The organism is Halomonas stenophila, assembly GCF_014192275.1.
Taxonomy (GTDB): domain Bacteria; phylum Pseudomonadota; class Gammaproteobacteria; order Pseudomonadales; family Halomonadaceae; genus Halomonas; species Halomonas stenophila.
In genome coordinates this window covers 56,161-170,229 of the sequence record NZ_JACHXR010000008.1, presented here as the reverse complement: position 1 = coordinate 170,229, position 114,069 = coordinate 56,161, and the positions used below count along the sequence as shown (strand labels likewise).

The window sequence follows — 114,069 nt, the reverse complement described above, 5'->3', positions numbered from 1 at the left end:
TGCCCCAGGACCTGATCAACGCCAAGCCGGTGGCGGCCGCGGTCAAGGAGTTCTTCGGCTCCAGCCAGCTGTCCCAGTTCATGGACCAGAACAACCCGCTGTCCGAGGTGACGTACAAGCGCCGCGTCTCCGCCCTCGGCCCGGGCGGCCTGACCCGCGAGCGCGCCGGCTTCGAGGTGCGCGACGTCCACGCCACCCACTATGGCCGGCTGTGCCCGATCGAGACCCCGGAAGGGCCGAACATCGGCCTGATCAACTCGCTCGCCACCTACAGCCACACCAACAGCTACGGCTTCCTCGAGACGCCGTACCGCAAGGTCGTGGGCAGCCAGGTGACCGATGACGTGGTGCATCTCTCGGCGATCGAGGAGGGCGACTTCGTCATCGCCCAGGCCTCCGCCACGGTGGACGAGGGCGGCAAGCTGGTCGACGACCTGGTGCAGGTCCGCCACAAGGGCGAGACCACCTTCATGCGCCCCGAGCAGGTGACGCTGATGGACGTGTCGCCGCGCCAGGTGGTGTCCGTGGCCGCGGCCCTGATCCCCTTCCTCGAGCACGATGACGCCAACCGCGCCCTGATGGGGGCGAACATGCAACGCCAGGCGGTGCCGACCCTGCGTGCCGAGAAGCCCCTGGTGGGCACCGGCATGGAGCGCTTCGTGGCCCGCGACTCCGGCGTCTGCGCCGTGGCGCGCCGCGGCGGCGTGATCGACTCCGTCGATGCCAAGCGCATCGTGGTGCGGGTCAACGAGGACGAGATCATCGGCGGCGAGGCCGGCGTCGACATCTACAACCTGACCAAGTACCTGCGCTCCAACCAGAACACCTGTCAGAACCAGCGCCCGATCGTGCTTACCGGGGACAGCGTGGCGCGGGGTGACATCCTGGCCGACGGCCCGTCCGTCGACATGGGCGACCTGGCCCTGGGCCAGAACATGCGCATCGCCTTCATGCCTTGGAACGGCTTCAATTTCGAGGACTCCATCCTGCTCTCCGAGCGGGCGGTCCAGGAGGACCGGTTCACCACCATCCACATCCAGGAGCTGACCTGCGTCTCCCGCGACACCAAGCTGGGCGCCGAGGAGATCACCTCGGACATCCCCAACGTCGGCGAGTCGGCGCTGTCCAAGCTGGACGAGGCGGGCGTGGTCTACATCGGGGCGGAAGTCGGTGCGGGCGACATCCTGGTCGGCAAGGTCACGCCCAAGGGCGAGACCCAGCTGACTCCGGAGGAGAAGCTGCTGCGCGCGATCTTCGGCGAGAAGGCCTCCGACGTGAAGGACACCTCGCTGCGCGCCCCGACCGGCATGAAGGGCACCGTCATCGACGTCCAGGTGTTCACCCGCGACGGCGTGGAGAAGGATTCCCGGGCGCTGTCCATCGAGCAGATGCAGCTCGACGAGGTGCGCAAGGATCTCCAGGAGACCTACCGCATCGCCGAGGATGCGACCTTCGAGCGCCTGCAGCGCACCCTCGCCGGCCAGGCCGTCAACGGTGGGCCCAGGCTCAAGAAGGGCGACGTGCTCACCGACGAGTACCTCGAGGAGCTGCCGCGCCAGCAGTGGTTCAAGCTGCGCATGCAGGACGAGTCGCTCAACGAGCTGCTGGCCCAGGCCGACGAGCAGCTGGAGAACCGTCGCAAGGAGATGGACGAGCGCTTCGAGGACAAGAAGCGCAAGCTCACCCAGGGCGACGACCTGGCGCCGGGCGTGCTGAAGATCGTCAAGGTCTACCTGGCGATCAAGCGCCGCCTGCAGCCGGGTGACAAGATGGCCGGCCGTCACGGCAACAAGGGTGTCATCTCGGCCATCATGCCGATCGAGGACATGCCCTTCGACGACAACGGCGAGCCCATCGACGTGGTGCTGAACCCGCTGGGCGTGCCGTCGCGGATGAACGTCGGCCAGATCCTCGAGACCCACCTGGGCATGGCCGCCCGCGGCCTGGGGGTGAAGATCGAGCACATGCTGCGCGATGCCCGCGAGCAGCAGGTCGGCGAGATCCGCGAGTTCCTGGGCAAGGTCTACAATACCGACTCGAGCACCCGGGTCGAGGACCTCGACTCGCTCACCGACGACGAGGTCATCGCCCTGGCGAAGAACCTCAAGGCGGGCGTGCCCATGGCCACGCCGGTATTCGACGGGGCCCGCGAGGGCGAGATCAAGCACCTGCTGAGCCTGGCCGACCTGCCGGACTCCGGTCAGATGACCCTCTATGACGGGCGTACCGGCGATGCCTTCGACCGCCCGGTCACCGTGGGTTACATGTACATGCTGAAGCTCAACCACCTGGTGGACGACAAGATGCACGCACGCTCCACGGGCTCCTACTCGCTGGTCACCCAGCAGCCGCTGGGCGGCAAGGCCCAGTTCGGTGGTCAGCGTTTCGGGGAAATGGAGGTCTGGGCCCTGGAAGCCTATGGCGCGGCCTACACCCTCCAGGAGATGCTCACCGTCAAGTCCGACGACGTGGAGGGTCGCACCAAGATGTACAAGAGCATCGTGGACGGCGACCACACCATGCAGGCGGGCATGCCGGAATCCTTCAACGTGCTGGTGAAGGAAATCCGCTCGCTGGGCATCGATATCGAACTGGAGAGCTGAGGCTGCCGCGACGGCGCTTCACAGAATGACGGTCCGCGGGGGCGACGGCGCCCCCGCCCATGACAACTCCGCAGCGGAGCCGACCCCATGAAAGATTTGGTGAAAGTCCTCAAATCGCAGTCTCAGTCCGACGAGTTCGACGCGATCAAGATTACCCTGGCGTCGCCGGACATGATTCGCAGCTGGTCCTTCGGCGAGGTCAAGAAGCCCGAGACCATCAACTACCGGACCTTCAAGCCGGAGCGCGACGGCCTGTTCTGCGCCAAGATCTTCGGCCCGGTGAAGGACTACGAGTGCCTGTGCGGCAAGTACAAGCGCATGAAGCACCGCGGCATCATCTGCGAGAAGTGCGGCGTGGAGGTCACCAAGGCCGCCGTGCGCCGCGAACGGATGGGCCACATCGAGCTGGCCAGCCCCGTCGCCCATATCTGGTTCCTCAAGTCGCTGCCGTCGCGCATCGGCATGTTCCTGGACATGACCCTGCGCGACATCGAGCGCGTGCTCTACTTCGAGAGCTTCATGGTCGTCGACCCGGGCATGACCACCCTCGAGCGCGGCCAGTTGCTCAACGACGAGCAGTACTTCGAGGCCCTCGAGGAGTTCGGCGACGACTTCGATGCCCGCATGGGCGCCGAGGCCGTCCAGGCCATGCTCAAGGACATCGATCTCGAGGAAGAGATCGAGCGGCTGCGCGAGGAAATCCCGCAGACCAACTCCGAGACCAAGATCAAGAAGCTGTCCAAGCGCCTGAAGCTGCTCGAGGCCTTCCAGGGCTCCGGCAACGACCCGGCCTGGATGGTCATGGAAGTGCTGCCCGTGCTGCCGCCGGACCTGCGTCCGCTGGTGCCGCTGGACGGCGGTCGCTTCGCGACCTCGGATCTCAACGATCTGTACCGTCGCGTGATCAACCGCAACAACCGCCTCAAGCGGCTGCTCGACCTCAATGCGCCGGACATCATCGTGCGCAACGAGAAGCGCATGCTGCAGGAGGCGGTCGACGCCCTGCTGGATAACGGCCGTCGCGGTCGGGCCATCACCGGCTCCAACAAGCGCCCGCTGAAATCCCTGGCCGACATGATCAAGGGCAAGCAGGGTCGCTTCCGTCAGAACCTGCTGGGCAAGCGCGTCGACTACTCCGGCCGCTCGGTGATCACCGTGGGCCCGACCCTGCGCCTGCACCAGTGCGGTCTGCCCAAGAAGATGGCGCTGGAGCTGTTCAAGCCGTTCATCTACTCCAAGCTGCAGGCCAGCGGCCAGGCGTCCACCATCAAGGCCGCCAAGAAGATGGTCGAGCGGGAGCTGCCCGAGGTCTGGGACATCCTCGCCGACGTCATCCGCGAGCACCCGGTGCTGCTCAACCGGGCGCCGACCCTGCACCGCCTGGGCATCCAGGCCTTCGAGCCGCTGCTGATCGAGGGCAAGGCCATCCAGCTGCACCCGCTGGTGTGTGCCGCCTACAACGCCGACTTCGACGGTGACCAGATGGCGGTCCACGTGCCGCTGACCCTGGAAGCCCAGCTCGAGGCCCGGGCGCTGATGATGGCCACCAACAACGTGCTGTCACCGGCCAACGGCGAGCCGATCATCGTGCCGTCCCAGGACGTGGTGCTGGGCCTGTACTACATGACCCGCGAGAAGATCAACGCCAAGGGCGAGGGCATGGTGTTCGCCGACCTCAACGAGGTCGAGCGCGCCTTCGGCACCCAGAGCGTGGCCCTGCACGCCCGGGTCAAGGTGCGCCTCGACGAGGTGATGGTGGACGAGGAGAGCGGCGAGCAGAGCCACAGCCGCACGATCTACGACACCACCGTCGGTCGCGCGCTGCTGTTCCGCATCCTGCCGGAGGGCGTGCCCTTCGAGCTGATCGACCAGCCGATGAAGAAGAAGGCCATCTCCCGGCTGATCAACGAGGTGTATCGGCGCGCCGGCCTCAAGCCGGCGGTGATCTTCGCCGACCAGCTGATGTACACCGGCTTCCGCATGGCCACCTGGTCCGGCGCCTCCATCGGCGTCAACGACTTCGTCATCCCGGATGCCAAGGCCGAGATCGTCGATGCGGCCGAGGAAGAGGTCAAGGAGATCGAGGACCAGTTCTCCTCCGGTCTCGTCACCGCGGGCGAGAAGTACAACAAGGTCATCGACATCTGGGCGCGGGCCAACGACCAGGTCGCCAAGGCGATGATGGCCGGCATCTCCAAGGAGAGCGTGGTCGACCGCGAGGGCAACGAGGTCGAGCAGGACTCCTTCAACAGCGTCTTCATCATGGCCGACTCCGGCGCCCGGGGCAGTGCCGCCCAGATCCGTCAGCTGGCGGGGATGCGGGGCCTGATGGCCAAGCCGGACGGCTCGATCATCGAGACCCCGATCGTCGCCAACTTCCGGGAAGGCCTGAACGTCCTGCAGTACTTCATCTCGACCCACGGCGCGCGCAAGGGCCTGGCGGACACCGCACTGAAGACCGCCAACTCCGGTTACCTGACCCGCCGCCTGGTCGATGTGGCCCAGGACATGGTGATCACCGAGGCCGACTGCGGCACCGAGAATGGCCTGACCCTGCACCCGGTCATCGAGGGCGGCGACATCATCGTCTCCCTGGCGCAGCGGGTGCTGGGCCGGGTGGTCGCCCAGGACGTCATCGATCCGGCCACCGAGGAAGTGCTGATCCCGCGCGATACCCTGCTCGACGAGGCCTGGTGTGCCGAACTCGACACCATGGGCGTCGACGAGATCGTGGTGCGCTCGACGATCACCTGCGAGACCAGCCACGGCGTCTGCTCGTCCTGCTACGGTCGCGACCTGGCGCGTGGTCACCAGGTCAACACCGGCGAGTCCGTGGGCGTCATCGCCGCCCAGTCGATCGGCGAGCCGGGCACCCAGCTGACCATGCGGACCTTCCACATCGGTGGGGCGGCCTCCCGGGCCTCCGCGGTGGACAGCGTCCAGGTCAAGCACGGCGGTCGGGTGCGCCTGCACAACATCAAGCACGTCGAGCGCGGCGACGGCAAGCTGGTGGTGGTCTCCCGCTCCAGTGCCCTGGCAGTGGCCGACGATCACGGCCGCGAGCGCGAGTACTACAAGCTGCCCTACGGCGCCGAGCTCTCCGTCAAGGACGGCGAGGCGGTCGACGCCGGCCAGGCGGTGGCCAAGTGGGATCCGCACACCCACCCGATCGTCGCCGAGGCCGAGGGCCAGGTGCAGTACGCCGACATGGACGAGGGCGTCACCATCCACCGCAGCGTGGACGAGATGACCGGCCTGTCCTCCATCGAGGTCATCGAGTCGGCGGCGCGCCCCATGGCCGGCCGCGACAAGCGCCCGATGATCCTGCTGGCCGACGAGGGCGGCAAGCCGGTCACCGTGTCCGGGTCCGATACCCCGGTGCAGTACCTGCTGCCCGGCAAGGCGATCGTCACCGTGGACAACGGCTCGCACATCGGCGTCGGCGAGGTGGTGGCCCGTATCCCGGTCGAGGCGACCGGCAACAAGGACATCACCGGCGGTCTGCCGCGGGTCGCCGACCTGTTCGAGGCCCGCAAGCCCAAGGAGCCGGCGATCCTCGCCGAGATCAGCGGCACGATCAGCTTCGGCAAGGAGACCAAGGGCAAGCGTCGCCTGACGATCACCCCGGAAGACGGCGATCCGTTCGAGATGCTGATCCCGAAATGGCGCCAGATCGCGGTGTTCGAGGGCGAGGCCGTCGAGAAGGGCGAGGTGATCTCCGACGGTCCGAGCAACCCCCACGACATCCTGCGCCTGCTGGGCATCGCCGAACTGGCCAAGTACATCGTCGCCGAGGTGCAGGACGTCTACCGCCTGCAGGGCGTGGGCATCAACGACAAGCACATCGAAGTGATCGTGCGTCAGATGCTGCGCAAGGTGGAGATCACCGACGCCGGCGACTCCGACTTCATCCCGGGCGACCAGGTCGAGCTGGTCCGCGTGCTCGAGGAGAACGCGCGCCTGGAGAAGGCGGACAAGTTCCCGGCCAAGTGCCAGCGCCTGCTGCTGGGCATCACCAAGGCCAGCCTGGCCACCGAGTCGTTCATCTCCGCGGCCTCCTTCCAGGAGACCACGCGGGTGCTGACCGAGGCGGCCGTCACCGGCAAGCGCGACTACCTGCGCGGCCTGAAGGAGAACGTGGTGGTGGGACGCCTGATCCCGGCCGGTACCGGCCTGACCCACCACGCGGAGCGTCGCCGCAAGCGTGAAGACGCCGAACGCATGCTCCACCCGTCGGCCTACGACGTCGAGCAGGAGCTGGGCGCCCAGCTCACCGCGCTCGACTCGGACGACGACGAGATCTGATGCCGCGTCCGGCCGCACGGCGCGCCGCCCCCGGGCGGGCGCCGTGCTTGACGGCCGGCGGCGTCAGCCATTAGAATGCGCAGCCTTTAACAGTGGGGCGGGTGCGCCCGCGCCACTGGAAAAGGCAAGGCAACCCATTGGAGTCAGCTACACACCATGGCAACGATCAATCAGCTCGTGCGCAAGCCGCGCAAGCGCCAGGCCGCCAAGAGCGACGTGCCGGCGCTGCAGGCCTGCCCGCAGAAGCGCGGCGTCTGCACCCGCGTCTACACCACCACCCCGAAGAAGCCGAACTCGGCCCTGCGTAAGGTCTGCCGCGTGCGCCTGACCAACGGCTTCGAGGTCTCCTCCTACATCGGCGGCGAAGGCCACAACCTCCAGGAGCACTCCGTGGTCCTGATCCGTGGCGGCCGGGTGAAGGACCTTCCGGGTGTCCGTTACCACACCGTCCGCGGTGCCCTGGACACCTCCGGCGTCCAGAACCGTAAGCAGGGTCGTTCCAAGTACGGTACCAAGCGTCCGAAGGCCTAAGCGCCTGGCCCCGTACCGGCTGCGGCCATTAACGAACACATCATTGTCACGGTCTGATAAGAGTAAGGTCGAGCGCCCGCCGGGTCGTCTCGGGTTTACCTGAAGGACCCTTCGATAGAGGGCTTATCATGCCTAGAAGAAGAGTTGCGGCCAAGCGCGAGATCCTGCCGGATCCCAAGTTCGGAAGCGAGCGCCTGGCGAAGTTCATGAACCACCTGATGATCAGCGGCAAGAAGTCCGTAGCTGAGCGCATCGTCTACGGTGCGCTGGACAGGGTTGCCGAGCGTAGCAAGGAAGAGCCGCTGGAGATCTTCGACAAGGCGCTGGAAACCATCCAGCCCATGGTCGAGGTCAAGTCCCGTCGTGTCGGCGGTGCGACCTATCAGGTGCCGGTCGAGGTGCGCCCGTCCCGCCGCCAGGCGCTGGCCATGCGCTGGCTGGTGGACGCCGCCCGTCGTCGCGGTGAGAAGACCATGGTGCAGCGTCTGGCTGGCGAGATGCTGGATGCCGCCGAAGGCAAGGGTTCGGCCGTCAAGAAGCGTGAAGACGTGCATCGCATGGCAGAGGCCAACAAGGCCTTCTCTCACTACCGCTTCTAAACCGCATCGCCAACCAACGGGAGTTACATCGTGGCTCGCAAGACTCCGCTTAAGCGTTACCGCAATATCGGTATCGTAGCCCACGTCGACGCCGGTAAGACGACCACTACCGAGCGCGTCCTGTTCTATACCGGTCTGTCTCACAAGGTCGGCGAGGTCCATGAGGGCGCTGCCACCATGGACTGGATGGAGCAGGAGCAGGAGCGTGGCATCACGATCACCTCTGCGGCGACCACCTGCTTCTGGCAGGGCATGAACAAGCAGTTCGATGAGCACCGCATCAACATCATCGATACCCCGGGGCACGTCGACTTCACCATCGAGGTGGAGCGTTCCCTGCGTGTTCTCGACGGGGCCGTGGTGGTGCTGTGCGGCAGCTCCGGCGTGCAGCCGCAGACCGAGACCGTCTGGCGCCAGGCCAACAAGTACGAAGTCCCGCGCATGGTGTTCGTCAACAAGATGGACCGTGCCGGCGCCGACTTCTTCATGGTCGTGGACCAGCTGAAGACCCGCCTGGGTGCCAACGTCGTGCCGATCCAGATCAACTGGGGCGCCGAGGATGACTTCAAGGGCGTCGTCGACCTGATCCAGATGAAGGCCATCCTCTGGGATGAGGCCAACTTCGGCATGAACTACGACCTCGTCGACATCCCGGCCGAGCTTCAGGAGACCGCCGAGACGTACCGCGAGCAGATGGTCGAGGCGGCCGCCGAGGCCTCCGAAGAGCTGATGGACAAGTACCTCGAGGAAGGCGACCTGCCGGTCGAGGACATCAAGGCGGGTCTGCGTCGTCGTACCCTCGACAACGAGATCGTGCTGGTCACCTGTGGCTCCGCGTTCAAGAACAAGGGCGTGCAGGCCGTGCTCGATGGCGTCATCGAGTACATGCCGTCACCCACCGAGGTCAAGGCCATCGAGGGTGAGCTGGACGACAAGGACGGCACCATCGCCACTCGCGAGGCGGACGACAACGCGCCCTTCGCCGCGCTGGCGTTCAAGATCGCCACCGACCCCTTCGTCGGCACCCTGACCTTCATCCGTGTCTACTCCGGCGTGCTGAAGTCCGGCGACAGCGTCTACAACTCCGTCAAGCAGAAGAAGGAGCGTGTCGGCCGTATCGTGCAGATGCACTCCAACTCCCGCGAGGAGATCAAGGAAGTGCTGGCCGGCGACATCGCTGCCTGCATCGGCCTGAAGGACGTCACCACCGGCGACACCCTGTGCGACCTGAACGACAAGATCGTGCTGGAGCGCATGGAGTTCCCGGACCCGGTAATCTCCGTGGCCGTGGAGCCGAAGTCCAAGGCCGACCAGGAGAAGATGGGCGTGGCGCTGGGCAAGCTGGCCCAGGAGGACCCGTCCTTCCAGGTCAAGACCGACGAGGAAACCGGCCAGACCATCATCTCCGGCATGGGCGAGCTGCACCTGGACATCATCGTCGACCGCATGCGTCGCGAGTTCAAGGTGGACGCCAACATCGGCAAGCCACAGGTCGCCTACCGCGAGACCATCCGCAAGAGCGTCGAGCAGGAAGGCAAGTTCGTGCGCCAGTCCGGTGGCCGCGGTCAGTACGGTCACGTGCATCTGCGCATCGAACCGTTGACGGCCGAGGACAAGGGCGAAGATGAAGAGATGCACTTCAAATTCGCTTCTGAAATCGTCGGCGGCGTGGTTCCCAAGGAATACGTGCCGGCCGTCGAGAAAGGGGCCTATGAGCAGCTCCAGAACGGTGTCATCGCGGGCTACCCGATGATTGACGTCAAGGTTACGCTGTTCGACGGTTCCTACCATGACGTGGACTCGAACGAGACCGCGTTCAAGGTCGCCTCTTCCATGGCGATCAAGGAAGGCGCACCCAAGGCCAAGGCCGTGCTGCTCGAGCCGGTGATGAAGGTCGAGGTCGTGACACCCGAGGAGTTCATGGGCGATGTCATGGGCGACCTGAACCGTCGTCGGGGCCTGGTCCAGGGTATGGATGACTCCTCCATGGGCAAGGTCATCCGCGCCACCGTTCCGCTGGCTGAGATGTTCGGTTACGCAACCGACCTGCGTTCTCAGACCCAGGGCCGCGCAAGCTACACCATGGAGTTTGCGGATTACGAAGAGGCGCCGTCCAGCGTCGTTGAAGCCGTCATCAACCAGAACGGTTAACCGTTAGCTAACGTAAAGAGGTCATAGCAGTGGCTAAGGAAAAATTTGAACGTTCCAAACCGCACGTCAACGTCGGCACCATCGGTCACGTCGACCACGGCAAGACCACGCTGACTGCGGCCCTGACTCGCGTTTCCGCGGAAGTCTTCGGTGGCGACGCTCGCGCGTTCGACTCCATCGACAACGCTCCGGAAGAGCGTGAGCGCGGCATCACCATCGCCACCGCCCACGTCGAGTACCAGTCCGAAGAGCGCCACTACGCGCACGTCGACTGCCCCGGGCACGCTGACTACGTCAAGAACATGATCACCGGTGCGGCCCAGATGGACGGTGCCATCCTGGTGGTGTCCGCCGCCGACGGCCCGATGCCGCAGACCCGCGAGCACATCCTGCTGTCTCGCCAGGTCGGCGTGCCGTACATCGTCGTGTTCCTGAACAAGGCCGACATGGTCGACGACGAGGAGCTGCTCGAGCTGGTCGAGATGGAAGTGCGCGAACTCCTGAGCGAGTACGACTTCCCGGGTGACGACACTCCGATCATCACCGGTTCCGCCCTGATGGCCCTGGAAGGCAAGGACGACAACGGCATGGGCACCACCGCCGTTGCCAACCTGATCAAGGCCCTGGACGAGTACATCCCGGAGCCGGAGCGTGCCATCGACCAGCCGTTCCTGATGCCGATCGAGGACGTCTTCTCCATCTCCGGTCGCGGTACCGTGGTCACCGGTCGTGTCGAGCGCGGTGTCATCAAGGCCGGCGAGGAAGTCGAGATCGTCGGTATCAAGGACACCACCAAGACCACCGTCACCGGTGTCGAGATGTTCCGCAAGCTGCTCGACGAGGGTCGTGCCGGTGAGAACGTCGGCGCCCTGCTGCGCGGCACCAAGCGTGACGATGTCGAGCGTGGTCAGGTCCTGGCCAAGCCGGGCACCATCACCCCGCACACCAAGTTCGAGGCCGAGGTCTACGTGCTGTCCAAGGACGAGGGTGGTCGTCACACTCCGTTCTTCAAGGGCTACCGTCCGCAGTTCTACTTCCGTACCACCGACATCACCGGTACCTGTGAGCTGCCGGAAGGCGTCGAGATGGTCATGCCGGGCGACAACGTCAAGATGGTCGTCAGCCTGATCGCCCCGGTCGCCATGGACGAAGGCCTGCGTTTCGCCGTTCGCGAAGGCGGTCGGACCGTCGGCGCCGGCGTCGTGGCCAAGATCGTCGAGTAAGCGTCACGCGACTCGAGCGATCGAAGGGGGCTCCGCAAGGGGCCCCCTTTCTGCGCACCGTCACGAGGGGTTTGACTCTCGTCGGCGGCGCGCCTATAATGCGCATCCTTTGAATGCGTGGGTTGACGGCTCGCGCCGTCAAGATCCATTGGAGTTTAGGGCAAATGCAGAACCAGAAGATTCGCATTCGGTTGAAGGCTTTCGACCATCGCCTGATCGACCAGTCCGCCGCGGAGATCGTTGAGACCGCCAAGCGTACCGGCGCCCAGGTTCGGGGTCCGATTCCTCTGCCGACCAATCGCGAGCGCTACACCGTTCTGGTGTCTCCGCACGTGAACAAGGACGCTCGTGACCAGTACGAGATTCGTACCCACAAGCGGGTGCTCGATATCGTCGAGCCCACCGAGAAGACCGTTGATGCCCTGATGAAGCTCGACCTCGCCGCCGGCGTGGACGTGCAGATCAAGCTCGACTGATACCACACTAGACACTCGCGGCCCAGCGTTCACTCCAGGGTGTTCAGCAGCCGCCGCGCCGGGATGGCGCCACACAACGTGCTAGTGGAATGCTCTGGAAAGGGCAGCCATAGCGGGTGATAGCCCCGTACACTATAGGAGACTGAGAATGACTATCGGTTTAGTCGGTAAGAAGGCCGGGATGACCCGTGTCTTCACCGAAGACGGCGCTTCCGTGCCCGTGACCGTGATCGAGGTTGAGCCTAACCGCGTCACTCGCGTGAAGTCGGTCGAGTCCGACGGCTACGCGGCGGTGCAGGTCACAACCGGTTCCCGCAAGGCCAAGCACCTGTCGAAGGCCCAGGCCGGGCAGTTCGCCAAGGCAGGTGTCGAGGCCGGTCGTTCGCTGATGGAGTTCCGCCTGGACGAAGGCGTCGAGGCTCCGGAAGTGGGCGGCGAACTCACCGTATCCCTCTTCGAAGCTGGTCAGAGCGTCGACGTGACCGGCACCTCCAAGGGCAAGGGGTTCCAGGGCGCCGTGAAGCGCTGGAACTTCCGCACCCAGGACAACAGCCACGGTAACTCCCTGGCCCACCGTGCACCGGGTTCCATCGGCATGTGCCAGACCCCGGGCCGCGTGTTCAAGGGCAAGAAGATGGCCGGCCAGCTGGGCAACGTCCGCTGCACCGTCCAGAGCCTGGAAATCGTCCGCGTCGATGCCGACCGCAATCTGCTGCTGATCAAGGGTGCCGTGCCCGGCGCCACCGGCAGTGATGTGATCGTGCGCAGCGCCGTCAAAGCAGGCTGAGGGGAATTTACCGATGAATCTGAATCTTGCAGGTGCAGGCGCCGGTACCGTCGAACTGTCCGACGCCACCTTTGGCAAAGAATTCAACGAAGCGCTCGTGCACCAGGTCGTCACCGCCTATCTGGCCGGTGGTCGCCAGGGCACCCGCGCCCAGAAGAACCGTTCCGACGTGCGCGGCGGCGGCAAGAAGCCGTGGCGCCAGAAGGGCACCGGTCGTGCCCGTGCCGGTACCATCCGCTCGCCGATCTGGCGTGCCGGCGGCGTGACCTTCGCGGCCCGTCCGCAGGACTACACCCAGAAGGTCAACCGCAAGATGTACCGCGCGGCCATGCGCTCGATCCTTTCCGAGCTCGTGCGCCAGGAGCGCCTGGTGGCCGTGGATGCCTTCGCCGTCGAGACCCCCAAGACCAAGCAGCTGGTCGCCAAGCTCGATGAGCTGGGTCTGGAGAAGGTGCTGATCGTCACCGAAGAGGTCGACGAGAACCTGTACCTCGCCGCCCGCAACATCCCCAACGTGGATGTGGTGGACGTCGCTGCCGCCGATCCGGTGAGTCTGATCGCCTTCGACAAGGTGCTGGCCACCGTCTCCGCTCTGCGCAAATTCGAGGAGAAGCTGGCATGAACCAGGAACGTGTATTCAAGGTGCTGCTGGGTCCGCACGTGACCGAGAAGGCCGCCATGGCCGCCGAGCGCAACCAGTACGTGTTCAAGGTGGCAAGCGACGCGACCAAGCCCGAGATCAAGACCGCCGTGCAGGAGCTGTTCGGCAAGAAGGTCGACCGCGTTCAGGTGCTGAACGTGAAGGGCAAGACCAAGCGCACCGCGCATGGGACTGGTCAGCGCAAGGGTTATCGCAAGGCGTACGTGACACTGGCCGCCGGCGAGACGCTTGAAGACTTCTCTGGCGCCGAATAAGGGCAGGAGCACGGATCATGGCAATCGTCAAGACTAAACCCACATCCGCCGGTCGTCGCCACGTCGTCAAGATCGTCGGCGAGGAACTGTACAAGGGCCGCGCCTACGCGCCGCTGCTCGAGAAACAGTCCAAGTCCGGTGGCCGTAACAACTACGGTCGCATCACCACTCGCCACGTGGGCGGTGGTCATCGCAACCATTACCGGATCATCGACTTCAAGCGCACCAAGGATGGCGTTCCCGCCGTCGTCGAGCGCCTGGAGCATGACCCGAACCGTAGCGCCCACATCGCGCTGCTCAAGTACATGGACGGCGAGCGTCGCTACATCATCGCCCCGCGCGGTGTGAAGGCCGGCGACCGTCTCGAGTCCGGCGTGAACGCAGCGATCAAGAAGGGCAACGCCCTGCCGCTGCGCAACATCCCGCTGGGTTCCACCGTGCACTGCATCGAGCTCAAGCCCGGCAAGGGCGCCCAGCTCGCTCGCAGCGCCGGCACCAGCGCTCAGCTGGTCGCCCGTGAAGGCAACTACGCCACCCTGCGTCTGCGCTCCGGCGAGATGCGCAAGGTGCTGGCGGAATGCCGCGCGACCCTGGGTGAAGTGAGCAACTCCGAGCACAGCCTGCGTCAGCTTGGCAAGGCCGGTGCGAAGCGCTGGAGAGGCGTGCGCCCGACGGTTCGCGGCGTGGCCATGAACCCGGTGGATCACCCGCATGGCGGTGGTGAAGGTCGCACCAGCGGTGGCCGTCACCCGGTGTCTCCGTGGGGTATGCCCACCAAGGGCCACAAGACCCGCAAGAACAAGCGCACCGACAAGCTGATCGTCCGTCGCCGCAAGGCCCGGAAGTAAGATCCAACGCCAAGACATCAAGAGGTAACGGCTGTGCCACGTTCACTGAAGAAAGGTCCTTTTATTGACCTTCATCTGCTGAAGAAGGTTGAGACTGCAGTGGAGAAGAACGACCGCAAACCGATCAAGACCTGGTCGCGTCGTTCGATGATCCTGCCCAACATGGTCGGGCTCACCATTGCAGTCCATAACGGTCGCCAACACGTCCCGGTGCACGTCTCCGAGGAAATGGTTGGCCACAAGCTGGGCGAATTCGCTGCCACCCGCACCTATCGCGGTCATGCGGCGGACAAGAAAGCCAAACGGTAAGCCAGAGAGGATTAGAGATGGAAGTCACAGCAAAGCTGCGTGGCGCTCGTTTATCCGCCCAGAAGGCCCGTTTGGTGGCTGACCAGGTGCGCGGTAAGCCGGTCGCCGAGGCGCTCGACCTGCTGACCTTCTCCCCGAAGAAGGCCTCCAAGCTGGTCAAGAAGGTGCTGCAGTCCGCCATCGCGAATGCGGAAGAAAACAACGGCATGGATATCGACGAGCTGCGTGTCTCGACCATCTGCGTCGATGAGGGCATGACGCTCAAGCGCATCCGGCCGCGCGCCAAGGGCCGCGCGGACCGTATCCTGAAGCGCACCTGCCACATCACCGTCAAGGTAGCCGAGAAGTAGGAGTCGACCAGATGGGTCAAAAAGTCAATCCGACAGGCATTCGCCTGGGTATCGTCAAGGACCATGCCTCGGTCTGGTATGCCGAGCGCGGCGCCTATGCCGACAAGCTGAACAACGACCTCGAGGTCCGTCGCTTCCTCGAGGAGCGCCTGAAGAATGCGTCCGTGAGCCGCATCACCATCGAGCGTCCGGCCAACAACGCCCGTATCACCATTCACACTGCCCGTCCGGGCATCGTGATCGGCAAGAAGGGCGAGGACGTCGACAAGCTGCGTCGCGACGTCACCGCGATGATGGGCGTGCCGGTGCATGTCAACATCGAGGAAGTCCGCAAGCCGGAGCTGGATGCCCAGCTCGTCGCGCAGAACATCGCCGGCCAGCTCGAGCGTCGTGTCATGTTCCGTCGCGCCATGAAGCGCGCCGTCCAGAACGCCATGCGCCTGGGCGCCGGCGGTATCAAGGTGCAGCTCTCCGGTCGCCTCGGCGGCGCGGAAATCGCCCGCACCGAGTGGTACCGCGAAGGTCGCGTTCCGCTGCACACCCTGCGTGCGGACATCGACTACGCCACCTACGAGGCCAAGACCACCTACGGCATCATCGGTGTCAAGGTCTGGGTCTTCAAGGGTGAAATCCTCGGGGGCATCGAGGAGGTCCGCGCCAAGGCCAAGCAGCCGCAGAGTGCGCCCTCCAAGAAGAAAGGTTCCAGGTAAGGGGAGAGCGAGTCGATGTTACAACCCAAGCGTATGAAGTTCCGCAAGGTGCAGAAGGGCCGCAACCGTGGCCTGGCGCATCGCGGCAGCAAGGTGAGCTTCGGCGAGTATGGCCTCAAGGCCACCGGCCGTGGCCGCGTCACCGCCCGCCAGATCGAAGCCGGTCGTCGTGCGATCACTCGTCACGTCAAGCGTGGCGGCAAGATCTGGATCCGTGTCTTCCCGGACAAGCCGATTTCCAAGAAGCCGCTGGAAGTCCGGATGGGTAAGGGTAAGGGCTCCGTCGAGTACTGGGTCGCCCAGATCCAGCCCGGCCGTGTCCTGTACGAGATCGAAGGCGTTTCCGAGGAGCTGGCTCGCGAGGCATTCGCCCTGGCTGCCCAGAAGTTCCCGGTCTCCACCACCTTTGTGAAACGGACGGTGATGTGATGAAAGCCCAGGAAATTCGTGAAAAGTCAGCCGAGCAGCTCCAGGAGCAGCTCTTCGAACTCCTCCGCGAGCAGTTCAACCTGCGCATGCAGAAGGCCACCGGCCAGCTGAGCCAGACTCATCTGCTCAAGCAGGTTCGTCGGGATATCGCCCGCGTGAAGACTGTGCTCAACGAGAAGGCAGGTGTCTGAGATGGCCGAAGAAAACAAAGCCCGTACGCTCACTGGCAAGGTGGTGAGCGACAAGATGGACAAGTCCATCGTCGTGATGATCGAGCGTCGTGAGCGCCACCCGATCTACGGCAAGTACGTAAAGCGCTCCACCAAGCTGCACGCCCATGACGAGGCGAACCAGGCCAAGGCCGGTGACACGGTATCCATCGAGGAATGCCGTCCGCTGTCCAAGAAGAAGGCCTGGACCCTGGTCGAGGTCGTCGAACAGGCCAAGGGTTGATCGGTCGAGGCCGATCCAATCAGTGCAGTCAGATTAGGTTTGGAGAAAACCGATGATTCAGACTCAGACAATGCTGGATGTCGCCGACAACAGCGGGGCGCGCCGGGTGCAGTGCATCAAGGTGCTGGGCGGTTCACACCGTCGCTACGCCCGCGTCGGCGACATCATCAAAGTCACGGTGAAGGAAGCCATTCCGCGTGGCAAGGTCAAGAAGGGCCAGGTCCTCAAGGCGGTGGTGGTTCGCACCCGCAGTGGCGTCCGTCGTAACGACGGTTCGCTGATCCGCTTCGATGGAAATGCGGCGGTTCTGTTGAACAACACCAACGAGCAGCCGATCGGTACCCGTATCTTCGGGCCGGTGACCCGTGAGCTTCGTACCGAGAAGTTCATGAAGATCATTTCCTTGGCGCCTGAAGTGCTGTAAGGAGCGAGGCGGATATGCAAAAGATCAAACGTGACGACGAAGTGGTCGTCATCGCCGGGAAGGACAAGGGCAAGCGTGGCACGATCAAGCGCGTCCTCAAGGACGACCGCTACATCGTGTCCGGTGTGAACATGATCAAGCGTCACACCAAGCCCAATCCCATGGCGGGTAATCAGGGCGGTATCGTCGAGCGCGAGGCTCCGATTCACGCGTCCAATGTTGCCATCTTCAATCAGGAGACCGGTAAGGCGGATCGCGTCGGCTTCCAGGTTAAGGAAGACGGTACCAAGGTACGTATCTACAAGTCGACGCAAGCGCAGATCGACGCCTAACGCGAGTCGGGTAGCAAAATGGCGAACTTGAAAGAACGTTATCAGAACGAGGTGGTGGCTCAACTCAAAGAGCAGTTCAGCTACGCCAACGTGATGCAGGTACCCCGGGTCACCAAGGTGACTCTGAACATGGGTATCGGCGAGGCGACCAGCGACAAGAAGCTGATCGACAACGCCATCGGTGACCTGGAGAAGCTCTCCGGTCAGAAGCCGCTGGTGACCAAGGCACGCAAGTCCGTCGCGGGCTTCAAGGTGCGTGAAGGCTGGCCGATCGGGATCAAGGTGACCCTGCGCTCCGAGCGCATGTGGGACTTCCTCGATCGCCTGGTGAATATCGCGATCCCCCGCGTTCGTGACTTCCGTGGTCTCAACCCGAAGTCCTTCGACGGTCGTGGCAACTACTCCATGGGGGTGCGTGAGCAGATCATCTTCCCGGAGATCGAGTATGATAAGATCGACCGGATTCGTGGTCTGGATGTCACCATCACCACCACCGCCAACACCGATGAAGAAGGTCGTGCGCTGCTGAGCGCATTGAACTTCCCGTTCAAGAAATAAGGGTGGGATCATGGCAAAGAAAAGCATGGTAGAGCGTGAAGCAAAGCGCGCGAAGCTGGTGGCGAAGTATGCCGCCAAGCGCGCCGAGCTCAAGGCGATCATCCAGGACGTGAACGCTTCCGACGAAGAGCGCTTCGACGCGCAGCTCAAGCTGCAGCAGCTGCCGCGTGACTCCAGCCCGGTGCGCAAGCGCAACCGCTGCCGCGTCACCGGCCGTCCGCACGGCTACTACAACAAGTTCGGCCTCGGCCGCAACAAGCTGCGTGAAGCCGCCATGCGTGGCGATGTGCCCGGACTCAAGAAGTCCAGCTGGTAACGCCACGTAGAATCATCAGGAGCGCAACGTAAATGAGCATGCAAGACACTCTGGCGGATATGTTCACCCGTATCCGCAATGCGCAGATGGCCACCAAGGAGACGGTTTCCATGCCGTCCTCCAAGCTCAAGGTCGAGGTGGCCCGCGTGCTGAAGGAAGAGGGGTATGTCGCCGACTACAGCGTCAGCGACGTGGCCAAGCCCGAGCTGACCGTGACCCTCAAGTACTTCGAAGGCAAGCCGGTCATCGAGCATCTGCAGCGGGCATCCAAGCCGTCACTGCGCAGCTACAAGGGCAAGGACTCCCTGCCCAAGGTTGCCGAGGGCCTGGGTATCGCGATCGTCACCACCTCCAAGGGGGTGATGACCGACCGCGCGGCTCGCCAGGCTGGTGTCGGTGGTGAAGTCATCTGCACCGTATTCTAGGAGTTTGGAATGTCCCGCGTAGCCAAATATCCGGTTAAACTGCCCAGCGGCGTCGAGTTCAAGCTCGACGGTGACCAGCTGTCCGTCAAGGGCAGCCAGGGCACGCTGTCCATGACCGTCCACCCCGACGTGGTGATCGCTCAGGAGGAGGGTCAGGTGACCTTCCAGCCGAGCGAGTCCGCCAAGAGCTGGGCGATGGTCGGCACCACCCGTGCCCTGGTCCAGAACCTGGTCACCGGTGTCTCCGAAGGCTTCACCCGGAGCCTCGAAATCAACGGCGTCGGTTATCGTGCCCAGGCCAAGGGCCAGACGCTCAACCTGACACTGGGCTTCTCCCACCCGGTCGACTACGAACTGCCTGAGGGTGTCACGGCGGAAACGCCGAAGAACACTACCATCGTGCTGAAGAGCGCGGACAAGCAGAAGCTCGGCCAGGTTGCCGCGGAAATCCGCGCCTTCCGTCCGCCCGAGCCCTACAAGGGCAAGGGTATCCGGTACGGCGACGAGCAGGTCCGCCGCAAAGAAGCCAAGAAGAAGTAAGGCAGGGTTATGAACGCGAAGAAAGAATCTCGTCTCCGTCGTGCCCGCCGCGCTCGCGCCAAGATCCGCGAGCTGGGCGTGTATCGCCTGTGCGTCAACCGTACCCCGCGCCACATCTACGCGCAGATCATCTCGCCGGATGGTGGCAAGGTCCTGGCCAGCGCTTCCACGCTGGACAAGGCCCTGCGCGAGGGGGCGACCGGCAACGTCGACGCCGCCTCCAGGGTGGGCGCGCTGATTGCCGAACGCGCCAAGCAGGCTGGCATCACCCAGGTGGCCTTCGATCGTGCCGGTTTCAAGTACCACGGCCGAGTCAAGGCCCTGGCCGACGCCGCTCGTGAAGGCGGCCTGGAATTCTAAAGGGTTTTACGATGGCGAAGAACGAACAGCAAAGCGGAGATCTGCAGGAAAAGCTCGTGCAGGTCAACCGTGTCGCCAAGGTGGTCAAGGGGGGTCGGATCTTCGGCTTCACCGCTCTGACCGTCGTCGGCGATGGTAACGGTCGTGTCGGCTTCGGCCGCGGCAAGGCACGCGAAGTGCCGGTCGCGATCCAGAAGGCCATGGACCAGGCGCGTCGCAACATGGTCAAGGTCAACCTGACCGGCGGCACCCTGCAGTACCCGGTCAAGGCCCGTCATGGCGCCTCCAAGGTGTACATGCAGCCGGCCTCCGAGGGTACCGGGATCATCGCCGGCGGTGCCATGCGCTCCGTGCTCGAGCTGGCCGGCGTCCATGACGTCCTGGCCAAGTGCTACGGCTCCACCAACCCGGTGAACGTGGTGCGGGCGACCGTCAACGGTCTGGCCTCCCTGCAGTCGCCGGAAGACGTGGCCGCCAAGCGCGGTCTGTCCGTCGAAGCGATCACGGGGTAAGGTCCATGTCAGCAACGATCAAGGTTACCCAGACCCGCAGCACCATCGGCGTGTTGGCCAAGCACAAGGCCACCATGAAGGGCCTCGGCCTGCGTCGCATCGGTCACACGGTCGAACTGGAAGACACCCCTGCCGTCCGCGGCATGATCCACAAGGTCAACTACCTTGTGCGTGTTGAGGGAGAGTAATCCATGAAACTCAATAGCCTGAGCCCGGCCCCGGGCTCCAAGCACGCCGAGAAGCGCGTCGGCCGTGGCATCGGCTCCGGTCTGGGCAAGACCGGCGGCCGTGGCCACAAGGGCCTCAAGTCGCGCAGCGGCGGCAGCGTGAAGCCCGGCTTCGAGGGCGGTCAGATGCCCCTGCAGCGTCGTCTGCCGAAGTTCGGTTTCACCTCCGCCAAGTCGCTGGTCTCCGAGGAAGTCCGCCTGGCCGAACTGGCCCGGGTCGAAGGTGACGAGGTCACCCTGGACACCCTCAAGCAGGCCAACGTGCTCAAGGACGCCACGCAGCATGCCAAGGTGATCCTTTCCGGCGATCTGAACAAGGCGGTCACCGTGCGCGGCATCAAGGTCACCAAGGGTGCCCGTGCCGCGATCGAAGCCGCCGGCGGCAAGGTAGAGGACTAAATGGCCAAGTCAGGAAACATGCCGGCGATGGGCAGCGGTCTGAGTGAACTCTGGGCGCGTCTGCGCTTCGTGCTCCTCGCCATCGTGGTCTACCGTATCGGTGCCCACATTCCCGTTCCCGGTATCAATCCTGACCAGCTTGCTGCCTTGTTCAGGGAGCAGCAGGGCACCATCCTGGGCATGTTCAACATGTTCTCGGGCGGTGCCCTGGAGCGCATGAGTATCCTCGCCCTGGGCATCATGCCCTACATCTCGGCGTCGATCATCATGCAGCTGCTGACCGCGGTCTCGCCTCAGCTCGAGCAGCTGAAGAAGGAGGGTGAGGCCGGCCGTCGCAAGATCAGCCAGTACACGCGCTACGGCACCGTGCTCCTGGCCTTCATCCAGGCCACCGGCATGTCGGTGGGCCTGGCCAGTCAGGGCATCGCCTACACGGCCGACTTCAGCTTCTATTTCACCGCCGTCGTGACCTTCGTGTCCGGGGCGGTGTTCCTGATGTGGCTGGGCGAGCAGATCACCGAGAAGGGCATCGGCAACGGCATCTCGCTGCTGATCTTCTCGGGGATCGTCGCCGGCCTGCCCGGTGCCGTGGGCCAGGCCTTCGAGCTGGCCCGCAACGAGGGTGCCTGGAACGTGCTGCCGCTGCTGGCCCTGTCCATCCTGGGCATCGCCACCGTGGCCTTCGTGGTGTTCATCGAGCGCGGCCAGCGCCGCATCACGGTGAACTACCCGCGTCGCCAGGTCGGCAACAAGATGTATGCCGGGCAGAGCAGCTACCTGCCGCTCAAGGTGAACATGGCGGGCGTGATTCCGGCGATCTTCGCCTCGAGCATCCTGCTGTTCCCGGCCTCGCTGGGGCAGTGGGTCGGTGCCGGGGAAGGCATGGAATGGCTGCAGCGCGCATCCCAGGCCCTGGGGCCGGGACAGCCGCTGTACATCTTGCTTTTCGCTGCGGCGGTGGTATTCTTCTGCTTCTTTTACACAGCGCTGGTCTTCAACCCCAAGGATGTCGCCGACAACCTCAAGAAGTCGGGGGCCTTCCTGCCGGGCATCCGCCCCGGCGAGCAGACCGCTCGCTATGTCGACAAGGTCATGACCCGTCTGACCCTGTTCGGTGCCCTCTACATCACCGCGGTTTCCCTGATGCCCCAGTTCCTGATCGTGGCCTGGAACGTGCCGTTCTTCTTCGGCGGTACCTCGCTGCTGATCGTGGTGGTGGTGATCATGGACTTCATGGCCCAGGTGCAGTCGCACCTCATGTCGCACCAGTACGACTCGGTGATGAAGAAGTCCAACCTGAAAGGCTACGGTGGCGGCGGCATCATGCGCTGAGGCGCCGCTGGCGAATTGGCGCGCCGCGAGCTGAACCCTTGGCTCGCGGCGCGAGCCAACTATGGAGATGGAACGATGAAAGTTCGAGCTTCCGTGAAGAAAATGTGCCGCAACTGCAAGATCATTCGTCGCAATGGCGCCGTGCGCGTCATCTGCAGCGAGCCGCGGCACAAGCAGCGCCAGGGCTGATTCCTGACGCTGTACTGAACCGGCGCCGGCATGCCCCTTGCCCTTTGTCAGGGAAAGGGGTATGCTGTTGCGCCTTTTGTAGATGATCCAACGAGCAAGCCGCTCAAATTTCGGAGTAAGCTGATGGCCCGTATTGCAGGCGTCAATATCCCGGACAACAAGCATGCGGCGATCTCGCTGACCTATATCTTCGGGATTGGCCGTACTCGCGCACAGGACATCTGTGTCGCGGCCGGCATCGCGCCGACCACCAAGATCCAGGACCTGTCCTCTGAGGAAGTGGACACCCTGCGTAGTGAAGTCGGCAAGTACACCGTTGAAGGCGATCTTCGTCGTGATGTGACGCTGAACATCAAGCGTCTCATGGACCTGGGTTGCTATCGTGGTCTGCGTCATCGTCGTGGTCTTCCGCTGAATGGTCAGCGTACCAAGACCAATGCGCGTACCCGTAAGGGCCCGCGCAAGCCGATCCGCAAATAACACGCACGTTGTGGCGTAACGACAGGAATAGACATCAACATGGCTAACCCGCGTAGCAACCGTAAGAAGGTTAAAAAGCAGGTCGTGGATGCCGTCGCGCATATCCACGCCTCTTTTAACAACACGATCATTACGATCACAGACCGCCAGGGCAACGCTCTCTCTTGGGCGACAGCCGGTGGTTCGGGTTTTCGTGGTTCTCGCAAGAGCACCCCGTTCGCTGCTCAAGTGGCAAGCGAACGTGCAGCGACCGCTGCAGCCGAGTATGGTGTGAAAAACGTCGACGTGCTGGTCAAAGGCCCCGGTCCGGGTCGTGAATCCGCCGTGCGTGCACTGAATGCCGCCGGCTTCCGCGTGCAAAGCATCACCGACGCGACGCCCATTCCCCACAATGGCTGCCGTCCGCCGAAGAAACGCCGCGTTTAAGGAGACAGATTCATGGCTCGTTATATTGGACCGAAGTGCAAACTGTCTCGTCGTGAAGGCACCGACCTCTTCCTCAAGAGCGGTGTCACTCCCTTCGAGAAGAAGTGCAAATCCGAGCAGATCCCGGGTGTGCACGGCCAGCGTCGTCAGCGTATTTCCGACTACGGCTTGCAGCTTCGCGAGAAGCAGAAAGTACGTCGCATGTACGGCGTGCTCGAGAAGCAGTTCCGCAACTACTACAAGGAAGCGGCCCGCCTGAAGGGCGCGACCGGTGAGCTGTTGCTGCAACTGCTCGAATCCCGACTGGACAACGTCGTCTACCGCATGGGCTTCGGCGCCACGCGTTCCGAGGCGCGTCAGCTGGTCAGCCACAAGGCGATCGCCGTCAACGGCAAGACCGTCAACGTGGCGTCCTACCAGGTCAAGCCGGGTGACGTGGTCTCCGTCCGCGAGAAGGCCAAGAACCAGGCGCGTATCCAGAACGCCCTGGGCATCGCCGCCAATCGTGGTGATGTGGCCTGGATCGAGATCGATGCCAAGAAGATGGAAGGCACTTTCAAGGCTCTGCCTGAACGCGGTGACCTGTCTGCCGACATCAACGAAAACCTGATCGTCGAGCTGTACTCGAAGTAAGCGGCCCGCCGCGGCGCTCCCCGGCGACGGGGAGCGGCCTTCAGTACCGAGTATCCGTTTGGCAGCCTGAAAGGTATTCATAATGCAGCGTTCAGTGACAGAGTTTCTCCGTCCTCGCGACATCAAGGTCGAAGAGATCAGCGCACACCACGCGAAGATCGTGCTGGAGCCCTTCGAGCGTGGTTTCGGCCACACCCTGGGGAATGCACTGCGTCGCATCCTGCTCTCGTCCATGCCCGGCTGCGCCGTGGTGGAAGCCGAGATCGCCGGGGTCGACCACGAGTACAGCGCGATCGAGGGCGTCCAGGAAGATGTCATCGAAATCCTCCTGAACCTCAAGGACGTGGCGCTCAAGATGCACAGCCGCGACGAGGCGGTGCTCTCGCTGAACAAGCAGGGCCCGGCCGTCGTGACCGCGGGTGACATCGCCCTCGACCATGATGTCGAGATCGTCAACCCCGAGCACGTCATCGCGCACGTCAACGAGGGCGCCGAGCTGAAGATGCAGCTCAAGATCGCCCGCGGCCGTGGCTACGAGCCGGCGGACGTTCGCGGCGAGGCGGACGACGAGTCTCGTGCCATCGGCCGCCTGCAGCTGGATGCGACCTTCAGCCCCGTGCGTCGGGTTTCCTACTCCGTCGAGGCCGCGCGTGTCGAACAGCGCACCGACCTCGACAAGCTGATCATCAACCTGGAAACCGACGGCACCCTGGATCCGGAAGAGGCGATCCGTCGCAGCGCGACCATCCTGCAGGAGCAGCTGGCCGCGTTCGTCGACCTGGAAGCCGACAAGGAACAGGAAGTGGAGGAGGAAGAGGATCACATCGATCCGATCCTGCTGCGCCCCGTAGACGATCTCGAGTTGACCGTCCGCAGTGCCAACTGCCTGAAGGCCGAGAACATCTACTACATCGGGGACCTGATCCAGCGCACCGAGGTGGAGCTGCTGAAGACCCCGAATCTCGGCAAGAAGTCCCTGAATGAGATCAAGGACGTGTTGGCCGCCCGTGGTCTGTCCCTTGGCATGCGGCTGGAGAACTGGCCGCCCGCTAGCCTGAAGGACGACAAGGCCTCCGCGTGAGCGTCGACTCGAGTCCCAGTTTGGTAAGGAATCACAACCATGCGTCATCGTAAGAGTGGTCGTCACCTGAATCGTACCAGCTCGCACCGCCAGGCCATGTTCAAGAACATGAGCGTGTCGCTGGTCGAGCACGAAGTGATCAAGACAACCCTGCCCAAGGCCAAGGAGCTGCGTCGCGTCATCGAGCCGCTGATCACCCTGGCCAAGCAGGACAGCGTCGCCAACCGTCGTCTGGCCTTCAGCCGTACCCGCTCCAAGGAAGCGGTCGGCAAGCTCTTCAACGAGCTGGGTCCGCGTTACGCCGAGCGTCCGGGCGGTTACGTCCGTATTCTCAAGTGCGGCTACCGCACCGGCGACAACGCCCCCATGGCCTACGTCGAACTGGTCGACCGTCCGGTCGTCGAGGAAGCCGCCGAGGAGTGATCCTCGCGCGGGACCTCAAGGTCCGACACCAAACCGGCTCCCCAGGGAGCCGGTTTTTTTATGTCGGGGACGAGGGGTAAGGGAGGCCGATCGCGAGGGCTTGTGAGCGCAGCTGGCAGGGGCGATGGTGATGACCTCGCGCCTCGTCAGGCCGTGGCCTCCCGCTCCGCCTTGCCGGCCTTCGCGCGCTCCAGCAACGGCTTCAGGAAGCGCCCGGTGTGGGAGTCCTCGCGGCGGGCGAGCTGTTCCGGGGTGCCCTCGGCGATGATCCGCCCGCCCCCCGAGCCGCCCTCGGGGCCGAGATCGATCAGCCAGTCCGCGGTCTTGATCACGTCCAGGTTGTGCTCGATGACCACGATGGTGTTGCCGTGGTCGCGTAGCCGGTGGAGCACCGTCAGCAGCTGGCGGATGTCCTCGAAATGCAGGCCGGTGGTCGGTTCATCGAGGATATACAGCGTCTTGCCGGTGTCGCGCTTGGCCAGCTCGCGGGCCAGCTTGACCCGCTGGGCCTCGCCGCCGGAGAGGGTGGTGGCGCTCTGCCCCAGGCGGATATAGGACAGCCCCACGTCCATCAGCGTCTGCAGGCGCCGGGCAATGGCCGGCACCGGGGAGAAGAAGTCGAGCGCCTCCTCCACGGTCATCTCCAGCACCTCGTGGATGCTCTTGCCCTTGTACTGGATCTCCAGGGTCTCGCGGTTGTAGCGCTTGCCCTTGCAGACGTCGCAGGGCACGTAGATGTCCGGCAGGAAGTGCATCTCCACCTTGATCATGCCCTCGCCCTGGCAGGCCTCGCAGCGTCCGCCCTTGACGTTGAACGAGAAACGACCGGGCTTGTAGCCCCGGGAGCGGGCCTCCTGGGTGCCGGCGAACAGCTCGCGGATCGGCGTGAAGATGCCGGTATAGGTGGCGGGGTTGGAGCGGGGGGTACGGCCGATGGGGCTCTGGTCGATGTCGATGACCTTGTCGAGGTGATCGAGACCGGCGATCGCCTCATGGGCCTCCGGCGTCAGCGCCGTGGCCCGGTTGAGCTCCCGGGCGGCGATGGGCATCAGCGTCGCATTGATCAGTGTCGACTTGCCCGAGCCCGAGACCCCGGTCACGCAGACGAACAGCCCCAGCGGCAGCGTCAGGGTCACGTCCTGGAGGTTGTTGCCGCGGGCGCCGCTCAGTATCACCTGCTTGTCGGGGTTGCCGGGGATCCGCCAGGGCGGCACCTCGATGCGCCGCTCGCCGGCCAGGTACTGGCCGGTGAGGGAGTCCGGGGTGGCCATGATCTGCTCGGGGGTGCCCTGGGCCACCACCCGGCCACCATGGACGCCGGCGCCCGGGCCGATGTCGAGGACGTGGTCGGCGGCGCGGATGGCCTCCTCGTCGTGCTCGACGACGATCACGGTGTTGCCCAGGTCGCGCAGGCGCTCCAGGGTCTGGAGCAGGCGGTCGTTGTCGCGCTGGTGCAACCCGATGGAAGGCTCGTCGAGGATATACATCACCCCCACCAGGCCGGCGCCGATCTGGCTGGCCAGGCGGATGCGCTGCGCCTCGCCGCCGGAGAGGGTCTCGGCGCTACGCTCCAGGTTGAGGTAGTCGAGGCCCACGTTGACCAGGAACTCCAGGCGCGCCTGGATCTCCTTGATGATCTTCTCGGCGATCTCGCCGCGCCGGCCGGGCAGGGCCAGGGCCCGGAAGTAGGCCAGCGCCTCGCCGATGGGCAAATGGACCAGCTGGGGCAGTGGCCGGTCGTCGATGTAGACGTGGCGCGCCTCCTTGCGCAGCCGCGAGCCATGGCAGCTGGGGCAGGGCTGGACGGCGATGTGGCGGGCCAGCTCCTCGCGCACCGCGCTGGACTCGGTCTCCCGGTAGCGGCGCTGCATGTTGGGCAGCACGCCCTCGAAGGGGTGCTCGCGGGTCACCTTGCGGCCCCGGTCGTTGACGTAGTGGAAGGCGATGGCGTCGTGGCCGCTGCCGTGAAGGATGACCTCGCGTTCGTGGCGGGCCAGGTCCTGCCAGGGGGTCTCCAGGGTGAAGCGGTAGTGGTCGGCCACCGCCTGCAACTGGTTGAAGTAGTAGACGCTGCGCCGGTCCCAGCCCTTGATCACGCCCTCGGCCAGCGACAGCTCGGGGTGGCTGATCAGCTTGTCCGGGTCGAAGTACTGCTGGACGCCGAGGCCGTCGCAGGTGCTGCAGGCGCCGGCGGGGTTGTTGAAGGAGAACATCCGCGGCTCGAGCTCGGCGATGGAGTAGCCGCAGACCGGGCAGGCGAAGCGCGCCGAGAAGGCGATGTCGTCGGCCTCGCCGTCCATGAAGTGGACCAGCGCGATGCCGTCGGCCAGCCCCAGGGCGGTCTCGAAGGACTCCGCCAGGCGCTGGGCCAGCCCCTCGCGGACCTTGATGCGGTCCACCACTACGCTGATGTCGTGCTTGCGGTTCTTGTCGAGCGGGGCGATGTCGTCGAGCTCGAGCACCTGGCCGTCGACCATGGCGCGCACGAAGCCCTGGGCGCGCAGCTCGGCCAGCAGCTGCAGGTGCTCGCCCTTGCGGCCCTTGACCACCGGGGCCAGCAGCATCAGCTTGCTGCCCTCGGGCAGCGCCAGCACCTGGTCAACCATCTGCGAGATGGTCTGGGCCTCGAGGTCCTCGCCATGCTCGGGACAGCGCGGCGTGCCGGCCCGGGCATAGAGCAGGCGCAGGTAGTCGTAGATCTCGGTGATGGTGCCGACCGTGGAGCGCGGGTTGTGGGAGGTGGACTTCTGCTCGATGGAGATCGCCGGCGACAGGCCCTCGATATGGTCGACGTCGGGCTTCTCCATCATCGACAGGAACTGCCGGGCGTAGGTGGAGAGCGATTCCACGTAGCGGCGCTGGCCCTCGGCATAGAGGGTATCGAAGGCCAGCGAGGACTTGCCCGACCCCGACAGGCCGGTGACCACGATCAGCTTGTCCCGGGGCAGCTCGACGTCGATCTGCTTGAGGTTGTGGGTGCGGGCACCCCTGACCAGAATCCTGTCCATTCCCACCTCGCGAGACACGGCAAAAGGTCGATTATACGTGGCCCCGCGCAGCCCCGGCAAAGACCCGCCCGGCGCCGGCTTTCCCTGGAGGGTGGCGAGCCGCTAGAATATGCGGTCCATTCCGGTCCGCCAGCCTTCACCCACGGAAAGTCGATTCCCTATGCGAAAGGTCTCAGGACTGCTGTTAGTCTCGGAGCGCCGCGCCATCACCGGCCTGGCCGGGCTCTATGCCTCGCGCATGCTGGGGCTGTTCATGGTGCTGCCGGTGCTGGCCCTGCATGCCGACGACCTGGCCGGGGCCACCCCGCTGCTGGTGGGCCTGGCCCTGGGCGTCTATGGCCTGACCCAGGCGGTGCTGCAGATTCCCTTCGGTCTGCTCTCCGACCGCATCGGCCGCAAGCCGGTGATCGCCGGCGGCCTGGCGCTGTTCCTGCTCGGCAGCGTGGTGGCGGCGCTGGCCGACAGCATCGGCGGGGTGATCCTGGGGCGCTGCCTGCAGGGCAGCGGCGCCGTGGCCGCGGCGATCATGGCCCTGCTGGCCGACCAGACCCGTGAGCAGGTACGCACCGCCGCCATGGCCACCATCGGCCTGTCCATTGGCGTGGCCTTCGCCGTGGCCATGGTGCTGGGACCGCTGGTCGCGGCGCGCTACGGGCTGGCGGGCATCTTCTGGTTCACCGCCGGCCTGTCCCTGGTGGGCCTCGCCGTGCTGTGGCGGCTGGTGCCGCCGGCGCCGCGCCGCGCCCGGCACCGCGACGTGGGGCTCGACCGCGGCCAACTGGGGACGATCCTGGCTCGCCTCGATCTGTGGCGCATGGATGCCTCGATCTTCGCCCTGCACCTGATCCTGATGGCGATCTTCGTCGCCGTGCCCTTCCGGCTGGTCGAGGCGGGCATCGTCATCGAGCAGCATGGCTGGGTCTACCTGGGCATCATGGCCCTGGCCTTCGTGGCGATGGTGCCGCTGGTGATCGTCGCCGAGAAGCGCCGCCGCATGAGGGTCATGTGCCTGGGGGCGATCGGCGCCATCACCCTGAGCCTCGCCGGCCTGGCGGAGTTCTCCGATGGGCTCTGGGCGCTGATGGGCTGGTTGCTGGTGTTCTTCACCGCCTTCAACCTGCTCGAGGCGACCCTGCCGTCGATGCTCAGCAAGCTCGCCCCGGCCGGGGCCAAGGGCACGGCCATGGGCCTCTACTCCACCAGTCAGTTCCTGGGGGCCTTCCTGGGCGGCGTGCTGGGCGGTGCCCTGTCTCAGCAGTGGGGGCTCTCGGCGGTGTTCATCGGCTGTGCCATGCTGGGGGTGGCCTGGCTGGGGCTGATGATCGGCATGACGCCGCCGCGGCATCTGTCCAGCGAGGTGGTCGCGCTGGACGAAAGCCATCATGATGATGCCCTGGACACCCTGATGGCGCGCTTCGCCGACGTGGCCGGCGTCGAGGACGTGATGGTGGTGCCCGAGGAACGGCTGGCCTACCTCAAGGTCGATCGCCAGCGCCTCGACGAGCGGGCCCTGGCGGAGCTGGTGGCCCGGGGCAAGGAACGGGACGGTACCTGAGTCCGTCGGGTCGTGAGACCATGATACGAGGGCGGCGCCGGCCGGTGCCGCCGCATTCGCAGCTATTACGCATTCGAGTAAGGAGTCAACCATGGCCCGTGGCGTCAACAAGGTCATCCTCATCGGCAACCTCGGCCAGGATCCGGAAGTGCGCTTCACGCCTTCCGGCACCGCGGTGGCCAACCTCAACCTCGCGACCACCGACACCTGGACCGACCGCCAGAGCGGACAGCGCCAGGAGCGCACCGAGTGGCACCGGGTGGTGATGTTCAACAAGCTCGCCGAGATCTCCCAGCAGTACCTGCGCAAGGGCTCGCGGGTCTACGTCGAGGGTCGCCTGCAGACCCGCAAGTGGCAGGACCAGAACGGCCAGGACAAGTACAGCACCGAGATCGTCGCCAACGACATGCAGATGCTCGACTCCCGCAGTGGCGGCGAGATGGGCGGCGGCATGCCCCCGCAGGGTGGCAACTTCGCTGGCCAGCCCCAGCAGGGCGGCGGCTTCGGCGGCCAGCAACAGGCGGGTGGCTTCGGTGGCCAGCAGCAGGGTGGCAACTACGGCGGCGGCCAGCCCCAGCCCCAGCCCCAGCGCCCGGCGCCCCAGCCCGCGCCCAACCAGGGCGGTGGCCAGCAGCAGGGCGGCAACTACGGGGCGCCGGACCCGGGCAGCTTCGATGACTTCGACGACGAGATCCCGTTCTGAGTACAACTTATTTAATAAATGTCCAAAAGGTATTATAAAGCCCTGCTATTGCAGGGTTTTCTTTTGGCAAGGCAAAAAAATGTTGAAATCTCGGGGTAGAGGTATGTATACTTATTAAAAATGACTAGAAAATACTCATGCATACCAAGAACCTCAAGCTCGCCCACGGTGAAACCTTCCCCACCCTACTCGATGATGATGGGGTGCCCGATTTCTGGGTCACTACCTACATCACGGTCAAATGCAGACCGGCGTCTACCTTCAATACGCTTCGAAACATTACGAGCCGATTGAGGCATCTCCGTGACTTTGAGCGCGAAACTGGTCGTGACCTCACAAAAGAATTAGAGCAAGACTTATTCTTAGATGATAAGACTTGTAATGATCTTCGCTGGTATTGTTGGATCGATAAAAAAAGGTATTCCACCTTTCAGCAGAATAGAGATAAGCCAAGGAGAAAGAAGAATCTTGTATCGTTGATAAAGACCGAGCAGCCACCTCGCGTCGATGTCGATACTTGCGCACAGAGACTTCGTGATATCGCCAAGTTTTTAGTCTTTGTGGCCGAAACGATAAATCGTAACCGTTTGCATGATCGAGATGTTCGTAGGGGCATCGATGAGATGCGTGATCGCTTAGTGGCTCTTACCCCAAAGACGAACAGTAGTCGTGCCGCATTAGACCCGTTCAGTATGGCCCCCCACCCGAGCGTCTTCCTGAGGCTCATAGAGTTATCTGACCCCGATAACCCGAAGTCTCCTTTCCGAGGTATTACACGTAAGCGTAATGCTTTAATGTTCAAAGTCCTCTTAGCAACAGGAATGCGAATAGGAGAACTATTGTGCCTGAGAACAGACTCACGGCACTTGGACCTGCTTGCTTCACCCCCGATGATTCACATCAGGAAGCCATCTAAACATGATAAGCATGTAGATGAACGTAACCTGCCCCCATCACAAAAAACGACTGAGCGTTCTATTTATATTAGTGAGCGGCTATCAGCAGAGATTGAAGATTATATGATGGAAGACCGAAGGGCCGCTACACCATCGCGGAAGCATAATTGGCTCTTTGTGAATCACAGAAAAGATGACCACTGGGGGAAGCCCGTATCACTAGTGAATTGGAATAACGCTGTTGATCGTATCAGGAAAGTAGATCCTGAAATGTTTTATGGCGTGAAAAGCCATGGGTTCCGCCATGCTTTCGCTTATATTTGGAATGTGAAAGTTGACGCCCATAATGCGCAGGCCAAAGCAAAGCCTGAGTTAGGCATGAAAATTATAAGTGAGCGAGAGCGCGAAAGTGCTCTGATGGATGTAATGGGGTGGACAAGTGAAAGTAGTGCAGCACCTTATCTTAAAAGGTATGTGAAAGAGGTGGTCGATAAGGTCACCCTGGAAAGCGTTGATGAATTAATGGAATATGTCGATATGTCAATTTTCGGGGATGACCAGTGAGTACTCATAAAACAAGAGAGGTCGAATACAGTTCAATCCTTTGTCAGACTAAAGATGGATATGAGTTTGACTTGCTTTCTGATTATTGGGAGGTTGATGCTAGCGTAACTTTAACATTTAATAGGAGCCCGTTTAATGACTTTCGCTATAAGATGGAATTGAAGAGATGCCTGGCTAGGTATCTTGAGACACATTCAGTTCATCATGTAGTTAACTTGATGAACCAGCTTGCTCACTATCTGAGAACACAGAATGTCTCCGGTATAAATATTGATTCATTAGCCCAATGGAAAGTGTTTTTGGGAAGTGAGTTTGAATATAGATTAGGTGCCATAAGGGGATTGTTTTATAGTTGGGAGCAGTGGGGCTTCAAAGGAGTTGATGAATCTGTAGTCGATTGGTTGGAAGAACAAAAGATCCGTGGGAATGTAAAAGGTAAAGCTGTTAGGACTTGGTGCCCATTTAGCGGACCATATTCATCTACGGAGTTAGGGTGGATATTGGAGTGGGCTACAGATGCACTGCGGGAAAAAGAAATCAGCTATGATACTCACGCGGCTATTTATCTATTAGCGACTACTGGGCAGCGCGCAGTACAGCTCAGAAAGCTAAGGTCTAAAGATATAGCCGCGTCAAAAAAAACAGATTCTCGCGGTTCGGTTGAGAATTTTGTTTTAAGTATACCGATGGCAAAGGAGCGGCTAGCAAAAAAATATCGCTCTGAGTTTCTGGAAAAGCCTATAAACAGATCGCTTTATTTGGTGCTTGCGAACTTGAGAGATAGGAACATCGAGAAGATAAACTCCCTTCTTGACGAGCCGATGACTATTGATGAAATTAAGGAGATTCCACTGTTTCCGAGTTGGGTAAGGATTAAGCGTTTTATCAAAGCCAACGGTTCATCAAAACGTGTCTTTATGGGAGAGCATGAAGCTCGCCCCAACTCTTTTCATATAACTACTCATGGATTTAGAGATCTGATTGGTTACGAGTATACTAGACGATGTCCACTTATATCGGAGGTGACGGGTGAACCACTGACTCTCTCCTCCCGTCGCTTTCGTTACACTTATGGCACAAATTGCGCCAAGATGGGCCTGACGGGTAGAGCCCTTGCGTATGCACTAGGACAACGTGACAACCAGAACGTTAACCATTATGTAGAGACTTCGCCGGAGATAGCAGATCGGATTAATGAGTTGATGGAAGGTCCTCTGACTGTCATTGCGCAAGCTTTGGCAGGTACCTTGGTGGATAGCGAGACTGATGCTGTTCGTGGTGATGATCCGCGAGCGCGTATCAAAACGAGTAGCATGGAAAATGTCGGTACATGTGGGAGCTATGAGTTTTGCCCGAGTGGGTGGAGATCATGTTACACATGCCGACGTTTTCAACCATGGTTGGATGCTCCTCATGAAGAGGCTCTAAAGGAGGTGCTTCAGAGTCGCAAGCAGATGGTGGAAGCAGGATGCAGCGAGCTTGTCATTCACTCGAGTGACCGTCTGGTTTTAGCAATCCGCAAGGTAATAGAGCTTTGTGAGCAGCGGAAAAACGATCTTGCTAGTGGGAATGCAATGGAAGGAGAATGCCGGTGAGTAATGTTGCGCATTTTATCCCTAAAGCAGATCTGTCTGCACAACGAAACATGGAAGAGTTTATCCGGCACTGTCGGGATGACTTGTCAATTTATAGTTGGGATGACCTTGTTTGGAAACATACAAGGACAGGTAAGCGTGTTGCCTCGTTTACACGCTCGGGAATAGATAATGCTAACTATCCAAAAGATGGAGATGCATTTCAAGAGCCATTTTTGTCACAGGTTAAAGCTTATGTTAGATACCAGCAAACTATAAAGGAGACGACGTCCATAGGTAACTTCCCTATGTATGCGTTTAAAATATTATATGACGTTCTTGTAGGTTCAGAGCACGATCAGCAACTAAGTCTTTTGAAAGTTGATGGCGTGTTACAACAAAAAGCTGCCGACACATTGATATCTCGGTACGAAAACCCAGATGTCAGGTATAAAGTGGGCGCGGCGCTAGTTAAGATATATCAATTTATCAGAGACAAGGGGTTTGTCCCTGGTTTGCCTGATTGGAAAAGCCCTCATCGTAAGCCGCTGGCTAAAGCCACTAGGACTGATTCTGAGTCGGTTAAGTGGCAAGAAGAACGCTTGCCTACTCTCCATGAGATGACCTCGCTTGCCGACTGTTTTGCTCAGGCAGAGACTGAAGAGGACTTGTATTGGTCATCCGTGATTGTAATGCTGATGTTTGCACCGAGCCGAGCAGGTGAGCTTGCTTCACTCACGACTGATTGCTTGATTGAGCGTGATGGAAACCTATATATCAGGTGGTACGGTGAGAAAGGTTATGGGGCCCATTCAAAAGTTGTGCCTAAGGTGCTTGAGCCATCTGTGCGGGAGGCCGTTCGGCGGTTAATTGATATTGGTGAGCCAGCACGACAAGCCGCTAGATTTGCATATGAGAATCCAGCAGACTTTTTTCATCATGAGGGATGCTTAACTCCGAAAGGGTATCCTTGTAACCAGCGATTGTCGTCGCATCAGGTCAGTGCAGCAATGGGAATTGCGATGCCTGAAAAGTGCAAGGTTGATAGTCGTACCGCTTGGAGGAAGGTTGGTTCTTGGGTGGATAAGTGTTTGGATGATAATGGGCATGTCACCTATAAAACCTTGGCCAAGGAGGTTCAGAGAAGGTACATCGATGCGCGTTATACTAATGGGGAGGTGGGGCAGCCAAAAGTAGGTGACTCAGATAAGCCATTGTGGGAATCTTTGATTATCCACTGTGATAAGCAGTTTAATAAGCAAAAGAGAGTTTCTCCTTACTCATGGGTGACCCTAAACGTCAATCTCCTCAATGACCAGTTGCATGGCCGTGTTACGAACACTGCAAGAATTAATTCCATCTTTGATCGGATGGGTAAGGTTAATGTTGATGGTGAAAGTATAAAGTTAACGTCACACCAGATACGTGTCTGGTTATCCACTATGGCTGAGCGGGCAGGTATGGATGACTGGACCTTAGCACATTGGGCTGCACGCGTAGATGTTAAACAAAATGAGCATTATGATTTGCGCTCAAAAGAGGAAATTCGTGAGCCATCAAAGACTATTATGGTGCCAGAGTTTAGCTCTGATACTGCTGTTGCACTCGCCAATTTGAAAAAACGTCCTTCTGCTATTGAGCTAGTTAGGATGAACCAGCCTGTTGCATACATTGATTTGGGAAAGCAAATGGTTGGTGCTGCACAATCAACGTTGTATGGGTTCTGTACCACTGATTGGGCTCAAAGCCCGTGTCTAAAAGCTCACCAGTGCTTGACATGTAAAGAGCACAAGTGTGTAAAGGGGGACGAGAAGAAGCTTGAAAATCTCAAGCGGCATCGAGATTTTTTGCAACTCCAGCTAGAGCGGTCTAAACAAGCAGTAGAAGAGGAGTGGCATGGAGCTGACAGATGGGGGGAGAAATACCGGCAAGACTTTAATGAGGTCTCCAAAAAAATACAAGAGCTGACAGTTGGCTTGACAACCGCAGAGACTGTAGTTCGAATCATGGAGGACCCGAGTGTTCCAGATGGAGCGGTTGTTTCGATTCCACCTGAACACGATCCAGATCCAGTTGAACGGGCTCTCAATTCTCATGGTGTAGATAGTGAGCCTCGGGATGAAGATCTAATTGCGTCTGACTCAATTCTTAGCTTGGTGGGGATTTCTCATGTCTAAGTTCAACAACAAAGATATTGAAATCCTTAAGAGGGAGATTGATCACTGGGAGGGTAAGTTCAGCATGGAGGCCTTTGTGGCCCATGTTGCAAAGGTCCTTAACCTTAATAAGTTAAGCAAGGGGACGGTCTACAATTTGATGAAAGACTACCCTGAAGTAAAGCAACGGGTAGAGGCAGCGAGAGAACGCTATAGGGATCAGAAAGATAATGGGGCTGTAAAAGATACAGATGATCAGCTTTTAAAAGATGCAAGGGAGCAGATTAAAAAGTTAAAGGCAGAAGTCCAGTCTTTGAAGTCAGAGAATTCGCGGCTGCAAGAGAAGATTATTCAGATGCTTTATAATGCCTATTACGAGAAACTTAGTATTGACAATCTGAAAAGGCCTGTTGATATACAGGAAGCAGTAAAGGCGCTATCGGATCGTAATAATCAAGAAAAGATTGCTTTTTTTGATAAGTCTCTACCACCAAAATGAGGTGCGGGAGTTGCCTGGCAATTTTAAAAGTAATAAGATCATGTTGTAAAGGTGGTAAATGATTCGAAGCCCTAGTTTGGCTGGAGGCTTTTGTGCTTAACGTTGCATATCCATTTGGCCTCACCATTATTCTGCTAGCTTAAATTATGTGGCATAATATGATAACTGCTCGGTTGAACTCAGGTTGACTAAGCCGCAGTATGGCTGTCAGAAAAAGTGACAGAACCGTGGTTGAGATCGAGGAAATTGTCAAAAGAAAAATCTATGGATTCCTGAAAGCTCGTGGCTTGGCCATGTGCGAGTGGTTTCTCCATCAGGCTGAAGAGCATAAGATGAGGGCTGCTCCCGTCACAAGACTGGGGATTTCAGAGTAACGCAAAGGGAGAGCACATGAAGGCATCAGAAGCCAACCTGATGGAGGTGCTGGAGAAACCGCGCCAATTCCGAATTCCCATCTACCAGCGAAACTACGCTTGGGGCGAATCTCAGTGCCACCAGCTTCTCAAGGACGTGCTGGCCGTTGGTACCGTCGATCAGGCCTCCACCCACTTCCTGGGCACTATCGTCTATGTTGAGCGTGCTCAGTCGATTCTCGTTAAGCAAGAGCCCCTCATGGTGATCGACGGGCAACAGCGCCTGACCACGGTGACGCTGATGCTCTTGGCGCTCTACCACCACCTTGCTGACGGCCAAGCAGCCAATCAGGCTGAGGCACTACGCCGACGCTTCTTGATCAATCCCAACGAAACCGGTGAGATGCTTTATAAGGTCGTCTTGTCAGATATAGACCGGCCGACATTGATCTCTCTCATCGATGACCTGCCAAGGCCGGAACCGCACAGCTCTCGCGTCATGGCCAATTATGAACTTTTCATAGAGTGGTTTGAAGCCCACCCCGAGCAGCTGGATGCCGTCTATCTAGGACTCTCCAAGCTGGAGATCGTGGCGGTTGCCTTGGAACGACAACGAGACAACCCCCAGCTGGTTTTCGAGAGCATGAACTCTACCGGTTTGGACCTTAGCCAGGCCGACCTGATCCGGAATTTTGTCTTGATGGGTCAGGAACCTAATGAGCAGGAGTCGCTGTATACGCACTACTGGCGGGCTATGGAGGATGGCTTCGGCCAAGCGGCGTATGCCCGTCACTTCGACAGTTTTATGCGCCACTACCTGACAGCGGTCACCAACGATATCCCCAATATCAGCAAGGTGTATGCGGCTTTCAAGCAGTACGCGTCAGACTACGACGGCTCTATCCGTGATCTGGTCAAAGAGGTGCACACCTATGCCAAGCACTATTGCGCCATGGCCTTGGGCAAGGAGTCAGATCCTAAGCTGAAGCAGGCCTTCAAGGACTTGAGGGAGCTGAAGGTCGACGTGGCCTACCCACTGTTGCTTGAGGTCTACCACGACTACAAGCAAAACCAGCTGCTCTCCTCGGTGGAGCTGGAAAAGATCGTGAGGTTGATAGAGAGCTACGTCTTCCGTCGAGCAGTCTGTGGAATCCCCACTAACTCTCTTAACCGGACATTTGCACGCTTTACGCACAACTTGCGAAAGGATCGTTACTTGGAAAGCGTCAAGGCAGGCTTCATGCTTTTGCCGTCATACCGGCGCTTCCCAAGTGATAGTGAGTTTCAGGTGGCCCTGCGGGAGCGGGATCTTTACCACTTCCGCAACCTGCGGTATTGGCTGCGCCGACTCGAAAATCACGGTCGTAAGGAAAGCGTGCTTATCGACGAATTTACTGTTGAGCATGTGATGCCCCAGAATCCCGAGCTGTCTCCAGAATGGCAAGAGGCACTTGGCCCAGAGTGGCAAGGTGTTCAGGAGTCATACCTGCATACTTTGGGCAACCTAACCTTGACCGCTTACAATAGCGCCTACTCAGATAGGCCGTTCCGCGATAAGCGAGATGCCAAAGACAAGAGCAATAAACCTATCGGTTTTGCCCATAGCCCACTGCATCTCAATAGTGACCTGCGTCACCTCGAGACCTGGGATCAGGATGCCATTCTGAAACGAGCTACTCGACTGTCGGAGTCTGCCCTATCCGTGTGGCAGGCGCCCAGTATTGGTGATGATATTCTGGAGGCCTATCGTACTCCCGCACAGACCTCCGACGCCGAATACGCCCTGGAGGATCATCTCCACCTAACAGGGGGGCCGGTGCGCGAGCTATACGATATGTTTGCCACAGAGGTGTTGGCTCTTGACCCGTGTGTTTACCAAGACGTGAAGAAGCTCTACGTTGCTTTCAAAGCTGAGACCAACTTCGTCGATGTCATACCGCAGGCCAAGCGACTGCTGCTGTCATTAAATATTTCGGCCGCTGACCTTGAAGATCCTCGTGGGCTAGGACGTGACGTTGCCGGCATTGGGCGCTGGGGGAACGGGGATGTCGAAATTCCGTTGAGTTCAGCGGGCGAGCTGCCATACGTGGTGGGGCTGGTACGCCAGGCGCTGGAGGAGCAGATGGATACTGCCCCGTGAGATCTCACTGCGGTTGTGAGAGGGCTGGGCAGCCAGATGAACGGAGCTGCTCACGGGCCTGCGAGAGCGGGGCCTGACAGTGGCCCCCAGGCTGGCAATCGGCTACGGCGCGCTGGGCTTCTGGAAAGCGCTGAGCAAGGTCTATCCGACCACGAGGCACCAGCGTTGCTAGGCCCACAAGACCGCGAACATCCTGAACAAGCTGCCCAAGTCGGTGCATCCCAATGTAAAGGGTGAACTGCACGAGATCTGGACAGCAGAGCGGCAGCTAGTAGGCACGCTCACTCACCATTGTGCCTAGCTGTAGGGTCCCGGATGATCGACTCCACGGCCGTTCGTACCTCCCGAGGTGGCACGGGTGGCGCGAACGGATGTGGAATCGATCATCTAGGTGTCGAGGTCCATCAGGCCATCCTCTCGAAGCTTGAGCTGGAGGCGTGCCAGCACAGCGTCGAAGGTGCCATCATCACGCCACTGACGGAATCGGGCATACACCGTGGTCGGTCCAGGGACCATAACGTTCCGGCAAGTCGCGCCATTTGGCCCCCGAGCACAGGACCCAGAAGATGCCATTCAATACTTGGCGGTCATCCCGCCTTGGCCGGCCCATCTCCTGGGGTGGTGAGACGATGTCCTTGATCAGCGACCAGCTGTGCTCGGAAAGTTCGTAGCGTCCTGCCATACCCCACCTATGCTGCTGTGGCATGGGCAAAATTAGCAGAAACTACTTCTCGTACAAAACCTAAGTGATAAATTGTGTAATAAAGCTCAGTCCCCCCGATAATTCATCTTGTGGGTATATGTGTAGCTAGTAATTTTTTCGATATCAGCGAAAATAGCTTCGACGCCTTGACTCAGTGGGTTCCCGGCCTCAATTCTATCTTCTACCCAGCATATCCACTCCGCCAGCGGTGTCTCACCCACCTTGCAATCTGGAGTGAAATTTACCTGCTTGAGGGCTTCTAGGAAGTTGCGTGCATGCTCGTAGTGCTGCCATGTATCGGCAATTTCGAGAAAGCGTTGCCACTGATTGTCGTCACGCTTGCGAGCTTGCTCGGCCAAATAGCGCTCATGGGCTGCGATTTCAGCAAGTCGCTTTTTCTCTAGCCTTTCCCGTGTCTGCTGCACTAGTATCGGCGTAACTTGCCGTAGTGTCTTGAAAATCTCAGAAAGAAGCTCTTCCATGGGAACTGCGTCAGTTTCGAGCCATTGTGTCTTGAAGCCTGTAGGCAGGTAGCGCTTGACCTCAAAGATGAGCTTTCCGGTGGGCTGAAGTTCCTGACGCCACTCCTTGTCTCCGGGCCTGTGCCAGCGCTTCTCGGAGTCGGTTAGCGGGCGGCGAACCTGCTTTTGCTTTTCGCGAAGCTGAAAAGGGATCTTCTCCCCTTCTAGCTCGATAGCCAATGACCTGCGATCCCCTTCCAGGGCTTTGCCTCCTACATGCTCAATAGCTTTAAGAAATGTATCCAAAATGCGATGACGGCGTCGGTCCATGGAGGAGAAAGGTGTTGGTGTATAAGTAATCCAGTGGTGCTGCTTGGCCTCCTCCTGCCGCCTCTTGTGTTCCGCGAGCCAGCCCGCAATGATCCGGTGTGCACGCCCCAGCTTAGCTGGTACCACCAACTCATCGTCTCGCCTAGTCTTGGGAGTTCTTTTCAATATCTTCGCATTCAGATCGGCTGCTGGAGGGTCTATTGTTCCCGGGCCCTCTTCATGGGAGGAAGACGCTGGATTTTTTTTGTGGTGGGAAGTAGGAGGAATAGTAACCCATATTGACGCCGGAGATGCATCAGGCAGTTTCGGTTGATGCACGGTCTTACCAGCTGCGACTCGCGACCAGTGACCTGCGGTAGGGGTAGGAATATTCGCCTTTTCGCACAGCTCCTTCAGCTTTTGGCTTGATACGCCATACTGTTGCGCCAAGTGACTCATCGGGCGCGACCACACCTGCTCATAAAGCCTCTCACGCTCGACCTTTTTGACCGGCATATTCAACCTCCTTCAATAGTCTGCCTTCGCAATGCATCACAAAACACCTCGCCCAGCCCTCGAACAATGCGGCAAAGGAGCTGCTCCTGATTTACCTGCTGATCCTAGGGGCTGTGGTTGCCAACGCGATTGATCTTTAAGGTTTTTTGATTATAGCGGTAAGGCAACCACTCCCCCGCAGGGTGACGGAAGGCGTCGTACAGTGCTGACTGTAATAACTGATATTATGGCCGATTGACCATCGATGATGGAGAACAAGTTTTCCTTGGGCGCTCTCAACAAGATTTCTTGTCGAGCGACATATCTAGAAACGATGGATCATGCGTCATCCATGGACAATGATGCCGTACTTACACCACATCCGGGTGCTGGTCACCATCCCAGCCACGGTGGCACGTTGGAAAGGGGGCTGGTGGGAGGTCAACTCGGCACGATTGCTCACTGGAAGCCGGAAATATGGCCGTAGGGTAGGGAGGATCCACGGCTCTATTCTGGTTGATCCCACTCAGCTGGGCACGATGGCCCGCCTCTCGCCTTATCAACCGGGGTGCGTTGCGTACACCACATCGCCCCTGGTCCCATCTGAAGTGGACTCCATCCATTGGACCACCTGACAGGCGAGCTAAGCTCTGACCGGGTTGTCATCAGGCGTCAAGCCGTCCGGAGCGGTGGTGAAACAAAGTACATCTCCTATGCCGCCTGTCCTGTAGGCCCTGAGGTAGTCTGCTGATGTTGTATTAGTTGAAGTAGCTCATCAGGTCCCGGCCAAGTGAGTCCCGCCCTCATGCGAATATCAATAAACGTTGTACATCAAGGAATTAAGCGTATTGCTCAGCCCTAGCGCCAGTGCTTACGGAGACGATTGACTCAGCCATTAAACGCGGGTGGTGCTCACCACCCCTTCTCTACGCCAGCTTATGTTGCACTGCACAAATATCTTTGCTATTGATGCACTGCATCAGATACACAGAAGGCAGCGGCAGACCGCCAGGGCCTTCCTCATCCTTAGCACCCCAGGAGGTCAACCATGGAAAACGTCGACACCAAGCAGTTCACTGATTGGCTCGAATCCATGTTCTTCAGCCCAGCCCGTGCCTATGCAGCCCTCTCCGTCGACTATACCGAGGAGCTGTTCAATACCCAGCTCGAGGCCGGCAAGGCCTACACCGACGCCAGCCTGGCGCAACTGCGAAGCCTGGTGAACGTCAAGGACGCGGAAGGCCTGCGCGCCTACACCATAGGCCAGCAGCAAGTCGCCAAGTACCTGTCAGAGCACCTGAAGGGCGATGCCGAGAAGGTCGTGGCACTGCAACAGGACTTCGTCCAGCAGATCCAGTGTCTGACCGAAAGCAACGCCAAGCCGGCTACCGAGACTGCCAAGGGCAACATCAAGCCGGCTGCCGAGGCTGCCGAGGGCAACGCCAAGCCGGCTGCCGAGACTGCCGGAAGCAACGCCAAGCAGGATACCGAGACTGCCGAGAGCAACGCCAAGCAGGCTACCGAGACTGCCAAGGGCAACATCAAGCCGGCTGCCGAGGCTGCCGAGGACAACGCCAAGCCGGCTGCCGAGACTGCCGGGAGCAACGCCAAGCCGGCTGCCGAGACTGCCGGGAGCAACGCCAAGCAGGATACCGAGACTGCCGGGAGCAACGCCAAGCAGGATACCGAGACTGCCAAGGGCAACATCAAGCCGGCTGCCGAGGCTGGCGAGGGCAAAGCTAAGCCGGCTACCGAGACTGCCGGGAGCAACGCCAAGCCGGCTGCCGAGACTGCCGGGAGCAACGCCAAGCCGGCTGCCGAGACTGCCGGGAGCAACGCCAACCAGGATACCGAGACTGCCGAGAGCAACGCCAAGCTGGCTACCGAGAAGGCCGAGGGCAACGCTAAGCCGGCTACCGAGACTGCCGTGGGCAACGCTAAGCCTGCAAAGCCAACTACCAGAAAGACCGGAAAGTAAGGTTTCTGGCCGGTCTTGCGAAAGCCATCGCTCTCGCCGACGGGCCGCCGATCTATGATCGGCGGCCCGTCGCGTTGGTGCGCTGATTAGCCGTGCACCAGTCGCCCAGGTGAGGGGCATCGAATCTACCCCTACCTGCTGCGGGGACGTGTCATCGACCGCCCCAATCAGGGGTGGGCGACCGACGTGACCTACATCCCCATGGCACGTGGGTTCATGTATCTGGTGGCCATCATGGACTGGTACAGCCGCCGTGTGCTGGCCTGACGAGTATCGAACACCCTGGATGCGGACTTCTGCATCGACGCCCTGGAGGATGCCCTGTCGCGCCATGGGCCGCCCGAGATCTTCAACTCGGATCAAGGCTGCCAGTTCACCAGCCAGGCCTTCACCGAGGTGCTGGAGGCCCATGATGTCCGGATCAGCATGGACGGCAAGGGCTGTTACCAGGACAACATCTTCGTGGAGCGGCTCTGGCGCAGCGTGAAGTACAAGTGCGTCTACCTGAAGGCCTTTGAAGATGGCGTTCACCTGCGTGGGGAGCTGAAGCGTTACTTCACTTGGTTTAACAAGGAGCGGCCCCATCAGGGCCTGGACGATGCAACGCCCGATGAGGTGTACTTCGATCAACCACTGATCTAGGCGGTCTGACGCCTGATGACAACCCGGTCAGAGCTTAGCTCGCCTGTCAGGTGGTCTAATGGATGGGGTCCACTTCAGCCTTCGTCCAGTTCCCTCGTTGAAGAGCTGCCAAATGAACGATTTAGAATTATAATGCCATATTATGGGTTTATGAAGAAGGCATCTCCAATAGGGTTCTTCTTCCCGGCACGATCAATTGGTATTGCCTTCAGGTCCGTTTGAAGAACGGGATTCATTAGGTAGTCGAGTTCCGACGTCTCTGTCACGTCCGGCGACAGCCATTCTTCAAATGCATCTTCTGGTAGCCACATCGGTACCGACTTCCGATGGATTCCCTCCAGGGCTTTGATGCCAGGTAGGGTGATGATCGACGCTGAGAAGACGATCTCACTCGTAGTCTTATCCGTCCACTCCTTGTACAGCCCGCCGAAGGCAATGGCGCTGCCGTCAGCAGTCACCAGCAGGTGAGGATGCTTGCCATCCTGGCTCTCCACGAACGCGGTGGCCGGTACGATGCAGCGCCGATGCCGGTACTCCGGCTTCTTGGCGAGTTTGTCGTACCGGGTGTTGACGGAAAAATAGTCCCGGTGAGGCCTCAGACCTTCCTCGGTCTGTTGCAGGTACAGCCACCACGTGGCATGGCGCACGGTGTGGTGCCCCTCAGACCCTGTGACAATGCTGATCAAGCTACCTGGCCGGAAGTTCTCCCCGTAGATGAAGGCGTTAGGGTCAACGCCCAGGCGGTCTGCCAGCTGGACCACCCCCGACGTCTTGACGAGCGCGTAGTTCGTGCACATACTCAATACCTGTATATCTATCCAGGTTGTCAGGATGTCCGTCACGTTGGTTTCGTGCCGCAAGACCGAAACAGCCTTTGCTGCACCTTGCTTGTTGACCCGTATCAGAGCTGGCTTTCCAAGTCCGGCAGAAGACTACATGGATCGAAAAATCGATCTAAATGAATATCTTATCAAGCATCCTGCGGCAACCTTCTATTGCTGGACTGAAGGTGAGTCGATGGAAGGCGTAGGCATTTTTGACGGCGACCTTTTGATTGTAGACCGTGCTGAGAGGGCCCGGCATGGGGACGTAGTGCTCGCGAGCCTTGATGGTGAGATGACTTGCAAAATACTCGATATACACTATCAGCGCTTGCTTTCTGCTCACGATGACTTCCCGCCGATCCCTATACCCGAGGGGGCCAGCTTCGAGATCGAAGGGACTATCATCAGCTCGGTGAGATTCTTCCGTGATCGCCCTCGTTGATTGCAACAGCTTCTATGCATCGTGCCATCAGATATTCCGCCCCGACCTGCGGAGAAAGCCCGTCGTGGTACTGTCAAATAATGATGGCTTTATCGTAGCAAGATCAAAGGAGGCCAAGGAACTCGGAATCCCGGACCTTGAGCCTTTCTTCAAGATTGAGCATATGTTGCGTAGAAACAATGTCGCTATCTTCTCGTCTAACTACCCGCTTTATGGGGACATCTCTGATCGTGTCATGGAAACGTTGCAGAACTTCAGCCCTCAGATTGAGGTTTACAGCATCGATGAAATGTTTCTTGATCTCGCCGGTATGCAGGATGATCTGAAGATTTTAGGCGAGGAGATCAAAAGCCGTTTGTGGGAACACGTCAAAATTCCAGTGGGTGTAGGCATAGCGCCTTCAAAGACATTAGCGAAGCTGGCCAACCATGCAGCTAAAAAGATCACCAAATGTGAAGGCGTCTGTGTTCTCGACGAGCAGCACAAGTGGGAGTGGCTCCTGAAGCGCACACCAGTGACCGGTGTGTGGGGCGTTGCCAATCGGATTGCTCGACGCCTTGATGACCTGCGTATCCGCTCTGCCTGGGATCTGGCCACGGCCAACCCTAAGGTGGTCAGGCGGGCGAGTAGCGTAAACCTTGAACGTACCATTGAAGAGCTGAACGGACGCCCCTGCCTGGCTCTTGATGAGGTGCCGCCTGCTAAACAGCAGATCTACTGCACCAGGTCCTTCGGGAACAAAGCTACCACGGCTCAGCCCGTCCTAGAGGCCGTCTCCCTCTACGCCACTCGCGCTGCCGAGAAGCTGAGGAAACAGCACCACCTAGCACTCACGATGCATGTTTTCATGCATACATCCCCCTTCGAACCAAATTTCCACTCCTCTAGCACTATGGCTCAGCTGCCATATCCAACCGACGATACTCGAGAGATCGTCTGTCTTGCGCGAGCAGCGGCAACAAATCTCTATAGGACCGGGCATGCGTACATCAAGGCAGGCGTAGGGCTCATTGAGTTATTCGATAAAAAATACCATCAATACGACCTCCTTCAGCCGGGCCAGTCAGAGAAGGCTGACAAACTAATGGTGATGGTAGACGAAATAAACAAAAAACAGGGTAAGGGTACTATATTCCTTGCGGCACAAGGCATATCCAAACCTTGGTATATGCGCCAGAATTTCAAATCACCGGAATATACGACTAGGTGGAGCGATTTTCCTGTTGTGCGATCATGAAACCATCCAAGGGGCGATGAACCATCCTCCCAAAGGAGGAGGGCAGCATCTGTGCTGCTAGCCTTTGTCATTCCTTCGAGTGTGCTGTGCGAGGCGAGCCAGTCACCATCGATGGCCATCTGCGGGCATGAGGAGCGACTGCTGGTCTGGAACGCCATTGGCTATCACGAAATGGTCAGTCAATGTGCCGAGCTTGGTGGGCGCACTGGTCATAATTGCTTACCGTTGTCGGATTCTGGGTGCTGCGGCTGACCTGGAATACCATCGATGTCCGCGAACCGGTAAGCCACCGTGCCGAGCTTGGTGAAGGAACTGGGCATGATCGCTCACCTTGGCGGGCCCAGGGTGCTGCAACTGGCTCGGAACGTCATCGATGACCGCGAAGCGGTGAGTCACCGTGGCGAGCTTCGTGGGCGAACTGGGCATGATCGCTCACCTTGGCGGGCCCAGGGTGCTGCAACTGGCTCGGAACGTCATCGATGACGGCGAAGCGGTGAGTCACCGTGGCAAGCTTGGTGGGCGAACTTGGCATGATCGCTCACCACTGACTGTCGTGATGTGAGGCCGCAGGCCGCCGACCACCGACCACCGCTGTTCCGGTGCAAACTCAGACGCCACGAGCCTGAGCCAAGGTGCCATCCCTACCGGCGTGGTTGCCTTCACCAAAGCCTGTACAGCTCGGCCCATGGTCGTGTTGGCCAGGTCCCCCGTCCATGCCGCCCCTTCCCCCTGGCTTGACCAACGAAGCTTTCGTTGACGCACCTCATGACCACCAGTCGCGCCTCGAAGAATGTATGATTAGGCTGTAGTGTGAAAGTATGTATCTTTCTGATGCCGTCATGTCTCTAAAAGGAGACGCGTCAGGCTTCCTCGGAAGGGATGGCGTCAGCCTGCGCCAGGATCCCCTCGGCGGTAGCGTGCCTGCTCCCCAGACAGAGATGCTTCCACGTCCGACTATTCAAGAGGATGGCGCTATACGAAACAAACGGTCGTGCTGGAAGGTTTCTGGTCCAGTTGGAGGGCTTGGCCCCCTGACAACAGCTCATCGAGGTACCGTAGCCGTCGTACATCTTGACCGCCACCGGCCAGCGGGGCTGGCATCCCTCGGCCTGGAGCGCATCCTGCGCGTCTGCGCCCTCCAGCAGTGGTACGGCCCAGGCCGACGAGGCACTGGAGGGCGTCATCTACGACAGTAAGCCCTGCATGACTTCATCGACTCGACATGATCAGCGAGAGCGTGCCGGATACCACTACACTGCTGCGTCTCCGCATCCTGATGGAGAAGCATGGTTCTGACCTTATCGGATCCTCGAGGAGATCAACGCCAGCATGGCCGAGCAGGGCCTGTTCATGCGCGAGGGTACCATCGTCGACGCCACCATCGTGGCGGCAGCTTCGTCTGACACCATCGTCGATGCCACCATCGTGGCAGCGGCTCCATCCACCAAGAACAAAGCCAGGCAGGGTGACCCGGAGATGATCCAGGCCAGCTAAGGAAAGCAATGGCACTTCGGCCTGAAGGCCCATATCGGCGTCGAAGAGATCACGGGGCTGACCCACCGTGTCATCGCCACCTCGGCCAACGTGGCCGATGTCACCATGGCAGGCCATCTGGTCCGGACTGATGACGAATTGGTATACGGCGACGCGGGTTACCTCGGCATTCCCATGTTCCTTGGAGAGTGGACCGGACTCCTGGTGCTGTGTCGCAGCCAAGAGTGGCGCCCTCAAGAAAATGGAAGAGAGCCCATGAAGACCCTATTGCTGGCATTCGAAGACCAAGGCCTGCATCCGCGCCAAGATTGAGCACCCGTTTCATGTCATCAAGAACCTCTTTGGCTACCGAAAGGTTCGCTACAAGGGGGTGGCAAAGAACTCGGTTCAACTATTCACCCTGTTCGCTCTCAGTAATCTGATGCTGGCTATACGGTGCCAAGGGCACGTCGATGGGGCCAGTGCGTCTCGAACTTGTCCTGACAGCCGGGTTATCCGGCTTCCAGAGAAAACAGAAACACCTTAGGTGGTCAGAAAGTGACCGCTGAAACGATGGGAAGGCCACGTAGAGCGCTTCATCCGCTCAGAGGCGGATTGATCAGTGGTTCCTTAGAAGAGACGTTCGATGTTATTCGTCGAGAAAGTGCTTCATATGAGATATTCGATATTCGGCAGGTTCTTAGAAGTGAAGGGTGTGACAAGTGATAAGGGGCGGAAACGTAATAATGCTCTTTTTTATCTAGATGGAGGCGAATGTGCCGGATCAAAAAAGAATTGCTTTACTTATTGATTGTGATAACGTCAGCCATAACTCTATAGAAGGAGTCCTAGAGGAATTGGCAAACTACGGACTAGTAAATGTTCGTCACGCGCATGGTGATTGGAAGAATCCTGCATTAGCGGGTTGGGCAGAAAAGCTACACCCAAACGCGATAAGACCAATGCAGCAGTTTGCATATACTAAAGGAAAAAATGCGACTGATTCTGCCATGATTATTGATGCAATGGACCTACTTTATAGCAAGGGTGTGGAAGCTTTTGCATTAATGACCAGCGATAGCGACTTCACTCCATTGGTACTCAGAATTCTTGAAAGTGGTTTTCCTGTATATGGTTTTGGTGAAAGAAAGACTCCTCAGCCATTTGTAGACGCTTGCTCGATTTTCATTTATACAGAAAATCTTCTGGCTGAGTGTGTAAGCTCCGAATCAGTAATCGGAGTCAAGCCTAAAAGCAGAAATGAACTGAGAGGTGACACATCCCTTGTTAGGTTATTGAGAACGGCGGCCGAGAAAACAGCCGAAGATGATGGTTGGTCTCTTTTGAGCAAAGTTGGTCATTATATATCAAATAACAGCTCCTTTTCAGTGATAAATTATGGCTACAAAAAGCTAGGCGATTTGATTCGATCTACAGAGTTGTTCGAGGTTGATATGAGGAATGGCGGAACGGCTATGTATATTCAAGACTCGAGGAAAAATTCATGATATTTACATTTGCATAGGGGTATGTTGTGCAGAAATATGTTGCAAGTTGCATCTGGGTAGTCAAGTTTATATTTGTCGAATTTGGCGGATTCATAGTTCATTTCAACTCTGATCAATGTAATATCCAATCTTCCGCGAAGGGAGAACTGCAACTTCGTCAACGACCTAACCGGCTGGTGCTCAGCAGTCATTGACTCGGGTTGCTCTACCCATTAAAGCGGTTTTCATCAGCCGTCATGGCGGTGTACCAGCCGGGCTGATAGGGGACGTTGACTCACTACTAAGACACCAGGATCACACGGACTAGGGGAATGAAGCATGGCAGGCTGGAGCTACGCTCAAGCCCAACAGGCATGGCAGCTCAAGGAAGAGGGCTACGACTTTGATGAAATTAGTGTGGCAATGGGAGTTCGTGCCACCACGGCTCAGAAGCTAGTGTCCCGTTGGGAGGCACGTCTCTCTATACAAGCAGTATGGCACCATGGCTTGCCAGTAAGAATTGTTAACCACCTGAAAGAAAACAACATCGATTCGCTAGAGAGTCTTCAGTCGGTGTTGGCTGAGGGCCGTTTACAGAAGGGGATGGTTCCGGGAATCGGAGCTGCTTCCATCGAACAGATTCGCACTTGGCTGGAGTCACGTAATCTCAAAAAAGAGTGCAGTGAGGCAGACAAGCCGGTTGTCGTCCACCTATCTCCGGCAATGATTGAAGCTCTAGATGCCTTGGCCATCACTGAGCATGAAGACCGCAGCGAGATCATCAAGCGATTGATCCTGGAGGCGGATGAGCACAGGAAACGCTGACCCATGTGCGGCCGTCCGGGCTCCTGCTCCGATCCAACTCCGTGTGTCCATCGCCAAAGTCGTCTCGATCCCGGCTTCTCCATGAATATTGCCTCAACAAGGCCCTTACCAAAGCGCCCCTGCGTTCTGCATCCAGATCCGATGACGATCCCGCAGCTGACTGATCTCTGGCGGTGCTACAGGCTTGGCCTCACTGTCCGCGTATTGGTGCCAGCAGGCCCACCGAGAAAGATCGCCACCAGATTGAGGCCGAAATTCCTGACTGAAGTTGATCTTTGCTCACACGCCCACGAAGATGGAGGCACTCACACGCAGGGAGCGTACTTAGCATGGTTATTCGACTGTTAGTGGCGTTCCTGGCTATGACGCCATTAATGGCCTGGGGCGATATCGTCCTTGGCAGCTGGAACATCAAGCACCTGGGCTGGAAAAACGACAAGGCCTTCGGACAGGTAGCCCACGTTGCCAACCACTTCGATCTGTTGGCGATCCAGGAATTGATGGAGACATCGGCATTGGCACGTCTGGAGCGCGAGGTGGAGGCCCTCTCCGGTGAAGCTTGGTCGTCTATGGCCAGTCGCGATCTGGGCCGCTCGTCATATACCGAGCACTATGCGTTTTTGTGGCGGGAGAGTGAGGTCGCCTACCATGATGGTGCTGTGGTGTTTCTAGATCACGGTGACATCTTTAGCCGTGAGCCCTATGCTGCCCGTTTTCAGGATGTGGAGAATGGTGATCTGTTTACTGTTGCCACGGTGCATGTCGTCTACGGTGACAGCGTCAGCGACCGATTGCCGGAGATTGAGGCACTGGCAGATTACTGGCAGTGGTTGGCTGAGGTCGCCGCAGGCACACCACGCCTGCTGATGGGTGACTTCAACCTTGCGCCTGACCATGATAGTTGGGCACTGCTGAGGGCACTCGGCGCTCGGCCTGCCATCACCGTCGGCCAGTCCACTCTGGCTACTACGGCCGGTGAGTACGCCAATCTCTACGACAACATCTGGTACGACGCTGCCATCCTGAACCCTTCCGACCGTGGAATCCTCCTGTTCCCCGAGCTACTTTCACTTGAGCACAACGAGGCTCGTGACAGAGTCTCAGACCACGCACCGGTCTACATTGGTCTCAATGGCACAGATCTTGTGCCTCAGCACGCTAGGGGAGAGCGACCGATTCAAGGTTATTTCGTACATGATTGCATAGATCTCAATGCAAGCGATGTTTCAAACCTTGATGAGCTGCCGCACATTGGTCCTGCCCGGGTCAAGGACATCGTGGAAGGGCGCCCTTGGCAATCTCCTGGCAATCTCACACGTATCAATGGCCTTAGCGAGGCTAGGGTGCAGGCGATACAAGCTAGCGGATGGCTGTGTGAGTGAGACGTGATTAGCTTTTCTGCGAAAGCACGCACTTGCATGTTGGTGCTGGTATAAGACATGTGTATCGACTTCTCACTGGTTTCACTGGCGGGATGTTGGCTATCGGCACATTGCGGCTGTTTCGGCAAAGGCGGCCCACACGTTCATCGGTGTTATGCAGAATGTGTGATGATTGGTGTTATACAGCCGAGCTATACTTAATGCATAATTTTTCAGTAGGTTAGGAAGAAAATGGCGTGCAGTATAACATTGTTGAACGTGCATGCGCGTTCATCCAATATCAGAGCGTGCTGTCTAACAGTTATACAAAATAGGGTCGTCTGATGCCGAAAATTACTACCGAAAAAGACAAGCAAATAAATGAGATCATTGACGCTCCTTGCGGTGTTTGTAAGAGAAGCACCAAGCATAAGATCTTGGCGGATATTGAACTTGCTGGAAGAGAAGAAACTGATGACGCGCTGCTTTACGGCTGGGATAACGAGTACCAGATAATTCAGTGTCAGGGGTGTGAGACAGTTATGTTTCGGCAGACACATACGAACTCGGAAGATATGGAGCATTATGCGGGGCCAGATGGCTGGGAAGCTGGGTATGTGAAATTCGAAGATTACTACCCAAACCCGGAAAAGAGTCGAACTGGGTTGTCTGACGACCATCTTCTTCCTGAGAAACTTCAGAGAATCTACACCGAAACTTTAAACGCCTTGAATGGAAGCAACCCTGTCCTTACAGGTATTGGTCTTCGAGCAATAATAGAAACTGTGTGCAAAGACCAGGCTGCGTCTGGAAAAAACCTATATGCTCAGATAAATAGCTTGGTCGAACAAAGTGTCCTAACTAAGGAGGGGGCAGAAATACTTCACAAGCTCAGGGTGCTCGGAAATGACGCAGCGCATGAAGTGAATCCTCATTCTAACGTTCAATTGGGGCTGGCCTTTGACGTGGTTGAGCATCTTCTTCAAGGAGTATACATCCTTCCGTACCACGCCAAAAGAAAGTTCAAATAGTATAACAATCGGCTGCACGGCGACCGATTTTCCGCCGCTTTGCGGCTCCAAACCCGCGCGTGGGCCGGGCGTTAGGTATTCAATTAAACAACCGGGGATATGATGACTAATGAGGAATTCGTAGAGCTAGCATGCCCCCATAGCTGGTTCTTGGTTGCTGACGATCTACACGCGCAAGCTGTGGAGTTGAGGCGAAGCTTTGGTCAAGGCCATCTCACACATCATGATTGGCGGTCTGGGACGAAGTCGAGCTGGGACAATACGAACAGGTCGACTTTCCTTTTGGCGTCCTTTGCCTTGGAAAACGCGATTAAGGCCTTCCTCGTTTACGAAAACCCGGGTTGGATTTCTAACGGTAAGCTTTCAAAGTTATTGAAGTCCCACAAGCTCACAGACCTAGCAGAAAATTCTACTAACATTCCATACAAAACCAAAGGGAGCAGCACTCTGAAAGCATTTGAAGAAGGCAACGAATCATGGGCTAGGTATCCCTGTGCGCTGAGCAAAGAGAATAGTGCTCAGCCATCCACCCTTGATGAGGGGCTTTGGGATAAATATGAATGGCTGATGGCTGCCTATGGTCGCCGCTTAATCAAGCTTTTATCTGTTTATTGGAAAGGCCCTCACGGATTTGGAGGGAAGTACCAGATCAAAGGAGGCTTTCTCGGGGCCCCTCCGCAGGACTAACCAGTTGTTGCAGTTCGTTCCGGCCTTTTGGGCCTCCACCGGACCGGCTTGTTACGCGGAGCTACGCAACCCGGCCGTTGAACATCGGCATTATGTGTAATGACGTATCACACAGCCTTGCTGATATCCAAGAATAAATTAAGGACTCTAAATGCATCGCCTCAGCCACCTGCGGATCAAGAACTTTCGCGCCTGCAAAGATGTCTCGTTGCCGCTGGAAGGGTACACCCCTTTGGTCGGTCAGAACAACACCGGTAAGTCTTCCATTCTTCAGGCCCTCAGTTGGGTGTTGAAGCCGGCTGCGCTTTCGATCAAGGATTTCCATGATCTGGGCCAGCCGGTGGAAGTGGTTGCGTGCATTGATGGCATTACTGATGAAGTTCTGGGCCGAATTCCCGAAGAGAAACATCGCAAGTCTATAAAACCTTATTGCCGTGATGGCCGCTTGTGGATTCGAGCCTCGGCAACAGGAACCACTGCCAAAACACTGAGCAAGGAAGTGTGGGATATCGAGCAATACCCAGAGAATGGTGAGCCGGAACACTGGCGTGATTACCCCACCGGTCTCCCGCAAGCCGTCTCAGCCTTGCTTCCGGAGCCTTTGCTTGTGCAGGCTATGCACGATATCGGCGAGGATTTGGGCAAGGCCAAAGCCGGCACGACGATCAAGAGCCTTCTTGATGAGATCATGGGGCCGTTGCTTGAGGCTCATGCGGAATTGAGTACCGCTCTTGATACCATCCGTCACCTCCTGACTGCCGATGGCGATCATCGTTCAGACCACTTGCAGCAGTTTGATACCGATGCCAGCGGTGCGCTAGAGCACTTTTTTCCCGGCCTCGCGCTGGACCTTGATTTGCAGGCCGTTGATGTAAAAGAGTTCTTCAAGGCCGGTGACCTACATGTCACGGACAAAACGACGGGCGACCGGCGGCGATTTGATCAGATGGGCACTGGCGCCCAGCGGGCCATCCAGATGGCCTTGATTCGCTATCTGGCGGAAATGCGGCGAGGCGAAGGCGGTAGCCCCTCGCGTCGCTTGTTACTGGTTGACGAACCTGAGTTGTATCTCCACCCACAAGGCGTGCGACGGTTGCGGCAGGCGCTGGCCAGCCTGGCTCAAGCAGGGTTTCAAGTGGTCTTTTCTACTCATTCTCCGCTGATGCTCAGCCGGGACAATGCTACCGATACGGTGATTGTGAGCAAGAGTACGGACAAAGGCGTCACCGCCCGTAAGCCCCTGCGACGAGCTGTCAACGAAGCCATCCAAGGAGCGGAAAGCCAGTCCCGCGCTTTGTTCGAGCTGAGCAGCCTGGCGGAAATCTATTTCGCCGAGCGAGTGGTGCTCTGCGAGGGCAAAACGGATCGCCGCCTGCTGCCGCTGGCCTACGAGCGCCTTTATGGACAAGCGCCGGAACTTGATCATATAGCCTTTGTGTCGCTGGGTTCCTGCGCGGACATACCCAAGGCACTGCAAGTGCTGGCGGCCATGGGCATTCGCGCCTGCGCTGTGGCTGATTTGGACTTCGCCTACACCCACGCCCGTAAGGGTGGCCTATTGGACCGAGATTCGGAAGATATGGCCGATGTTAGGCGTATACTGGCCCGCTTGCAGCCCGACCAAGGCTTTACACTTAACGGCAACGGCTTGCCTCAGACCAACAAACAAGCCGGTTGGCTGGCTGCCGATGTTTGGGCCTGTTTCGCGGCGGACAAAGAAGGCAAGGCAATTGCCGAAGGCAGCCATAGTGCTCTGAAACAGACCAGCGTCTGGGCATGGCCGCAAGGTTGTATCGAGCAAGTGACTGGCGTTGACGACAAGGGCGAAGACGCCATTATCGAACAGGAATACCGGTTGCTTGAAATGAGCGCGGCCGAGATTGAACAGCAAATGCCCGCCTTTAAGGCGTGCTTTGATTGGATCAAGGGTGTGTAATACATAACAATGCTAGGCACAGCGACGGCTATTTCGTTGCGGCTTCGCCTACAGTACCAGGCCGCGCGTGCTGGCGGCGTTAGGCAGATAGTGATCTACGGGGATAACGCAAAGGATTGTTTATGAGTTACATCGTTGCTTTTGTTTCCTTTGAAGAATCAACCAAGGAGTTTCCTGTGCAGTGCTTTCGCACTGATGTTAAGCGAAGAGATAAGGTGATAGTTCGTAGAACAGACGGGAAATTGAGATCTGCAATAATTCAGAATCTAAAATATTTTAACTGGGACTGCAATGGCAGAATTGAGTGCAAAGAAGATGAGGTAATATATAAGGCGGACGGTGAGATTGTTTTGCCAAAAGGCTCTCCTCTTGTTTTTGGGTTGGCAACACATGATATCTTTATTAAAGAGCTTAAATTACACGGGTGGGTCCCGGTAAAATCAAGGCGACGGCAGTATCGGGCTGTGTTGGGCTGTACTAATGCGACCAAGGTTGCATACATATTTGTAAGGAAAAACGGAGTAGATATACAGATTCTTGCTCGCATCGATCATGAAGTTATTAAACCTTATAGCCTGCATGCATTATCCTTCAGTGAGGGAGAAATGGTTCATCATTTTTTAGCTCACACTACTTTCAATCTATTTGAGGGAATGCTCCGATTTTCAAAAAGTTTTATTGAGAATGAGGTCAATTTAGATCGCTATTTCATTCCTCAAGGAAGAAGCGATAAAAGAACAGAAGAGCTGAAGAAGAAAGCTCGAGAAAGAAAGTCGTCTAGAAGTGAAATGTTAGACATCTATGATGCGTGCTCAGATGGTGATGGGGGTCCCGCATATCTAGGCGACGGAATGTGGATTTCGTCAGCTGGAGGGTTACATGATTTGGGGCGGTAGGGTTTGCCTAACAAGTACATTATATTTTCCCCCTACTGGTCGATATGCGCTCGTTCCTCGCGCCGTTAATGTGGGCGTCATATCAGCATTTTTTGAAAGTCCGCTTTTGGCCACAATGGGAGCTTCAGACTAAGCTGATTGAGTGGCTACTGCTCCCCCGTGTCAGGATGAGAATGAAATTTGTAGTCTACCCCCCTATTTTCCTGTCCCCCTATTTCCTTTTAGCAGTAAGTGTAGGATCCCACCTAATCAATCACCCGGGACCCTACAAGTAGCTTCATCAATTCAGTAGGGAGCAAGTGGCTGATGAGTGGACTCAAGGCGATCATCCTCTATAACTCATACTATAAGGGGCTCAAGACAAGGATCCCCTGCGATGGCCACACCAACCTCGGCGGAGACAACGGTGCTGGCAAGACCTCCGCGCTTCGCCTGTTGCCGATCTTCTTCGGCCAGGAGCCCGGCAAGGTCATGGACCGTAGCGGCAACAAGAAGAATTTTGTCGACTACTACCTCACCAATGACCAGAGCATGGTGATCTTCGAGTACGCGCGCGTCAGCGGCGAGACGTGCTGTGCAGTCTTCTATCGTAGCAGTGAAGGTTCCCAGCACGCCCACCGTTTTGTCATGGGCAGCGCCGACGAGACGATCTTCCATCCGGACATGGACCCTTACTACGAGGAGCAGGAGCCCGCCTGGATGCTGCTGCGCCACCGTCTCAAGGAGTTCGGGGTCACCATCAGTCAGCAGCTGAACTATACCTCGGAATACCGCGACATCATCTTCAACACGGCTCATATCAATCGTCGCAGCGGTACGGCCTCCCGCCACAAGTCGCTACGCGAGGAGGCGCGAGCCTTCAGCCTGGGCGGGTTCGAAGACCGGATCCAGCACATGCACGAGTTGACCTCGATCACACTGGACTCCAAGCGGCTGATCTCGCGTCTCAAGAGGATGATCATCGATACGCAGATTCACGTCCATATCCAGGACTCCCGACCCAACTCCAACAACCCGGCGTTCTGGCGCGACATCGAAAGCCTTCAGGCCTTCGAGCGCGCCTCCGGTGATCTGGCGAGCGGGGTCGAGACCTATCAGAACCTGATGGCTTCGCACACATCCTTGCATCAGTACACCACCGCGTTGGACGAACATGTGGGTCGCATCAGCGATAGGATCGATCTGTGTGATGCTCAGGAAAAGGTCAAGGGGCGTGAATTCGACGAGGCCGAGGCGGGCTATCAGGAGGCATACCGCGAACACAGTCGCTCCCTGGCAGGCCTCCACGCGCAGCGCGACCAGTTGGATAGAGAGATCGACGCGCTCTATGAGCAGCGAGATGAATGGGAAGAGAAGGGCATGGATGATATCGCCATGCGCTACCATGATCTGCCGAACCGTCGCCAGGCGCTGAACAGTGCTCGCCAGACCCTCAGTGTGCTGAAGAAAGAAGGTGAGGACCTTCAGAAAAGCTATGACAGCGACCGCGCCGAGGCCATTACAGAAAAAGAGCGGCGGACCCAGCGCCTGCGTAAGGACAAGGATGCGCTCAGCGAGAAGCGCCGCCGTCTGGCGGATGACCAGGAGGCCGGGCGCAACACGCTGAAGGGGAAGTGGGAAGAAGAGGAAGCCCGAGTCATCGGCGAGATCGATGAGCGCATCGGGATGCTCCAGCAGCGCTATGGCGAACTGCTGGAGGCGCAGCAGCAGGCTCTCCAGCCGACCGATAAGGAGATCGCCGACAAGAATGCCTCAAAGTCGGCCATCACCACGGCGGAAGGGCAGCGGGATGAGGTCATCCGCCAGCTACAGCTGTGTCAGGATGATGTGACCGAGAAGACAAAGGCGGTCGGTGCCGAGGAGAGTCATCTTCAGCACGCCGAGCGCCGCCTGAGCTACGCCGAGGCCGAGCGCGATGCGCTGACGCGCAATCGCTTCGCGGAGCCGGGCACCCTGCTGGCCTACCTCCGCGAGCACTTTCCGCGATGGGGTGACTCGCTGGGCAAGGTTATCTCGCCCGCTCTACTCCAGCGCAAGGACCTGCAACCCGAGCGGACCTCCCATGACGAAACCCTCTATGGCCTTGCCCTCTATCTGGAGCATCTGGCCAAGCCGGATGAAGCGATGGAGGAGGCTCAGCTCGACAGCCTGCTGACGGAGGCCAAGCAGGAGGTCAAGCGGGCTAAGGACGAGGTGGAGAAGACCACCGGCCAGGTGCTCAGCGCCCGCAAGGCGCTCAAGGAAGCGCGTGACCGACTGACCCTGATGAAGAACAAGCAGGACGGACTGAGGGAGCGCATCCAGGATCTCAAGGCAGAGCATCAACGGCTGGTCGCGCGTCTCGATGAGGACGCCGCTAGGCGGGCCAATGACTTCAAGCAACAGGCGGCCAGCCTTCAGGCCCAGATCACTGAAGAAGGCCACCAGAAGACCGCTCAGCGCGAGACCATCCGCCGTGACGGGCAGGAGGCTCTCCTTCAACTGAGAGCCGAGCAGACCGATGCGATGGCCTCCCAGGACGCCGCCATCGAGCACAAGACCAAGCAGATCGAGGAGATCGAGGAGTCACACAAGGCGCACCTCAAATCACTGGACGATGCCCTTCAGATCGCCCTGGGCAAACGAGGCGTCGATACCAAGGCACGCCAGACGGCCATCGAGAAGGTAGAGGCGCTTCGCAATGAGATCCAGGTGCTGGAAGACTCCAAGGAGGAGGTGCTGGCGTATGAGCACTGGCTGGCTTACGACTGGCCGACGCTCGACGACAGGAGCACGCGGCAGGCGGCGTTGATTCGCCAGATAAGCATCAGCGAAAGTGAGTTCGCGCGTCTGAAAAGCGATCATGAAGCCTACCAGAAAGCGCTCAGCGAGGCTCGCCGATCCCTCAAGCGCGAGATCGGTCAGCTTACTCGAACACTCGAAGAGTGGCGCATCCTCAGTACCCGTGCCCAACGGGAGCTGGACGGCGTGCCCCATGAGCAGCCTCATGGCGAGATGCCTGATGCCGATGCCCTTGGCAGTGGCGAGCAGATCGCCTTCGAGGTCGACAAGCTGGCCAGCGAGGTCAACAGGCAGACCCAGGCGCTGATCAAGATCGCCAAGCGGTGCAAGAACATCATCCAGCTCCATCCCAACACCCAGGTCCACGATGCATGGCTCCAGCTATACAACCGTCTCAAGGAGCGCACGCAGTACACCGAGGGCATGGATGAGCTGGATATCGCTTCGATGAGCGCGCTCTCGGAGCTGTTGCACGAGCGCGTGCCCGAGATCGAGAACATGCTCAAGCAGACCGTCCGGGGTATCGCCGACCGGATGGTCAAGTATCGCGGGTCGCTCAACAACCTCAACAACGAGATCAACCGCGTCTCCCGTGAATTGAGGGCCAAGCTCAATACCGAGCACGATTTCGTGGCGATCAGTGACATCAAGGTCCAGCTGGTCTCGCTGATCAGCAGCGACGAGCAATGGAAGCCGCTGTCGGCGCTCGCCCAGCGCTGGGGTCAGTGGCTGGCACGCAACGAGTCGGGTCTGCCGCCTGACGAGCTTATGGAGGATCTGCGCCAACTCGATGAGGCCTATCGCAATGGGCGCGGAAGCAGCAGCGACATCAGCGATCTGACCAATATCGAGATCACACTGAAGGAGAAGGGGCGAGAGGTACCGATTCGCACCGACAAGGACTTCTCCGACGCGAGCAGCGCAGGCCTGTCGCTAATGGCCCTGTTAATCGTCTTCAGCGGCCTGACGCGCTACCTGTGCCCCAACGAGGAGATCGCCATCACCTGGCCGATTGATGAGCTGGGCAAGATTGACTCCGGCAACGTGGGCCGTCTGTTCAAGATGATGCAGCGGCGCAATATCCATATCTTCTGCGCCCAGCCCGAGGCACCCCCCGAGATCCTGAAGCGCTTCGACAACCGGGTGCTGATGGATGAAGACAAGGGCGCGATGATTGTCACCGATGAGGAGCCCGGTGCCGCCAGGATCAATCCGCGCTTCAGCCAGGCGATCAAGGACATGAGTCAGGAGGTGGCCCAATGAACTATAACCCTGCATTTGCCAAGACCATGGAGCGCCTGCTGAGCGGCGAGGTGATCTGCGAGATCGCCTACCGGGAAGGCTTCGATCTGCTGAATGATCCGCGCCAATTCACGCTAATCAACGACACCCTGACGCACATGGGGCGACGGCTGGCCAAGACCGAAGATGACGTTGGCTACTATGCCGTCTATCGCGATCTCAACGACCCAGGGCTTCGGCGCAGCATCCAGAATCGCTTCGCGCGTATCGCCGGGGACTGGGAGCCCCTGTGCCACTGGCTGAAGCTGACGCGCAAGATCAGTCATGACCGTTACCCGATCCATGCAGGCGACACGCTTAGCTTGAGCGGTCTGCTCGCCAGCGTGGAAGATTCGGTGAGTTCCCAAAAAGACGTCGAGAAGATCGCGCGTCGCTTCAAGATCTCGACCCGCAAGGACACCAAGGGTCAGCTGGAGGGTATCCTCAAGCACCTTGAGGAAGAAGGCTATCTTGTGCCGTATGGCGCCTCCGGGGCGTCCTACAAGGCCACGTCGCGCTGGTCACTGCTGATGGAGATGATGACTTACATTCAGCGGCAAGAAGGCATCCTGGCCGAGGAGGTCGCCGAGGAGGAGATGACCGACGAGCCACAGGGAGGCTTGTTCTGATGTCACGCCCCAGCGACGCCAAGGCGGCGGTCTCGACCATCCACCGCCATCTGGAGACCATCCTGGACGCCTGCCTCCAGCAGCAGGGCAGGGTCTATCTGGACGAGTCCAGCGAGAAGGCCGCCCACGACCTGATCCAGCACAACCTGGCGTTCCACCTCGATGAAGATGACGAGGAGGTGATCATCACCCGTGCGCTGGGGGACTTCGTCCACTTCATCACCCAGAGCCAGCGCAGGCAGGTGGCCAGTGGTGAGGTGAACGACAGATGGAACCATCTCAAGCAGACTGTCACCAACTACAGCCTGGCCAAGCGCAAGGGCAATACGGGCGACATCGAGCACTTCCGCAGCCTGATCCAGGAAAGTGTGCATCATTTCGTCGACACCATCCGGCTGGTGACCGCACGCTTCTCGGACTATGTGAACAACGACTTCCGCTCGATCAACGATATCGACATCAAGATCCAGGAAAACAAGTTTGCGATCCGTGAAGCAGAGCGGATGAATGATCTGTTCGAGACCATATCCTACGACCAGCTCTCGCAACTGGCCGGGGCCGATCCCTACCTGATCCACCTGTTCAACAAGGTGTTGTCCAAGCAGATCGACACCTTATCCGGGGAGGTGCTGGATGCGATCCATCAGCTCAAGCGGAGCCTCACGCACCTGGTGAAGAAGAGTGCCGAGTATCAGCGTCAGAACCGCCTGATCGATGCCTTCCTCGCGCACTATGATCAGAACCCCGACTTCACGCCATCCTTCCCTGCCGATGAGCTGCCACCCGATGCATTTCGCGGGGTCGAGCCGCTACCCCTCAAGGCCGAACCCGCACTGGATGATCCGCGACAGGAGGTGGTGCTGATCGAGATCGCCACCAAGGCCCTGGCCCGCGTCAGGGATGACCAGGAGCGTGATCTCGACAGGGATGAGAAGCAGCGTGACACGATGACGGTGGTGGATCACGGTACCCTGACCACCATCGCTCATGAGGATCCCGAGCAGCGCTCGGCACGCGAGTTCTTTGAGGCACTGCCGGAGCTGTTCAAGGCGCGACCCAGCGCCTCGGTGATGGCGTTTTATCAATACCTCGATATCGAGACCACGCCGGAGATCTGGGTGCTCAGCGTGCTGGGTCACTATTACTCCATGGCCGACCAGGACAAGGAGCATCTGAACATGCAGTACGAGACGGTGCAGGTGCCGCGCTATTCAGGCAACCATATCCTGATGGATGTCATCTTCGAGCATAAGGAGGTGGCGTGATACCGCTGTCGACCCTGCAACGCACCCTGCAACGTCGCCCGGCGTCGGTGACCTTGAGCCCGATGTGGCTGTCCACCCATGCGGAGCTGGGTGTCGGCACGCCCAATGGCAGGAAGCTGCTGCTCAGCGAGAACGACCTGGAGTTGCTGGAGGCGGAGTACCGACGCCAGACCAATGATGCCTCGCTGGGGTTCGACCTCACGCAGGACCGGGTGGCGGTGTCTGCGCAGCTGACCAACGAGAAGGCCTCCCAGCGCCAGGTATTTGGCGGGTTCATTCGCATTTCTTCGAGTGATGGAATTATTCATTTTTCCAAGAACAACGGGGAAATATGCCTTCCACCCGGCAGTTATCTCTCACTTCGTGAAGGAGATATGCTAGAGATATCCGAGTATGATCGCGTTCTTATCATTGAGAATGGTGCCTTAATGGAAAACATTGAGGCTATGATGGAAATAGTCCCTGAGAAATTCTGCCATGATACGCTCTACGTCTATCGGGGGAATGATGCGTCACAAAATAAGGTGTTTGAGTTAATGAAAAATATGCCAGGTAGTGTTTCGCTTGGCTTGTTTTTTGATTATGATCCCGCAGGCCTTAGCCTCGCACAAACAGGTTTTATTTCACGGCATAACGGCCCTGTGTCAATCATCGTGCCAAGAGATATTGAAGTGATAAGCACTATTGGCAGGGGCGATGTCTATATGAGACAACTTGAGATAATGGACCGGTTGCGAAATTCATTCAACGAAAATGCTTGGATTGGTCGACACGTGATGAATATGGTAAAGCATAAGAGGGTCCTTATGCAGGAGGCGATGCTGTCACGAAAAATAAAGCTGACCGAAGAGACGGTAAGAAGATAGAGTGAGTGGCAGTAATTACGCGGGTTCCGAAAATCACATGGCGCGTAACGTGCGGTATAATATTGTTAAAGGTGCGTGCTCGTTTATCCAATACCAGAGCATTCCGTCTAATCACTGTTAAACCTAAAAGGCAGCGTTACTGATGCTAAGCAGCCTGAAAGAGAAAGGATGGTGGAAAGGGAAGTGCCGAGGGCTCAACATAGATGATGATTTATTACAGATCGCAAGCCATCTAGGCCAACCAATTGGTGCGAGGCGAAGGAGATCTGTTGTGGAAGTTCTCAAACCCCAGTCCTCTTCTTTCGCCCATGACAACTCGCTTAGCGCCCAGTATCAACTATCGTCATTTCCATTTCACGTTGATACGGCGCATTGGCCAACACCTTGTAGGTATATCGTTATGGGGTGCAAATCGTCTGGTATCTGCGGTCGGGAAACACACCTCATTGATTGGGAGTTGCTACAATTAAAGCATTCTGATATTAATCTGTTAAAGAATGCTGTTTTCCTTGTGAAAGATGGTAGACGTTCGTTTTACTCGTCGATTGTCTCAGATAACAACCCTTTCATAAGGTATGATATTGGGTGTATGCATACCACTGACCGAGATTCGGAAATAGCACTCCAAGTACTCAATTCGGCCTTCGATAATGCCAAAAAAATAGACATTGAGTGGAAAGAAAACGATATCTTGGTGCTAGATAACTGGAGGATGTTACACGGCAGAAGTAGTTCGAGTAACGCTTTCGGCATGAACTCTTCTCGTGAATTGCATAGGGTATTGACGAAATGAGTAAAGAAACAAACCCGGCATTCTCATCAGATGCACTATTCTCTAAGTCCAAAATATATATGTCAAGGGGGCTAAGAGCAAAGAATGAAGCTGTATTAGATGAATATCAGCTATGGGCATCCCTAGCCTTGGAGTTATTGGCGAAATCATCCTTGAGCACTATACATCCTGCATTGGTGGCTGACCCTACTCACTACCAGTCTCTCTTTTCGGCTTGTGGCCATCCTCTATCTCCAGATGTTAAAACAATTACTGCTAAAACGTTATTCGAACGCTTATCTCACATATCGAAAGCCTTTGACAAAAGAATACAGAAATTCTGTGAACAGCAAGCTTTGAGGCGGAACTCAGAAATTCATTCAGGTGAATCACCATTTTCAGGAATGTCACCTGACGCATGGGAGGCTAAGTTTTGGCACGCCGCGTACACCCTCCTCGATATACAAGGTAAAGAGCTTGAAGAATGGTTAGGAGCTGATGAAGCACAAGCTCCGAGGCAATTATTGCAAGATGCCCGTGAAGCAATATCAATGATGGTCAAAACAAGAATTGATCATGCCTTAGAAGATTTTAAATCAGCCCATAAGAACGAAAAGAAGCGTGAAGATCTGATCGAAGTCTCAAAGAATGCGAAGTCTTGGGGGCATTATGATAAGTTTGATTATTCTGTAGATGGCTATGTTTTATATGAATGCCCCGCCTGTGGCGGTATGGGTGTAATGGGTGGAACTCAGTACGATGAAGAAATATCTGATGATCAGGATCCGCATGACCTATTCACGGAGTATGTTGATATAACATATGCCACTGAAGAATTTGCATGCCTTGTTTGCGGACTGCACTTGCATGGTGCTCAAGAAATTAATGCATCCTCCCTTCCAGACGAATTTTATGAAACGGAAGAGAGGGAACGTGAGTTTGAACCTGATTACGGCAATGATTAGCCAAGAGAAGTATAATAAGGCGCTGCTGTCGGAATAAATCTACGCGGCGTTCTGAAATTGCCAGAAAGCTTATCGTTAGGCGTCAAGATGGAGTAGTCGTAATGGGCTATCACGATTTCGGGCCGCTTCGCATCTCACCTTCGTTTACGGCTGATGACTGGGCCGAGCTTGCTCTAGATGCTGAAGCTGATTGGAGGCGAGCTGTAGACATGCTGCGGGACCGCATTGACGGAAGGTTCCTAGATCACGCTCGTAACTGCCTCCAATCCGAAACATCGGGATTCGTGGTCCTAGCCATCGATAGTATGCTCATCGAGGCGTTGGAGCAGTTTCGGCGAGGAATAGTCGATGGTCGCGGCCGGTCAGGGGAACTCATCAGGTCTTTTCTGGCTGGTCCGCGCTTCCAGCCCCAGTTCGATTCGGTAGCCGCGAATGCTTTCTATGAGGACATCAGATGCGGTCTCCTGCATCAAGCTGAGGCAAGGAGGCTCTGGCTAATCCGACGCTCCCAGGCTGAGTTACTAACAACAAGTAGGGCAACAGGCGCCGACGTCGGCTACGTTATCGATGTAGTGCAATTTCACGAAGCACTTGAGAGTGCATTCGACGACTATCTGAAAGAACTTGTTGAGCCCAACCAAGAGAAGTTACGGGAAAATCTCTGGAGCAAGATGAACCACATATGTCGAGTCCGGAAGGAGAGGGCAGGGTTGTTTGAATGAGTGGCAGTATCAGCTTGGAGGTGTACTCGTGAGATGCCTAACAAATCGCTCAATTACGGTCCGGCTTTGGTGGGCCTCCACCGGACGCGCCAGAGGCGAGCCGCTTAGCTCAAACGTTATATCAGAATACGATGAAAGTCCTCTCTTGGCCGGATAGTGCCGACCAAAAGCTCGGCTGTCGCTGGCTTCTGTCATACATGCTTTGATCATCCTTTCCTTCTGAGGAGCCTGTGAAGTTCAGAAGGATGCACTTGAAATTGGCTAGCCCTAAACCTGATTCTCCTCCCCGGTTTCTTTGGCTTCATCTTCTTCTATCAGGGTAGCGGATTTCTTGACCTTTGGGGGCGGGGCAACCCAGGCCTGTAGGTGTTGGCCAGCCTGCTCGTAGAAAAGTGGCACCGCAGTCTCCAATTCCTCAATGAACTTTCTAACCTTCTGAAAATTTCCAGCGAGGTCCTGGTGATAGAACACTTCGAATGAAATCGGGGGTGCGGAGGAATTGTCCGCATCAAGCAGGGTGGGATCCTGGCGGAGCTTCTCAATGGGCTGATGGGTATCGGGAGCCCTGCCGGCCCGACAGGCCCGAATATAGAAATCCTGGCTGGTGACAGGTGGCAGCTGCCGTAGCAGCCAATTGACCCTGGCTTTGCTGCTGACCTTGTCTTTAGGTGCCTCTAGTTTCATGGAGCAGGTCAGTGATCGACGCATCAAATCGGCGGTCACCTCCAGGTCCGATGCTGCGTTGGGTATTACTAGAGTGGCGGTTAGCTGGCGTTCCTTGGCCAGGCGCTCGCAGTCGTCGACGAGACGGTTTTGGGGATCTTTTTTGTGGGCACGCGGAAGTTTAAGCTCGACCTGCTGCCCTAACAGAGGCCACATCTTGAGGCATAGCTCACGTTGCTCCTGATGCCAGCTGGAGACTGTGTTAATGGCCTCATCGGAGTGCTTGTTGATAGGGGCATTCTTGTGAGTGGCCTGGACCAGCGAAGGCCATTCTGAATTCATTGAGGTGAATCCTACCACACCACTACCCTTGGCATCGAAATATTCCACCACCTCCTTCAGGATGAACCGCTGGTCTTCGTCCTTAATGCCATCACTCTGAAGCAGGAGCTGTGCCTGGGTGATGACATAGGTCCAAGACCAATGGAATACATCGACAGCTTTAGTACGGGTTTTGGGCAGCTTGACGGGATGATGCGTAGGCAGGGCCGCAAACTGATTGGTGATGGTTATGACTGCATCAACGTCATTTTCCTTCGCCTTGTCGATGTAGACTTTGAGCTGCCTCTCGCCCACCTCATTATTATCGGTCTTGGCTTCGATAATCGCACGCCAAGTTTTCTTACCTGTGTTAAGAATCAGCAATCCATCTGGACGTTCTTGAGGATCTTTTTTCTTACCGGAGACCTCCGAAACGAACACCACTTCAGTCCAGGCGTCTAGCTTTGCGCGATTGCCGGCGCGAACCCCTACAGAGTGCAGCATGACTTGGCGGAACTCATGGACTGCCATCAGGGTGGACAGCAGGATTGAGGTGGCACGCTCCTCCTTCTTGGTGTCAGAAATGCTGGGAATCAAGCGGGCTCGTGCACCATGCGCGAGGTACTCAGGGCGAGAAGTCTGCATAGGGTTCTCCTTAACAACAATGTTATCAAGGTATCGTCTAGTGGCGGCGAGAGCAAAGTGTGTCTTCCAACGCAGTCTGGAAACCAGTTGATAATTAGAGAATTCTGCCGTGTTGCCCAGCAGCCCTCGCTACCCCGTCGGCCTCCCGGCGCCGAGGACATCCGCGTCTCAACCAAGGGGGATGCCATACATAAGGTCTTGTTCAAGGTCTGCTCTTGGGCGCTTCTGACATCATAGATACCTACTGCCTAGTCCATGCTCCATGGGCAGATCAACCAATGTCAGCACCTGGTTGGCTTCATTTCTCATATCAACGCACCTCGTGTTCCTTGCGTCTTATTGTTCACTTACTACTACCCCATGCCGTTAATCAAAAATCCCATTGCGCTTCTCTTCATTGTTATTTATGATGCCTTACGGAAATTCACCTACTAGAGACGTATGCAATGACAAGTCTTCTGACAACCTATGCGCAGCAAGAACAGCAGCTCAAGCAGCTTAGCGAGCAGCTTGAGAAAATGAAGGCGGATCCTCGTCTACAGGCAGAACTTGAGTTCAAAGAGCAGCTTGAAGCGCTGATGAAGGAGTATGGCAAGAGCGCTGCGGATGTTTTGTCGCTTTTCCGCCCGGAGCCGACGGCTGAAAGTGCCCAGAAGGCCCAGGGTCAGCGTCGCAAGCGCAAGCTGAAGGTTTACGAGAACCCGAACACGGGTGAAGTAGTCGAGACCCGTGGTGGTAATCAGAAGACCCTGAAGGCGTGGAAAGAAGAGCACGGTGACGAAACTGTCGAGTCCTGGCTGGTCCGCACCGAGGATTAATTCAGCGCGTCGACAGTGCTCCATACACAATCATGAAACCCCATACTCGCTCATCAACAGTGTGGGGTTTTTTTCTGTGTGACGGTAGCCATGCTGTTGCTTCTTATCCTGGATTCTATCTCCCCAAGTCGTCCAAAACCGCCTGATTAAGGTGGATCCATACAAGCCGGTTATTGCTCGACTACTGGCCGCTGTCGACGCCAGAGCTATAAGTCCTTAAATCACCAATATAGATTGTCCCTCCGACCCGCATGGCCTTTCCTTGCTGGTGACCAAACCTGTAAGGATCGAGCCATGTTGAGCCGAGAGGACTTTCTGATGATAAATCAACTACGCCAGCGAGGCGCCCACCTCGTGGACATCGCCCATCAGATCGGCTGATCTGTGCGCACGGTACGACGCCATATGGCCCTTGATGCAGCTCCGACGGTCGCCCGGCTCAACCTCGGATCGGTAAATTGGATACTTACAAGCTGATCATCGATCAGCTGCTGGCCGACAAAGTCTGGAACGCCGAGGTGATCTTCCAGCTGATCCGCAAGCAGGGCTACACAGGCGGTGTCACCATCGTGCGGATGTACATCCAACCCAATCGGGCGCTGCATCCGATCAAGCAGGCCGTGCGTTTCGAGACCCAGTCCGGCTTCCAGCTTCGGCACGACTGGGGCGAGATCGAGACGGTAGTCGCTGGTCAGCGCTGCAAGGTCAACTTCGCCGTCAATACGCTGGGCTATTCGCGGCGCTTACATGCCTGGGCGGCCCCCAGCCAGGATGCCGAGCACACCTACGAAGCGTTGGTGCAGGCCTTCCGCCACTTCGGGGGCGTGCCGCGCACGGTGCTGGTCGATAACCAGAAGGCGGAGGTGTTGAAGCATGATCGCGACCGCCGGGTGATCTTCGATGCCGGCTTCCCGCAACTGGCCAGTCCCGGAGCATCATGCCGACCTGTGGCAGCAGACCCTGTCAGTGCAGCAGCGTGACCTGTGGGTCTACGAGGAGGTGCTGTGATGGCCCTGGAACAGCTACTCAACCGCCTGAAGATGGAACATCTCCAGGCCTCGCTCGACAGCCTCTGCGAACACGCCAGCAAGCAGGACTTGAACTACCGCGAGTTCCTCGAGCAGGCCCTGGCCCAGGAATGTGGCGGCCGGCACCAGAAAGGACTGGAGTCCCTGCTGAGGCAGGCGCGGCTCCCCTGGATCCAGACCCTGGAGCAGTTCGATTTCAGCTTCCAACCGAGCATCGATCACAAGATCGTGCGCGACCTGGTCGGCCTAGGCTTCGTCGAGCGTGGCGAAACGAGGTGCTGCTCGGACCGCCTGGCGTGGGAACCACCCATCTCGCCGTGGCGATAGCCATGAAGGCCGCTGAAGCCGGTCACCGCGTGCTGTTCATGACTCTGGATCGGCTGGTCAGCACTCTGGTCCGAGCGCATCAGGAGAACCGTCTCGACCGGCAAATCAAATAGCTGACCTATCCGAAGGGACTCGTCCTGGACGAGATGGGTTGCCTGCCGATGACGCCCGGGGAAGCTAGCCTGTTCTTCCGACTGATCAATCGGCGATACAAGCGAGCCAGCACCTTCGTGACCTCGAACAAGTAGTTCAAGGACTGGGGCGAGATCTTCGGAGACCAGGTTATCGCCACGGCCATCCTGGACCGGCTGCTGCACAGTGCCTACCGCCTGACATTCAGCGGAGAATCGATGCGCAAGAGCGCCGCCTCGCAAGCGGCAGAAATTGACCCATCGTGACCGGAATAGCTTAATTTGCGTATTCCGGCGGGCTCAGCACCGGATGCCTCGCCGGTGCATCGAAGACAGATAGAAGCTCAATCGCCAACGTTGAGTGGTGGAATGCCCCCTTTCTTGACAGGAGAAGGGAGGAGCCTTGGCCATGGGGTGCAACCGCTGAGCCATCATACATGTGACGTTCACTGCTGGTCTTCTCGAAGAGATCCTTCAGTAGGTCATTTGATCGTTTGAAGGCATAAAAAACCTTTTAAAACAGAGGTATAGCCTATTGATATCATCGTATCCTACGTAGCATTGCTTAACATCCTGCCAAAAATTCATCTGTAATCCTTCAATTCTTGCTGATGAGAAAGTATGATTGGGCTAAATTGTAAGGAAATGTATTCTGATGCTGGTGCTGTGCCTCAAACCAGTGACATTTCATGACTTCGTGACCAGAGAGGCACAACAAGGACCTATGCCTCGTAGCGGTAGCGTGTCTGTAATTTTTAGTGGCTGATGCTGAGCATGCCACGTACAGGAACGATCGAAACTAACTTTAGGCAATGCCAAATTAGTGATGACCTGAAGACAGGAATTTCTGCGTGGACATCGTCATGTAGTACATATTTATAAATGCTATTGAAACCTAGATTGATATATTCTCTACCAAAGATCGGGAAAGTGTCAGTGAAGCACATTCTGCATGGATAAATGGTTTTAACCTTGTTGGTTCTAGTGTGGTCGAATTTTTGTGCTTTTTACTTGAAAAATGGATGTGATGTATAATGGAGCGCTTAACAAATCCACGTCATTAAATATCTGAGTGTTAGAGTTCATTAACTCCGCGTTCGTTGAATAGAAAATGACAAGCGAGATTTTCACGAATGGATCCGAAGTTTCTCAAGTCTATTTGAAGGGCCTACTTGCTGTATCAGCTAATACGGATAGCTGCACTAATAGCCAGCTGGATAACTTATAAGATAAACCATCTGTATTTAAAAAAGTATTGCGTGGAGGGATGATGGAAAGAATTCTTCGAGGCGTCAGTAATGCATTTAGGAAAGGTGGCAATAAGTTTGATCCTAGTGTGCACCGATTTCCTGAAATACGTGTCGACCAAATTGCTTCTGAATTACGGCTGTCGGAGCGTGGACATGCAGATGGAGAAAAAAACTATCCTGACACAAGCAGTATATCGAAGACACCTCCTGAGCTTGATGCCATTGAACATGTACGCAGGCTGCGAGTAGCAGCACTTAATAATTTTGAAACCGAAATGGAGAGTTACGAGTCGAGAATTGCATCTGTGAAAGAGGAGGGGGAGCATATCTCTCTACTTGTAGGGAAAGCTAAATCGGAAATAATTGGTAAGTCAAAGCAATGGGAAAATGAGTTAGAAAATCCAAGAAAAAATGTTTTTGAACAGCAACACAAACTCAAAAAGTTCCAAGCCGAACATGGTGTCGAAGGACCTCCAAAAGAAAAAGGAGGGCTATTGACAATTGCGGCGGCTATGCTGCTAGCAGTAATAGAGCTTGTTATAAATGCGTATTTTTTTGCAGAAGAAAACCCAATGGGGTATTTGGGTGGGGTTGCAATTGCAGCTGCTATTGCCTTCGTAAATGTTTTTGGCTCGGGGCTTTTGGGTTTTTTCTCCCGATTCAAAAATATGAATAAAATACCGCAGGAAATGTTTGGCTGGTTGTTAGTTGCTTTATTTATAGTGTTTGCTTCAGCTATTAATCTGGCTGTTGCGCACTTGAGAAGCGCGTTGGAATCACATGCTTGGGATGTATCTTTAATAACAGCTGTTTCAACCTTGAGAGAAGCTCCTCTCGACATCCATTCGTTCTCAGCTTGGCTTGTAGTTGGGTTTGGGGCGATAGTAAGTTTTTTTGCATTTTGGAAGGCTCATACTTTCTTTGATCCTTATCCTGGTTATAATAGAGCATGGCAAGATTGTGAAACAGCTATTGATGAGTATGCTGACGTCTACAGTGAGGCACATGAAGAGCTGACGAAAATGTTCGAAAGTGCTACAGAAGACTTAAAAGATGAAGTCGAAAGGCGTAGGCATAACATGAAATCAGCAACCGATGCATATATCGGAAGATCGTCCCTGGTGAGAAATTTTGAAGTTTTTTTAGAAAGCTGTAATAGCGCAGCTAATAAAATGTTAAGTATTTATAGGGATGCGAACATTAAAGCCAGAACAGAACCTTCGCCTCAATATTTCGGTGAAACCTTTTCGTTTGAAAAATATAATGTCCCCAGGTTTGATAAAAAAGAGGATGAGCATCCTAATAACTCTCAGGCCGAGATAGAAAAGATAGAAGGTTCTGTAAAGTGTGGTGTTGAAGAGCTTTTAAAGGTTAGAGAGTCGGCTCTCTCGGCTTTTCCAACAGTTAGGCAGATTAAAAGCCAGCAATCAATTGAAGCTAATGAACAACACTACAAAGAAGCTTGAGGAAGGTGAAGGATATACTATATGGCCCGGAGACGGTACCGTAGGCGTAGAAATAGTAGCGCTGCAAAAAACGTAGTAGCTGTTTTTATTATTCTTTTATCGGTTTCCATCTTGGGTGCATTTGGGTGGTTCTGGTTCAAGAATTCAAATAAGCCAGCAATTGATACAGTGTCTTTATGTCCTGAGGATGGAGCAAATTCGCATCTTGCCATTTTAATAGATACAACAGATCCAATTACGCTAACTCAGTTACAAGCAGCTAGGCAGCACATTGATAATAGGATAGCAAATGCAGAAGTGGGTGGGAGAGTTAGTTTCTCAACGGTGTCACCTGACAAGCAAATCCGTGAGAGAGCGTATTATTCAATTTGCAAACCTCCGAGCGGCGATGATGCAAGCTATTTTACTGAAAACCCAAAGTTAATACAGCTCCAGTATAAGGAAAACTTCCTGGACCCTGTAGAGCATTCGCTCAATAGATTATTGACGATCGAAGAGGCTGAATCTTCTCCAATCATGGAAGCACTGCAAGAATTTGTCACTAGGATACCATCCTTTACTCTGACTAGCACTCCGCGTGAAATTGTTATTATGAGCGACTTGGTCCAGCATAATGAATTCTTTAGTTTTTACAGAGGACATAATTGGGAGACCTTTAAAAATAAAAACGGACCATCAAAGCTAAGTAGGAACTTGAATGGTGTTAAGTTAACTATCTTGAGAGTTCCAAGAGATAATGTAAAGATAGAAGAAGTCGATGACTTCTGGGTGCGATACTTCGATGCACAAGGTTTTAATAATGTTAATGTTATTACCATAGGGGAGCTATAAATATGTCTGCGGGAGGTGATAAGCAATATTTCCAAGTGCTTGGTAAAGACAGTTTTGACAAGTTTCTGCTGGCTCTTGCATTTATATTAGGCATCTTAGGCAATATATTGCTTAAGATATTTTCAGCACCTATATTCCTTCCTGCCATATTCTCTGCTGTGGTAATTATTGGATACGCCGTATGGGTTTATAATAGCAAAGCCGGGCGTGTTGAACCGGACCAAGTTGGAGATAATGCCTACTATCTGGGGTTTACCTTAACCCTATGTTCGCTTGCATATACTCTTTTTGAGCTTGGTTACCATGATATTGAGTCTGAGTTTATAGCCCATGTGATCTCAGGTTTTGGAGTTGCATTAAGTTCTACCATTGTGGGAGTGGCTACAAGAGTTTTAATGTTACAGTTTAGACTAGATCTTACAGCACGAGATAAAGAAGCACGTCTTTCAATAAATCAAGCCATGAGGTTGTTTCAAACTGAGCTAACTGAATCTGTCAGAGGGCTAAATTATTTTGGCGCGGAGATTCGTCAAAATCTTGAAGAGCACTTAAAGCAGACTTCAGAAGCCCATGAAAGGCGCTTGGATAACTCCTTGGAAAATTTAATGTCGGGGTTTAAAGAATCAATTTCAGAGTTTGTGGAGATGGCTCAGGCATCCAATCAACAATTGGCCAAGCAGGCTACTGAGACAGCTCAAAGTTCTGAAAAGAAAATGGGGGCTGTATTAGATAGGCTTGAATCGTCAATCAACACTGCCCATGATAATACCAGTGATGGAAGCAAGGCTATTTCTGAAACAGTTGCGCATTTGCTCAAAGAAAACAGTAAGAGCCTTGAAGAGATGAAAAGATTTACGGACATGTCACATAAAAGTATAAGCGAATCTATTGATAGATTTAGCACTGAAATATCTTCTATCGTTAATAGTTACCAGGAGTCTCTGTCATCTGCTTCTAGTAGCACCGAAGCTGCTGCGTCTTCTTTTATACACTCTAGTGACAACCTTGGAAAGGCTGTAGCAGAATTCGAAAATCGTATTTCTGATTTAAGTGATCGTGTATCTGAGAACTCTCGCAATATTAATAAATCTTTAGATCAGCGTCTAAAGGATGAGTCGGTTAATATTGACAATATGAACAATGTTGTTGCCACTTTAAGGGAGATTGCGAAAGATATTAATTCTCATAAGGAAACTTCATATAGCGACGCAGAAAGTCTCTCTACTTTGCTTGAAAAGAGTCACGAAAATCAATTATTTTCTGCCCAGAGATTGAGTGATATCGTCGCCTCTTTAGAAAAGAGTGTAATGTCCCTTAATGAAAAAGTGCAATTTTCAAGTGATGCTGAGAAAAAGATTGAATCTCAGTTGTCGTTATCAGAACGCTCTGGTGGGAAAGATGAAACAGATAAACCACAGAGTGGACTGTGGAAAAATATTTTCAATAGAACAAGCGAGGAAAAGAACTGACTGTTGGCGCTATTCCTTGAATAGAGAGAGCTTCGTATGTTGGGGGATAAAACATCTACAGAACAAAAGTTCAGTTATCGGAAAGGTACGATAATGGGGCTAACAGCAGCTGAAGCTTTTATGCTGATTAGTTTCATATTGTTGTTGTTGTTGGGTTTATGGCGTCAAGCTGCCAAAGAAAGACTTAACCAAGCTGAGTCTTTTTCCAAGGGGCTGACAGCTGAGCAACGTGATGTTGCACTTGAATACAAAGACCACCTCGATCAGCTTAATAAAGTCATCATTAGTCTCAATGACTATAAAGATGTAATTGATGAAGCAAGTGCTGATGAGGTTGAGGAAGCGTTGAGATTGAGAGATAAAGTCCAAGGTTATGATCCACATGTTGTGGAGCAGCGAGTCAGGCTGTTAGAGAAAAGTCTTGTCGAGCAACTAGCTGAAGTGGCGGCTACTATATCGGATGATAACCTTCGTGCATTAAAAGACTTGGCGACGCTTGAAAAAATTCCTAATGTACAAGATATCATTGAAAAAGATGAGGCGCTTGGCGAAATAGCAAATGAGCTTGAGGGTTATAAAGACACTGGCTTGAGTGTTGAAGAGGTAGAGCACATAAGCCAAGCTAGAGAGGTTTCTGGGAGAACAGGAGCTGATGTCGCCGAAGCAATTAACGTTCAAGCAGGTGATAAGATTGAAGCTCTAGGTGGCGAGATATTAGATAATGGGAATGTGATATTTCCTGAAAGTGTGCTTTTTGATGCTGGCAGCGCTGTTATTAAAGCTCAGTTTGATAATGTTCTCCAAGAGTTTTGTCGACCATGGTTTGAAATCTTGTATGGTGTCAACGATTCTCTATCGAGAGTTCAAATTGAGGGGCATGCCTCTTCAGACTGGAATGACGAACCTCCATCTGTTGCTTTTGAGAAAAACCTTGATTTGAGCCAGCGTAGGGCAGGGGCCGTTTTTAAAAGGTGCTTGGCGTATGGGGGTAATGACGAAGTGGCTTCTTGGGCAAAGTCAAAGCTAGCCGCTATAGGGTATTCATCGTCCCGTCCCATTATAGTTAATGGTGAAGAGGATCGTGAGCGATCTCGGCGTGTTGTTTTTGCTATTGATGTGCGTACTGTAGAAGAGGCCGTCACTAAGAATCTGAGTGCCCATGAGATATAATCACTTTAAGGCTGCTGTGCCCACCCCGCTGTGAATCTCCAGGTTATGTCCTGCCTTCCTATGTATTGCACTCCTTCATTGTGATGTCACCTTGATGAGCCTCTCATGTGTGGTTACTTGATGCTGCCTACTCAATCCGGCCAGTTGTCCTCTTGAATTGATAGCGGCCTGGTACCTCTGATGCTTATAAATGCTCCAGTACGTGCTTTTGATACGCACTTTCGATGGCCTCCAAAATCTGAGGGCAATCGCGCAGAAGAGTGTCCCTGTCAGATCCGTCAGGCACCCGGCCCGCGTGGTCGATACAGCCCCTTACGGTGCGTGACAGTATCGGGTTGGGTAGGTCATGGGCAGCATCGACATCAGCATATATCGCATCGTACAGCTGCAAAGTACGGACTTCTTGACGTAGCACTAGAAGCAGGTCATCGCCAGTCTCCTCCTGCTTCTGCTTGGCGAATTTTAGTAGTCGCTCGCGTACTGAGCGTGGCAAAGATTCGATGAAGTCGGCTAGCTCCTGAAAGCCGCTCCAGGTGGGCTTCTCGGATTGGCTCTCTGTGTCGTCCATAGCGTCCTCCTGCGGGTCGGTAGAAACTGAAGGCTACTCTGCATCCGGCTTCTTTGGTTTTGTCCGAAAAGTCGGATGTGCTAATTTTTCCTATGCCGAAGCTGCATAGATGACGTATGGCTGGACGCTACGAGATCTCCGACCACGGTTGGTCCATGATCGAAGATATCGTCGCCCCGTCCCAGACGATGGGGCGCCCACGCCGAGATGACCGCCAGGTTTTGAACGGCATCTTCTGGATCCTGTGCTCTGGGGCCAAGTGGCGTGACCTGCCGGAGCGATATGGTCCTTGGAAGACGGTCTATGACCGTTTCCGCCAGTGGCGTGATGATGGCACTTTCGAGACCATCTTGGCCCGGCTACAGCTGAGGCTGCGTGAGGATGGCCTGATGGACCTCGACACCTGGATGATTGACTCGACGACGATCCGAGCGACACGGGCCACCTCGGGAGGCGGTAAAAAGGGGGAGCTGACGAACCGGTAAACCATGCGCTGGGCCGCAGCCGGGGAGGTTTGACCACCAAGATCCACATGGTTTGCGACGCCCATGGCTTTCCCCTGACGTTCACGCTGTCTCCTGGGCAGGACTCGGATACGCGTCATTTCATACCCACCTTGGAGCAAGTGCGTCTGTCTGGCCCGGCAGGCCGGCCTCGCAAGCGCTGTAGTTATATGGTGGCAGATAAGGGCTACGACAGTGATGAATTGCGTCGTTACTGCGATCGTCATCGAATGAAGCCCGTCATCGGCAATCGCAAGATGCACCGAAAGCCCCGCCCAGGGCTGCCAAGAGGGTTCGATAAGCCGAAATATCGGCAGCGGAATATCATCGAACGCCACTTTGGTTGGGTGAAAGAGCTGCGGCGAATTTGCACGCGCTTTGACAAGCTGGCCAGCAGCTTTCGAGCGATGGTATGCCTAGCCTGCATAGATCGGTGCTTACGAGCTAACTTTTCAGACAAAGCCTAGCAGAGGATAACTTCTATTGGCGATCTGATCATCCGGGACCCTACAACTATGAACTTTTTCAGTTGAGAGGTCAGTCGGCGCATAGCTTTGGAAGCATTCCGTTCGAGTTGACCAGGCAGTTGACAATCGAAGCCCAGTCGTTCGCGTGGGAGGTGCTCTTTGCCTACTTCCGGAAGGATAGCCTTTCGGATGAATATGCAGATGAAGCACTGGAATTGAACCTCGAACTTGTGGAATCAGAACCAGAAAATTGGAGCACCCCTTTAACTGCTGAGAGCAAGGATGAGATTGGGTTTCTCGGGGGCTGGATAACAACACGTTGGACCGAAACCAAGGGGAATGTCACTTAGGCTCTGGCATCAGGGCGATTTTGACCACATACGTGAGTAGTGCCCAGGGACTACAGAAGCCGTCTATGTGTCCAAGAGTCTAGTGCTATAGAAATACATTTTTCCTTTTTGTTATTAAGGTCATTCAGGGGGCATGCACATATCATATATTTCCTGTGAAAAATCATGCACGGCCTCTGTACGGCGAGTATCAGTGATGTATCGATCACTAGTCCAAACCATATACTGGATCTTATCTACCAGCTCTTTAAGCTGAGGGTCTCTCATTCTCCTTACAGATTCATGAACATTGTAGCCACTTCTTTCACCGGGGAACTGGTGTGTTCTCATCATCTCTTCAGCAAAGTCTGCGAGCATATGACATACACTCGCCTTGGCTGCTACGGGAAGCATGAGAGACAAGGCTAGAGTGGAAGCGATGACGGTACGCATGTGATCCTCTCTGTCGCAGATACGCAATGTTACATTACTATAGTCCATGCGCTGGGATGTACAACTGGCTTTTCTCAGCCAGGTGCGAGTCAGATCCTCCCCATGGAAGGGTGCCACGAGGAGGACCTCATCCTCCCTCTAGCACCCAATAGGGGCGCTGATGGTTTCTCTACCGCAGCGTTGGCAAATCCCTTTCTCCACCTGCGTCGCATCCGATAACGACGGTTCCACGCCTGGCTGCCCCCGAGCGAGGATGCCGAACACACCTTCGAGGCCTTGGTGAAGGCATTCCGCCACTTCGACGTGGTCCCACGCACGGTACTGGTCGACAACCAGAAAGCGGCGGTGCTGAAGCATGACCGGGACCACCGGGTGATCTTCAACGCCGGCTTCCTGCAACTGGCCAACCACTACGGCTTCGCGCCGAAGGCGTGCCGGCCGCAGCGCCCGAGGACCAAAGGCAAGACGGAGCGCATGGTCGGCTACGTCAAACAACACTTCTTCCAGCGCTACCGGGAGTTCGAGAGCTACGCCCATCTCAATCAGCTGCTCCAGCAGTGGCTGGAGCGAGTGGCCGATGAACGACCGTTGCGCCAGTTCCGCCAGACGCCGGCGGAGCGCTTCGCGGAGGAGCGGGAGGCGCTACAAGGCCTGCCCGCCAGCGATTTCGATTCCCGCTACCACGACCAGCGCCAGGTCGGCTGGGACGGCTATATCGAGGTTCGCGGCAATCGCTACAGCGTGCCCGACGCCTACTGCGGCCAGGCGGTAGTGGTCCGCCTGAGCTTGGACGACGAACTGACTGTCTACAGCCCGGCCGGCGACGCCATCGCCCAGCATCGCCTCCAAGCGGCTCAGACCGGTTGGTGCTCGGTACCGGAGCACCATGCCGCCCTCTGGCAGCAAACCCTGTCGGTGCAGCAACGTGACCTGCGGGTCTACGAGGAGGTGCTGTGATGGCCCTGGACCAGTTGCTCAGCCGTCTGAAGATGGACCACCTCCAGGCCTCGCTCGACAGCCTCTGCGAACACGCCAGCAAGCAGGACCTGAACTACCGCGAGTTCCTCGAGCAGGCCCTGGCCCAGGAATGGGGCGGCCGACACCAGAAGGGACTGGAGTCCCGGCTGAAGCAGGCTCGGCTCCCCTGGATCAAGACCCTGGAGCAGTTCGATTTCAGCTTCCAGCCGAGCATCGATCACAAGATCGTGCGCGACCTGGCCGGCCTGGGCTTCGTCGAACGTGGCGAAAACGTGGTGCTGCTCGGACCACCTGGCGTGGGAAAGACCCATCTCGCCGTGGCGTTAGCCGTGAAGGCGGCTGAAGCCGGTCACCGCGTGCTGTTCATGACCCTGGATCGGCTGGTCAGCACCTTGGTCCGAGCGCGTCAGGAGAACCGTCTCGACCGGCAACTCCAGCAGCTGAGCTATCCGAAGGTGCTGGTCCTGGACGAGATGGGCTACCTGCCGATGACGCGCGAGGAAGCCAGCCTGTTCTTTCGACTGATCAACCGGCGCTACGAGCGAGCCAGCACCATCGTGACCTCGAACAAGTCGTTCATGGACTGGGGCGAGATCTTCGGAGACCAGGTCATCGCCACGGCTATCCTGGATCGGCTGCTGCATCACTCGACCACCCTGAACATCAAGGGAGAGAGTTATCGGCTGAAGGACAAGCGTCGAGCCGGGCTGGTGACGACACCCACGACGAAGGAGGAGGACACCTCACACGATGCTGGATCGGAACCGATGAAAGAGCACTGATGAAAACCGGACAATCTGAATTGATGAAATCCGGACAACTTTCATTGACGTTGACACATGGTCCTGCTACCGGCTGCCCTGCGCCAGGCCGCCACTTCCGGCGAACTCCACCGGGTCACCCGGCCCGGTGACGTCGATGACCAGCTCAACACTCTGATGACCACCGAGTGGGTGGTCTACAGCAAGGACTGTCTCGAACACACCGACACGGTGGTGCGCTACCTGGCGCGCTACACGCGCCGGATCGCCATCAGCAACGCCTGCATCCTCGCCGTGGACGACCACCAGGTGACCCTACGCTACAAGGACTACCGCGACCGTGACCGGCGTAAACAGCTCGTCCTCGATGGCGAGGAGTTCGTGCGCCGCTTCCTGCTCCACGTCCTGCTCCCCGTCCTGCCCAAGGGGCTGATGCGGGTCCGACACTACGGCTTTCTGGCCAATCGCTGCCGGCGACGACGCCTGGCACAGATCCGCCGGGCGCTGGCGGTCGTCGAGACGGCAGCGGATGTCGAACCTGCCGTCGGCAACTCGGAGCCGACCTACACTTGCCGACACTTCGGGTGATCGGGACCCTCACGCCCCGGCGACTCAAACGTAGCCGACACCCCAATCACAGGGCGCAACGCTATTGAGCATGAGCTGACGCCCTACCCACACAACGGACTTGGCGATCCGGCCCGCTCGCGGGTCGCAGCGGCGCTCGTCCCGCTGATGGATTTTGACCAGCAAGCGCGCTACGTTGGGGCAAATTGGCCCCGGAGGGAACTGGGATCATGGCCGACATCACTGCCCGAACGCGTCACAACAGATCCGGATGCGCGCGACCTGACGTCTCAGGCCGCACACCGGCCAATACTATACCCTATAGAAGCTGTGTAGCAGCCTGATGGGCGGCTTAGTCCAACAGACATTTATACGCCATGCTCCGCACGGCGAAGAAATGCTGAACAGTTAGGAGTAGTGAAAGGATGAAGGGATTCAAAATATTTGGTTCGTTCGCATTGCTCATTACCATCGCCCTTTTGCTTGGGTGTGGCCCCAGTGAGGATTCACGATACGACTCCGGTTACAGCGATGGGTACGCCGAAGGCTACAACACTGAGTGCAAAATAAGATCGACACTTGTTGAAGGAAATTGGGACGACGAGGCCTATTCAAGGGGTTACCAGGATGGCAGGGCAGATGGAGTTGCTGCCTGTAGAAAAGAGCAGCGCAATTAAATCATGTGGATCACTCCTAACAAGTCATTCAAGTTCGTTCCGGCCCTGGCGGGCCTCCACCGGATTGGTTTTCCGGCGCGGTGCGCCTCCAAACCGGCCGCTTAATATTGGCGTTAGCTTCCACAAGAAGGGATGGAGATGTTCAGAAAAACGAAGGATCCACATGCAGTAAATACTTATTGCTGGCCCGAAAAAGACAAAGCATATCAGAACTTACGGGTTGTTATTGATAAATATTTATTATCAATATCCGGGTCGTCTGGCATTCGCGAAATTGGCTTTGAGGGGCACGTAGGGATTGAATCAATGCGAGGTATGAAAGTCGCTATCAATTTCGAAATTCTAGATCCGTTTGAAACACCTAGTTATCTACGAGAGGTATGGAATGATTTCCCAAAGCGAATAGAGGGGGTCTGTCAGTTTCGGGAAGCCATAAATTCCTTCGAATATCCCAATTTTGATGTAACTTGTTTTTGTGAAGAAGGGGAAAATATACTCCATTCGCTATCTCAGTTACCACAGTTCCTGAATACACAGGAGGCTTCTGTAGTGTTTGATATAGAGGTTGATTTCCCTGGGACAATGGAAAATGAATTTTGGAATAAGCATTGGCGTAGTGAAGCGCTTCGTGTTCGTAACTGGCGGTTTATTTGTGGAACGAAAGAAAAGTAGTCGAAGATTTTTTGAGGAAACAATTCGAAGCTAACAATGCCATAAACACGGACCACAAAAAGCGACGCTTTCTGCGTCCCGGTTATGGCAGGCGTTACATGAGGACTCTCCGAAAGTCCGCTTCTGGCCGAGGCTGTGTGAAAACGTGGCTCCCGCTACACTCTACCCGTGACAGCTCGTGGAGGTGCCGATGAAGCGTTTCGTTTCAGGGGAGTCCCGGTCTCAAGCCACGTTGTTCCCTGAGCTTCTGGATGATTTCGTCTCAGAAGACAACCCGGTCCGTGCCATCGAGGCCTTCGTCGAGGTTCTCGACCTCAGACAGCTCGGCTTCAAGGGAGTCGATCCCCATGCCACCGGCCGGCCCGCCTATCACCCCGCTGTACTCCTGAAAATCTACCTCTACGGATACCTCAATCGTGTCCAATCCAGCCGCCGCCTGGAGCGCGAGGCGCAGCGCAATGTCGAGCTGATGTGGCTGACAGAGCGCCTGGCACCGGACTTCAAGACGATTGCCGACTTTCGAAAGCACAACGGCAAGGCGATCCGCGCCACCTGCCGAGACTTTGTCGTACTATGCCGGCGCTTGGGGCTCTTCTCACAAGCGATCGTTGCCATCGACGGGAGCAAGTTCAAGGCGGTTAACAACCGAGACCGCAACTATACGTTTGCCAAGATGAAGCGGCGTGCAGAGGAAATCGATAAAAGCATCGAGCGTTACCTACGCCAACTCGACTCAGCTGACCAAGGCGACCCCGCTGTTACAGAAGCGCAGACAGCACAGCTGAAGGAAAAGATTGCCGCCCTCACCGAGGAAGTACAGCAACTACAAGCCATTGAAATACAAAGAACCCAGGCACTTGACCAGCAGGTCTCGTTGACGGATCCCGATTCTCGCTCCATGACGACGCGAGGCACCGGGGTAGTGGGGTACAACGTACAGACAGCTGTGGATAACCGGCATCACTTGATCATCGCCCATGAGGTCACCAACGTTGGTAGTGACCGCAGTCAACTTTCCCGCATGGCCAAGAAGGCGCGTGATGCCAGCGGCATCAAAGATCTCACTGTCGTGGCTGATCGCGGTTACTTTAAGGGAGAAGAGATTCTCGAGTGCCACAAGGCCGGTATCACCACCTATCTCCCCAAACCGAAAACCTCACCGAGCCAGGCCAAGGGAAAGTTTCCCAGAGAGGCTTTTCTCTTCATCCCCGAAAGCAACGAATACCGCTGCCCTGCGGGAGAGCGACTGATCTGGCGTTTCAAGAGCGTCGAAAAGGGTCAGACGCTGCATTGCTACTGGAGTTCAGCCTGCCCGGCCTGCACGATGAAAGGGCAATGTACCACTGGTAAACATCGGCGTATCAAACGCTGGGAGCATGAGGATGTGCTTGAGGCGGTACAGTCTAGGCTGGACCAGAAACCGGAAATGATGCGTCTCAGACGCCAGACAGTCGAGCACCCGTTCGGCACACTGAAGGCCTGGATGGGAGCGACGCATTTTCTGACCAAGAGCCTCAAGAACGTCAGCACGGAAATGAGCCTTCACGTGCTGGCCTACAATATGAAACGTGTCATGAAGATCCTTGGAACCAAGAGGTTGATTCAGGCGATGCGGGCATAGTGTGCCTGCCGCTCTCTGTAGCGCCTGTAGCGCCCTATGACGCTCTCCAGGAAGGATTTCTCGGGGCTCGCGATTTTGAATAACCTCGTCTGTGGCGATGACGGAAGTGCTCTGAGACGCCTCGTTGGCCGCTGGGCGTGGCCTGACAGCCGGATGCGGGAACAGGCAGCGGATTTTTGGGTTTTCACACAGCCTCGGCCGCTTTCTGACATCATAGATACCTACTGCCTTGTCCAAGCTCCATGGGCCGACTTATCAATGCCGGCATCTGTTGAGCTGTGCTTCTCAAGCCAACACGGCTAGCGTCCCTTGCGGACTGTTGCTCACTTGCCACAGTCCCATGACATCAATGCAAATCTCATTGCGTTTCTATGCTTCGGTAATTATGATGCCTTACGAAATTTACCTACTAGAGACGTATGCAATGTCAAACCTCCTGGCTACCTATGCTCAGCAAGAGCAGCAGATGAAGCAGCTTGCTGAGCAGCTTGAGAAAATGAAAGCTGATCCGCGCCTCCAGGCTGAATTTGAGTTTAAAGAGAGTCTTGAGGCGCTGATGAAGGAATTCGATAAGAGCGCTGCCGATGTTCTGGCCCTGCTCCGACCCGAGCCGGCGTCTGAAAGTGGCCAGAAGGCCCAGGGACAGCGCCGCACGCGCAAGCTGAAGGTTTACGAGAACCCGAACACTGGGGAAGTGGTGGAAACTCGCGGTGGCAATCAAAAAACCCTGAAAGCTTGGAAAGAAGAATTCGGCGAAGAGACCGTCGAGTCCTGGCTGGTCCGCACCGAAGACTGATTCAGCGCGACGGTAGCTGCCGATGCTCGACCATGAAGCCCCATACTCGCTCAGCGATGTGGGGCTTTTCATTGTCCGAACGACAGTATGCGCGTGTACCTGCTTCCCCTAGTAGGTGCTGCAAACGGTGATCTCGATCCATGACGTCTAGATGAGGCTTTAGCGATGACGCGGTGTCCGAGATCGGCTAGATGCGGATGCATCACCTGCATGGCCCAGGTGCCGCTTCAGCGGGGTCTCATTATCGGGTAGGGAGTAGATTAGCGGTAGTTCTTGCCCATCGCTTGGAAATGCGCCTCGACCTGCTTGCCCATTGCCTGGAGCTGGGCTCGGACGTGCTTACGGTAGGCGCTTTCGATGGCCTCCAGGATCTGAGGGCACTCGCGGAGAAGTGTGTCCCTGTCAGCCCCGTCAGGCACCCGGCCCTCGTGCTCGATACAACCCCTAACGGCGCGTGACAGCATCGGATTGGGTAGGTCATGCTCTGCATCGACATCAGCGTAGATAGCGTCGTAGAGCAGAAGGGCGCGGGTTTCCTGCCATAGCTTGTCGAGCAAAGTGTCTCCGGTCTCCTCTAGCTCTTGGGCTAACGCGATGATTCGGCCACGAACAGAAGAAGGGATCGCCTCGATAAAGTCGGGCAGATCCAGCGCGAAGTCGAGGCTTGAAAGCAGGTCGGGGCGCTTGCCGTCGCGTATGGCTTTGAGCTGGTTAACCTCGCTACGCAGCTCGTTGAGCTTGGTGTTGGCCATCGAGAGCGTGATTGCCAGGCCCACGATTTGGTGCTCCAGCCTGCTTATGGCGTCATCCAACTCGGCCTTTTGCTTGTCATTCATCGTATTAGCCTTGGCGTGGTGGAGGCTGACGAAACGGCGCTGAGTGCTTGGATCCCCTGGCAGTTGGTTTTGCGGTCATCTCAGCTGCTGGTGGTTCTTTGACCAATGATCAGTTTTCCATCGTCGTTCATGTTTAGCGCTATCACAGCTTTTCGATAGATTGAACATAGCCAATGATTGGGTAGCCTGCTGCTTTAGCAGCTTTTTCTGCGTCGATGCGTGCTTCAAGCTCAGAGATTTTGGGGGACTGGTACTCGAATACCTCATCAAGCAAGCTCATTTTCTTTTCTCTTACGACTAGCTTGATAATGTATCCTGTTTTATATGCCACGCCAGTGTAAGCTTTGTCCTTGGTTTCTTGAGGTGATTTCTTGGGCTCTTGTTGAGGAAGGTTGATCTTCTTTGTTGCGACACGTCGCTCACCAAACTGTTCCTGAGCGCGTTCAACTGAACGATTGTGCTTCTCGACAAAATCATCACGTGACGACAATAATGCTTCTTCGAACGCTTGCAGTTCTGTCATTCAGCTTCTCCGCTTGTTTGAAATGACTTGTATGTTTTCAGCGCAATCCATAATATCCCCCGCCTTGAACATCATTTCAGATTTTCGCTGGCCGGCGTTGAACAATGGCTTGGGTGGTAATACCCCATGAATCTTGCTGCCGGAGAGGATGGCCTCTCGTAGCTCGGTAACAGTGACCCCAAGCATCAGCGAAGCATTGCGGATGCCAATGCGGGAATCGCGGAATACGGGCATGTCGAGCAATCCTGTTGGTTTGTGTTATTGAAATTGAATCACGCCGTCGTTTCACCAGTTTCCTTACAGCCACCTCATGCCTTGGTGATAAGCGACTTCAACAAAGGTTCCATGATGATGTCGGTACGATGTTAGCCCCAGCGTCGTATCTGCATGCCAGCATCCTGTTGGCAGCCCATTGAATGCGCAAGTGGTGATTACTGTCAATGCCTTTGGTCTCGAGGCCATCTGCATCGTGGATTCACGTAGCGCTGACCCGGGCTACTCGGCGGTAACGGCAACAAGGCAGGAGAGACCAGCTGCGTAGCGGAAAGGTACAGTTTGCTCATCAAGAATCCATATATATGGCACTGAGATGGGTAGATAGTTTCCTACTTTCACCGTTTTTGCATTACGTTTACGCACCCCATGCGTCCTTGGCCCTTACTCTCTTCATTAGTCTTAGCGAATGATCGGAGAACCTCCCGACAGAGTTGATGGTCCCACCATTCCCTCAGGAGGTCTAGCTCTCCAGAGTATTTGGTCTCACAGAGAGGGCTTCATGCCCATGCTAAGCTTCTCTGGCAGTTCCTATAGGGTTGCCAGTATATAATGATAGCAGAAACCTGGAGGGGAGGTCACCATCGTCGACATTTCTGCTGGTAGCTACTATCTACGGCACTAGGTCATGAAGATTCTCAGTACTATAGGGATTTCTGAAAGAATCCTTGAAAACAATAACATGCGTGAGTGCTGCCATGGTCTCTTCGGAGTTAAACAACTATTTGCGACGCGGAATGTCCTTCATACTTGGTGCCTCACCACCCAGGGCCGATAGACGTCGTGCTGCCTGGATTCGGACATAGGTCCTAATGGCTTCATGAATGAGATCTGCCGTCTTCTCAATTGGCGGGTCAGATAGTTCCATAGCCTGCTGATATAGGTCATCATCGATGGTGACGGTGAATCTCATGACGGTCTCTCAAATCAGTGACGGGATAGGTCCATGCTCTTTTGCTATACTTGCACTTATAGTCTATGCATAGGAGGTTGTTCATGGGGCAAAAGCGTTCAACTGAAAACTTTGATGTCGATGACATTTTGGCGTCTCTTGAGGAAGACCGGAAGTCAGGATGCCTTCCGAATATCGTAACTGGAAGCGCCGTCCGTTATGGAGTTGACCCTGATGATCCAGAGAGCCTTGTGGCTGTAGATACTAACGGAAAGCGTGTCCTTCTCTTCGGTTCTTGAGAAATATTGAGATATAGGTAAATCTTATGCGAACTGTATTTCTTGTCAACACACCAAGCGGTCAGGTGGTGCCTTTGCCTCACGATATGTCCTATGAGGGCATCAATGAGTTGGAGATCCATCGCGAGGGTGATGTAATCACCCTGTGGCCTGTTACAAAGAAGCGCCGGAATATTGCTGATTCCTTAGCAATGCCAGACTGGTCGGACATTGACCTTGAACCGCCGCGTGTGGAAGTCACAAACAAACTGGCCGATTTCACGTTATTAGTCACAAAATAAAAAATCTTGTAGGTAATGCTCGGTTTTCTGGCTCTAGCTACAAAACCTGATAGGTTATTCGGAGAGGTTAGCAGGCCCCTAGACTTCAATCTCGCACGTATCGCCATCCTTCATGCCTTTGGCTTCATAAAGCACGCGCTCGGCATGCATGGCCATACTAAGCCAGCCTGTGGCCATGTGTAGCTGGTGTTGGAGGTGGAGTAGCGTGCTGCTGCGCTTTGAGAAGATGCTCCGCGTCGGATCCAGTGTGAAGAGGCGAGGGCGCTGGTAGTGCCCCTCGATCAGCAGACAATTCCCATCGATACGAATCTCCAGGTCATGGCCTTGGCGCTCCAGCTGTATCTTCATAGTCAGCCATGTAGCATAAAACCCGCAAAACCCCGGCTTTCGCGTGTTTTACGCAACAACAGCGCAGCGATCACTTGTGACATACTGGGGCCGACACTTCGTGATCTACTCCCCAGCTAGTCAGCCACTTTTCCACTTCCTCCTTGGTCGAGTGAAGGCCGGTTGTCTGGTAGTCCTCCCAGGCCCTGAACGTGTCCTGCCTGAGGGTTTCTCTCTTCTCCTCGCTATCAAGCGGAATCCTCATGGCGCCTCCTGGCTAACGGTACTGACGAGGTATAAACTTTGTTCATACCAGCATAGCAAGAGACCGAGATAATGGCGAAGCAAGCTGTGTTCACTCTGAAAATTGAGCCCGAGCTGCGCGATGAGTTCATGGCCGAGGCCGAGGCGGCGCACCGTCCGGCGTCCCAGGTGGTGCGCGAGCTGATGCGCGAGTACGTCCATCGGCAACGGGAGGCGCGGGAGTATGAAGCGTTCCTCCGGGGCAAGGTCGATGCCGCCAGACGCTCCAGGGAGGCCGGTAAGGGTCTTTCCAATACTGAGGTGGAGGCGTAGTTCGCCACTCGGCGTGCGCGGGCTAAGGGACAGGCGTGAAGGTTGTCTGGACGCCCGAGGCGGTCGCTACCGCGTGGCGATCTGGGACTACCTTGAGGAGCGCAACCCCCAAGCCGCTGTGCGGATGGATCAGCTGTTCAGCGCAGCTGCCGACCGGCTGGCGGACTTCCCCGAGCAGGGCAGTCCTGGCCTCATCCCCGGTACCCGTGAGCTGCTTCCACACGAGAGCTACCGGCTGGTCTACGAGCTGGAGAGCGATACTGCTTGGATCCTGGCTTTGGTTCACACATCGAGGCTGTGGCCGCCGGGGCAAGCTGACAGCTTGTTGTTTCGGTCGCGGTTTCTGGGAAGCTTCCACGTCCTGCCCTGGCTGTCGGTGGCGAGCAGTTGCTCAGGATCCTCGGGATCGAGGCCGTAACGCACCGAACTGCTTGATACGACCTTAGGCAGGACACCAGTACGGCGGTCGGCTTCCAGGGCGTCCAGAATGTCGTTTATATCGAGGCTGTCGCTTAGCTCGATAGCCTCGCTTAGCACTTCAGCCCTGGAACTCGGCGGAAGCTCATGGATCGTTTTCACATCTACGGCCACACCCAGGAGGTCTTCCAGCTCCGTATGCATGGCGCCCAGGTCGAACAGATCGGCGTCGGGCAACACATCGATCAGGATATCCAGGTCGCTTCCTTCCTCATCCTCACCATGCGCCACGGAGCCGTATACCCTCGGGTGCAGTCCCCGGTGGCGAGCAATGATCCGCAGGATGGCGTCACGATGCTGCTGAAGGGCTTGTGATGGTTTCATGGGAAATGAGTGCCCTGTGCAAGAAATTGCCCCCAGAGCTGGCTGGAGGCTTTGTGATGTGCTTGGTGGCAGGGTGGAGGGTTACATGCTCATGCCCCACCCACAATCCTCTTCTTGCTCCAATTCACGAGATGGTCTAGAGAGGCTCTCAAACTCTTCCTTGTAATCACTCTCAATGACTTTCTCAACAGTGTTTTCGAGAGTACTCAAAATACACAAGATATGATCGTCGTCCAAATCTATTCCTGCTCTTTCCGCAGCCATCTCTATTTTTGTTTCGTTGTCCGGGCTATCAAGCCAGTCATTATCAACACCTCTTTCCTTTATACCGTAGCCTATATCCTTTTCGCCATACCCAAACTCAAGATCTCTGACCGTAAATGTTTTTCCTGAGGCTTTAATTACAGCCGCATACTCACCAAATCCAAACCAGCCATTTTCATCAGCTTCAATATTGAAGTTAACTTCTTCATCTTCATCAATTCGTGCTGAATACACAATAGCAGGATTTCTATCTCTGATCTGATCAATTAAAGCATCCAAGGCGTCTGAAAAATCATCGCCCAACATCCATTTCATTTTTATACCATGATCCTGGTATTTAGCATTATCCTTATTTTCGTCTGCTAGCTTAATAGTTGAATCATGTAGTGCAGTAAAAATCATCCCGCGATCATGTATTACGATAGCATCTCCCCATCTCGGGAGGTCAACATATGAATCTACACTCTTACCAAAAGAACTTGCAGTGTAACTAACTCTAAGATTCGTGGGGATTAAATCACTGTGCCCAACATCTTTTACTTCTACGTTAAAAATGCCCATGTTTATCTCCTGATAGTCTAATTTAATTTTAAATCAGATTTGCTAAAAAGGCAATATAATATGATTGATTGCATTGACTTTCTTCAATGTTGCTTGCAGTTTTTGGAGTTTCAGATATGGTTTAGGCTAGACGTATAAGGTAGACGCTTATGAATGAGTATCTAGAAATGATTTTACTGGCGTCGCCACTGCTCATCCTGGCTGTCGGCGTTGCTTTTGCGGCGTATTGGATCACCAGGAAGAAGTGACGAGACCAGAGAGGAGGGCGCGATGATTCATCTGAGTGAAGCCGAGGTGGTAGCCCTTGAGAAATTCAAAAAACGGGTTTCTGAAACGCACCCTGATGCCGAGTACAGCGCTGCTCGACGCGGGAAGGGACACCCCCTGGAGCTGGACGTGCTGATTGACCAGCTTGGCATACCGGGCGCTGAGGCGATACAGGCGGCTGCAAATGATGTGCTCGTGACGGATGGAGTCTATATCGTGCCGCACGTATCGCTACGTGGTCCTGACCCGACCCAGACACCACTGGATCGGCTACGTGGGAGCGTAAAGTCATTTCACCGGCCGTTCGATCCAGCTGATGAATAGCGGTCTACACTCTGATGATAGGCTCTCCGACCACATCTTCATCTTCGGGGTCGACAGAAGGCAGGATAGGGCCGAACTCGAAAATCAGCTCGTTAAGAAAGTGCTTTTCGTGATCGCCCATTGAGTCGAGATCGATGTCGTACCAGTGCTCTGTGTACCACAGAAACGCATCGTTCCGCGTCATCTCTATGTCGCTTAAATCATGGCGGAGTGAGATTTTGTGTAATTGCGGGTAGTCGCCCACTGTGATTGAAGTGGAGGTGGTAAGCCGGAAGAGTTGAGTGATCGGGCGTCCCAGAGTGTAGGGACGTTTATTACCATAACTTTGAAAGATTCGATACCGAGGAACTATCGGCCCAAATTCCTCTATCAGACTGTTAATAAATTCAATCTCGTGATCTTCAAGGGAGCGGAGAAAGACATATTCCCACGTCGACGCGTATCGCATGTGTGCGTCTTTGCGAGAAATTTCTTTAACCCCTGGGAAGCTCCACATTATAAAGCGGAGTGAGCTATAGTCATCAACACGTATCATCTTTTCCATCTCTAAAGGGTAGTCTACTATGCCTCACTGGTCGATGCGCATGCGGCGTCAAATGGAGAAGCGACTTCTGCGCACCCTGGAGTCCCGCAGAAGTGATTTTGCGGGAGAGGGCGTCGACCTGGATCTCTGGAGCCGCGAGGCTTTTCTCTGGACATCAGACGCACAGGGGAACCGCTACAACATCACTATCTCGACAGCATTTTCAGACGCAGGGTTCTACATCAGCGTCGAGGGCATCGATCACCCATCAGGCCACCCCGAGATACATCAGCTCCGCGATCCTGAGGAGATCATGTCTTTCCTGCATTATCGAATCGATCAGATACACGGCAAGGATCCAGCGGAGAAAGTCATTTTGCCTCGTGTCGAGGTATGGGCGGGATCTAGAGAAGAAGCGCTGCGCTGGTATAGGGAGACGCTAATCCCCGCACTGGGAGACCTCACGGCCCAGCAATTGGTCGCCCGGGGGAGGATGGCTGACGTGCTGAGCTATATTGAGCACATCGACCAGGGCGGCTATGCCTGAGGACTACTCGGTGCGACCCTGGATGGTGCCGATATTGCGCTCGACCGTACAGACCATGTGCGATGGACAAACGCATTTTGTAGACGTGTTGAGTGCCTAGTTGTCGATAGGTGACCGGCTTTTCCATGGCCAGTGCGGTGGCCAGGAGGATGACATCATGATCGATGATCTGGATGAAGCTTTTTTCTTAATGATCGAGAAGCAGGCTAAGCAGGGTTATCAATCATCAGGCCCGGTAAAATGAGAGTTCGGGCCCAATTGGCCCTCCACATTGCGCAGTATATGTAAGGATTGTCCCAGCGTGCGCATGTTGTAGGCTTCTCTCAGCGTGGCATTGACTTCCTCGCCATCTCCTGACAGGCAGTAAAGTGAGTTTCCCGTCTGAACCAAGCCAGTCTCCTCATCAATATTAATGATCAGACTAGTAAATACATAGTCGCCGGGAGCAAAACGCCCTTTATAATCCGAAACCACTTCGTCGCTGAACAAAAATTTCATTGGGATATCGGCGTCTATCACGTTAACGATTTCCCATGCACGCACAACTGAAGCCTTTTGTTTAATGCGATTATGATCCCACGTTTCCTTGGCCTGGATGATGCGGAAGCGGCAAAGCTTCTGGATGAGTAGTTCCAGATCCTCAGCAGCGGTATACTCATCCTGATAGCGCTCACGCAAGAACTCTTCTTCTTTTTGTCTGTCTTCTGGGGTTAGTATCACTGCTTTCCTCCTCTAAGACTATCTATTATAGTAAGATCACTTTTGAAGAAGCGCAACCCTCGCTGTCCACTAATGGACAGGCAGGGAGCTAGGCTAAGTGGTGACTGATTAAGAATCATACCTCATCTTTGAATGGTAATAATCTAACCTTCTCCTCCCCCAGTTGATAACATCATTCATTTCCGGTTTGTCAGGAGCAAGAATTTCATTCCAATATCGTTGAGCAGCCTGGGAATGGGATAACATATTAAGAGAGTTGTTAATCCCAACGCATCTCTTTTTCAGAAGATCCCCCATTTTTGCTGCGGGTACGATGTCAGGGCGCAGGGTATCTATGGCCCACCAGTCAAATAAGTCACTTGGCGTCATAGCCGCCCCACGATAAAATAACTTTTTGGATAGAACTTCAGCTATAGGCTCTAAGGCAAGAGAGGTATGGATTGATTTCTCGGTAGGCAGGCTGAGTAGCGACCAACGCACTATAAAATAAATGTCTCCGGCATGGAAATTTAACTTAATGCGATCTGTATTTTCTTCATAGTCATCAACCATTTTATCAACGTTATCATTTTTTCTTGGGGAGATAGTACTTATCAGTTGGGCGTTGTTTATGAACAGATCAAGACCATGGCTAATCCTGTGGTCTAGATCCAGCGTTAATCGTATCCCACCACCGAGCCTTGGTTTGAATACACCACCCGTTTTTGTCTCAATGTCATCGATAATGTCTTTTGCTAATGATTCAAGGACACGCCATGACCCGTTTTTCTTGTTATTCCGTATGTCTTTTTTGGTGACCATGGTGCATCCTTCTCTTTGTCTGTACCCCAGCTTTTCAGCCAAGCATGGACCTCACTAGTATCAACCACTTTCCCTTGGGCAGCCGACTCCATGGCGTCTAGGGTCTGCTGTCAGCGTTCTTGGCCGCGTTCCTGCTTTTCGATGTGCTCAGTTCTGATTTTCATGACTGTTCTCGCCTCTACGCGGGATATCCTGCATGTCTGGTGCCTTGCCACCCAAGGCGACAAGCCGTCGCGCCGCCTGGACTCGTACATATGTCTTTAACGCTTCACGAAAAAGATCAGACGGCTTTTCCACTCCTGGATCTGATAGTTCCATGGCCTGCTTATACAGAGCTTCATCGATAGTGACGGTGGTTCTCACTACTTTTTGGTTATATTCCAAGATTAGACGGTTCGTTTTCTCCGCTACGGTCTTGTGCTTCGGTTTGAGGCAGGACGCACAAACACGGTTTTGGAATCTGTGTCGTTCCTGATACTGGCTGCGCGTACCAAAGTGAAAGGGCTGTTTGCACTCCGAGCAGAGAATTTCATCCAGCCACACTAAGGCATGTTGCTCAACGAATTTAGTAACTACCTGGGGCTGCATCCCATAGCAGTTCGCGATTTCTTTGATTTTGAGCGCAAAATTGCCTTGCTCGTCCTGTAGCCAGTAATCCTCGCAGATGCGGGCGGCTTGCTCGTCATCGGTCAGCATCTCTATCTGCAACGGCATGCAGGCTGCTCCAAATGGGAATTATAGTCCGTGGCATTGTATCCAGTGTGTCGAGATAGTTCCACCCTTTGGATGGGTGGTGCAGATGCGGGACGAGAGACTGGTTGCGTTCGGCCATAGGGTTAGAAAAATGCGTAAAAACAAGGGGTTATCACAGGAAGGAATGGCTGCACTGGCTGGGATAGATCGGAGCTATATGGGGCACATCGAACGCGGGGAAAAAAATATCACGTTGACTAAAATCTACCAGATCAGCGAAGCCCTCGGCGTCGAGGTCGCTGACCTGTTCCCGCGTACTGCAACCGCCAGTACCTCATCTCCGAGTTGACGAACACACGTGGGCCAGAGCTTGCTGCGCCATAGACAGGGTCAGAAGCTGCTCTGCAAGGCGATGGGGTGACGCAGATGAACCCAAATGCTGCTTCTTGAGGATCAAGGGCGCTTCCAGGCCCAAGCCGATTGTCAGGTTCTGGCTCCCGTCCTTGCTATGCCCCTTGTTGCACCGGAAGCACCACCATGGCTCAACGCCTGAGGATGAATTCCACACTCAGCGGCGAAGAGACGTAAAGTGTGAAGCATGTGCGCTTTAATTGTAGCAGCAGGCCACCTTAGTACTCCGTATGCCACTGTGATCACTCCTGAACAGCTGGCTTATTTTCTGCGTTAGGAAACTGTCAGGCTAAATACAATCACGGAAACAGAAGCAGCGATATTAAGCAGTCTTTTCATTGAAAATACACCTAACTTGATACTGAAGTGCATGAGAGACCCAAGCCATGACAAGACCGCCATCGAGTCCTTCAGCGCCTACCTGGCGAAGCATGGCGGTGACCCGGTCAACTTGGCCGAGGTGGTCTGCGACAAATTTCAGGCGTTCCTGAGCGGCATAGCCGAGATCCTTCCCAACGCCGAGGTGACGGTCGACTGGTTCCCCATCGTGCAGACCTTCACCAAGTCGCCGGACGAGGTCCACAAAAAGGAGCACCGTGAGAAGTGGCACCTCAGGCTTTGTGGTAGGCGGTGTTGAAGAGCCTGGATAACGGCAACTTGATGGCCCATAAGGTTACCGCCTACAGGGACTGGTGAGTGACCGAAGCGACACGGCGGATGCCTGGGTGATCAAGGAAAAGTTGCGCTAGATTCAGCAGGCGCCGACCCCGCGTGCCGCCCGGTGGCGCATCACGAACTACCTCCAGGTCATGCGGGAGGCGGTAACTGGCCAGGCACTTCTCAAGCCGATGACCCTGACGACGATGGAAAGGCATGCCGAGCAGGTGGTGGCGCTGGGTCCCAGGGCAGACCAACGCACGCCTGGAGGGCATGAACGGACTGTTCCAGGCAGCCCAGTCACACGCACGCGGCTACCGGAACGAGGCCAACTTTGTCCCGATTTTACCTGATGGGCAGTCCCGTGGGCCGCCAGCTCGATCAGGCCAGATCCACATGATGTGACGAAGAACCTTTTTTAGCCGTTCAGCCTGGTAAGACTGGTGCTTGCAGGGCGATGCAGGGGCATGTCGCCCTGAGTCTAGCTTGGCAGCCGGACGGCCCGGCTGCCGAGGAAAGAAGTCCACTTGAGGGAGCCATCTAATGGCCGTGGAGAATTTGATATGACTAGGCTGAACGGTTAAGTCAACAAGAATCGAGATTTAGTAAGTTTCTAGCTTTCCTCAATGAGGCAGTTATGCACGTTGTTTGTTATTTTCTCAAGCTCCTCCAAGGAGCTTTCAACATACAGATGAGCATCCTGTGAAGCAGGCAGGGGGGCTTCATTGTCACTCCAAGTGCCTTTGATCTTTATGCTGTTGTAGTAGTATTCTAAACTGTTGTCATCTTTCGAGACTGTGAATGAAAATCTCATGTCGTAATTAAGTGGCGTTCCCATTGTCATAGGGACGACAAATGAAACCTGCTCTCTTCCTTGAGCAGTGATTCTTGTGTTTGAAGGGTTCATGACTGGTGTTCCGTTGATATTGGGAACGTTTTGTGAAAAGCAAAATTTAAGTGCCTGAGTCGAAGGGGTTACATTGCTCCTCACCATTGTCACCGATTCAACAGCATATCCGCCGTGTTCATTTTGGGATATTCTAACCCCTTCTGGGACAGGAGATAAGGGCTGAACCTGCATGCCCGCACACCCACTAATTCCAAAAACAATAATAGGCACATAAAGTACTGGTGTAGGCAACATTTTATCCATAAGTCCTTTTAAGCTAATAAGCTAATGCCGAAAAATGCTTATGCTAACACACATTGTTATGAAGTGTACCCCGAAATTCGGACCAGGCGCTTAGCTCTGATCATTCAGACACGAGATTTCGAACATGAGCAGAAACGTAGGCAATACGGAGCTGACTTTCAGGCCAAGGTGGCCCTCGACGCCCTCAAGGGTGACGAGACCTCGGCGGAGATCGCTGTCAGTTCCGTGAAATCGTCAAGCTGACGATGGAGCGCTTTTTATAATGCAGGTTCGGTTGTTCAGCCGGGCTCAGCGCCTGGCACTGGCCGAGCCGCAGTCGCCCGGCATCAGCCTACTACGCCTGTGCCAGCTACTCGGTATCAGTCTTTACTCGATGGACTAGCAGCGGAAGGCGCTGCGGGCCTACGACCTGGAGCTGATGCGCCTGATCGACGAGAATCACCTGTGGACGCCGGTCTATGGCTCACAGCGGATAACGGTCCATCTCAACCGTTTGGGACATGCGGTCAACCGCAAGCGAGTCTAGCGACTGATAATCCAGATGGACCTACGGGCGCGGTATCCGGAGCCATGTACCAGTCTGCTGGGCGAGGGCCATCGGATCTATCCTTACCTGCTGCGGGGGCGTGTCATCGATCGACCCAATCAGTTGTGGGCCACCTATGTGACCTACATACCCATGGCATGCGGGTTCATGTGCCTGGTGGCCATTCTTGACTGGCGCTGCCCCCCATGCGCTGGCCTAGATTCGGGCTTCTATATCTTCAACTCGGATCAAGGCTGCCAGTTCACCAGCCGGGCCTTCACCGAAGTGCTCGAGGCCCATGATGTCCGTATCAGCATGGACGGCAAGGGCTGTTATCGGGACAACATCTTCGTGGAATGGCTCTGTCACAGCATGAATTACGTGGGCTTCGATCTGAATGCCTTCGAAAACGGCTCTCACATGCGTGAGGACCTGAAGGGGTACTTCACATGGTTCAATAAGGATCGGCCACATTAAGGCCTGGACGATGCAACACGCGAGGAGGTCTACTCTGATCAACCACTGATATAGGCGGTCTGAATTCTGAGGACAACCCGGTCAGAGCTTGGCTCGCCTGTCAGGTGGTGCAGTGAATGGGCCACTTCGCTGAGTATCCAGATAGACGAAATCAAACTACTGGATTTCCCAAGGCTGTAGTGCCTCGAATGTCGTCTCAAGGCAAAGATTGTCATCGATGGTATTTCCAAAGTGCCTTACCCATCTTATCATTTTGAGTGTGTCTTGTGCGTATCTTCTTCCTATATGGTTGTTCCTGTTTGCAAGTTTGGAGATAATGCTTTCAGGCTCATTGGCTGGGGTTAGATAATCTAGATCAAACCCTAGTTCAAAACCTTTTCCGGCTAAGCCTATTGATTCATGCTTTGTTTGTGCTGTTAATGTTGATGGGTCAAAGAGATCGATCTTTAAGCTTATGTTATTCAGTGCTCCATCAGGGAGCGTCACATGGGCAAACAAATAACGGTGTGTGGTAACGCCATCACAAAAAGTTAATAGCACCCATTTTTTTACGTTCTGGATATTCATTAAGGCTTCTCCGATTCTTGGTGCCATAATTATGGTTGTAGTTGTTCAAATGTCAACCTAGATGACGGATAATTTCTTCCTTTGTCTGTGGTTATATTATTTTGAAAATTAATTTGTCATCCATTTTAAGAGATAGGGCTTCTGTCTTCTGTACCTATTTCGGTATACCTAAATGAGTGCGGTCTTTTCCGCATCGCTTTTGTACTGATAAGTTGGCTTTTTATACCCAAAGAGGTACAATAAATAAAAATACAACCAAAACGGTACAAGGAGGTGTGTCACTCATGTCCCCACAGATTTTTGTCCGAGGATATCTTCGAGCTTCTACAGATGACCAAGATGCGAATCGCGCTCGACAAGTGCTCAAGCGATTTGCCGACGAGCATGGTGCCAGAGTCGCTGCTTGGTACACTGAAAATGCAAGTGGTGCTCAAGCGGATCGTTCTGAACTACTCAGGCTACTAGCAGACTCAGGTCCAGGAGATGTGCTGCTAATAGAGCAGGTGGATCGATTGACCCGGTTGGCTCGCGCTGATTGGGAGTCGCTCAAAGTGGCTATCCAGAAGGCTGGTGTCCGCATTGTAGCCTTGGACTTACCAACGAGCCATGCAGCGATGCGGGCCACAGATGGTGAATCATTCACTGCTAGAATGCTTGATGCTGTGAATGATATGTTGCTAGATATGCTGGCGGCGGTGGCTAGGAAAGATTATGAAGATCGTAGGAGGAGGCAAGCAGAGGGCATTGAGAATGCCAAGGCTCGTGGGGTTTACAAGGGAAGGCCTGCTAATAACACACTGCATATGAAAGTGGAAGAGATTCGAGCTAAAGGGTTTAGCATACGCAAGACGGCTGAGCTGGCTGGGTGTTCTCCTAGTACTGTACAAAGAGTGTTGGCTTCAACTGAAAACAGTTAGTTGTTTCTAGACTGAATCTTGTTAGTGTGTTTCCAGTTTTCCCATTTGAGGCTATTTCTCTAGCTGACATGACGCACACCTTGGATGTTGTTTAATACGTGAAGTCTTCCACGATGGTGTGCACAAGCTGGCATCTTCAGCGCGGAAGGAAATTGCACTATAATCCCAAGCATAGTCTGGATAGCCGTTATTGCTGCCGCGACACAAAGTAGCAACGGCTAGCCTGGTCGCCATCATGGAAATAGACATCAAGTCAAAGGATGTGCCTGTAAAGGTTGGATCGAGGCATCCATGAGGTTGCACGGCCTCATCATCCACCCTGTCACTAGGTGTCGGGATACTTCCATCATTCTCATAATGTAGTAAGCAGCTCCAGCAGCCCGTCTCTCCAGGTGTCAGTCTGGCAACTCTTCCTCCCCATGCTCCATGCGTAGAAGATACGATGATGTGAGGAATTCTATAATCTCTTGATAAGCTCGACAGATAGTGGTGAACGCCCGTAGATGCACTTGAGTCAATGATCAAATCACTGTCTGATATAGCTCTGTGTAGAATTTCATCATGGGAAGCTTTTTGTCCATTTTTAGCAGCTAAGTAGCCTGTGCTCCCAATGCGAATGGGAATGTGCTCACCTACTTGTGTGTAGGGGTGATTGATTTTTATCGACTGAGCTATATGTAAGCTCTTGTGATGTCCCGCTGCACCGAAGCCACTTGCCCATCGGACGCTATTCCCTGGTTCTACAATGTCACTATCAACGAGGTGGATTTTGCCGACACCTGCTTTTGCCAACTCAATGGCTATAGGCGATCCGATGCTACCTAGCCCAATACAAGTGACAGTGGCGGCCTCTAGCGGACGTGCTTCGGGAATTCTCTTGAAAACCTCCTGTCGGCTTTCTGTATGTGATCTTATAAGCTGTGCATCAGTTCTTGCAGTGCCTTTCACGCTCCGCCTGGCTACGACAATCCAAGTGGGGATGCTCTTTTCATGCTCTAGCTCATCATGATACGCGAATGCGTAAATATCTAACCTATACTCTAATGGGTGCTTTTGACCTTTTCTATACTCTTTGAATTTGTGCATGTTTCTTGGGAGTGGGTGGCCCAAGTCTTTTTCGGCTTCTTTGATAATTGTCTTTGCATCTAATGAAGAAGGGGGTGAGCTTAGATATGCCCAATATCCAGTAACTTTCGTATTGCAGTATATTCCAGTGTTCTGTTGGACAACTGCGCTGATTCCAATTTTGCGGTTTGTGGTTTCATCGTTTGCGCTACATGCGATGCCCCTCAATGGATGCATATTGGACAACCTGAGGTCAAGGGTGCCTTTGCCTCGAGATATGTTTTCAGGGAGTTCGGGAAGCAATAGGTGGCTGTTAATTTCGTAGTTCATGTAGGCCCCGATAGGGATGCCAGTCTGCTCCTCTCTGTGTTTTGCCTTAGGGTCACCTTCATTGATTCGTAATATATCAGGGAGCTGCCTTGAGATTACCTCTGCAATTGTATCGTTGGTATCCCAAGTATCTTGTTCTTGAGCTAGCAGGCAGAGACCACCTTCACGAGGTTCTTGGTGTCTTAGGTTGCACTTTGGTGCTGTAACCTTTGGTGGAAAGTACGGGTAATTATCGGGGAAGCAGATAGTCAGAGGGATTTCTTCTTTTTCCCACTGAAAAGTGGCTTGAATGATCAAGAGGCCTTTCTCCTTGGCCTCTGAATCGATCTCATACGGGATCCCACATTCAACAAAGGCCTGAGCTTCGGCTTCCAACCGTCCAGGCCATTTTTCCCACCAGTGCATCAGCCAACCTCACGATGCCCAGGCGAACCAGGTGCCGGAGGAGGGCCGGGAACATGGTCGGGACGTCCAGGCGTCTCGCTGGGTGGACCTTTGGGGACATCAGGACGCGGGCTGTTTGCTGATCCGGAATGCTGGCTACTACTCATCAAGTTTACCTCATCATGGACTTCCTAATGAGTCTAGCTTGCCATTCTTAAATGTCAATATGTAGTGTTTTTTCTGGCCTTCGGCACTACATGATGTGTTAGGTATCCGATTGAACCTGTTGGTATATCCAGTTATTTCAGTGTGTTACGCACTCTCTTTACTTTCTTGCATCTAGGATTCCGCGTAATGAGAAGTGTTAGTGTCTACAAAATATCAGCTACTGCTCATGTCTGGGTTATCTGTCAACTTTCCTGGTAGATCTACATTGACCCCGCCCATGGGGTGTTACCAACACCACTTCCGGTGGGTAGTTGCTTGGGCCTGTATTCTTTTTTCTGCGATCCAGTGGTAAGCCACCATGCATGATCATAGGCACGTCTAGGGCTGAAGGTTGGGGTGCTCAATCTTATTAATCGATGTTGCATGCATCTGGTCTGGCGGCGATGGGAGCCATAGTGACCGGCACGTGTGCTCTGCGATGTGAATGATATACTCGTCGACGCTTGTACGAAGGACCTCAAGTGGCTCAGGAGGCGGCGGGCAGTAGGCATAGAACAAGGCAATGCAGTGGGCTATTACCCCCCTGCCCTGATGATCATGCTTTTCATGTCAAGGTCAGGTTGTAATCCTTGCGGTGTACACCGCCTCTGGGCTGGGTTATCCTGTTGATATATAAGGATTAAATTCCCGCTGTGAGAAAGTGTTCAAAATGGTCCCAAGAACATGGTTTTGATTGATTTTTGCACACTTTCTGTTGGTTATTGACTAGTGAGGTGCTTTATGTCATTGTTGTTATTAGGGAAACAGTGGCGAGCCTTTTGTACAGATCCAGATAAGTTGACGTTCCCATTTTGATCGAGCCTGTCCTCGGCTAGCCGTTAGGAGTCGCCGTGAAGCTGTTGATCCTGGATGCCGGGCATTGCCTGAGCCTGGCGCTGGCCCGAGAGGCCAATCGCCGCAGTGACGTGGAGCTGATCATCGAGCCCCGGCTGGCGCTGACCCCGGAGCGCCTCGACGAGGTGCGTCCGGATGCCCTGGTGATCCCGCCGCTGTCGCGCCCGCTGACCGCCGACCCGGCGTCCGTGACGGCCCATGCCGAGGCCGTCATGGCCTGCATGGCGGCCTGCCGGTCGCGGGACGTCCCGCTGACCTGGTGCGTCTCGGACCAGCTCTACGAGGATGGCTTCGAGAGCCCCATCGACGAGCACGTGATTCCCGAGCCTCGGGACGAGGGGCTGCGGCGGCTGGTGGCCGCCGGCGACCGGATCCGGGCCGAGCTGCCTCGTCATCTCATCGTGCGCCTGGGGCCGCTGTTCGCCCTCGAGGGCGGCCATGCCTGGCTGGGCGAGCTGCTCGACACCCTGGTGGCGGGCGACGACCTGCGGGCGGAATCCGACGTGATCTTCTGCCCGACCTCCGCCGATGCGGTGGCCATGGCGCTGATCGGCATGCTGCAGCAGCAGCACTGCGGTGCCGAGGCCTGGGGCAGCTATCACCTGGCCGGTACCGAGCCGGTCAGTGCCTATACCTTCGTGTCCATGGTGCGCACCCAACTGGCCACGCGGCTCGAGGGCCGCGGCGAGACGGTCGCCCTGGGCGGGGTCAAGGCGCTCAGCCACCACCATGACCAGCCGTTGCGCCGGGTGCTCAACTGCCGGCGGGTGCTGAACGTCTTCGGGGTGCACCAGAAGCCCTGGCGGCTCGAGGTCGGCCGCATGCTGGATGCCTGGTGCCTGGCCCGGGACGACGACCCCGCGGCGAGCAAGGAGGTGGACCAGGCATGAACCCGATCCGCAGCGTCATCTTCTATATCGGCTACGTCCTGGCCATGCTGGTGTGCGGCCTGCTGTTCCTGCCGCCGTCGCCCTTCCTGCCGCTGAAGTCCCGCTACCGGCTGCTCAACCTGTACAACCACTTCATCATCGCCTGGTTCGGCCTGGTGTGTGGCGTGCGCTACGACATCCGCGGTCGCGAGCGGCTCCCCGAGGGGCCCTGCGTGATCCTGTCGAACCACCAGTGCGAGTGGGAGACCGTCTACCTGCAACTGCTCAAGCCGCCGGTGTGCACGGTGCTCAAGAAGGAGCTGCTCAACATCCCGATCTTCGGCTGGGGGCTGCGCCTGCTGCACCCCATCGCCCTCGACCGCTCCCGGCCGGCCCGGGCGATGAAGCAGGTGCTGACCCAGGGCAAGCGCCGGCTGGAGGAGGGCCTCTCGGTGCTGATCTTCCCCGAGGGCACGCGCGTGGCGCCGGGCGCGCGGCGTCGCTACAACAAGAGCGGCGCGGTGATCGCCTGCCGGGCCGGCATGCCGGTGGTGCCGGTGGCCCACAATGCCGGTGAGCGCTGGCCCGGGCGTCATTGGGTCAAGCATCCCGGGCGGTTGACGCTGGTGGTCGGCGAGCCCATCGAGACGGTCGGCCGCAGTGCCGAGGAGGTGCTGGCCGAGACCGAGGCCTGGATCGAGGCCCGGCTCGACGAGATCTCCGAGGTCCCGCGGCCTCGCCAGGCGCCCGTCGGCCGCGAGACCGTCAGCGGCTGAGTCGGGGACCGACAGGCCCGAAACGCGAGGAGGCGCCCCCGGGGGCGCCTCCTCGCGTTGCACGGCGATGCATCGTCGTCAGCCGCGGTACTTCTGCAGGACCAGGCAGGCGTTGGTGCCGCCGAAGCCGAAGCTGTTGGACAGCACTCGCTCGACCCGGGCCGCGTCGCGGCGCTCGGTGACGATGTCGAAGCCGTCGGCCTGCTCATCCAGCTGCTCCACGTTGGCCGAGGCGGCGATGAAGTCGTGCTCCATCATCAGCAGCGAGTAGATGGTCTCCTGCACGCCGGTCGCGCCCAGGGAGTGGCCGGTCAGCGACTTGGTCGAGCTCATGGCCGGCGTGGTGTTGCCGAAGACCTCGCGGACCGCCTTCAGCTCGGCCACATCGCCCACCGGGGTGGAGGTGCCATGGGTGTTGATGTAGTCGATGTCGCCGTCGACCGTGGCCAGCGCCTGGCGCATGCAGCGCACCGCCCCCTCGCCGGACGGGGCGACCATGTCGTAGCCGTCGGAGGTGGCGCCATAGCCGACCAGCTCGGCATAGATCCTGGCGCCGCGGGCCTTGGCGTGCTCCAGTTCCTCGAGCACCAGCATGCCCCCGCCGCCGGCGATGACGAAGCCGTCGCGGGCCTGGTCATAGGGGCGTGAGGCCTTCTCGGGGCTCTTGTTGTACTGGGTCGACAGCGCACCCATGGCATCGAACAGGCAGGACAGGGTCCAGTGCTCCTCCTCGCCGCCGCCGGCGAAGACCACGTCCTGCTTGCCCATCTGGATCTGCTCCATGGCGCTGCCGATGCAGTGGGCCGAGGTGGCGCAGGCCGAGGAGATGGAGTAGTTGACGCCCTTGATCCGGAAGGGGGTGGCCAGGCAGGCGGAGACGGTGCTGCCCATGGTGCGGGTGACCCGGTAGGGACCCACGCGGCGCAGGCCCTTCTCGCGCATCACGTCGGCGGCCTCCACCTGGTTGGCGCTGGAGGCGCCGCCGGACCCGGCGATCAGGCCGGTGCGCTCGTTGGACACCTGCTCCGGGGACAGGCCGGCATCCTCGATGGCCTGGGCCATGGAGACATAGGCATAAGCGGCGGCATCGCCCATGAAGCGACGCAGCTTGCGATCGACCAGGGGCTCCAGGTCGATGTCGACCACCCCGGCCACCTGGCTGCGGAAGCCACGCTCGGCGTAGTCTTCCTTGAAGCGAATGCCTGAGCGCCCGTTCCGCAGTGCCTCGAGTACCTGTGTTGCGTCGTTGCCCAGGCAGGACACGATGCCCAGGCCGGTGACTACCACTCGTCGCATGGGAGCCTCCTGTTCAGAAATTCGCGGTGGAGGTGAACAGGCCAACGCGCAGGTCGTTGGCCTGGTAGATCTCGCGGCCATCCACGGAGACCGTGCCGTCGGCCATGCCCAGGATCAGGCGCCGGGTGATGATGCGCTTGATGTTGATACGATAGGTGACCGTCCTGGCCTCGGGCAGGATCTGGCCGGTGAACTTGACCTCCCCGCATCCCAGGGCGCGGCCGCGGCCGGGGTGGCCCAGCCAGCCGAGGTAGAAGCCGACCAGCTGCCACATGGCATCCAGTCCCAGGCAGCCGGGCATCACCGGGTCGCCGGGGAAGTGACAGTCGAAGAACCACAGGTCCGGATGGATGTCGAGCTCGGCGATCAGTTCGCCCTTGCCGTGGTCGCCACCCTCTTCATGGATGTGCGTGATGCGATCGAGCATCAGCATGTTGGGTGCCGGCAGTTGGGCGTTGCCGGGGCCGAACAGCTCGCCACGGCTGCATGCCAGCAGTGCTTCGCGATCAAAGGAGTGTTGCTTGGTCACTGAATCGTTCCGAGTGTCGAGATAATGGTATGCCGGGAAACGGCATGCGACCGCCCTGGCGGCTCTGCCTAGTCTACTGTTCGCGTCCGGCGAATGCACGCCGGCGGCGGATCTCGGAAGCGCCGGCCTCAGCCGGCCCGGCCCGTCAGCGGGGCCGGCCAGGCGGCGGGCCTCGGGTACAGCGTCCAGGTGACGAAGGCATGGTCGCCTTGGCGCAGGCGGTCGTGAAAGTCGCAGCGACACGCTGTCACGTTCTCGTATAGGGCTTGTCAGTAGGCTTCCAGGGCCGTCAGCCCCTCTATCCGGTGCAGCGAGTCGACGAACCTCACGTCCTGAGCACCTATCTTGCATGGATTTTTGTTTGAACCGTACCGGCTTTCTCGGAGACTCGTTGGTTTGAGTCAGGCCGCCTTCTTGGCCTGACCCTGTTGCTCGTAATACAGGGCCTCTCGCTCAGCCGGTGGCATGTTGCCGATCGGCTCCAATAGCCGCCGGTGATTGAACCAGTCGACCCACTCCAGGGTAGCGAACTCAATGGCTTCCAGGTGTCGCCATGGCCCGCGTTGGCGGATTACTTCGGTCTTGAACAACCCGATGACCGTCTCGGCCAGCGCGTTGTCGTACGAATCGCCCACGCTCCCAACCGAGAGCTCGATGCCGGCATCCGCCAAGCGCTCCGTATATCGAATCGAGACATATTGAACGCCCCTATCGCTATGGTGGATCAAGTCGCTGCCAGATCGCTGAGGGCGCTCATGAAGCGCCTGCTCCAGCGCATCCAGCACCATGTCGGTGCGCGGTGTACGGGAGACTCGCCAGCCGATGATCCGTCGGGCAAAGGCGTCGATGACATAGGCGACATAGACGAAGCCCTGCCAGGTCGCGACATAGGTGAAGTCCGACACCCACAGCGCGTTTGGCTGAGTCGGTTGAAACTGCCGCCGCACCAGGTCCGCCGGAGAGGCCTTGTTGGGATCTGGCACAGTCGTACGGACCGGCTTGCCTCTCACCACGCCATGCAGCCCCATTCGACGCATCAGGCGCTCGACGGTGCAGCGAGCGGCGGGGATCGCTTCTCGATGCAATTGGCGCCAGACCTTGCGGATACCGTAAACGCCGAAGTTCTCATCCCAGACGCGCTGGATTTCAGCGCACAGCCAGCGATCGCGCTGGACTCTGGGCGGAGCGCGGTCAGGCTGGGCTTCACGGGCCTTCTGCTCGTAGTACGTCGACGGGGCGATCGGCAGGACACGGCAGATCGGCTCGACCCCGTACGTCTCCCTGTGATCATCGATGAACTCGATCATCACTTGCCGCGGCGGTCGAGCTCCGCCTGGGCAAAATACGCAGACGCCTTACGCAGGATCTCGTTGGCCTGCTTCAACTCCCGGTTCTCGCGCTCCAGCGCCTTGATCCGCTCACGCTCTGACGTCGTGGTGCCTTCACAGCGACCCGCATCACGTTCAGCCTGTCGGACCCAGCTCCGCAGGGTTTCTGGCGTACAGCCAATCTTGGGGGCAATGGCACCGATGGCCGCCCACTGGGAGGGATAGTCGGCCTCGTGATCAAAGACCATGCGGACCGCCCGCTGGCGTACCTCGGGGGAGTATCGTTTCGACGTGCTCATGGCTCCATCCTCTCAAGGTTTGGAGCCTCCGGGAATCCCGGGACGGTTCAGTTTGGTATTTGTATAGCTTTCTGTGAAAGGCGCAGAAGGCCTCCAGGGACGGGGCCCGGCTCATGGGGCGATCCTCGGTGATGGCGTGGGCTCAGCGCTCGGGGGACAGGCCCTTGAAGGCCGCCAGCGCCCGGGCCCGGGCCGCCTTGTGCTCGACGATGGGCGCGGGATAGTCGAGGCGGGGCAGCAGGTCTCGGCCGGGGGCATGGCGGGCCCTGGCCGGCAGCCCGGCCAGCTCGGGTAGCCACTCGGCCAGGAAGCGGCCCTCGGGGTCGAAGCGCTGCGACTGGGTGGTGGGGTTGAAGATCCGGAAGTAGGGGGCGGCGTCGGTGCCGGTGGAGGCCGCCCATTGCCAGCCGCCGTTGTTGGCGGCGAACTCGCCGTCCACCAGGTGGCGCAGGAAGAAGGCCTCGCCGCGCCGCCAGTCGATCAGCAGGTGCTTGGCGAGGAACATGGCGGTGACCATGCGCAGGCGGTTGTGCATCCAGCCGGTGGCCACCAGCTGGCGCATCGCGGCGTCGACGATGGGGTAGCCGGTGCGCCCCTCGCACCAGGCGCGGAAGCCCGGCTCGTCGTCGCGCCACGGCAGCGCTTCGGTGTGGGCCTGGAAGGCGCGATGGCGACAGACCCGCGGAAAGCCCGCCGCCACGTGCTGGTAGAACTCCCGCCAGATCAGCTCGCCGACCCAGGCCGTCAGGCCGGCATCGCCGTCGGCCAGGGCGCCGCCGTTCCCGGCGAGCACCGCCTGCAGGCACTGGCGGTGGGAGAGCATGCCCAGCGCCAGGTAGGGCGACAGCTCGCTGGTGCCGCGAATCGCCGGGTAGTCGCGCTGGTCGGCGTAGTGGCGGCCACGAAAGCGCAGGAAGCGCTCCAGGCGGTCGGCGGCCGGTCCCTCGCCGGCGGGCCACTGGCGGCTGTCCACGGGGGTGTCCTCCAGCGGTGGCAGCTCGGGCAGCGGCTCGGCGCGGATGGTCAGGGGCGCCTGGGGACCGGGGGTGTCGCGCAGGGCCAGGCGCTCGGCGGTGACCTGGCGGTGCCAGGCGCGGGCGAAGGGCGTGAAGACCCCGTAGACGTCGCCCTTGCCGGTGAGCAGCTCGCCGGGGGCGAAGGCCACGGCGTCATGGTGGCCGGTGGCGGCGAGGCCGGCGGCAGTGAAGGCCTCGATCACCCGGGCGTCGCGACGGGCCTCGTCGAGGGGATACTCGCGGTTGAAGTGCAGGGCGTCGGCACCGACCTCTCGGGCCACGGCGAGCAGCGTCTCGGGGACCGTCGCGAAGGTCTCGGCGTCCCGGTGCAGCAGGGGGATATTGAGCTCCGCCAGCGATTCGGACAGTGCCGCGACCCCGCGTCGCCAGAAGTCCAGCTTGTTGGCGCCGTGACCATGGGCGCGCCACTGGGCGGTGCTGCGCAGGAAGACGGCCACCACCGGCCCCCGGCGGGCGGCCGCGGTCAGGGCGGTGTTGTCGTGGATGCGCAGGTCGCTGCGGAACCAGACCAGGCTGGGGGCCATGGGACGCTCCCGTTCAGGCGGCCTGGGTGAGAGCTTGCAGGCGGGTCATGGCCCGGGGCAGGTCGTCGCCGAGGACCTCCACCCCGGTGCCGTCCAGGTCGGCCGCGCGGATCCGCGCGACAGGGCCGCACAGGGTCAGGGGCACATCGAGCTGCTCGGCCAGCCGGGGCAGCTGGCGGCGTACCAGGTCGGCCTTCTCGGCCTTGCCGCTGGCCAGCAGCAGGGCGTCGGCGTGGAAGCGCTCCACGGCCAGCGGCAGCTCCTGCACCGGCAGGGGGGCATCGAGCAGCTGGACCCGGTAGCCCCGGTCGCTGGCGGCGAGGGCGGCGAGCAGCCCCCAGAGGGGGCCGGCGTCGTCGGGCATCGGCACGATCAGCAACTGCGGCCCGGCGGCCAGGGGGTTGGCATGGTAGAGCCGGGTGCCGATGCGGGTGCGCAGGAAGGCCTCCAGGGCGCGGCGCTGCAGGTCGGCGCCGAGCCGGTCATCCCAGCTCTCCTCCAGTTCGCGGATCACCGGCTGCCAGAGCTCGTCGATGCAGGTCGCCACCGGGTAGAGCGACAGCCCCTGGTTGAACAGCGCCTCGAGGCGGGCCAGGTCCAGGGCCTCGGCGGCGGCGATCAGCTGGCGTCGCTGGCTTTCCCAGTCCCCCGCAGCGGGCGGCGGGGCCTCCACGGCATCGGGTTGCTCGAGCAGTTCGCGAACCTGGCTGACCGGCACGCCGCGGTTGAGCCACTGCAGGATCCGCTCGACCCGTTCGATGTCCTCCCGGGCATAGAGGCGGTGCCCCTTGGGCGTGCGTCGCGGGCGAATCAGGCCATAACGGCGCTCCCAGGCGCGCAGGGTCACCGCGTTGACGCCGGTCAGGCGGGAGACTTCGCGAATCGGATAGAGCGGCGTATCGGTCGGGTGGTTCGCCTGATCGCTCATGCGCGCCTTTGCCTCGATGGTGGGGGGCGGTGGCCGGTGGCTGCCGGGGCGGTGATGGGACGATTTTGTACAAAAATGCGGCGATGTACAACGCGCCCGTCAGCTCGCTTCCCCCGCCTGCTCGGCGATCACCGCCGCCAAGGCCTCGACGAAGGCCGGGTGTTCGCCCACCGGCGGCAGCAGCGTCAGGGCCAGGTCCGGATGGGCCTCGCCCAGGGCGGCCACCTGGCCGGGGACATCCTTGCGCAGATGACGGCCGGCGGCGAAGAACAGCGGCAGGATCTCGGCCCGCTCGATGCCGGCGGCCTCCAGCTCCGCCACGGTGGTCCCCAGCGACGGCTCGCAGAGCTCCATGTAGGCCAGGCGCAGCGGGGTAGACAGCCGGTCGGCCAGGGCCGCGGCCAGGTTCTCGAAGGGGGCTCGCCAGTGGGCGTCGCTGGAGCCGTGGGCCAGCAGGATCAGGGCGCTGCGCATGTCAGGCGGTCTCCGTCGGGTGGGGAGTGGGGTGTCGGCGGGTCAGGGCCAGGCCCAGGTGATGGCCGGAGAGCCAGGCATCCTCGACCCGGGCGTCGCGCCAGGCGTCGCCGCACAGGGCCAGGCCGCCCTCGCCGAGGCGGAAGTCGAGGGCGCCGCGTTCGGTCGGCGGCGCCGGCTGGGCGAAGCGCCAGCGGTGGGCACCGCTGTGGCGCGGCATGGGCAGGGTGATGCCTTCGGGCAGGGCCGCCTGCAGGGCATCGAGCAGCCGCGCGGTCACGCTGCCGGCGTCCTCCTCCAGGTGTTGCTCGCTCCAGGCCAGGCGGGCCAGCAGGGTGAGGCTCTCGCCCTGGGTCTCGCGGCCCGGCTTGGTCTGGTTGCGGGTGACCAGCCGCAGCGGGCCCTCGGCCGGCTCCAGCGCCTGCCAGTCGGCCGCGAGCCCCGGCAGCGCCGGCAGGGGGGCATCGAACTGGGCCCATCCGGCCCAGCAGGCCCGCTGGGGAATGCCGCGACAGGCCTCGGCCAGGGCGGCGTCATGGGGGGCGACCAGGGCCTCCGCCTGGGGCGTGGGCAGGGCCAGCGCGACCGCCCGGAAGGGGCCGTGTCGGGTCCCCGCCTCGCTGACCAGGCGCCAGCCATCGGCGGCGTTCTCCAGAGCGACGATCCGGGTCGCGGTGTGCAGGGGCAGGTCGTCGGCCAGATGGCGCAGCAGGGCGCTCATGCGGGGGGCTCCGGTGAAGCGGGGCCGATCGTCGACTCGCCGGGCGGCATCGCCGGCCGCCAGTCGCCAGACGGCCGCCGGCCAGGGCGCCACCACGCCGGCCCGCTGCCAGCCCGCCACCCGCTCGCGGAAGGTCGCGTCGCTCACGCTGAAGTACTGAGCGCCCAGCTCGACCACCGCGCCGGTCAGGTGGCGGCTGGACATCCGGCCGCCCGGGCCGCGGCCCTTGTCGAAGACCGCCACCGGACGACCGGCGTCGGCGAGCGCCCGGGCGCAGGCCAGGCCGGCGATGCCGGCACCGATGACGGCGGTGGAGTCGGGGTGCGGTATCATGGCAGTCTCATGCAGTAATCGGGATTTACCGCTAGACTAGCAGACGTGTACAACAGCTGTATAACACGAAGATGCAGGGGAGGCGTCGAATGCGTGTATTGATCACCGGAGGCAGTGGGTTCGTCGGGCAGGCGCTGTGCCGGCGACTCGAGGAAGCCGGCCACCGCCTGTTGGTGGTGTCCCGCGATCCGGACGGGGTCCGCGATCGCCTGCCGGCAGGCACGGACATCCGCCGCTCGGTGCTCGACTTCGTCGATACGCCCCCCGATGCCCTGGTCAACCTGGCCGGCGAGTCCATCGCCGCCCGGCGCTGGAGCGATGCCCAGAAGGAGCGGCTGATCGATTCGCGGGTCAACATCACCCGCGATCTGGCGATGCTCTGCGAGCAGCTCACGGCCACCCGGGGGCGGGCGCCGTCGGTGATGGTCTCGGCCTCCGCGATGGGCTTCTACGGCGACCAGGGCGAGCGCCTGGTCACCGAGGACACGCCGCCCCACGACGAGTTCGCCCACCGGCTGTGTGCGCGCTGGGAAGAGGTGGCCGGCGAGGTCACGACCTTCGGTACCCGGCTGGCGATACTGCGTCTCGGGCTGGTGCTGGATGCCGGCGGCGGCACCCTGCAGAAGATGCTGCCGCCCTTCAAGCTGGGCCTGGGGGGACGCTTCGGCCACGGTCGCCAGTACATGCCCTGGGTGCATCGCCAGGACCTGGTCAGCATGATCCTCTTCCTGATCGAGCGGGACGACCTGGACGGCCCCTTCAACGGCAGCGCGCCGAATCCGGTGACCAACGCCGAGTTCACCCGCAGCCTGGCTCGCCACCTGCACCGGCCGGCGATGCTGCCGGTGCCGGCCCTGGTACTGGAGAGCGCCTTCGGCGAGATGTCGCGGCTGCTGTTGACCGGGGCGGACATGCGCCCCCGGCGGCTCGAGGAGGCCGGTTTCGTGTTCCGCTTCCCGACCCTGGACGAGGCGCTGGACGATATCCTGGGCTGATGGACCCACATCTTTCCCAGGGGCGCCGGGGACAGGTCGAAGAGGGGGTCCTACGCCATGGATGGCGTCGGAAGCGCCCAGGGAGGGGTTCACAGCGCCCCCTCGCAGACCTGTCGCCGGTTCAGCCCCAAGTGGCGTGCAAAGCGAACTTTACTGGACGAGATTGCTAGGGCTACCGGGTGGTCTCGTCCACGGTGACGATGACCCGCACGGCGTCGAGGCGCAGCCGCGTGCCCTCGATGGCCGCATCCAGGGCGGCGCGTTCCTCGCGCAGCGCGGTCAGCTCGTCCTCGCGCACCGCCGGGTTGCGCCTGGCCAGGGCCTCCAGGCGGGTCAGCTCGGCGTCGAGCTCGTCGCGCATGCGTGCCTGGGCGGCCTCGACGATGCTCGGCAGCTCGCGCTCGGCCTCCGCCTCGGCCCGGTCGAGCAACTCGCGGAGCTGGTCGTGGCGGCTCTTGATCAGGTCCCGGGCCACCGCCTTCTTGACCTTTTGCAGGTTCTTCGACAGGCCGGTGAAGGAGACCTTGGCGGTCAGGTTGGCGCCGGACTCGTCGAGCAGCACCCGCACCGCGGTGGGCGGCAGGAAGCGATTGAGGTGCAGGCGCTTCGGCGCCGGGCAGTGGGTGCGGAAGACCAGCTCGGCCATCAGCCGGCCGCCGGGGATCGAGGGATGCCTGAGCAGGGCCAGGGCGGTGTTGCCCATGGTGCCGTCGAGGATGCGTCCCATCATCTCCCGGGTCAGGGGGTGCTCCCAGGACAGCCGCTGGACGTCGTCCCGGGCCAGGGCACGCTCCCGGGAGAGGGTGGCCGAGAAGCCCTCCTCGCCCTTCACCAGCCCCGGCAGGCCGTCGAGCATCTGCGGGCTCGGCTGCAGGTGCTGAATGCCGCCGCCGAGATCCTGGCTGTCGACGCCGAAGATGTCCAGGGCCTGGTCCAGGTAGCGGGTCAGCGCCCTGTCGGCATCCAGCTCGCGGACCGCGGCGATGGTCGCCTCGGCGCGCTCCGTGCGGCAGGCGTTGAGCTCCAGCAGGCGGTTGCGGCCGGCGTCGCGTTCCGCCAGTCGGCTGTCGAACAGCTCGCGGGTCTCGCCGATCACCTCGTCGAGGCTCTCGTCGTCGAGCAGGGCGTCGGCCAGGGCATCGCCGAAGGCCTCGAAGATCTCGCTGCCCAGGCCGTGGGGCGCGCTGAAGGCCTCCATGCCCTCGTGGTACCAGCGCAGCAACTGCTCGCCGGGGCTGCCCGCGAACACCGGCACGTGCAGCTCGATGGCATGGCGCTGGCCGATGCGATCGAGGCGGCCGATGCGCTGCTCCAGCTGGTCGGGGTGCAGCGGCAGGTCGAACATCACCAGGTGACGGCAGAACTGGAAGTTGCGGCCCTCCGAGCCGATCTCCGAGCACACCAGCACCTGGCAGCCGTCCTCCTCGTCGGCGAAGGCCGCCGCGGCGCGGTCGCGCTCGACCAGCGACAGGCCCTCGTGGAACACCGGGGCGTGCATGCCGCCCAGCACCCGCAGGCCCTCGGCCAGGCCCAGGGCCGTCTCCCGGTCGTGGGCGATCACCAGCACCTTGTCGTCGCCGAGCTCGGTGAGCCGCTCGAGCAACCAGGTCACCCGCGGGTCGAACTGCCACCAGGGCTCGGTGTTCAGGGGATCGTCGGGGAGCGCCCGGTACATGGTGTCCAGGTAGACCAGCACCTCGGGGTGGTCGAGGCCGGTCTCGATCAGCAGCTCGTCCAGGTAGTCCTCGTCCCGCGCCAGGCGGCGCAGCACCCGGCGGTAGGAGGAGGGCAGCTCGAGGCGGGCGACCTGCAGCCGGCGCTCGGGGAAGCCGCCCACGTGGCGGCGACTGTTGCGGAACATCACCCGGCCGGTGCCGTGGCGGTCCAGCAGCTGGTCGCGCAGCTGGTCCCGGGCCGCGCCGTGCTGCCCGGCGGCGCCCTCGGGATCGGCGAGGGTGTCCAGCAGGGCGAGGCTGTCGGGGTCGTCGATCACGGCGGCGACGGTCTCGCGGTCGGCCGCCTCGCCGGGCAGGCGTTCCAGGGCATCGATGGCGGCGGCCACCTCGACGTAGTGGCGCTCCTCCTCCTGGAAGGCGGCGAGGCTCTGGTAGCGGTCCGGGTCGAGCAGGCGCAGCCGGGCGAAGTGGCTCTCCTGGCCCATCTGCTCCGGCGTCGCCGTGAGCAGCAGCAGCCCGGGGGCCGTGGCGGCCAGGCGCTCCACGCAGCCGTAGCCGGGGCCGACCGCCTCGGCCGACCACTCCAGGTGATGGGCCTCGTCGACGATCAGCAGGTCCCAGTCACAGGCCTCGGCCTGGGCCTGGCGATGGGGGTTGGCGAACAGCCAGTCCTGGCTCGCCAGCACCAGCTGACCGGCCTCGAAGGGGTTGCCGCCGCCGTGGGCCAGGCTCTGCTGCTCGTCGAGCAGGGTGACCTCCAGCGAGAAGCGGCGCAGCAGTTCCACCAGCCACTGGTGGGTCAGGCTCGCCGGCACCAGGATCAGCGCCCGTTCGCCGCGTCCGGTGAGCAGCAGCCGGTGCAGGATCAGGCCGGCCTCGATGGTCTTGCCCAGGCCCACCTCGTCGGCCAGCAGCACCCGCGGGGCATGGCGGCGGGCGACCTCGTCGGCGATGTAGAGCTGGTGCGGGATCAGGTCGATGCGCGGACCGGCCAGGCCCAGCGCCGGGTTCTGCTCGACCCGGTGATGGTGGTGCAGGGTGCGGAAGCGCAGGTCGAACCAGTCGTTGCGGTCCACCTGGCCGGTCAGCAGCCGGTCGCGGGCCTGGTCGAACTGCATGGTGTCGGCGAGCTTCGCCTCGGGCAGCTCGCACAGCTCGCCGGCATCGCTCTCGCCGATGTAGACGATCAGCCCGCCGACCTCCTTGCTGTCGTCGACGGTCATCTGCCAGCCCTCGGCGCACTCGATGCGGTCGCCGCTGCCGAAGATGACCCGGGTCAGGGGGGCGTGCTGGCTGCTGTAGGTACGGGTTTCCTGGCTGGCGCCGAAGAGGACGGTGACGCTGCGGGGGTCGCAGTTGAGGATGGTGCCCAGGCCGAGTTCGGCCTCGCCATCGCTGATCCAGCGCTGGCCGGGAGAGAAGTCGCTCATGGTGCCTCGGGGATGCTTGGGATCGGTTCTCGCGCCGCTGGCCGCGCCCGGCCCCGCGGCGGCAGGGCGCGGTATCTTACAGCAAAGCCGGGCGCGGCTTAAGCCTCTTCTCAGCGCTCCCAGGGCTATCGGAGTTTGGTTGTCGCTTGGGGCTGATCCGTCGACAGGTCTGCGAGGGGGCGCTGTGAACCCCTCCATGGGCGCTTCCGACGCCCTGCAGCGCTCTCGCATCCTGCTCCGCTTGCAGGACCGGTGCTGGCCCTCCATGGCCAGCCCGTTCGGAGGAATCCTCCTCACCCATGGCGTAGGACCCCCTCTTCGACCTGTCCCCGGCGCCCCCGACAAACCAACCGTGATTGCCCTGTCAGCGCTCCCCCAGCCAGGCGTCGAGGGTCGCCCGGGTCAGCTCGCCCACGTGCTGTTC

General features: G+C 57.4%; 111 protein-coding genes, 8 pseudogenes and 1 other annotated feature (2 of these 120 cut by a window edge). Of the genes and pseudogenes, 89 read left to right on the top strand and 30 right to left on the bottom strand.

The features are described from left to right. From rpoB to rplQ, 34 genes are all read left to right on the top strand, one after another. Positions 1-2,603: the 3' portion of a DNA-directed RNA polymerase subunit beta gene (gene rpoB / locus FHR97_RS14325; RefSeq protein WP_183384472.1), read on the top strand. The gene continues 1,477 nt to the left of window position 1, outside the view; only the last 2,603 of its 4,080 coding nucleotides appear in the window; its start codon lies beyond the left edge, outside the window; it ends in the stop codon at positions 2,601-2,603. Positions 2,604-2,690: 87 nt separating this feature from the next. After that, positions 2,691-6,908 carry a DNA-directed RNA polymerase subunit beta' gene (gene rpoC, locus FHR97_RS14320; RefSeq protein ID WP_183384471.1) on the top strand — a complete coding sequence of 1,406 codons (4,218 nt, stop codon included), beginning with the start codon at positions 2,691-2,693 and terminating at the stop codon, positions 6,906-6,908. 156 nt (positions 6,909-7,064) lie between these two features. Next, a complete protein-coding gene (gene rpsL, locus FHR97_RS14315) occupies positions 7,065-7,439 on the top strand; it encodes a 30S ribosomal protein S12 (protein ID WP_016856424.1) in 375 nt (124 codons plus the stop codon). 128 nt (positions 7,440-7,567) lie between these two features. Beyond that, positions 7,568-8,038 carry a 30S ribosomal protein S7 gene (gene rpsG / locus FHR97_RS14310; protein ID WP_089848262.1) on the top strand — a complete coding sequence of 157 codons (471 nt, stop codon included), beginning with the start codon at positions 7,568-7,570 and terminating at the stop codon, positions 8,036-8,038. Between the two features lie 30 nt (positions 8,039-8,068). Then, on the top strand, positions 8,069-10,189 hold the full coding sequence (gene fusA, locus FHR97_RS14305) for an elongation factor G (RefSeq protein ID WP_183384470.1): 2,121 nt from the start codon (positions 8,069-8,071) through the stop codon (positions 10,187-10,189). Between the two features lie 29 nt (positions 10,190-10,218). Then, complete coding sequence (gene tuf / locus FHR97_RS14300; RefSeq protein WP_183384469.1) at positions 10,219-11,412, top strand: elongation factor Tu; 1,194 nt, start codon at positions 10,219-10,221, stop codon at positions 11,410-11,412. 164 nt (positions 11,413-11,576) lie between these two features. Continuing rightward, positions 11,577-11,888, top strand: coding sequence for a 30S ribosomal protein S10 (gene rpsJ / locus FHR97_RS14295; protein ID WP_045990862.1), 312 nt, complete (start codon positions 11,577-11,579; stop codon positions 11,886-11,888). Positions 11,889-12,036: 148 nt separating this feature from the next. Then, complete coding sequence (gene rplC / locus FHR97_RS14290) at positions 12,037-12,675, top strand: 50S ribosomal protein L3 (protein WP_183384468.1); 639 nt, start codon at positions 12,037-12,039, stop codon at positions 12,673-12,675. A 13-nt stretch (positions 12,676-12,688) separates the two neighbouring features. Further along, complete coding sequence (gene rplD / locus FHR97_RS14285) at positions 12,689-13,297, top strand: 50S ribosomal protein L4 (protein WP_183384467.1); 609 nt, start codon at positions 12,689-12,691, stop codon at positions 13,295-13,297. Beyond that, positions 13,294-13,590, top strand: coding sequence for a 50S ribosomal protein L23 (rplW, locus tag FHR97_RS14280; protein WP_097790620.1), 297 nt, complete (start codon positions 13,294-13,296; stop codon positions 13,588-13,590). The genes rplD and rplW overlap by 4 nt, the downstream gene beginning before the upstream one ends. 17 nt (positions 13,591-13,607) lie before the next feature. Continuing rightward, positions 13,608-14,438 carry a 50S ribosomal protein L2 gene (gene rplB, locus FHR97_RS14275; RefSeq protein ID WP_183384466.1) on the top strand — a complete coding sequence of 277 codons (831 nt, stop codon included), beginning with the start codon at positions 13,608-13,610 and terminating at the stop codon, positions 14,436-14,438. Positions 14,439-14,471: 33 nt separating this feature from the next. Then, positions 14,472-14,747, top strand: a complete 276-nt coding sequence (gene rpsS, locus FHR97_RS14270; protein ID WP_072824351.1) for a 30S ribosomal protein S19 — start codon at positions 14,472-14,474, stop codon at positions 14,745-14,747. A gap of 17 nt (positions 14,748-14,764) precedes the next feature. Then, positions 14,765-15,097: a 50S ribosomal protein L22 gene (rplV, locus tag FHR97_RS14265; protein ID WP_013330997.1), complete on the top strand. Its 333-nt coding sequence runs from the start codon at positions 14,765-14,767 to the stop codon at positions 15,095-15,097. Between the two features lie 11 nt (positions 15,098-15,108). Continuing rightward, positions 15,109-15,807, top strand: a complete 699-nt coding sequence (gene rpsC, locus FHR97_RS14260; RefSeq protein WP_183384465.1) for a 30S ribosomal protein S3 — start codon at positions 15,109-15,111, stop codon at positions 15,805-15,807. Between the two features lie 15 nt (positions 15,808-15,822). Then, on the top strand, positions 15,823-16,236 hold the full coding sequence (gene rplP / locus FHR97_RS14255) for a 50S ribosomal protein L16 (protein WP_071943806.1): 414 nt from the start codon (positions 15,823-15,825) through the stop codon (positions 16,234-16,236). Continuing rightward, complete coding sequence (rpmC, locus tag FHR97_RS14250) at positions 16,236-16,427, top strand: 50S ribosomal protein L29 (RefSeq protein WP_013331000.1); 192 nt, start codon at positions 16,236-16,238, stop codon at positions 16,425-16,427. Before rplP ends, rpmC begins: the two co-directional genes overlap by 1 nt. A gap of 1 nt (position 16,428) precedes the next feature. Further along, a complete protein-coding gene (rpsQ, locus tag FHR97_RS14245) occupies positions 16,429-16,689 on the top strand; it encodes a 30S ribosomal protein S17 (protein WP_126485242.1) in 261 nt (86 codons plus the stop codon). A 52-nt stretch (positions 16,690-16,741) separates the two neighbouring features. Continuing rightward, positions 16,742-17,113: a 50S ribosomal protein L14 gene (rplN, locus tag FHR97_RS14240; protein ID WP_089688530.1), complete on the top strand. Its 372-nt coding sequence runs from the start codon at positions 16,742-16,744 to the stop codon at positions 17,111-17,113. Between the two features lie 14 nt (positions 17,114-17,127). Next, a complete protein-coding gene (gene rplX, locus FHR97_RS14235; protein WP_126485240.1) occupies positions 17,128-17,445 on the top strand; it encodes a 50S ribosomal protein L24 in 318 nt (105 codons plus the stop codon). 18 nt (positions 17,446-17,463) lie between these two features. Next, on the top strand, positions 17,464-18,003 hold the full coding sequence (rplE, locus tag FHR97_RS14230; RefSeq protein ID WP_183384464.1) for a 50S ribosomal protein L5: 540 nt from the start codon (positions 17,464-17,466) through the stop codon (positions 18,001-18,003). A gap of 10 nt (positions 18,004-18,013) precedes the next feature. Then, on the top strand, positions 18,014-18,319 hold the full coding sequence (gene rpsN / locus FHR97_RS14225) for a 30S ribosomal protein S14 (RefSeq protein WP_126485236.1): 306 nt from the start codon (positions 18,014-18,016) through the stop codon (positions 18,317-18,319). A 32-nt stretch (positions 18,320-18,351) separates the two neighbouring features. Continuing rightward, a complete protein-coding gene (rpsH, locus tag FHR97_RS14220) occupies positions 18,352-18,744 on the top strand; it encodes a 30S ribosomal protein S8 (protein ID WP_183384463.1) in 393 nt (130 codons plus the stop codon). Positions 18,745-18,753: 9 nt separating this feature from the next. Then, entirely contained in the window at positions 18,754-19,284 is a 531-nt protein-coding gene (gene rplF / locus FHR97_RS14215; protein WP_183384462.1) for a 50S ribosomal protein L6, read from the top strand. Between the two features lie 9 nt (positions 19,285-19,293). Next, positions 19,294-19,644, top strand: a complete 351-nt coding sequence (gene rplR, locus FHR97_RS14210) for a 50S ribosomal protein L18 (protein ID WP_183384461.1) — start codon at positions 19,294-19,296, stop codon at positions 19,642-19,644. 11 nt (positions 19,645-19,655) lie between these two features. Continuing rightward, on the top strand, positions 19,656-20,156 hold the full coding sequence (gene rpsE, locus FHR97_RS14205) for a 30S ribosomal protein S5 (RefSeq protein WP_126485230.1): 501 nt from the start codon (positions 19,656-19,658) through the stop codon (positions 20,154-20,156). 5 nt (positions 20,157-20,161) lie between these two features. After that, the gene (rpmD, locus tag FHR97_RS14200) at positions 20,162-20,344 is read left to right on the top strand and encodes a 50S ribosomal protein L30 (RefSeq protein WP_013331010.1); all 183 of its coding nucleotides are present in this window, start codon (positions 20,162-20,164) and stop codon (positions 20,342-20,344) included. A 3-nt stretch (positions 20,345-20,347) separates the two neighbouring features. Continuing rightward, entirely contained in the window at positions 20,348-20,782 is a 435-nt protein-coding gene (gene rplO, locus FHR97_RS14195; RefSeq protein WP_126485229.1) for a 50S ribosomal protein L15, read from the top strand. Next, a complete protein-coding gene (gene secY / locus FHR97_RS14190) occupies positions 20,783-22,114 on the top strand; it encodes a preprotein translocase subunit SecY (protein ID WP_183384460.1) in 1,332 nt (443 codons plus the stop codon). A gap of 75 nt (positions 22,115-22,189) precedes the next feature. Then, entirely contained in the window at positions 22,190-22,303 is a 114-nt protein-coding gene (gene rpmJ / locus FHR97_RS14185) for a 50S ribosomal protein L36 (protein ID WP_008959154.1), read from the top strand. A 123-nt stretch (positions 22,304-22,426) separates the two neighbouring features. Continuing rightward, positions 22,427-22,783, top strand: coding sequence for a 30S ribosomal protein S13 (rpsM, locus tag FHR97_RS14180; protein WP_097790605.1), 357 nt, complete (start codon positions 22,427-22,429; stop codon positions 22,781-22,783). Between the two features lie 39 nt (positions 22,784-22,822). Then, positions 22,823-23,209: a 30S ribosomal protein S11 gene (gene rpsK, locus FHR97_RS14175; protein ID WP_013331014.1), complete on the top strand. Its 387-nt coding sequence runs from the start codon at positions 22,823-22,825 to the stop codon at positions 23,207-23,209. Between the two features lie 12 nt (positions 23,210-23,221). Continuing rightward, positions 23,222-23,842 carry a 30S ribosomal protein S4 gene (gene rpsD, locus FHR97_RS14170; protein WP_183384459.1) on the top strand — a complete coding sequence of 207 codons (621 nt, stop codon included), beginning with the start codon at positions 23,222-23,224 and terminating at the stop codon, positions 23,840-23,842. Positions 23,843-23,924: 82 nt separating this feature from the next. Continuing rightward, a complete protein-coding gene (locus FHR97_RS14165; protein ID WP_183384457.1) occupies positions 23,925-24,923 on the top strand; it encodes a DNA-directed RNA polymerase subunit alpha in 999 nt (332 codons plus the stop codon). A gap of 39 nt (positions 24,924-24,962) precedes the next feature. Continuing rightward, a complete protein-coding gene (rplQ, locus tag FHR97_RS14160) occupies positions 24,963-25,346 on the top strand; it encodes a 50S ribosomal protein L17 (RefSeq protein ID WP_183384456.1) in 384 nt (127 codons plus the stop codon). A 146-nt stretch (positions 25,347-25,492) separates the two neighbouring features. On the opposite strand, the gene uvrA is transcribed toward rplQ, so the two are convergent. Beyond that, positions 25,493-28,354 carry an excinuclease ABC subunit UvrA gene (gene uvrA / locus FHR97_RS14155; protein WP_183384455.1) on the bottom strand — a complete coding sequence of 954 codons (2,862 nt, stop codon included), beginning with the start codon at positions 28,352-28,354 and terminating at the stop codon, positions 25,493-25,495. A gap of 160 nt (positions 28,355-28,514) precedes the next feature. Between uvrA and FHR97_RS14150 the strand changes: the two genes are divergently transcribed. The 8 genes and pseudogenes from FHR97_RS14150 to FHR97_RS14115 form a co-directional block, all read left to right on the top strand. Further along, the gene (locus FHR97_RS14150) at positions 28,515-29,909 is read left to right on the top strand and encodes an MFS transporter (protein WP_183384454.1); all 1,395 of its coding nucleotides are present in this window, start codon (positions 28,515-28,517) and stop codon (positions 29,907-29,909) included. A gap of 91 nt (positions 29,910-30,000) precedes the next feature. Continuing rightward, complete coding sequence (gene ssb / locus FHR97_RS14145; RefSeq protein ID WP_183384453.1) at positions 30,001-30,612, top strand: single-stranded DNA-binding protein; 612 nt, start codon at positions 30,001-30,003, stop codon at positions 30,610-30,612. 137 nt (positions 30,613-30,749) lie between these two features. After that, positions 30,750-32,072 (top strand): site-specific integrase, encoded by a 1,323-nt coding sequence (locus FHR97_RS14140; RefSeq protein ID WP_183384452.1) that lies wholly within the window; start codon positions 30,750-30,752, stop codon positions 32,070-32,072. Next, complete coding sequence (locus tag FHR97_RS14135; RefSeq protein ID WP_343065605.1) at positions 32,069-33,667, top strand: site-specific integrase; 1,599 nt, start codon at positions 32,069-32,071, stop codon at positions 33,665-33,667. Before FHR97_RS14140 ends, FHR97_RS14135 begins: the two co-directional genes overlap by 4 nt. After that, positions 33,664-35,823: a hypothetical protein gene (locus tag FHR97_RS14130; protein WP_183384450.1), complete on the top strand. Its 2,160-nt coding sequence runs from the start codon at positions 33,664-33,666 to the stop codon at positions 35,821-35,823. Before FHR97_RS14135 ends, FHR97_RS14130 begins: the two co-directional genes overlap by 4 nt. After that, complete coding sequence (locus tag FHR97_RS14125; protein ID WP_183384449.1) at positions 35,816-36,301, top strand: hypothetical protein; 486 nt, start codon at positions 35,816-35,818, stop codon at positions 36,299-36,301. Before FHR97_RS14130 ends, FHR97_RS14125 begins: the two co-directional genes overlap by 8 nt. Positions 36,302-36,691: 390 nt before the next feature. Next, positions 36,692-38,794, top strand: coding sequence for a DUF262 and DUF1524 domain-containing protein (locus tag FHR97_RS14120; protein ID WP_183384448.1), 2,103 nt, complete (start codon positions 36,692-36,694; stop codon positions 38,792-38,794). 43 nt (positions 38,795-38,837) lie between these two features. Further along, a pseudogene (locus tag FHR97_RS14115) lies at positions 38,838-39,056 on the top strand (transposase); the annotation flags it as partial. Positions 39,057-39,106: 50 nt separating this feature from the next. Here FHR97_RS14115 and FHR97_RS14110 read toward each other — a convergent pair. Then, positions 39,107-39,476: pseudogene (locus tag FHR97_RS14110) on the bottom strand (IS5 family transposase); the annotation flags it as partial. 86 nt (positions 39,477-39,562) lie between these two features. Then, positions 39,563-40,783, bottom strand: a complete 1,221-nt coding sequence (locus FHR97_RS14105) for a ferritin family protein (protein ID WP_183384447.1) — start codon at positions 40,781-40,783, stop codon at positions 39,563-39,565. A 1,027-nt stretch (positions 40,784-41,810) separates the two neighbouring features. Here FHR97_RS14105 and FHR97_RS20630 point away from each other — a divergent pair. Then, positions 41,811-42,740, top strand: coding sequence for a phasin family protein (locus tag FHR97_RS20630; RefSeq protein ID WP_183384446.1), 930 nt, complete (start codon positions 41,811-41,813; stop codon positions 42,738-42,740). Between the two features lie 90 nt (positions 42,741-42,830). Continuing rightward, positions 42,831-43,382 (top strand): annotated as a pseudogene (locus FHR97_RS20360) (IS3 family transposase); the annotation flags it as partial. 140 nt (positions 43,383-43,522) lie between these two features. Here FHR97_RS20360 and FHR97_RS14090 read toward each other — a convergent pair. Further along, positions 43,523-44,224, bottom strand: coding sequence for an SOS response-associated peptidase family protein (locus FHR97_RS14090; protein WP_183384445.1), 702 nt, complete (start codon positions 44,222-44,224; stop codon positions 43,523-43,525). Here FHR97_RS14090 and FHR97_RS14085 point away from each other — a divergent pair. The 17 genes and pseudogenes from FHR97_RS14085 (at position 44,214) to FHR97_RS13995 (ending at position 64,862) form a co-directional block, all read left to right on the top strand. Continuing rightward, the gene (locus FHR97_RS14085; RefSeq protein ID WP_183384444.1) at positions 44,214-44,648 is read left to right on the top strand and encodes a LexA family protein; all 435 of its coding nucleotides are present in this window, start codon (positions 44,214-44,216) and stop codon (positions 44,646-44,648) included. The two genes, FHR97_RS14090 and FHR97_RS14085, sit on opposite strands and share 11 nt — an antisense overlap. Next, positions 44,632-45,885, top strand: a complete 1,254-nt coding sequence (locus tag FHR97_RS14080) for a translesion error-prone DNA polymerase V subunit UmuC (protein WP_183384443.1) — start codon at positions 44,632-44,634, stop codon at positions 45,883-45,885. The genes FHR97_RS14085 and FHR97_RS14080 overlap by 17 nt, the downstream gene beginning before the upstream one ends. Positions 45,886-46,944: 1,059 nt before the next feature. Beyond that, positions 46,945-47,905: pseudogene (locus tag FHR97_RS20355) on the top strand (IS5 family transposase); the annotation flags it as partial. A 229-nt stretch (positions 47,906-48,134) separates the two neighbouring features. Beyond that, complete coding sequence (locus FHR97_RS14060; protein WP_183384441.1) at positions 48,135-48,866, top strand: NYN domain-containing protein; 732 nt, start codon at positions 48,135-48,137, stop codon at positions 48,864-48,866. 318 nt (positions 48,867-49,184) lie between these two features. Next, on the top strand, positions 49,185-49,670 hold the full coding sequence (locus tag FHR97_RS14055) for a ribbon-helix-helix domain-containing protein (RefSeq protein WP_183384440.1): 486 nt from the start codon (positions 49,185-49,187) through the stop codon (positions 49,668-49,670). Positions 49,671-49,999: 329 nt separating this feature from the next. Further along, positions 50,000-51,052: a helix-hairpin-helix domain-containing protein gene (locus FHR97_RS14050; protein ID WP_183384439.1), complete on the top strand. Its 1,053-nt coding sequence runs from the start codon at positions 50,000-50,002 to the stop codon at positions 51,050-51,052. A gap of 323 nt (positions 51,053-51,375) precedes the next feature. After that, positions 51,376-52,062 (top strand): DUF4145 domain-containing protein, encoded by a 687-nt coding sequence (locus FHR97_RS14045; RefSeq protein WP_183384438.1) that lies wholly within the window; start codon positions 51,376-51,378, stop codon positions 52,060-52,062. 297 nt (positions 52,063-52,359) lie between these two features. Then, positions 52,360-52,749, top strand: coding sequence for a hypothetical protein (locus FHR97_RS14040; protein WP_246404015.1), 390 nt, complete (start codon positions 52,360-52,362; stop codon positions 52,747-52,749). Between the two features lie 151 nt (positions 52,750-52,900). Then, positions 52,901-54,685 (top strand): ATP-dependent nuclease, encoded by a 1,785-nt coding sequence (locus FHR97_RS14035; protein WP_183384436.1) that lies wholly within the window; start codon positions 52,901-52,903, stop codon positions 54,683-54,685. A 122-nt stretch (positions 54,686-54,807) separates the two neighbouring features. Then, a complete protein-coding gene (locus FHR97_RS14030) occupies positions 54,808-55,581 on the top strand; it encodes a hypothetical protein (RefSeq protein ID WP_183384435.1) in 774 nt (257 codons plus the stop codon). A gap of 306 nt (positions 55,582-55,887) precedes the next feature. Next, a complete protein-coding gene (locus FHR97_RS14025; RefSeq protein WP_183384434.1) occupies positions 55,888-59,625 on the top strand; it encodes an ATP-binding protein in 3,738 nt (1,245 codons plus the stop codon). Beyond that, positions 59,622-60,272 (top strand): hypothetical protein, encoded by a 651-nt coding sequence (locus FHR97_RS14020; RefSeq protein WP_183384433.1) that lies wholly within the window; start codon positions 59,622-59,624, stop codon positions 60,270-60,272. Before FHR97_RS14025 ends, FHR97_RS14020 begins: the two co-directional genes overlap by 4 nt. Next, positions 60,272-61,537, top strand: coding sequence for a hypothetical protein (locus FHR97_RS14015; RefSeq protein ID WP_183384432.1), 1,266 nt, complete (start codon positions 60,272-60,274; stop codon positions 61,535-61,537). Before FHR97_RS14020 ends, FHR97_RS14015 begins: the two co-directional genes overlap by 1 nt. Continuing rightward, positions 61,534-62,403, top strand: coding sequence for a DUF7281 domain-containing protein (locus FHR97_RS14010; RefSeq protein ID WP_183384431.1), 870 nt, complete (start codon positions 61,534-61,536; stop codon positions 62,401-62,403). Before FHR97_RS14015 ends, FHR97_RS14010 begins: the two co-directional genes overlap by 4 nt. 142 nt (positions 62,404-62,545) lie before the next feature. Next, positions 62,546-63,196 carry a TauD/TfdA family dioxygenase gene (locus FHR97_RS20735; RefSeq protein WP_425486090.1) on the top strand — a complete coding sequence of 217 codons (651 nt, stop codon included), beginning with the start codon at positions 62,546-62,548 and terminating at the stop codon, positions 63,194-63,196. Continuing rightward, positions 63,193-64,140 (top strand): hypothetical protein, encoded by a 948-nt coding sequence (locus tag FHR97_RS14000; protein WP_183384429.1) that lies wholly within the window; start codon positions 63,193-63,195, stop codon positions 64,138-64,140. The genes FHR97_RS20735 and FHR97_RS14000 overlap by 4 nt, the downstream gene beginning before the upstream one ends. A 101-nt stretch (positions 64,141-64,241) precedes the next feature. Next, complete coding sequence (locus FHR97_RS13995) at positions 64,242-64,862, top strand: hypothetical protein (protein WP_183384428.1); 621 nt, start codon at positions 64,242-64,244, stop codon at positions 64,860-64,862. Positions 64,863-65,129: 267 nt separating this feature from the next. On the opposite strand, the gene FHR97_RS13990 is transcribed toward FHR97_RS13995, so the two are convergent. Then, positions 65,130-66,491 (bottom strand): hypothetical protein, encoded by a 1,362-nt coding sequence (locus FHR97_RS13990; RefSeq protein ID WP_183384427.1) that lies wholly within the window; start codon positions 66,489-66,491, stop codon positions 65,130-65,132. Positions 66,492-66,937: 446 nt separating this feature from the next. Here FHR97_RS13990 and FHR97_RS13985 point away from each other — a divergent pair, with 446 nt between their 5' ends. The 7 genes and pseudogenes from FHR97_RS13985 to FHR97_RS13940 all read left to right on the top strand — a co-directional run bounded on the left by FHR97_RS13985 (position 66,938) and on the right by FHR97_RS13940 (position 74,981). Further along, a complete protein-coding gene (locus tag FHR97_RS13985; protein WP_183384426.1) occupies positions 66,938-67,309 on the top strand; it encodes a histone-like nucleoid-structuring protein, MvaT/MvaU family in 372 nt (123 codons plus the stop codon). 458 nt (positions 67,310-67,767) lie between these two features. Beyond that, positions 67,768-68,289 (top strand): DDE-type integrase/transposase/recombinase, encoded by a 522-nt coding sequence (locus tag FHR97_RS13980; RefSeq protein ID WP_183384425.1) that lies wholly within the window; start codon positions 67,768-67,770, stop codon positions 68,287-68,289. A 24-nt stretch (positions 68,290-68,313) separates the two neighbouring features. Continuing rightward, positions 68,314-69,020 (top strand): annotated as a pseudogene (gene istB, locus FHR97_RS20160) (IS21-like element helper ATPase IstB); the annotation flags it as partial. 1,045 nt (positions 69,021-70,065) lie between these two features. Continuing rightward, the gene (locus FHR97_RS13955; protein ID WP_183384421.1) at positions 70,066-71,511 is read left to right on the top strand and encodes a hypothetical protein; all 1,446 of its coding nucleotides are present in this window, start codon (positions 70,066-70,068) and stop codon (positions 71,509-71,511) included. A gap of 21 nt (positions 71,512-71,532) precedes the next feature. Continuing rightward, the gene (locus tag FHR97_RS13950) at positions 71,533-72,342 is read left to right on the top strand and encodes a hypothetical protein (protein ID WP_183384420.1); all 810 of its coding nucleotides are present in this window, start codon (positions 71,533-71,535) and stop codon (positions 72,340-72,342) included. A gap of 2 nt (positions 72,343-72,344) precedes the next feature. After that, entirely contained in the window at positions 72,345-73,811 is a 1,467-nt protein-coding gene (locus FHR97_RS13945; RefSeq protein WP_183384419.1) for a coiled-coil domain-containing protein, read from the top strand. A 36-nt stretch (positions 73,812-73,847) separates the two neighbouring features. Then, on the top strand, positions 73,848-74,981 hold the full coding sequence (locus FHR97_RS13940; RefSeq protein WP_183384418.1) for an OmpA/MotB family protein: 1,134 nt from the start codon (positions 73,848-73,850) through the stop codon (positions 74,979-74,981). A gap of 184 nt (positions 74,982-75,165) precedes the next feature. Here the strand turns inward: FHR97_RS13940 and FHR97_RS13935 are convergent, their stop codons facing one another. Beyond that, complete coding sequence (locus tag FHR97_RS13935) at positions 75,166-75,549, bottom strand: hypothetical protein (RefSeq protein WP_183384417.1); 384 nt, start codon at positions 75,547-75,549, stop codon at positions 75,166-75,168. Positions 75,550-75,665: 116 nt separating this feature from the next. Here FHR97_RS13935 and FHR97_RS13930 point away from each other — a divergent pair. After that, a protein-coding gene (locus FHR97_RS13930) for an IS5 family transposase (RefSeq protein WP_183384416.1) occupies positions 75,666-76,519 on the top strand; the annotation gives its coding sequence in 2 pieces (ribosomal slippage) (positions 75,666-76,013 and positions 76,016-76,519; 852 coding nt in all). A 470-nt stretch (positions 76,520-76,989) separates the two neighbouring features. Here the strand turns inward: FHR97_RS13930 and FHR97_RS13925 are convergent. Then, positions 76,990-77,301, bottom strand: coding sequence for a hypothetical protein (locus FHR97_RS13925; RefSeq protein WP_183384415.1), 312 nt, complete (start codon positions 77,299-77,301; stop codon positions 76,990-76,992). Between the two features lie 219 nt (positions 77,302-77,520). On the opposite strand from FHR97_RS13925, the pseudogene FHR97_RS13920 reads away from it, so the two are divergent. The 6 genes and pseudogenes from FHR97_RS13920 to FHR97_RS13895 all read left to right on the top strand — a co-directional run. Then, a pseudogene (locus tag FHR97_RS13920) lies at positions 77,521-78,258 on the top strand (Mu transposase domain-containing protein); the annotation flags it as partial. After that, complete coding sequence (gene istB, locus FHR97_RS13915) at positions 78,258-79,061, top strand: IS21-like element helper ATPase IstB (protein ID WP_221187806.1); 804 nt, start codon at positions 78,258-78,260, stop codon at positions 79,059-79,061. The pseudogene FHR97_RS13920 and the gene istB (FHR97_RS13915), both read left to right, overlap by 1 nt. Before the next feature lie 54 nt (positions 79,062-79,115). Beyond that, a pseudogene (locus tag FHR97_RS13910) lies at positions 79,116-79,696 on the top strand (IS91 family transposase); the annotation flags it as partial. 720 nt (positions 79,697-80,416) lie between these two features. Then, on the top strand, positions 80,417-80,956 hold the full coding sequence (locus tag FHR97_RS13905) for a hypothetical protein (protein ID WP_221187804.1): 540 nt from the start codon (positions 80,417-80,419) through the stop codon (positions 80,954-80,956). Positions 80,957-81,146: 190 nt separating this feature from the next. Beyond that, on the top strand, positions 81,147-82,577 hold the full coding sequence (locus tag FHR97_RS13900; protein ID WP_183384412.1) for an IS1182 family transposase: 1,431 nt from the start codon (positions 81,147-81,149) through the stop codon (positions 82,575-82,577). A gap of 424 nt (positions 82,578-83,001) precedes the next feature. After that, a complete protein-coding gene (locus FHR97_RS13895; protein WP_183384411.1) occupies positions 83,002-83,373 on the top strand; it encodes a histone-like nucleoid-structuring protein, MvaT/MvaU family in 372 nt (123 codons plus the stop codon). Between the two features lie 260 nt (positions 83,374-83,633). Here the strand turns inward: FHR97_RS13895 and FHR97_RS13890 are convergent, their stop codons facing one another. The 4 genes from FHR97_RS13890 to FHR97_RS13875 form a co-directional block, all read right to left on the bottom strand. Then, a complete protein-coding gene (locus FHR97_RS13890; protein WP_183384410.1) occupies positions 83,634-84,209 on the bottom strand; it encodes a hypothetical protein in 576 nt (191 codons plus the stop codon). Between the two features lie 142 nt (positions 84,210-84,351). Further along, positions 84,352-84,732, bottom strand: a complete 381-nt coding sequence (locus FHR97_RS13885; protein ID WP_183384409.1) for a hypothetical protein — start codon at positions 84,730-84,732, stop codon at positions 84,352-84,354. After that, positions 84,733-84,966 (bottom strand): hypothetical protein, encoded by a 234-nt coding sequence (locus FHR97_RS13880; protein ID WP_183384408.1) that lies wholly within the window; start codon positions 84,964-84,966, stop codon positions 84,733-84,735. It abuts the gene before it with no gap. Positions 84,967-85,726: 760 nt separating this feature from the next. Further along, positions 85,727-85,918 (bottom strand): type II toxin-antitoxin system VapB family antitoxin, encoded by a 192-nt coding sequence (locus FHR97_RS13875; protein ID WP_183384407.1) that lies wholly within the window; start codon positions 85,916-85,918, stop codon positions 85,727-85,729. A 304-nt stretch (positions 85,919-86,222) separates the two neighbouring features. Here FHR97_RS13875 and FHR97_RS13870 point away from each other — a divergent pair, with 304 nt between their 5' ends. Next, positions 86,223-86,477 carry an AbrB/MazE/SpoVT family DNA-binding domain-containing protein gene (locus FHR97_RS13870; RefSeq protein ID WP_183384406.1) on the top strand — a complete coding sequence of 85 codons (255 nt, stop codon included), beginning with the start codon at positions 86,223-86,225 and terminating at the stop codon, positions 86,475-86,477. Positions 86,478-86,895: 418 nt separating this feature from the next. Here FHR97_RS13870 and FHR97_RS13865 read toward each other — a convergent pair whose 3' ends face one another. Continuing rightward, the gene (locus FHR97_RS13865; protein ID WP_183384405.1) at positions 86,896-87,069 is read right to left on the bottom strand and encodes a transcriptional regulator; all 174 of its coding nucleotides are present in this window, start codon (positions 87,067-87,069) and stop codon (positions 86,896-86,898) included. 71 nt (positions 87,070-87,140) lie between these two features. Here FHR97_RS13865 and FHR97_RS13860 point away from each other — a divergent pair, with 71 nt between their 5' ends. Both FHR97_RS13860 and FHR97_RS20625 read left to right on the top strand, forming a co-directional pair. After that, on the top strand, positions 87,141-87,380 hold the full coding sequence (locus FHR97_RS13860) for an antitoxin of toxin-antitoxin stability system (protein WP_183384404.1): 240 nt from the start codon (positions 87,141-87,143) through the stop codon (positions 87,378-87,380). Further along, positions 87,292-87,621, top strand: a pseudogene (locus tag FHR97_RS20625) (type II toxin-antitoxin system RelE/ParE family toxin); the annotation flags it as partial. The gene FHR97_RS13860 and the pseudogene FHR97_RS20625, both read left to right, overlap by 89 nt. Before the next feature lie 41 nt (positions 87,622-87,662). Here the strand turns inward: FHR97_RS20625 and FHR97_RS13855 are convergent. Together FHR97_RS13855 and FHR97_RS13850 are read right to left on the bottom strand one after the other, a co-directional pair. Continuing rightward, complete coding sequence (locus FHR97_RS13855; RefSeq protein ID WP_183384403.1) at positions 87,663-88,181, bottom strand: nucleotidyltransferase family protein; 519 nt, start codon at positions 88,179-88,181, stop codon at positions 87,663-87,665. 81 nt (positions 88,182-88,262) lie between these two features. After that, positions 88,263-89,006 carry a hypothetical protein gene (locus FHR97_RS13850; protein ID WP_183384402.1) on the bottom strand — a complete coding sequence of 248 codons (744 nt, stop codon included), beginning with the start codon at positions 89,004-89,006 and terminating at the stop codon, positions 88,263-88,265. 270 nt (positions 89,007-89,276) lie between these two features. Between FHR97_RS13850 and FHR97_RS13845 the strand changes: the two genes are divergently transcribed. After that, entirely contained in the window at positions 89,277-89,597 is a 321-nt protein-coding gene (locus FHR97_RS13845; RefSeq protein WP_183384401.1) for a hypothetical protein, read from the top strand. 4 nt (positions 89,598-89,601) lie between these two features. Here FHR97_RS13845 and FHR97_RS13840 read toward each other — a convergent pair whose 3' ends face one another. Continuing rightward, the gene (locus FHR97_RS13840) at positions 89,602-90,132 is read right to left on the bottom strand and encodes a hypothetical protein (RefSeq protein ID WP_183384400.1); all 531 of its coding nucleotides are present in this window, start codon (positions 90,130-90,132) and stop codon (positions 89,602-89,604) included. Between the two features lie 61 nt (positions 90,133-90,193). Between FHR97_RS13840 and FHR97_RS20155 the strand changes: the two genes are divergently transcribed. Continuing rightward, positions 90,194-90,667 (top strand): hypothetical protein, encoded by a 474-nt coding sequence (locus FHR97_RS20155; RefSeq protein WP_221187803.1) that lies wholly within the window; start codon positions 90,194-90,196, stop codon positions 90,665-90,667. Between the two features lie 219 nt (positions 90,668-90,886). Here the strand turns inward: FHR97_RS20155 and FHR97_RS13830 are convergent, their stop codons facing one another. The 3 genes from FHR97_RS13830 to FHR97_RS20345 form a co-directional block, all read right to left on the bottom strand. Next, positions 90,887-91,387 (bottom strand): DUF6957 family protein, encoded by a 501-nt coding sequence (locus FHR97_RS13830; RefSeq protein ID WP_183384399.1) that lies wholly within the window; start codon positions 91,385-91,387, stop codon positions 90,887-90,889. Positions 91,388-91,495: 108 nt separating this feature from the next. Further along, positions 91,496-92,188 carry a hypothetical protein gene (locus FHR97_RS13825; RefSeq protein ID WP_183384398.1) on the bottom strand — a complete coding sequence of 231 codons (693 nt, stop codon included), beginning with the start codon at positions 92,186-92,188 and terminating at the stop codon, positions 91,496-91,498. A gap of 147 nt (positions 92,189-92,335) precedes the next feature. Beyond that, complete coding sequence (locus tag FHR97_RS20345) at positions 92,336-92,902, bottom strand: type II toxin-antitoxin system VapB family antitoxin (RefSeq protein WP_246404013.1); 567 nt, start codon at positions 92,900-92,902, stop codon at positions 92,336-92,338. Between FHR97_RS20345 and FHR97_RS20730 the strand changes: the two genes are divergently transcribed. From FHR97_RS20730 to FHR97_RS20725, 3 genes are all read left to right on the top strand, one after another. Then, positions 92,853-93,230 carry a helix-turn-helix domain-containing protein gene (locus FHR97_RS20730; RefSeq protein ID WP_425486089.1) on the top strand — a complete coding sequence of 126 codons (378 nt, stop codon included), beginning with the start codon at positions 92,853-92,855 and terminating at the stop codon, positions 93,228-93,230. The two genes, FHR97_RS20345 and FHR97_RS20730, sit on opposite strands and share 50 nt — an antisense overlap. A 432-nt stretch (positions 93,231-93,662) precedes the next feature. Further along, positions 93,663-93,929 carry a transposase gene (locus tag FHR97_RS13810; protein ID WP_183384396.1) on the top strand — a complete coding sequence of 89 codons (267 nt, stop codon included), beginning with the start codon at positions 93,663-93,665 and terminating at the stop codon, positions 93,927-93,929. A 236-nt stretch (positions 93,930-94,165) separates the two neighbouring features. Then, on the top strand, positions 94,166-94,354 hold the full coding sequence (locus FHR97_RS20725; protein ID WP_425486088.1) for a transposase: 189 nt from the start codon (positions 94,166-94,168) through the stop codon (positions 94,352-94,354). Between the two features lie 208 nt (positions 94,355-94,562). Here FHR97_RS20725 and FHR97_RS13800 read toward each other — a convergent pair whose 3' ends face one another. Further along, a complete protein-coding gene (locus FHR97_RS13800) occupies positions 94,563-95,030 on the bottom strand; it encodes a hypothetical protein (RefSeq protein ID WP_183384394.1) in 468 nt (155 codons plus the stop codon). 466 nt (positions 95,031-95,496) lie between these two features. Between FHR97_RS13800 and FHR97_RS20720 the strand changes: the two genes are divergently transcribed. Beyond that, entirely contained in the window at positions 95,497-95,628 is a 132-nt protein-coding gene (locus tag FHR97_RS20720; protein WP_425486092.1) for an IS3 family transposase, read from the top strand. A gap of 15 nt (positions 95,629-95,643) precedes the next feature. Beyond that, positions 95,644-96,105 (top strand): hypothetical protein, encoded by a 462-nt coding sequence (locus tag FHR97_RS13790; protein ID WP_183384392.1) that lies wholly within the window; start codon positions 95,644-95,646, stop codon positions 96,103-96,105. A 156-nt stretch (positions 96,106-96,261) separates the two neighbouring features. Here FHR97_RS13790 and FHR97_RS13785 read toward each other — a convergent pair whose 3' ends face one another. Then, the gene (locus tag FHR97_RS13785) at positions 96,262-96,672 is read right to left on the bottom strand and encodes an arginase family protein (protein ID WP_183384391.1); all 411 of its coding nucleotides are present in this window, start codon (positions 96,670-96,672) and stop codon (positions 96,262-96,264) included. A gap of 284 nt (positions 96,673-96,956) precedes the next feature. On the opposite strand from FHR97_RS13785, the gene FHR97_RS13780 reads away from it, so the two are divergent. Further along, on the top strand, positions 96,957-97,589 hold the full coding sequence (locus FHR97_RS13780; protein ID WP_221187802.1) for a recombinase family protein: 633 nt from the start codon (positions 96,957-96,959) through the stop codon (positions 97,587-97,589). Between the two features lie 51 nt (positions 97,590-97,640). Here the strand turns inward: FHR97_RS13780 and FHR97_RS13775 are convergent, their stop codons facing one another. Beyond that, positions 97,641-99,389: a ThiF family adenylyltransferase gene (locus tag FHR97_RS13775; protein WP_183384390.1), complete on the bottom strand. Its 1,749-nt coding sequence runs from the start codon at positions 99,387-99,389 to the stop codon at positions 97,641-97,643. Between the two features lie 1,037 nt (positions 99,390-100,426). Between FHR97_RS13775 and FHR97_RS13770 the strand changes: the two genes are divergently transcribed. Both FHR97_RS13770 and FHR97_RS13765 read left to right on the top strand, forming a co-directional pair. Beyond that, positions 100,427-101,320 (top strand): sugar nucleotide-binding protein, encoded by an 894-nt coding sequence (locus FHR97_RS13770; RefSeq protein WP_183384389.1) that lies wholly within the window; start codon positions 100,427-100,429, stop codon positions 101,318-101,320. Further along, positions 101,317-102,075, top strand: coding sequence for a lysophospholipid acyltransferase family protein (locus FHR97_RS13765; RefSeq protein WP_183384388.1), 759 nt, complete (start codon positions 101,317-101,319; stop codon positions 102,073-102,075). The genes FHR97_RS13770 and FHR97_RS13765 overlap by 4 nt, the downstream gene beginning before the upstream one ends. A gap of 78 nt (positions 102,076-102,153) precedes the next feature. Here FHR97_RS13765 and fabB read toward each other — a convergent pair whose 3' ends face one another. The 7 genes from fabB to FHR97_RS13730 all read right to left on the bottom strand — a co-directional run bounded on the left by fabB (position 102,154) and on the right by FHR97_RS13730 (position 109,544). Then, a complete protein-coding gene (gene fabB / locus FHR97_RS13760) occupies positions 102,154-103,371 on the bottom strand; it encodes a beta-ketoacyl-ACP synthase I (protein ID WP_183384387.1) in 1,218 nt (405 codons plus the stop codon). A gap of 13 nt (positions 103,372-103,384) precedes the next feature. Continuing rightward, positions 103,385-103,900, bottom strand: coding sequence for a 3-hydroxyacyl-[acyl-carrier-protein] dehydratase FabA (gene fabA, locus FHR97_RS13755; protein ID WP_183384386.1), 516 nt, complete (start codon positions 103,898-103,900; stop codon positions 103,385-103,387). A 401-nt stretch (positions 103,901-104,301) separates the two neighbouring features. Continuing rightward, a protein-coding gene (locus tag FHR97_RS13750) for an IS3 family transposase (RefSeq protein ID WP_183384385.1) occupies positions 104,302-105,527 on the bottom strand; the annotation gives its coding sequence in 2 pieces (ribosomal slippage) (positions 104,302-105,242 and positions 105,242-105,527; 1,227 coding nt in all). Then, positions 105,133-105,249: a sequence feature (AL1L pseudoknot), on the bottom strand. (Overlaps the previous gene by 117 nt.) Before the next feature lie 142 nt (positions 105,528-105,669). Further along, the gene (gene phrB, locus FHR97_RS13745; RefSeq protein WP_183384384.1) at positions 105,670-107,088 is read right to left on the bottom strand and encodes a deoxyribodipyrimidine photo-lyase; all 1,419 of its coding nucleotides are present in this window, start codon (positions 107,086-107,088) and stop codon (positions 105,670-105,672) included. Between the two features lie 13 nt (positions 107,089-107,101). Further along, positions 107,102-108,016, bottom strand: a complete 915-nt coding sequence (locus FHR97_RS13740; protein WP_183384383.1) for a MerR family transcriptional regulator — start codon at positions 108,014-108,016, stop codon at positions 107,102-107,104. Between the two features lie 99 nt (positions 108,017-108,115). Then, on the bottom strand, positions 108,116-108,490 hold the full coding sequence (locus FHR97_RS13735; RefSeq protein ID WP_183384382.1) for a sirohydrochlorin chelatase: 375 nt from the start codon (positions 108,488-108,490) through the stop codon (positions 108,116-108,118). A gap of 1 nt (position 108,491) precedes the next feature. Beyond that, the gene (locus FHR97_RS13730) at positions 108,492-109,544 is read right to left on the bottom strand and encodes an NAD(P)/FAD-dependent oxidoreductase (RefSeq protein WP_183384381.1); all 1,053 of its coding nucleotides are present in this window, start codon (positions 109,542-109,544) and stop codon (positions 108,492-108,494) included. Between the two features lie 89 nt (positions 109,545-109,633). Between FHR97_RS13730 and FHR97_RS13725 the strand changes: the two genes are divergently transcribed. Further along, complete coding sequence (locus FHR97_RS13725; protein WP_183384380.1) at positions 109,634-110,539, top strand: TIGR01777 family oxidoreductase; 906 nt, start codon at positions 109,634-109,636, stop codon at positions 110,537-110,539. Between the two features lie 172 nt (positions 110,540-110,711). Here FHR97_RS13725 and rapA read toward each other — a convergent pair whose 3' ends face one another. After that, positions 110,712-113,645, bottom strand: a complete 2,934-nt coding sequence (gene rapA, locus FHR97_RS13720; RefSeq protein ID WP_183384379.1) for an RNA polymerase-associated protein RapA — start codon at positions 113,643-113,645, stop codon at positions 110,712-110,714. A gap of 364 nt (positions 113,646-114,009) precedes the next feature. Continuing rightward, positions 114,010-114,069, bottom strand: partial view of a TlpA disulfide reductase family protein gene (locus FHR97_RS13715; protein ID WP_183384378.1) — the end only. 741 nt of this gene lie beyond the right edge of the window; only the last 60 of its 801 coding nucleotides appear in the window; the start codon falls outside the window, past its right edge — the gene reads right to left on this strand; its stop codon occupies positions 114,010-114,012.

Bases quoted from the DNA above. Each gene is read 5' to 3' on its own strand.
- FHR97_RS14150 (WP_183384454.1), top strand. From the start codon at position 28,515: ATGCGAAAGGTCTCAGGACTGCTGTTAGTCTCGGAGCGCCGCGCCATC.
- rpsC (WP_183384465.1), top strand. From the start codon at position 15,109: ATGGGTCAAAAAGTCAATCCGACAGGCATTCGCCTGGGTATCGTCAAG.
- rpsJ (WP_045990862.1), top strand. From the start codon at position 11,577: ATGCAGAACCAGAAGATTCGCATTCGGTTGAAGGCTTTCGACCATCGC.
- FHR97_RS13785 (WP_183384391.1), bottom strand. From the start codon at position 96,672: ATGAATATCCAGAACGTAAAAAAATGGGTGCTATTAACTTTTTGTGAT.
- rplO (WP_126485229.1), top strand. From the start codon at position 20,348: ATGAAACTCAATAGCCTGAGCCCGGCCCCGGGCTCCAAGCACGCCGAG.
- FHR97_RS14045 (WP_183384438.1), top strand. From the start codon at position 51,376: ATGCCGAAAATTACTACCGAAAAAGACAAGCAAATAAATGAGATCATT.
- rplB (WP_183384466.1), top strand. From the start codon at position 13,608: ATGGCAATCGTCAAGACTAAACCCACATCCGCCGGTCGTCGCCACGTC.
- FHR97_RS13850 (WP_183384402.1), bottom strand. From the start codon at position 89,006: ATGGGCATTTTTAACGTAGAAGTAAAAGATGTTGGGCACAGTGATTTA.
- FHR97_RS13875 (WP_183384407.1), bottom strand. From the start codon at position 85,918: ATGAGATTCACCGTCACCATCGATGATGACCTATATCAGCAGGCTATG.
- FHR97_RS13990 (WP_183384427.1), bottom strand. From the start codon at position 66,491: ATGCAGACTTCTCGCCCTGAGTACCTCGCGCATGGTGCACGAGCCCGC.
- FHR97_RS13900 (WP_183384412.1), top strand. From the start codon at position 81,147: ATGAAGCGTTTCGTTTCAGGGGAGTCCCGGTCTCAAGCCACGTTGTTC.
- rplP (WP_071943806.1), top strand. From the start codon at position 15,823: ATGTTACAACCCAAGCGTATGAAGTTCCGCAAGGTGCAGAAGGGCCGC.
- rplC (WP_183384468.1), top strand. From the start codon at position 12,037: ATGACTATCGGTTTAGTCGGTAAGAAGGCCGGGATGACCCGTGTCTTC.
- FHR97_RS13845 (WP_183384401.1), top strand. From the start codon at position 89,277: ATGATTCATCTGAGTGAAGCCGAGGTGGTAGCCCTTGAGAAATTCAAA.
- FHR97_RS20155 (WP_221187803.1), top strand. From the start codon at position 90,194: ATGGAGAAGCGACTTCTGCGCACCCTGGAGTCCCGCAGAAGTGATTTT.
- rpoC (WP_183384471.1), top strand. From the start codon at position 2,691: ATGAAAGATTTGGTGAAAGTCCTCAAATCGCAGTCTCAGTCCGACGAG.
- ssb (WP_183384453.1), top strand. From the start codon at position 30,001: ATGGCCCGTGGCGTCAACAAGGTCATCCTCATCGGCAACCTCGGCCAG.
- FHR97_RS20735 (WP_425486090.1), top strand. From the start codon at position 62,546: ATGCTAAGCAGCCTGAAAGAGAAAGGATGGTGGAAAGGGAAGTGCCGA.
- FHR97_RS13890 (WP_183384410.1), bottom strand. From the start codon at position 84,209: ATGAATGACAAGCAAAAGGCCGAGTTGGATGACGCCATAAGCAGGCTG.
- FHR97_RS13730 (WP_183384381.1), bottom strand. From the start codon at position 109,544: ATGATACCGCACCCCGACTCCACCGCCGTCATCGGTGCCGGCATCGCC.
- FHR97_RS13895 (WP_183384411.1), top strand. From the start codon at position 83,002: ATGTCAAACCTCCTGGCTACCTATGCTCAGCAAGAGCAGCAGATGAAG.
- FHR97_RS14055 (WP_183384440.1), top strand. From the start codon at position 49,185: ATGGCAGGCTGGAGCTACGCTCAAGCCCAACAGGCATGGCAGCTCAAG.
- FHR97_RS20725 (WP_425486088.1), top strand. From the start codon at position 94,166: ATGCCGAGCAGGTGGTGGCGCTGGGTCCCAGGGCAGACCAACGCACGC.
- FHR97_RS14035 (WP_183384436.1), top strand. From the start codon at position 52,901: ATGCATCGCCTCAGCCACCTGCGGATCAAGAACTTTCGCGCCTGCAAA.
- FHR97_RS14030 (WP_183384435.1), top strand. From the start codon at position 54,808: ATGAGTTACATCGTTGCTTTTGTTTCCTTTGAAGAATCAACCAAGGAG.
- rplD (WP_183384467.1), top strand. From the start codon at position 12,689: ATGAATCTGAATCTTGCAGGTGCAGGCGCCGGTACCGTCGAACTGTCC.
- rapA (WP_183384379.1), bottom strand. From the start codon at position 113,645: ATGAGCGACTTCTCTCCCGGCCAGCGCTGGATCAGCGATGGCGAGGCC.
- FHR97_RS13905 (WP_221187804.1), top strand. From the start codon at position 80,417: ATGGAGATGTTCAGAAAAACGAAGGATCCACATGCAGTAAATACTTAT.
- rplF (WP_183384462.1), top strand. From the start codon at position 18,754: ATGTCCCGCGTAGCCAAATATCCGGTTAAACTGCCCAGCGGCGTCGAG.
- rplR (WP_183384461.1), top strand. From the start codon at position 19,294: ATGAACGCGAAGAAAGAATCTCGTCTCCGTCGTGCCCGCCGCGCTCGC.
- FHR97_RS13790 (WP_183384392.1), top strand. From the start codon at position 95,644: ATGGACCTACGGGCGCGGTATCCGGAGCCATGTACCAGTCTGCTGGGC.
- phrB (WP_183384384.1), bottom strand. From the start codon at position 107,088: ATGGCCCCCAGCCTGGTCTGGTTCCGCAGCGACCTGCGCATCCACGAC.
- rpsG (WP_089848262.1), top strand. From the start codon at position 7,568: ATGCCTAGAAGAAGAGTTGCGGCCAAGCGCGAGATCCTGCCGGATCCC.
- FHR97_RS14015 (WP_183384432.1), top strand. From the start codon at position 60,272: ATGTCACGCCCCAGCGACGCCAAGGCGGCGGTCTCGACCATCCACCGC.
- rpmC (WP_013331000.1), top strand. From the start codon at position 16,236: ATGAAAGCCCAGGAAATTCGTGAAAAGTCAGCCGAGCAGCTCCAGGAG.
- FHR97_RS13925 (WP_183384415.1), bottom strand. From the start codon at position 77,301: ATGCGTACCGTCATCGCTTCCACTCTAGCCTTGTCTCTCATGCTTCCC.
- FHR97_RS13775 (WP_183384390.1), bottom strand. From the start codon at position 99,389: ATGCACTGGTGGGAAAAATGGCCTGGACGGTTGGAAGCCGAAGCTCAG.
- FHR97_RS13840 (WP_183384400.1), bottom strand. From the start codon at position 90,132: ATGATACGTGTTGATGACTATAGCTCACTCCGCTTTATAATGTGGAGC.
- rplX (WP_126485240.1), top strand. From the start codon at position 17,128: ATGCAAAAGATCAAACGTGACGACGAAGTGGTCGTCATCGCCGGGAAG.
- FHR97_RS20630 (WP_183384446.1), top strand. From the start codon at position 41,811: ATGGAAAACGTCGACACCAAGCAGTTCACTGATTGGCTCGAATCCATG.
- FHR97_RS13995 (WP_183384428.1), top strand. From the start codon at position 64,242: ATGGGCTATCACGATTTCGGGCCGCTTCGCATCTCACCTTCGTTTACG.
- FHR97_RS14120 (WP_183384448.1), top strand. From the start codon at position 36,692: ATGAAGGCATCAGAAGCCAACCTGATGGAGGTGCTGGAGAAACCGCGC.
- rpsQ (WP_126485242.1), top strand. From the start codon at position 16,429: ATGGCCGAAGAAAACAAAGCCCGTACGCTCACTGGCAAGGTGGTGAGC.
- rplE (WP_183384464.1), top strand. From the start codon at position 17,464: ATGGCGAACTTGAAAGAACGTTATCAGAACGAGGTGGTGGCTCAACTC.
- FHR97_RS14165 (WP_183384457.1), top strand. From the start codon at position 23,925: ATGCAGCGTTCAGTGACAGAGTTTCTCCGTCCTCGCGACATCAAGGTC.
- rplV (WP_013330997.1), top strand. From the start codon at position 14,765: ATGGAAGTCACAGCAAAGCTGCGTGGCGCTCGTTTATCCGCCCAGAAG.
- FHR97_RS14020 (WP_183384433.1), top strand. From the start codon at position 59,622: ATGAACTATAACCCTGCATTTGCCAAGACCATGGAGCGCCTGCTGAGC.
- FHR97_RS13945 (WP_183384419.1), top strand. From the start codon at position 72,345: ATGTCTGCGGGAGGTGATAAGCAATATTTCCAAGTGCTTGGTAAAGAC.
- rpsD (WP_183384459.1), top strand. From the start codon at position 23,222: ATGGCTCGTTATATTGGACCGAAGTGCAAACTGTCTCGTCGTGAAGGC.
- FHR97_RS14050 (WP_183384439.1), top strand. From the start codon at position 50,000: ATGGTTATTCGACTGTTAGTGGCGTTCCTGGCTATGACGCCATTAATG.
- FHR97_RS13870 (WP_183384406.1), top strand. From the start codon at position 86,223: ATGCGAACTGTATTTCTTGTCAACACACCAAGCGGTCAGGTGGTGCCT.
- FHR97_RS13950 (WP_183384420.1), top strand. From the start codon at position 71,533: ATGGCCCGGAGACGGTACCGTAGGCGTAGAAATAGTAGCGCTGCAAAA.
- rplQ (WP_183384456.1), top strand. From the start codon at position 24,963: ATGCGTCATCGTAAGAGTGGTCGTCACCTGAATCGTACCAGCTCGCAC.
- uvrA (WP_183384455.1), bottom strand. From the start codon at position 28,354: ATGGACAGGATTCTGGTCAGGGGTGCCCGCACCCACAACCTCAAGCAG.
- rplN (WP_089688530.1), top strand. From the start codon at position 16,742: ATGATTCAGACTCAGACAATGCTGGATGTCGCCGACAACAGCGGGGCG.
- istB (WP_221187806.1), top strand. From the start codon at position 78,258: ATGGCCCTGGACCAGTTGCTCAGCCGTCTGAAGATGGACCACCTCCAG.
- FHR97_RS13935 (WP_183384417.1), bottom strand. From the start codon at position 75,549: ATGGACGACACAGAGAGCCAATCCGAGAAGCCCACCTGGAGCGGCTTT.
- FHR97_RS13725 (WP_183384380.1), top strand. From the start codon at position 109,634: ATGCGTGTATTGATCACCGGAGGCAGTGGGTTCGTCGGGCAGGCGCTG.
- FHR97_RS14125 (WP_183384449.1), top strand. From the start codon at position 35,816: ATGTCTAAGTTCAACAACAAAGATATTGAAATCCTTAAGAGGGAGATT.
- FHR97_RS14140 (WP_183384452.1), top strand. From the start codon at position 30,750: ATGCATACCAAGAACCTCAAGCTCGCCCACGGTGAAACCTTCCCCACC.
- FHR97_RS13885 (WP_183384409.1), bottom strand. From the start codon at position 84,732: ATGACAGAACTGCAAGCGTTCGAAGAAGCATTATTGTCGTCACGTGAT.
- FHR97_RS13765 (WP_183384388.1), top strand. From the start codon at position 101,317: ATGAACCCGATCCGCAGCGTCATCTTCTATATCGGCTACGTCCTGGCC.
- rpmJ (WP_008959154.1), top strand. From the start codon at position 22,190: ATGAAAGTTCGAGCTTCCGTGAAGAAAATGTGCCGCAACTGCAAGATC.
- rpsL (WP_016856424.1), top strand. From the start codon at position 7,065: ATGGCAACGATCAATCAGCTCGTGCGCAAGCCGCGCAAGCGCCAGGCC.
- secY (WP_183384460.1), top strand. From the start codon at position 20,783: ATGGCCAAGTCAGGAAACATGCCGGCGATGGGCAGCGGTCTGAGTGAA.
- FHR97_RS14105 (WP_183384447.1), bottom strand. From the start codon at position 40,783: ATGCCGGTCAAAAAGGTCGAGCGTGAGAGGCTTTATGAGCAGGTGTGG.
- FHR97_RS14025 (WP_183384434.1), top strand. From the start codon at position 55,888: ATGAGTGGACTCAAGGCGATCATCCTCTATAACTCATACTATAAGGGG.
- rpmD (WP_013331010.1), top strand. From the start codon at position 20,162: ATGTCAGCAACGATCAAGGTTACCCAGACCCGCAGCACCATCGGCGTG.
- FHR97_RS13955 (WP_183384421.1), top strand. From the start codon at position 70,066: ATGGAAAGAATTCTTCGAGGCGTCAGTAATGCATTTAGGAAAGGTGGC.
- FHR97_RS13825 (WP_183384398.1), bottom strand. From the start codon at position 92,188: ATGGTCACCAAAAAAGACATACGGAATAACAAGAAAAACGGGTCATGG.
- rpsM (WP_097790605.1), top strand. From the start codon at position 22,427: ATGGCCCGTATTGCAGGCGTCAATATCCCGGACAACAAGCATGCGGCG.
- FHR97_RS13800 (WP_183384394.1), bottom strand. From the start codon at position 95,030: ATGCAGGTTCAGCCCTTATCTCCTGTCCCAGAAGGGGTTAGAATATCC.
- FHR97_RS13740 (WP_183384383.1), bottom strand. From the start codon at position 108,016: ATGAGCGATCAGGCGAACCACCCGACCGATACGCCGCTCTATCCGATT.
- FHR97_RS13780 (WP_221187802.1), top strand. From the start codon at position 96,957: ATGTCCCCACAGATTTTTGTCCGAGGATATCTTCGAGCTTCTACAGAT.
- FHR97_RS13860 (WP_183384404.1), top strand. From the start codon at position 87,141: ATGGCGAAGCAAGCTGTGTTCACTCTGAAAATTGAGCCCGAGCTGCGC.
- rpsE (WP_126485230.1), top strand. From the start codon at position 19,656: ATGGCGAAGAACGAACAGCAAAGCGGAGATCTGCAGGAAAAGCTCGTG.
- FHR97_RS13865 (WP_183384405.1), bottom strand. From the start codon at position 87,069: ATGAGGATTCCGCTTGATAGCGAGGAGAAGAGAGAAACCCTCAGGCAG.
- rplW (WP_097790620.1), top strand. From the start codon at position 13,294: ATGAACCAGGAACGTGTATTCAAGGTGCTGCTGGGTCCGCACGTGACC.
- FHR97_RS20730 (WP_425486089.1), top strand. From the start codon at position 92,853: ATGCGGGCGGCTTGCTCGTCATCGGTCAGCATCTCTATCTGCAACGGC.
- rpsK (WP_013331014.1), top strand. From the start codon at position 22,823: ATGGCTAACCCGCGTAGCAACCGTAAGAAGGTTAAAAAGCAGGTCGTG.
- fabB (WP_183384387.1), bottom strand. From the start codon at position 103,371: ATGCGACGAGTGGTAGTCACCGGCCTGGGCATCGTGTCCTGCCTGGGC.
- FHR97_RS13940 (WP_183384418.1), top strand. From the start codon at position 73,848: ATGTTGGGGGATAAAACATCTACAGAACAAAAGTTCAGTTATCGGAAA.
- FHR97_RS13880 (WP_183384408.1), bottom strand. From the start codon at position 84,966: ATGCCCGTATTCCGCGATTCCCGCATTGGCATCCGCAATGCTTCGCTG.
- FHR97_RS13855 (WP_183384403.1), bottom strand. From the start codon at position 88,181: ATGAAACCATCACAAGCCCTTCAGCAGCATCGTGACGCCATCCTGCGG.
- rpsN (WP_126485236.1), top strand. From the start codon at position 18,014: ATGGCAAAGAAAAGCATGGTAGAGCGTGAAGCAAAGCGCGCGAAGCTG.
- FHR97_RS20345 (WP_246404013.1), bottom strand. From the start codon at position 92,902: ATGCCGTTGCAGATAGAGATGCTGACCGATGACGAGCAAGCCGCCCGC.
- rpsH (WP_183384463.1), top strand. From the start codon at position 18,352: ATGAGCATGCAAGACACTCTGGCGGATATGTTCACCCGTATCCGCAAT.
- FHR97_RS13985 (WP_183384426.1), top strand. From the start codon at position 66,938: ATGACAAGTCTTCTGACAACCTATGCGCAGCAAGAACAGCAGCTCAAG.
- FHR97_RS13810 (WP_183384396.1), top strand. From the start codon at position 93,663: ATGAGAGACCCAAGCCATGACAAGACCGCCATCGAGTCCTTCAGCGCC.
- FHR97_RS13735 (WP_183384382.1), bottom strand. From the start codon at position 108,490: ATGCGCAGCGCCCTGATCCTGCTGGCCCACGGCTCCAGCGACGCCCAC.
- FHR97_RS14000 (WP_183384429.1), top strand. From the start codon at position 63,193: ATGAGTAAAGAAACAAACCCGGCATTCTCATCAGATGCACTATTCTCT.
- FHR97_RS14085 (WP_183384444.1), top strand. From the start codon at position 44,214: ATGTCCGTCACGTTGGTTTCGTGCCGCAAGACCGAAACAGCCTTTGCT.